The 111,245-nt window shown below is 65.1% G+C and carries 100 protein-coding genes and 4 tRNA genes (2 of these 104 only partly in view); 59 read left to right on the top strand and 45 right to left on the bottom strand.

The genetic code is table 11. From position 1 onward, the window contains the following. Positions 1-174, top strand: partial view of an ABC transporter ATP-binding protein gene (locus ACZ52D_RS09160; protein WP_222456492.1) — the final stretch only. Its footprint begins 831 nt before the window's first position; 174 of the gene's 1,005 nt are visible here — the last part of the coding sequence; its start codon lies beyond the left edge, outside the window; the stop codon is at positions 172-174. A 46-nt stretch (positions 175-220) separates the two neighbouring features. Next, a complete protein-coding gene (locus ACZ52D_RS09165) occupies positions 221-1,735 on the top strand; it encodes a mannitol dehydrogenase family protein (RefSeq protein WP_464443127.1) in 1,515 nt (504 codons plus the stop codon). 395 nt (positions 1,736-2,130) lie between these two features. On the opposite strand, the gene ACZ52D_RS09170 is transcribed toward ACZ52D_RS09165, so the two are convergent. Beyond that, positions 2,131-2,205 (bottom strand) — tRNA-Thr (locus tag ACZ52D_RS09170). 85 nt (positions 2,206-2,290) lie between these two features. Here ACZ52D_RS09170 and ACZ52D_RS09175 point away from each other — a divergent pair. The 4 genes from ACZ52D_RS09175 (at position 2,291) to hisD (ending at position 5,616) form a co-directional block, all read left to right on the top strand. Further along, the gene (locus ACZ52D_RS09175; protein WP_417475514.1) at positions 2,291-2,452 is read left to right on the top strand and encodes a hypothetical protein; all 162 of its coding nucleotides are present in this window, start codon (positions 2,291-2,293) and stop codon (positions 2,450-2,452) included. After that, the gene (gene murA, locus ACZ52D_RS09180; RefSeq protein WP_222456490.1) at positions 2,452-3,720 is read left to right on the top strand and encodes a UDP-N-acetylglucosamine 1-carboxyvinyltransferase; all 1,269 of its coding nucleotides are present in this window, start codon (positions 2,452-2,454) and stop codon (positions 3,718-3,720) included. The genes ACZ52D_RS09175 and murA overlap by 1 nt, the downstream gene beginning before the upstream one ends. Then, positions 3,720-4,196, top strand: a complete 477-nt coding sequence (locus tag ACZ52D_RS09185) for a DUF2948 family protein (protein ID WP_222456489.1) — start codon at positions 3,720-3,722, stop codon at positions 4,194-4,196. Before murA ends, ACZ52D_RS09185 begins: the two co-directional genes overlap by 1 nt. A 109-nt stretch (positions 4,197-4,305) precedes the next feature. After that, complete coding sequence (gene hisD, locus ACZ52D_RS09190) at positions 4,306-5,616, top strand: histidinol dehydrogenase (protein ID WP_464441119.1); 1,311 nt, start codon at positions 4,306-4,308, stop codon at positions 5,614-5,616. Between the two features lie 40 nt (positions 5,617-5,656). Here the strand turns inward: hisD and ACZ52D_RS09195 are convergent, their stop codons facing one another. Beyond that, a complete protein-coding gene (locus tag ACZ52D_RS09195) occupies positions 5,657-6,415 on the bottom strand; it encodes an SDR family oxidoreductase (RefSeq protein ID WP_464441120.1) in 759 nt (252 codons plus the stop codon). 125 nt (positions 6,416-6,540) lie between these two features. Here ACZ52D_RS09195 and ACZ52D_RS09200 point away from each other — a divergent pair, with 125 nt between their 5' ends. The 11 genes from ACZ52D_RS09200 (at position 6,541) to ACZ52D_RS09250 (ending at position 12,091) form a co-directional block, all read left to right on the top strand. Further along, the gene (locus tag ACZ52D_RS09200) at positions 6,541-7,020 is read left to right on the top strand and encodes a UPF0262 family protein (RefSeq protein ID WP_222456486.1); all 480 of its coding nucleotides are present in this window, start codon (positions 6,541-6,543) and stop codon (positions 7,018-7,020) included. Positions 7,021-7,023: 3 nt separating this feature from the next. Next, the gene (locus ACZ52D_RS09205; protein WP_222456485.1) at positions 7,024-7,482 is read left to right on the top strand and encodes an arsenate-mycothiol transferase ArsC; all 459 of its coding nucleotides are present in this window, start codon (positions 7,024-7,026) and stop codon (positions 7,480-7,482) included. After that, positions 7,479-7,889, top strand: coding sequence for a ketosteroid isomerase-related protein (locus ACZ52D_RS09210; RefSeq protein WP_464441121.1), 411 nt, complete (start codon positions 7,479-7,481; stop codon positions 7,887-7,889). Before ACZ52D_RS09205 ends, ACZ52D_RS09210 begins: the two co-directional genes overlap by 4 nt. Then, positions 7,889-8,476, top strand: coding sequence for a GNAT family N-acetyltransferase (locus tag ACZ52D_RS09215; RefSeq protein WP_464441122.1), 588 nt, complete (start codon positions 7,889-7,891; stop codon positions 8,474-8,476). Before ACZ52D_RS09210 ends, ACZ52D_RS09215 begins: the two co-directional genes overlap by 1 nt. 76 nt (positions 8,477-8,552) lie before the next feature. Beyond that, positions 8,553-9,431, top strand: coding sequence for a carbon-nitrogen hydrolase family protein (locus ACZ52D_RS09220; protein ID WP_464441123.1), 879 nt, complete (start codon positions 8,553-8,555; stop codon positions 9,429-9,431). A gap of 83 nt (positions 9,432-9,514) precedes the next feature. Further along, complete coding sequence (infA, locus tag ACZ52D_RS09225) at positions 9,515-9,733, top strand: translation initiation factor IF-1 (RefSeq protein ID WP_005620785.1); 219 nt, start codon at positions 9,515-9,517, stop codon at positions 9,731-9,733. A 190-nt stretch (positions 9,734-9,923) separates the two neighbouring features. Next, complete coding sequence (locus tag ACZ52D_RS09230; protein WP_464441124.1) at positions 9,924-10,505, top strand: Maf family protein; 582 nt, start codon at positions 9,924-9,926, stop codon at positions 10,503-10,505. Further along, positions 10,502-11,524, top strand: coding sequence for a ribonuclease E/G (locus ACZ52D_RS09235; RefSeq protein WP_417475521.1), 1,023 nt, complete (start codon positions 10,502-10,504; stop codon positions 11,522-11,524). The genes ACZ52D_RS09230 and ACZ52D_RS09235 overlap by 4 nt, the downstream gene beginning before the upstream one ends. Continuing rightward, positions 11,521-11,724 carry a DNA gyrase inhibitor YacG gene (locus ACZ52D_RS09240; RefSeq protein ID WP_222456479.1) on the top strand — a complete coding sequence of 68 codons (204 nt, stop codon included), beginning with the start codon at positions 11,521-11,523 and terminating at the stop codon, positions 11,722-11,724. The genes ACZ52D_RS09235 and ACZ52D_RS09240 overlap by 4 nt, the downstream gene beginning before the upstream one ends. Positions 11,725-11,805: 81 nt before the next feature. Next, positions 11,806-11,880 (top strand) — tRNA-Phe (locus tag ACZ52D_RS09245). Positions 11,881-11,941: 61 nt separating this feature from the next. Continuing rightward, positions 11,942-12,091 carry a DUF6538 domain-containing protein gene (locus tag ACZ52D_RS09250; RefSeq protein WP_464441125.1) on the top strand — a complete coding sequence of 50 codons (150 nt, stop codon included), beginning with the start codon at positions 11,942-11,944 and terminating at the stop codon, positions 12,089-12,091. A gap of 789 nt (positions 12,092-12,880) precedes the next feature. On the opposite strand, the gene ACZ52D_RS09255 is transcribed toward ACZ52D_RS09250, so the two are convergent. From ACZ52D_RS09255 to paaZ, 3 genes are all read right to left on the bottom strand, one after another. After that, positions 12,881-12,957: transfer RNA gene (locus ACZ52D_RS09255), tRNA-Met, on the bottom strand. A 158-nt stretch (positions 12,958-13,115) separates the two neighbouring features. Then, the gene (locus ACZ52D_RS09260; RefSeq protein ID WP_464441126.1) at positions 13,116-13,916 is read right to left on the bottom strand and encodes a PaaX family transcriptional regulator C-terminal domain-containing protein; all 801 of its coding nucleotides are present in this window, start codon (positions 13,914-13,916) and stop codon (positions 13,116-13,118) included. Between the two features lie 55 nt (positions 13,917-13,971). Then, on the bottom strand, positions 13,972-16,002 hold the full coding sequence (gene paaZ, locus ACZ52D_RS09265; protein ID WP_464441127.1) for a phenylacetic acid degradation bifunctional protein PaaZ: 2,031 nt from the start codon (positions 16,000-16,002) through the stop codon (positions 13,972-13,974). A 127-nt stretch (positions 16,003-16,129) separates the two neighbouring features. On the opposite strand from paaZ, the gene paaG reads away from it, so the two are divergent. The 4 genes from paaG to ACZ52D_RS09285 are packed head-to-tail and all read left to right on the top strand — an operon-like array spanning position 16,130 to position 19,284. Then, positions 16,130-16,915, top strand: a complete 786-nt coding sequence (gene paaG, locus ACZ52D_RS09270; protein WP_464441128.1) for a 2-(1,2-epoxy-1,2-dihydrophenyl)acetyl-CoA isomerase PaaG — start codon at positions 16,130-16,132, stop codon at positions 16,913-16,915. Positions 16,916-16,917: 2 nt separating this feature from the next. After that, positions 16,918-17,343 carry a hydroxyphenylacetyl-CoA thioesterase PaaI gene (gene paaI, locus ACZ52D_RS09275; protein WP_464441129.1) on the top strand — a complete coding sequence of 142 codons (426 nt, stop codon included), beginning with the start codon at positions 16,918-16,920 and terminating at the stop codon, positions 17,341-17,343. Positions 17,344-17,358: 15 nt separating this feature from the next. Next, positions 17,359-18,669, top strand: a complete 1,311-nt coding sequence (gene paaK / locus ACZ52D_RS09280) for a phenylacetate--CoA ligase PaaK (RefSeq protein ID WP_464441130.1) — start codon at positions 17,359-17,361, stop codon at positions 18,667-18,669. Between the two features lie 18 nt (positions 18,670-18,687). After that, positions 18,688-19,284: a TetR/AcrR family transcriptional regulator gene (locus ACZ52D_RS09285; RefSeq protein ID WP_464441131.1), complete on the top strand. Its 597-nt coding sequence runs from the start codon at positions 18,688-18,690 to the stop codon at positions 19,282-19,284. Between the two features lie 61 nt (positions 19,285-19,345). On the opposite strand, the gene ACZ52D_RS09290 is transcribed toward ACZ52D_RS09285, so the two are convergent. Beyond that, entirely contained in the window at positions 19,346-20,761 is a 1,416-nt protein-coding gene (locus ACZ52D_RS09290) for a methyl-accepting chemotaxis protein (RefSeq protein ID WP_464441132.1), read from the bottom strand. Positions 20,762-21,056: 295 nt separating this feature from the next. Then, positions 21,057-22,085 carry a tryptophan--tRNA ligase gene (gene trpS / locus ACZ52D_RS09295; protein WP_222456409.1) on the bottom strand — a complete coding sequence of 343 codons (1,029 nt, stop codon included), beginning with the start codon at positions 22,083-22,085 and terminating at the stop codon, positions 21,057-21,059. A 92-nt stretch (positions 22,086-22,177) separates the two neighbouring features. On the opposite strand from trpS, the gene ACZ52D_RS09300 reads away from it, so the two are divergent. Then, complete coding sequence (locus tag ACZ52D_RS09300) at positions 22,178-22,864, top strand: rhomboid family intramembrane serine protease (protein ID WP_464441133.1); 687 nt, start codon at positions 22,178-22,180, stop codon at positions 22,862-22,864. A gap of 250 nt (positions 22,865-23,114) precedes the next feature. On the opposite strand, the gene murJ is transcribed toward ACZ52D_RS09300, so the two are convergent. From murJ to ACZ52D_RS09315, 3 genes are read right to left on the bottom strand one after another with little or no spacing between them, the layout of a single operon-like run. Next, on the bottom strand, positions 23,115-24,665 hold the full coding sequence (murJ, locus tag ACZ52D_RS09305) for a murein biosynthesis integral membrane protein MurJ (RefSeq protein ID WP_464441134.1): 1,551 nt from the start codon (positions 24,663-24,665) through the stop codon (positions 23,115-23,117). Then, positions 24,662-27,502 carry a [protein-PII] uridylyltransferase gene (locus ACZ52D_RS09310; RefSeq protein WP_417475531.1) on the bottom strand — a complete coding sequence of 947 codons (2,841 nt, stop codon included), beginning with the start codon at positions 27,500-27,502 and terminating at the stop codon, positions 24,662-24,664. Before ACZ52D_RS09310 ends, murJ begins: the two co-directional genes overlap by 4 nt. After that, on the bottom strand, positions 27,462-28,628 hold the full coding sequence (locus ACZ52D_RS09315; RefSeq protein ID WP_369925037.1) for a penicillin-binding protein activator: 1,167 nt from the start codon (positions 28,626-28,628) through the stop codon (positions 27,462-27,464). The genes ACZ52D_RS09310 and ACZ52D_RS09315 overlap by 41 nt, the downstream gene beginning before the upstream one ends. Before the next feature lie 87 nt (positions 28,629-28,715). On the opposite strand from ACZ52D_RS09315, the gene rsmI reads away from it, so the two are divergent. The 4 genes from rsmI (at position 28,716) to ACZ52D_RS09335 (ending at position 31,861) form a co-directional block, all read left to right on the top strand. After that, positions 28,716-29,573, top strand: coding sequence for a 16S rRNA (cytidine(1402)-2'-O)-methyltransferase (gene rsmI / locus ACZ52D_RS09320; RefSeq protein ID WP_464441135.1), 858 nt, complete (start codon positions 28,716-28,718; stop codon positions 29,571-29,573). 3 nt (positions 29,574-29,576) lie between these two features. Beyond that, the gene (locus ACZ52D_RS09325) at positions 29,577-29,951 is read left to right on the top strand and encodes a YraN family protein (RefSeq protein ID WP_464441136.1); all 375 of its coding nucleotides are present in this window, start codon (positions 29,577-29,579) and stop codon (positions 29,949-29,951) included. A gap of 72 nt (positions 29,952-30,023) precedes the next feature. Beyond that, positions 30,024-30,959: a glutathione synthase gene (gene gshB, locus ACZ52D_RS09330; RefSeq protein ID WP_222456416.1), complete on the top strand. Its 936-nt coding sequence runs from the start codon at positions 30,024-30,026 to the stop codon at positions 30,957-30,959. Then, entirely contained in the window at positions 30,959-31,861 is a 903-nt protein-coding gene (locus tag ACZ52D_RS09335) for an alpha/beta hydrolase fold domain-containing protein (protein WP_464441137.1), read from the top strand. The genes gshB and ACZ52D_RS09335 overlap by 1 nt, the downstream gene beginning before the upstream one ends. On the opposite strand, the gene ACZ52D_RS09340 is transcribed toward ACZ52D_RS09335, so the two are convergent. From ACZ52D_RS09340 to cobU, 4 genes are all read right to left on the bottom strand, one after another. Beyond that, the gene (locus ACZ52D_RS09340; RefSeq protein ID WP_464441138.1) at positions 31,862-33,370 is read right to left on the bottom strand and encodes a YifB family Mg chelatase-like AAA ATPase; all 1,509 of its coding nucleotides are present in this window, start codon (positions 33,368-33,370) and stop codon (positions 31,862-31,864) included. A 124-nt stretch (positions 33,371-33,494) separates the two neighbouring features. Continuing rightward, the gene (locus ACZ52D_RS09345; protein ID WP_464441139.1) at positions 33,495-34,178 is read right to left on the bottom strand and encodes a glutathione S-transferase; all 684 of its coding nucleotides are present in this window, start codon (positions 34,176-34,178) and stop codon (positions 33,495-33,497) included. A gap of 58 nt (positions 34,179-34,236) precedes the next feature. Beyond that, the gene (locus ACZ52D_RS09350; RefSeq protein ID WP_464441140.1) at positions 34,237-34,818 is read right to left on the bottom strand and encodes a histidine phosphatase family protein; all 582 of its coding nucleotides are present in this window, start codon (positions 34,816-34,818) and stop codon (positions 34,237-34,239) included. Beyond that, on the bottom strand, positions 34,815-35,333 hold the full coding sequence (cobU, locus tag ACZ52D_RS09355; RefSeq protein WP_369925044.1) for a bifunctional adenosylcobinamide kinase/adenosylcobinamide-phosphate guanylyltransferase: 519 nt from the start codon (positions 35,331-35,333) through the stop codon (positions 34,815-34,817). Before cobU ends, ACZ52D_RS09350 begins: the two co-directional genes overlap by 4 nt. Before the next feature lie 277 nt (positions 35,334-35,610). Here cobU and ACZ52D_RS09360 point away from each other — a divergent pair, with 277 nt between their 5' ends. The 6 genes from ACZ52D_RS09360 to ACZ52D_RS09385 all read left to right on the top strand — a co-directional run bounded on the left by ACZ52D_RS09360 (position 35,611) and on the right by ACZ52D_RS09385 (position 41,912). Further along, positions 35,611-36,489: an RNA polymerase factor sigma-32 gene (locus tag ACZ52D_RS09360; protein ID WP_222456422.1), complete on the top strand. Its 879-nt coding sequence runs from the start codon at positions 35,611-35,613 to the stop codon at positions 36,487-36,489. A 234-nt stretch (positions 36,490-36,723) separates the two neighbouring features. Then, the gene (gene coaBC / locus ACZ52D_RS09365) at positions 36,724-37,920 is read left to right on the top strand and encodes a bifunctional phosphopantothenoylcysteine decarboxylase/phosphopantothenate--cysteine ligase CoaBC (protein WP_464441141.1); all 1,197 of its coding nucleotides are present in this window, start codon (positions 36,724-36,726) and stop codon (positions 37,918-37,920) included. A gap of 37 nt (positions 37,921-37,957) precedes the next feature. Further along, on the top strand, positions 37,958-38,413 hold the full coding sequence (gene dut / locus ACZ52D_RS09370) for a dUTP diphosphatase (RefSeq protein ID WP_464441142.1): 456 nt from the start codon (positions 37,958-37,960) through the stop codon (positions 38,411-38,413). Further along, positions 38,413-39,456 (top strand): HesA/MoeB/ThiF family protein, encoded by a 1,044-nt coding sequence (locus ACZ52D_RS09375; protein WP_464441143.1) that lies wholly within the window; start codon positions 38,413-38,415, stop codon positions 39,454-39,456. The genes dut and ACZ52D_RS09375 overlap by 1 nt, the downstream gene beginning before the upstream one ends. A 20-nt stretch (positions 39,457-39,476) precedes the next feature. Next, positions 39,477-39,839, top strand: a complete 363-nt coding sequence (locus ACZ52D_RS09380; protein ID WP_464441144.1) for a hypothetical protein — start codon at positions 39,477-39,479, stop codon at positions 39,837-39,839. 57 nt (positions 39,840-39,896) lie between these two features. Next, positions 39,897-41,912 (top strand): M3 family metallopeptidase, encoded by a 2,016-nt coding sequence (locus ACZ52D_RS09385; protein ID WP_464441145.1) that lies wholly within the window; start codon positions 39,897-39,899, stop codon positions 41,910-41,912. A gap of 18 nt (positions 41,913-41,930) precedes the next feature. Here ACZ52D_RS09385 and ACZ52D_RS09390 read toward each other — a convergent pair whose 3' ends face one another. From ACZ52D_RS09390 to ACZ52D_RS09420, 7 genes are all read right to left on the bottom strand, one after another. After that, entirely contained in the window at positions 41,931-42,863 is a 933-nt protein-coding gene (locus ACZ52D_RS09390; RefSeq protein WP_464441146.1) for a 2-hydroxyacid dehydrogenase, read from the bottom strand. 14 nt (positions 42,864-42,877) lie between these two features. Continuing rightward, entirely contained in the window at positions 42,878-44,029 is a 1,152-nt protein-coding gene (rodA, locus tag ACZ52D_RS09395) for a rod shape-determining protein RodA (protein WP_464441147.1), read from the bottom strand. Next, positions 44,026-45,972 carry a penicillin-binding protein 2 gene (mrdA, locus tag ACZ52D_RS09400; protein WP_222456430.1) on the bottom strand — a complete coding sequence of 649 codons (1,947 nt, stop codon included), beginning with the start codon at positions 45,970-45,972 and terminating at the stop codon, positions 44,026-44,028. Before mrdA ends, rodA begins: the two co-directional genes overlap by 4 nt. Further along, positions 45,969-46,508 (bottom strand): hypothetical protein, encoded by a 540-nt coding sequence (locus ACZ52D_RS09405; protein WP_222456431.1) that lies wholly within the window; start codon positions 46,506-46,508, stop codon positions 45,969-45,971. Before ACZ52D_RS09405 ends, mrdA begins: the two co-directional genes overlap by 4 nt. Next, positions 46,501-47,442: a rod shape-determining protein MreC gene (gene mreC, locus ACZ52D_RS09410; RefSeq protein ID WP_222456432.1), complete on the bottom strand. Its 942-nt coding sequence runs from the start codon at positions 47,440-47,442 to the stop codon at positions 46,501-46,503. Before mreC ends, ACZ52D_RS09405 begins: the two co-directional genes overlap by 8 nt. A gap of 59 nt (positions 47,443-47,501) precedes the next feature. Then, a complete protein-coding gene (locus ACZ52D_RS09415) occupies positions 47,502-48,548 on the bottom strand; it encodes a rod shape-determining protein (RefSeq protein ID WP_027257685.1) in 1,047 nt (348 codons plus the stop codon). Between the two features lie 242 nt (positions 48,549-48,790). Further along, positions 48,791-49,579, bottom strand: a complete 789-nt coding sequence (locus ACZ52D_RS09420) for a lysozyme family protein (protein WP_464441148.1) — start codon at positions 49,577-49,579, stop codon at positions 48,791-48,793. Positions 49,580-49,699: 120 nt separating this feature from the next. Between ACZ52D_RS09420 and rlmJ the strand changes: the two genes are divergently transcribed. Beyond that, positions 49,700-50,494: a 23S rRNA (adenine(2030)-N(6))-methyltransferase RlmJ gene (gene rlmJ, locus ACZ52D_RS09425; RefSeq protein WP_464441149.1), complete on the top strand. Its 795-nt coding sequence runs from the start codon at positions 49,700-49,702 to the stop codon at positions 50,492-50,494. A 125-nt stretch (positions 50,495-50,619) separates the two neighbouring features. Here rlmJ and ACZ52D_RS09430 read toward each other — a convergent pair whose 3' ends face one another. Together ACZ52D_RS09430 and pdxR are read right to left on the bottom strand one after the other, a co-directional pair. Then, positions 50,620-52,206: a 2-isopropylmalate synthase gene (locus tag ACZ52D_RS09430; protein WP_222456435.1), complete on the bottom strand. Its 1,587-nt coding sequence runs from the start codon at positions 52,204-52,206 to the stop codon at positions 50,620-50,622. Positions 52,207-52,441: 235 nt separating this feature from the next. Continuing rightward, on the bottom strand, positions 52,442-53,830 hold the full coding sequence (pdxR, locus tag ACZ52D_RS09435) for a MocR-like pyridoxine biosynthesis transcription factor PdxR (RefSeq protein WP_464441150.1): 1,389 nt from the start codon (positions 53,828-53,830) through the stop codon (positions 52,442-52,444). A gap of 105 nt (positions 53,831-53,935) precedes the next feature. On the opposite strand from pdxR, the gene ACZ52D_RS09440 reads away from it, so the two are divergent. After that, positions 53,936-54,616, top strand: a complete 681-nt coding sequence (locus tag ACZ52D_RS09440) for a pyridoxamine 5'-phosphate oxidase family protein (protein WP_464441151.1) — start codon at positions 53,936-53,938, stop codon at positions 54,614-54,616. A gap of 103 nt (positions 54,617-54,719) precedes the next feature. Here ACZ52D_RS09440 and ACZ52D_RS09445 read toward each other — a convergent pair whose 3' ends face one another. After that, entirely contained in the window at positions 54,720-56,120 is a 1,401-nt protein-coding gene (locus ACZ52D_RS09445) for an MORN repeat-containing protein (RefSeq protein WP_464441152.1), read from the bottom strand. 183 nt (positions 56,121-56,303) lie between these two features. Between ACZ52D_RS09445 and ACZ52D_RS09450 the strand changes: the two genes are divergently transcribed. Together ACZ52D_RS09450 and ACZ52D_RS09455 are read left to right on the top strand one after the other, a co-directional pair. Then, positions 56,304-57,962, top strand: coding sequence for an NAD+ synthase (locus ACZ52D_RS09450; protein ID WP_464441153.1), 1,659 nt, complete (start codon positions 56,304-56,306; stop codon positions 57,960-57,962). Positions 57,963-58,140: 178 nt separating this feature from the next. Beyond that, complete coding sequence (locus ACZ52D_RS09455) at positions 58,141-59,472, top strand: NAD(P)/FAD-dependent oxidoreductase (RefSeq protein WP_464441154.1); 1,332 nt, start codon at positions 58,141-58,143, stop codon at positions 59,470-59,472. Here ACZ52D_RS09455 and ACZ52D_RS09460 read toward each other — a convergent pair. Next, the gene (locus ACZ52D_RS09460; protein WP_464441155.1) at positions 59,448-60,998 is read right to left on the bottom strand and encodes a sensor domain-containing diguanylate cyclase; all 1,551 of its coding nucleotides are present in this window, start codon (positions 60,996-60,998) and stop codon (positions 59,448-59,450) included. The genes ACZ52D_RS09455 and ACZ52D_RS09460 overlap by 25 nt on opposite strands. Before the next feature lie 112 nt (positions 60,999-61,110). Next, positions 61,111-62,052: an MBL fold metallo-hydrolase gene (locus tag ACZ52D_RS09465; protein WP_464441156.1), complete on the bottom strand. Its 942-nt coding sequence runs from the start codon at positions 62,050-62,052 to the stop codon at positions 61,111-61,113. A gap of 284 nt (positions 62,053-62,336) precedes the next feature. Here ACZ52D_RS09465 and gltX point away from each other — a divergent pair, with 284 nt between their 5' ends. After that, positions 62,337-63,662, top strand: coding sequence for a glutamate--tRNA ligase (gene gltX, locus ACZ52D_RS09470; RefSeq protein ID WP_464441157.1), 1,326 nt, complete (start codon positions 62,337-62,339; stop codon positions 63,660-63,662). A 248-nt stretch (positions 63,663-63,910) separates the two neighbouring features. Here gltX and ACZ52D_RS09475 read toward each other — a convergent pair whose 3' ends face one another. Together ACZ52D_RS09475 and ACZ52D_RS09480 are read right to left on the bottom strand one after the other, a co-directional pair. Next, entirely contained in the window at positions 63,911-65,104 is a 1,194-nt protein-coding gene (locus ACZ52D_RS09475) for a DUF2254 domain-containing protein (RefSeq protein WP_464441158.1), read from the bottom strand. Next, complete coding sequence (locus tag ACZ52D_RS09480; RefSeq protein ID WP_464441159.1) at positions 65,101-65,673, bottom strand: gamma-glutamylcyclotransferase family protein; 573 nt, start codon at positions 65,671-65,673, stop codon at positions 65,101-65,103. Before ACZ52D_RS09480 ends, ACZ52D_RS09475 begins: the two co-directional genes overlap by 4 nt. Before the next feature lie 98 nt (positions 65,674-65,771). On the opposite strand from ACZ52D_RS09480, the gene ACZ52D_RS09485 reads away from it, so the two are divergent. Beyond that, positions 65,772-66,221, top strand: a complete 450-nt coding sequence (locus ACZ52D_RS09485) for an RrF2 family transcriptional regulator (protein WP_464441160.1) — start codon at positions 65,772-65,774, stop codon at positions 66,219-66,221. Between the two features lie 26 nt (positions 66,222-66,247). On the opposite strand, the gene ACZ52D_RS09490 is transcribed toward ACZ52D_RS09485, so the two are convergent. Further along, positions 66,248-68,773 carry an ABC transporter permease gene (locus ACZ52D_RS09490; protein WP_464441161.1) on the bottom strand — a complete coding sequence of 842 codons (2,526 nt, stop codon included), beginning with the start codon at positions 68,771-68,773 and terminating at the stop codon, positions 66,248-66,250. After that, positions 68,770-69,474, bottom strand: a complete 705-nt coding sequence (locus tag ACZ52D_RS09495; protein ID WP_369925067.1) for an ABC transporter ATP-binding protein — start codon at positions 69,472-69,474, stop codon at positions 68,770-68,772. Before ACZ52D_RS09495 ends, ACZ52D_RS09490 begins: the two co-directional genes overlap by 4 nt. 49 nt (positions 69,475-69,523) lie before the next feature. Here ACZ52D_RS09495 and ACZ52D_RS09500 point away from each other — a divergent pair, with 49 nt between their 5' ends. Continuing rightward, entirely contained in the window at positions 69,524-70,165 is a 642-nt protein-coding gene (locus ACZ52D_RS09500) for an arylesterase (protein ID WP_464441162.1), read from the top strand. A gap of 60 nt (positions 70,166-70,225) precedes the next feature. On the opposite strand, the gene ACZ52D_RS09505 is transcribed toward ACZ52D_RS09500, so the two are convergent. Further along, positions 70,226-70,435: a cold-shock protein gene (locus tag ACZ52D_RS09505; RefSeq protein WP_222456450.1), complete on the bottom strand. Its 210-nt coding sequence runs from the start codon at positions 70,433-70,435 to the stop codon at positions 70,226-70,228. A 227-nt stretch (positions 70,436-70,662) separates the two neighbouring features. After that, on the bottom strand, positions 70,663-71,229 hold the full coding sequence (locus ACZ52D_RS09510; RefSeq protein WP_464441163.1) for a L,D-transpeptidase family protein: 567 nt from the start codon (positions 71,227-71,229) through the stop codon (positions 70,663-70,665). A gap of 206 nt (positions 71,230-71,435) precedes the next feature. Here ACZ52D_RS09510 and trxC point away from each other — a divergent pair, with 206 nt between their 5' ends. Continuing rightward, the gene (gene trxC / locus ACZ52D_RS09515) at positions 71,436-71,861 is read left to right on the top strand and encodes a thioredoxin TrxC (protein ID WP_464443128.1); all 426 of its coding nucleotides are present in this window, start codon (positions 71,436-71,438) and stop codon (positions 71,859-71,861) included. Positions 71,862-72,002: 141 nt separating this feature from the next. Here the strand turns inward: trxC and ACZ52D_RS09520 are convergent, their stop codons facing one another. Continuing rightward, positions 72,003-72,221 carry a hypothetical protein gene (locus ACZ52D_RS09520; protein WP_464441164.1) on the bottom strand — a complete coding sequence of 73 codons (219 nt, stop codon included), beginning with the start codon at positions 72,219-72,221 and terminating at the stop codon, positions 72,003-72,005. Positions 72,222-72,479: 258 nt separating this feature from the next. Then, positions 72,480-74,135 carry an energy-dependent translational throttle protein EttA gene (ettA, locus tag ACZ52D_RS09525; protein ID WP_222456454.1) on the bottom strand — a complete coding sequence of 552 codons (1,656 nt, stop codon included), beginning with the start codon at positions 74,133-74,135 and terminating at the stop codon, positions 72,480-72,482. A gap of 229 nt (positions 74,136-74,364) precedes the next feature. Here ettA and ACZ52D_RS09530 point away from each other — a divergent pair, with 229 nt between their 5' ends. Beyond that, on the top strand, positions 74,365-74,997 hold the full coding sequence (locus ACZ52D_RS09530) for a nicotinate-nucleotide adenylyltransferase (RefSeq protein ID WP_464441165.1): 633 nt from the start codon (positions 74,365-74,367) through the stop codon (positions 74,995-74,997). Here the strand turns inward: ACZ52D_RS09530 and ACZ52D_RS09535 are convergent. Further along, entirely contained in the window at positions 74,977-75,783 is an 807-nt protein-coding gene (locus ACZ52D_RS09535) for a DMT family transporter (protein ID WP_464443129.1), read from the bottom strand. The two genes, ACZ52D_RS09530 and ACZ52D_RS09535, sit on opposite strands and share 21 nt — an antisense overlap. 132 nt (positions 75,784-75,915) lie before the next feature. Here ACZ52D_RS09535 and dacB point away from each other — a divergent pair, with 132 nt between their 5' ends. Beyond that, positions 75,916-77,403 (top strand): D-alanyl-D-alanine carboxypeptidase/D-alanyl-D-alanine endopeptidase, encoded by a 1,488-nt coding sequence (gene dacB / locus ACZ52D_RS09540; RefSeq protein ID WP_464443130.1) that lies wholly within the window; start codon positions 75,916-75,918, stop codon positions 77,401-77,403. Positions 77,404-77,541: 138 nt separating this feature from the next. On the opposite strand, the gene ACZ52D_RS09545 is transcribed toward dacB, so the two are convergent. Further along, entirely contained in the window at positions 77,542-77,964 is a 423-nt protein-coding gene (locus ACZ52D_RS09545; RefSeq protein WP_222456458.1) for a tellurite resistance TerB family protein, read from the bottom strand. A 248-nt stretch (positions 77,965-78,212) separates the two neighbouring features. Here ACZ52D_RS09545 and ACZ52D_RS09550 point away from each other — a divergent pair, with 248 nt between their 5' ends. Both ACZ52D_RS09550 and ACZ52D_RS09555 read left to right on the top strand, forming a co-directional pair. Next, positions 78,213-79,856: a lysine--tRNA ligase gene (locus tag ACZ52D_RS09550; RefSeq protein ID WP_222456459.1), complete on the top strand. Its 1,644-nt coding sequence runs from the start codon at positions 78,213-78,215 to the stop codon at positions 79,854-79,856. A 440-nt stretch (positions 79,857-80,296) separates the two neighbouring features. Continuing rightward, positions 80,297-82,585, top strand: a complete 2,289-nt coding sequence (locus tag ACZ52D_RS09555; RefSeq protein ID WP_464441166.1) for a right-handed parallel beta-helix repeat-containing protein — start codon at positions 80,297-80,299, stop codon at positions 82,583-82,585. Positions 82,586-82,608: 23 nt separating this feature from the next. On the opposite strand, the gene ACZ52D_RS09560 is transcribed toward ACZ52D_RS09555, so the two are convergent. Beyond that, positions 82,609-83,238 carry a hypothetical protein gene (locus tag ACZ52D_RS09560; RefSeq protein ID WP_464441167.1) on the bottom strand — a complete coding sequence of 210 codons (630 nt, stop codon included), beginning with the start codon at positions 83,236-83,238 and terminating at the stop codon, positions 82,609-82,611. A gap of 201 nt (positions 83,239-83,439) precedes the next feature. Here ACZ52D_RS09560 and ACZ52D_RS09565 point away from each other — a divergent pair, with 201 nt between their 5' ends. The 3 genes from ACZ52D_RS09565 (at position 83,440) to ACZ52D_RS09575 (ending at position 84,754) form a co-directional block, all read left to right on the top strand. Further along, the gene (locus ACZ52D_RS09565) at positions 83,440-83,766 is read left to right on the top strand and encodes an antibiotic biosynthesis monooxygenase family protein (RefSeq protein WP_222456462.1); all 327 of its coding nucleotides are present in this window, start codon (positions 83,440-83,442) and stop codon (positions 83,764-83,766) included. Positions 83,767-83,897: 131 nt separating this feature from the next. Next, the gene (locus ACZ52D_RS09570) at positions 83,898-84,305 is read left to right on the top strand and encodes a universal stress protein (RefSeq protein ID WP_222456463.1); all 408 of its coding nucleotides are present in this window, start codon (positions 83,898-83,900) and stop codon (positions 84,303-84,305) included. Between the two features lie 185 nt (positions 84,306-84,490). Then, positions 84,491-84,754 carry a TFIIB-type zinc ribbon-containing protein gene (locus tag ACZ52D_RS09575; protein WP_464441168.1) on the top strand — a complete coding sequence of 88 codons (264 nt, stop codon included), beginning with the start codon at positions 84,491-84,493 and terminating at the stop codon, positions 84,752-84,754. Between the two features lie 43 nt (positions 84,755-84,797). On the opposite strand, the gene ACZ52D_RS09580 is transcribed toward ACZ52D_RS09575, so the two are convergent. Together ACZ52D_RS09580 and ACZ52D_RS09585 are read right to left on the bottom strand one after the other, a co-directional pair. Then, positions 84,798-85,265, bottom strand: coding sequence for an aminoacyl-tRNA deacylase (locus tag ACZ52D_RS09580; RefSeq protein WP_222456465.1), 468 nt, complete (start codon positions 85,263-85,265; stop codon positions 84,798-84,800). 223 nt (positions 85,266-85,488) lie between these two features. Next, complete coding sequence (locus ACZ52D_RS09585) at positions 85,489-85,965, bottom strand: MarR family winged helix-turn-helix transcriptional regulator (RefSeq protein WP_222456466.1); 477 nt, start codon at positions 85,963-85,965, stop codon at positions 85,489-85,491. Between the two features lie 215 nt (positions 85,966-86,180). On the opposite strand from ACZ52D_RS09585, the gene ectA reads away from it, so the two are divergent. The 5 genes from ectA to ACZ52D_RS09610 all read left to right on the top strand — a co-directional run bounded on the left by ectA (position 86,181) and on the right by ACZ52D_RS09610 (position 91,526). Next, a complete protein-coding gene (gene ectA / locus ACZ52D_RS09590) occupies positions 86,181-86,711 on the top strand; it encodes a diaminobutyrate acetyltransferase (RefSeq protein WP_464441169.1) in 531 nt (176 codons plus the stop codon). Positions 86,712-86,810: 99 nt separating this feature from the next. Next, positions 86,811-88,106 (top strand): diaminobutyrate--2-oxoglutarate transaminase, encoded by a 1,296-nt coding sequence (gene ectB, locus ACZ52D_RS09595; RefSeq protein WP_464441170.1) that lies wholly within the window; start codon positions 86,811-86,813, stop codon positions 88,104-88,106. Between the two features lie 7 nt (positions 88,107-88,113). Continuing rightward, positions 88,114-88,506, top strand: coding sequence for an ectoine synthase (locus tag ACZ52D_RS09600; RefSeq protein WP_222456469.1), 393 nt, complete (start codon positions 88,114-88,116; stop codon positions 88,504-88,506). A 36-nt stretch (positions 88,507-88,542) separates the two neighbouring features. Beyond that, positions 88,543-89,979, top strand: a complete 1,437-nt coding sequence (locus ACZ52D_RS09605) for an aspartate kinase (protein WP_464441171.1) — start codon at positions 88,543-88,545, stop codon at positions 89,977-89,979. A 209-nt stretch (positions 89,980-90,188) separates the two neighbouring features. Beyond that, entirely contained in the window at positions 90,189-91,526 is a 1,338-nt protein-coding gene (locus tag ACZ52D_RS09610; RefSeq protein WP_464441172.1) for an adenylate/guanylate cyclase domain-containing protein, read from the top strand. A gap of 25 nt (positions 91,527-91,551) precedes the next feature. Here the strand turns inward: ACZ52D_RS09610 and ACZ52D_RS09615 are convergent. Then, positions 91,552-91,628 (bottom strand) — tRNA-Arg (locus ACZ52D_RS09615). Between the two features lie 35 nt (positions 91,629-91,663). Continuing rightward, positions 91,664-92,158 carry a GNAT family N-acetyltransferase gene (locus ACZ52D_RS09620; protein ID WP_464441173.1) on the bottom strand — a complete coding sequence of 165 codons (495 nt, stop codon included), beginning with the start codon at positions 92,156-92,158 and terminating at the stop codon, positions 91,664-91,666. A gap of 324 nt (positions 92,159-92,482) precedes the next feature. On the opposite strand from ACZ52D_RS09620, the gene ACZ52D_RS09625 reads away from it, so the two are divergent. From ACZ52D_RS09625 to ACZ52D_RS09635, 3 genes are all read left to right on the top strand, one after another. Beyond that, a complete protein-coding gene (locus tag ACZ52D_RS09625; RefSeq protein ID WP_464441174.1) occupies positions 92,483-93,457 on the top strand; it encodes a helix-turn-helix domain-containing protein in 975 nt (324 codons plus the stop codon). A gap of 109 nt (positions 93,458-93,566) precedes the next feature. Continuing rightward, entirely contained in the window at positions 93,567-94,973 is a 1,407-nt protein-coding gene (locus tag ACZ52D_RS09630; RefSeq protein WP_464441175.1) for an aldehyde dehydrogenase family protein, read from the top strand. Positions 94,974-94,999: 26 nt separating this feature from the next. Further along, positions 95,000-96,976: a copper amine oxidase gene (locus tag ACZ52D_RS09635; RefSeq protein ID WP_464441176.1), complete on the top strand. Its 1,977-nt coding sequence runs from the start codon at positions 95,000-95,002 to the stop codon at positions 96,974-96,976. A gap of 220 nt (positions 96,977-97,196) precedes the next feature. Here the strand turns inward: ACZ52D_RS09635 and ACZ52D_RS09640 are convergent, their stop codons facing one another. Further along, on the bottom strand, positions 97,197-97,508 hold the full coding sequence (locus ACZ52D_RS09640; protein ID WP_222456560.1) for an ETC complex I subunit: 312 nt from the start codon (positions 97,506-97,508) through the stop codon (positions 97,197-97,199). Between the two features lie 205 nt (positions 97,509-97,713). Here ACZ52D_RS09640 and uvrB point away from each other — a divergent pair, with 205 nt between their 5' ends. Continuing rightward, complete coding sequence (gene uvrB / locus ACZ52D_RS09645; RefSeq protein ID WP_369925083.1) at positions 97,714-99,912, top strand: excinuclease ABC subunit UvrB; 2,199 nt, start codon at positions 97,714-97,716, stop codon at positions 99,910-99,912. 154 nt (positions 99,913-100,066) lie between these two features. Here the strand turns inward: uvrB and ACZ52D_RS09650 are convergent, their stop codons facing one another. Beyond that, the gene (locus ACZ52D_RS09650) at positions 100,067-102,859 is read right to left on the bottom strand and encodes a bifunctional aconitate hydratase 2/2-methylisocitrate dehydratase (protein ID WP_464441177.1); all 2,793 of its coding nucleotides are present in this window, start codon (positions 102,857-102,859) and stop codon (positions 100,067-100,069) included. 375 nt (positions 102,860-103,234) lie between these two features. Here ACZ52D_RS09650 and ACZ52D_RS09655 point away from each other — a divergent pair, with 375 nt between their 5' ends. The 3 genes from ACZ52D_RS09655 to ACZ52D_RS09665 all read left to right on the top strand — a co-directional run bounded on the left by ACZ52D_RS09655 (position 103,235) and on the right by ACZ52D_RS09665 (position 108,536). Then, entirely contained in the window at positions 103,235-104,593 is a 1,359-nt protein-coding gene (locus ACZ52D_RS09655; protein WP_464441178.1) for a sigma-54-dependent transcriptional regulator, read from the top strand. Positions 104,594-104,603: 10 nt separating this feature from the next. After that, on the top strand, positions 104,604-106,553 hold the full coding sequence (locus ACZ52D_RS09660) for a sensor histidine kinase (protein WP_464441179.1): 1,950 nt from the start codon (positions 104,604-104,606) through the stop codon (positions 106,551-106,553). A 261-nt stretch (positions 106,554-106,814) separates the two neighbouring features. Continuing rightward, entirely contained in the window at positions 106,815-108,536 is a 1,722-nt protein-coding gene (locus ACZ52D_RS09665; RefSeq protein WP_464441180.1) for an OFA family MFS transporter, read from the top strand. Positions 108,537-108,617: 81 nt separating this feature from the next. Here the strand turns inward: ACZ52D_RS09665 and lpdA are convergent, their stop codons facing one another. After that, on the bottom strand, positions 108,618-109,976 hold the full coding sequence (lpdA, locus tag ACZ52D_RS09670; protein ID WP_464441181.1) for a dihydrolipoyl dehydrogenase: 1,359 nt from the start codon (positions 109,974-109,976) through the stop codon (positions 108,618-108,620). Next, positions 109,977-111,245, bottom strand: the 3' portion of a protein-coding gene (locus ACZ52D_RS09675; RefSeq protein ID WP_464441182.1) for a dihydrolipoamide acetyltransferase family protein. 39 nt of this gene lie beyond the right edge of the window; 1,269 of the gene's 1,308 nt are visible here — the last part of the coding sequence; its start codon lies beyond the right edge, outside the window — the gene reads right to left on this strand; the stop codon is at positions 109,977-109,979.

Consider the following 111,245-nt stretch of genomic DNA (forward strand, 5'->3'; position numbering starts at 1 on the left):
TCGGAGCACCTGGGATCGGACACCTTCTTTCACGTCCATCAAACGGGGCTGGCGGACACCATCACGGTGCGTGCCGACGGCGAGGTGGGCTTTCGCCACGGCGACCGCATTTTCATGACCCCGCGGGCCGATGTGATCCACCGCTTCGGTGCGGATGGATTGCGGTTGGCATGACGTCGCGCTTCCGCCGCAAAAGGACAGGTGAAAAATGGAGAAGCTGATGGAACGGCATATGGCGAAACGCTCCCCGGTCAGGCTTTGTCAGGCGGCCTTGCAGACTCTGCCTGAGGGCATCTCGGGGCCGACATATGACCGTGCCGCCCTCACACCGGGGATCATCCATGTCGGGCTTGGCAACTTTCATCGCGCGCATCAGGCCTGGTACCTGCATCGGTTGATGCAGCAGGGGCTGGCGCAGGATTGGGCGATTCTCGGCGCTGGCGTGCGGCCCTATGATGCGGACATGCGGCAAAAGCTGCTGGCGCAGGACTGCCTCACCACTCTGATCGAGCTGTCGCCCGGGAGTGTTGCGGCGGAGGTGATCGGCCCGATGGTGGGTTACTTGCCGATCGAGGAAGGGAATGGCGCGTTGATCCGTGCCATGTGTGAACCGGCAATCCGCATCGTGTCCCTGACCGTCACCGAGGGCGGCTATTTTCTCGATCCGGATGGCGGCGGTTTGGACATCGGCCACCCCGATATACAACATGATGCGAACAACCCGCACCGCCCCCAGACGGTTTTCGGAGCCATCGTTGCAGCTTTGGCGGTCCGACGTGACAGTGGTGCAGGTCCGTTCACCGTGCAGAGTTGCGACAACCTGCGCGGAAACGGAATAGTCGCCCGTCAGGCCGTTGTTTCTCTGGCCCGGCTGTCCGACCCGGAGTTGGCGGAATGGATCGACCAGAGGTGCAGCTTTCCGAACTCCATGGTCGATTGCATCGTCCCCGCCACCGGCGCGGCGGAAATCGCCCTGGTACAGGAGTTGGGCATAGCGGACACAGCGCCGGTGACCCATGAAAACTACAGGCAATGGGTCATCGAGGATGATTTCTGTGCTGGGCGGCCCGATTGGGACAAGGCTGGCGCGGTGTTCACGCCTGCGGTTCATGACTACGAAGCGATGAAGATTCGCATCCTGAATGCAGGCCACCAAGTGCTTGCCAATGCCGGGGAGCTGCTGTCGGTGGAGACCATTGCCGATTGCATGGCGCATCCGCTGATTTCAGCCCTGTTCCGCAAGGTTCAGCACGAAGAAATTGTTCCCGGTGTTGCCGCGGTTCCCGAAATCACTCCGCAGGCTTACGTCGGCCTGATCGAGCAGCGGTTCTCGAACCCCGCGATTCGCGACACTGTCAGGCGGGTTGCCTTCGACGGTTCGGCCCGGCACCCGGGCTTCGTGCACCCGGCGCTACGGGATGCATTGGCGGCTGGCGGCCCGGTTGCGGGCCTCAGCCTGGTGGAGGCCCTGTGGGCGCGCATGTGTGCGGGTACGCGGGAGGATGGCAGCGAGATCGCTCCGAATGATCCTGATTGGGACAATCTGACCGCCGCGGCGTCAGATGCGAGGTCCCGCCCCATGGCGTGGCTGGAGCAACAACACATCTACGGCAACCTGATTGAAAATGACCTGTTCGTGTCAGAGTTCACGCGCTGGCTGACCATGATCTGGTCGCAAGGCAGTGAGGCCGCGTTGCGCAGCTATCTGGGCATTGAAGATAACAAATGGTCGTGACGACAAGCGCGGGGGCAGGGGGGGAAACCCGTGCCCCCGCGCTTCGCTCACAAAGCGTTGTTGCTGGTAATGATGATTCCCTGATTCGGTCCCGAATCAAATTTTCCGGATGGGACCGGCAGACTGTGATTCGCAGGTTGCGGTAATTTCCCAGTGCAGATCGGGCAGCTTGCCCTGGGGCGGGTAGCCTAGGGTGAGGCAAGCGCGCCATGCGCTGGCCTCTCGTCGGCGTCACTTCGTGCATACAAGTGCGGAAAACTGCGCTTCGACTGGCAAAAAACGCGATCCAACCCGTTCAAAACCCTGTTTTAGCGTGATCCTGTCGCTGCGGCAGACAGCTAAAAAGCCTTGCCCTTCAACAGGCTGGGCGGGTCATCATCATTTTGTGGGGAACCTGGTGCTGCTGGAGAGAATTGAACTCTCGACCTCTCCCTTACCAAGGGAGTGCTCTACCTCTGAGCTACAGCAGCGCCGGTGAGGGGGCTTTTAGGCATAAACGCGGAGGGGTGCAAGAGCATTCTGGACGGTTTTTTCGCACTAAGTTACAGAAGTCTTATGGCAGAGAAGAAAACACCCAAAAACGCTGGCTCCGCAGCCTCTCGCGAAGACCGGCTGAAGGCCGCGCTGAAGGCAAATATGGCACGACGAAAGGCACAGGCCAAAGCGCGGGCGGTGCAGCAGGACCCCAAAACAGGCAAAGACGGAGAACAGGGCTGATGGATTCGATTCTGGTAACAGGCGGCGGACCGCTGAACGGACAAATTCCGATCGCGGGCGCCAAGAATGCCTGTCTCACGCTGATGCCTGCAACCTTGCTGAGCGAGGAGCCGCTGACGTTGACCAACGCGCCGCGGCTGAGCGACATCAAGACGATGACGCTGCTGCTGCAGTCCCTGGGCGCCGAAGTGTCCAGTCTGCAGGACGGTCAGGTGCTGGCGATGTCGAGCCACGACCTGACCAGTCACGTCGCGGATTATGACATTGTGCGCAAAATGCGGGCGTCGAACCTGGTTCTGGGACCGATGCTGGCGCGGCTGGGACAGGCCGTGGTTTCGCTGCCGGGCGGCTGCGCCATCGGGGCCCGGCCAATGGACCTGCATATTCATGGTCTGGAGGCGCTGGGCGCCGAGATCGAACTGAAGGATGGTTATCTGCATGCCAAGGCGCCCAAAGGTCTGAAGGGCGCAGTGATCGAGCTGAGCTTCGCTTCGGTCGGGGCGACCGAAAACATCATGATGGCCGCGACTTTGGCCAAGGGCACAACCGTCATCAAGAATGCCGCGCGTGAACCCGAGATCGTCGATCTGGCCGACTGCCTGCGCAAGATGGGCGCCCAGATCGAGGGTGACGGCAGCCCGGACATCACCATCCAGGGCGTGGACCGGTTGCACGGCGCGACTCATCAGGTGGTGACGGACCGGATCGAACTCGGCACCTATATGCTGGCTCCGGCAATCTGCGGCGGCGAGGTGGAGCTGCTTGGCGGGCGCATCGATCTCGTCGGTGCGTTCTGCGAAAAACTCGACGCGGCGGGCATTCAGGTCACCGAAACCGACAAGGGGCTGAAGGTGAGCCGCCGCAATGGCCGGGTCAAGGCCGTGGACGTGGTGACGGAGCCCTTCCCAGGATTCCCCACTGACCTGCAGGCGCAGATGATGGCCCTGATGTGCACCGCCGAAGGCACGTCGGTGCTGGAGGAAAAAATCTTCGAGAACCGCTTCATGCATGCGCCGGAGCTGACCCGGATGGGGGCACGTATTGATGTGCACGGAGGCCATGCCACTGTCACCGGGGTAGAGCGGTTGAAGGGGGCGCCGGTCATGGCGACTGACCTGCGCGCCTCTGTTTCGCTGATTCTCGCCGGTCTTGCGGCCGAGGGCGAAACGGTCGTCAGCCGGGTCTATCACCTTGATCGGGGATACGAACATGTGGTGCGCAAACTCTCCGGTGTCGGCGCGCGCATCGAACGGGTCCGGGATCAGTGATGCAGGACGCAAGCTTTGAGGATGGTCGTGAAGTTCCCTTGAACCTCGGTGCATGGGACGCCGAGGATCTGAAGATCCTGTCGTCACTGGCCCAGGATGCGGTCTTTCCCATCACCGAGATGCGGTGGCGCAAGGCAAAGCGGCAGTTCGTATTGCTGGTGAACAGGTTCCGCTGGGAGGATCGCGAGGCGGCGGAGCGCCGGGGACGCGATTATGAGCGGGTTCAGTCGCTGATCGTGGTGGACAATGTTCTGGCGGTTGCCTCGCAAGGGGTAGACCGCAGTGACCGCGAACTGGTGCTGTCGCTCCTGTCGATTTCCTTTGAGCCCGCAGAGGATGGTGCAGGTCACGTGCTGCTGACGCTGGCCGGAGACGGTGCCATCCGCCTGTCTGTCGAGGCGCTTGAGGTTACTTTGCGAGATGTAACGCGCCCCTACCGGGCCCCGTCCGGTCAGGCACCTGATCACGGCACCTGAACCGGTTGCTTAATCCCGCCCCTGATGCCGCGGCAAAGCAACCTGCCGGGTGGCATATTTCTTGAGGCTGCCGGGTGATGCCGCTATGCGGGGCACAAAGGAGATCCCGATGCCGCAGTTTCTGAACACCGCTGATTCCGATTTCGAACAGGCCTTTGCCGCGCTTCTGGGGGCCAAGCGCGAGGACAGCCCGGATGTGGACGCCGTCGTTGCCGAAATCATCAAGGATGTCCGTACGCGGGGTGATGCCGCGCTTCTGGAGCTGACGGCGAAGTTCGATCGGATGCAGCTCAAGGCTGACCAGCTGCGCATATCCGAGGCCGAGGTGGACGCGGCCGTGGCGTCGGTGTCGGCCGAAGATCGCGCGGCGCTGGAGTTGGCCGCCGAGCGTATTCGCGCCTACCATGCACGGCAGATGCCGGAAGACGCGCAATGGACCGATGAGGCGGGGGCGACATTGGGCTGGCGCTGGTCGGCGGTCGCGGCGGCCGGGCTCTATGTGCCGGGCGGCCTGGCGTCTTATCCATCATCGGTTCTGATGAACGCAATTCCGGCCAAGGTGGCCGGGGTGTTGCGGCTGGCGATCACCGTACCGACGCCCGACGGGCTGATTAATCCGCTGGTACTGCTGGCGGCCCGCCTCTCCGGGGTGGATGAGATCTACCGCGTCGGCGGCGCACAGGCGGTGGCGGCGCTGGCCTATGGCACCGAAACCATTGCACCCGTGGACAAGATCACCGGCCCCGGCAACGCCTTTGTCGCCGCTGCCAAGCGGCGGGTCTTTGGCAAGGTTGGCATCGACATGATTGCCGGCCCCTCGGAGATCCTCGTGATCGCGGACAAGGACAACAACCCCGACTGGATCGCGCTCGACCTGATGAGCCAGGCCGAACACGACGAAAGCGCGCAGTCGATCCTGATCACCGATGATGCGGGATTCGGTCGTGCGGTGGCGGATGCTGTGGACAAGCGTCTCGAAACCCTGGAACGACGCGAGATCGCACGCGCATCCTGGCGTGACTTCGGCGCAGTGATTGTCGTGCGCGATCTGGACGAGGCGGCGGATCTGTCCAACCGCATCGCGCCGGAGCATCTGGAACTCTGCGTCGCCGACCCGCAGGGTTTGAGCGAGAAGACCGTTCATGCGGGGGCAATCTTCCTGGGGCAGTATACGCCGGAAGCGATTGGCGACTATGTCGGTGGGCCGAATCACGTGCTGCCGACGGCGCGTTCCGCGCGGTTCTCTTCGGGCCTGTCGGTAATGGATTTCCTGAAGCGCACAACGTTGAGCCAGATGACCCCGGACGCGCTGCGTGCCATCGGCCCGGCCGCCGCAGCGCTCGCCGCCAGTGAAAGCCTGGAGGCCCATGGGCTGTCGGTTACCGCGCGTCTGGATGCGCTCAATACGCAGAAAGGCTGAGGCGGATCGCCGCGGCAGCCTGCGCCTACAGTCGTGACCCTCAGTAGTGGGCGGTATAGCCACCGTCCACCGCCAGCACCTGCCCTGTCACATAGGAGGCGGCGGGGGACGCCAGGAACAGGATCGCCGGTGCCAGCTCTTCCGGCTCACCCCAGCGGCCGAGCGACGTTACCGTCTTCAGTCTGTCCGAAACCTCAGGATCAGCGGCGGCCGCCATGTTGGGCGCGGTTTTGAAGAAACCGGGCGCCACCGCATTGACCGTTATGCCGCTTGGCCCCAGCTCTGCCGCCAAGGCGCGTGTCATGCCGTTTATCCCGGCCTTGGCGGTGGTATAGGCCGCATCGCCTGCCTGCGCGATCAGACCGGCAATGGACGAGATGTTGATGATGCGCCCGTATCCGCGCGGTGCCATCTGCGCAGCCGCCAGCTGGCACAGGCGGAAGGGGGACAGCAGGTCCACGTCCCAGAGGGATTGCAGGTCCTCGCGGGTGAATTCCGGCAGGCTGCGGCGGTCACGCTGGCCGACGTTGTTGACCAGAATGTCGATACCGCCCTTGGTCTCAAGCTCGGCAAAGGCGGCGCAGGCGGCGGCTTCGTCGGCGATGTCCAGCACCAAGGGATGGGCGGTGCCCGGGAAATCCTCCATGGCCTTGGCGACGCGTGTGGCGCTACGCCCATTGATCCAGACCTCGGCTCCGGCTTGGGCAAGAAGGCGCGCTGCTGCCAGCCCCAGCCCGTCGGTAGAGCCGGTCACAAGCGCCCGCTGACCTTTCAGCGGCAGAGGATCCAGTCCAGTCATGCAAGCCTCTCCTTTGTTTCAGGCTGTGCGCAGTTGGTTGGGCTGTCAAGCACTGCCGCATTGCTACGCAGGCGGTCGTACGCTAGTCAGGTTGGGACGCCGTCGCGCATATAGAGATCAAAGCCATGAGCCGTATCAGTCACATCGAACTCGATGACCGCAACCTGCCGCCCCCGACCCCCGAGATCGATCAGGAGCGCAAGGTGGCGATCTATGATCTGATCGAGCAGAACAGCTTTGCGCTGCCCGGTCGCGAAGAACGTGGCATGCCCGATGGCCCCTACCATCTGGGCCTGGCCATCCGCGACAAGCGGCTGGTCTTTGACGTCAATACCGAGGCGGGCGAGAAGGCTGCCGAATTCCATCTGTCGCTGTCGCCGTTCCGGCAGGTGGTCAAGGATTACTACCAGATCTGCGAAAGCTATTTCACCGCGGTGAAGACCCTGCCGCCCAGCCAGATAGAGACGATCGACATGGCGCGTCGTGGCATCCACAACGAGGGCAGCCGCGTGTTGCAGGAACGCTTGGCGGGTAAAGCCGAGGTGGATACCGACACGGCGCGCCGCCTGTTCACCCTGATATGCGTTCTGCATTTCGGAGGCTGATGCGTGGAGGAGCTGCCACAGTCCATCCTGTTCTGTTGCGACCACAACTCGGTCCGCTCTCCGATGGCGGAGGGCATCATGAAGAAGTTTTACGGCACCGGCACATACGTACAGTCGGCTGGCGTGAAGAACGACATGGAAATTGATGGTTTCTGTATCGCCGTCTGCCAGGAGATGAACGTCGAACTTTCGCGCCACCGTTCGCGGTCTTTCGACGAGATGGAGCGCTGGGGCGACGACCTCTCCTCCTTCGACCTGGTGGTCGCGCTGTCGCCGGCCAGCCAGCGGCGGGCGCTGGAACTGACCCGTTTTTTTCACCTCGATGTCGAATATTGGCCAATTATGGACCCAACCGGACTGGGCGAGACGCGCGAAGCCAAGCTAGACAGTTATCGGCAAACACGGGACCAGATCATCCAGCACTTGAAAAGTCGCTGGGGCGAACCGACGGAGAGACTATGACAGAGACCATCGCGCGCTATTTCGACGCCTTCAATTCCGGCGATACCGCAGCCATGCTGGACTGCCTGGACGACGATATTGCCCATCACGTCAACGAGGGTAAGATCCGTCTGGGTAAGGAAAAATTCGCTGAATTCTGCGCCCATATGAGCCGCTGCTACAAGGAAGAGCTGACCGATATGGTGATCTTTTCCAGCCCCTGCGGCACCCGCGCGGCGGCGGAGTTCATCGTTAACGGTACCTACCTGGTGACCGACGAAGGCCTGCCGGAGGCCGAAGGCCAGACCTACCGCCTGCCCGGTGGGTCGTTTTTCGAGCTGAAGGACGGCAAGATCTCTCGCGTCACCACCTACTACAACCTTGCAGACTGGATTGCGCAAGTCTCCGGCAAGGGGGCTGCAGCCTGATGAGCTTGCGGATCGAGGCGTTGACCGGCGCGGCATTGGATGCCGCGCTGGAGGATGTCGCCCGCTTGCGCATCACGGTGTTCCGAGATTGGCCATACCTCTACGATGGCAATCTGGAATATGAGCGCAGCTATCTGCAAAGCTATCGAGACAGCGACAAGGCTGTCATCGTGGGGGCCTTTGACGGAGACACCCTGGTTGGGGTGGCAACCGGGACGCCGCTCAGCGACCATGCCGATGATTTTGCAGCCGCCTTCCGCGGGAGCGGCATTGATCTGGCGACGGTGTTCTACTGCGCCGAATCGGTGCTGCTGCCGGACTACCGCGGCCGCGGCGTGGGGCACGCATTCTTCGACCTTCGCGAGTCCCATGCGCGCAAACTGGGCTATTTGAAATCGGCCTTTTGCGCCGTGCAGCGCCCGGCGGATCATCCCTTGCGCCCCGCAGATTACAGGCCGCTGGATGCCTTCTGGCGCAAGCGCGGCTATGCTCCGCTGGAAAATGTCGCCGCACGTTTCTCCTGGAAGGACGTGGACCAGCCCACCGAGAGCTCAAAATCTCTGCAGTTCTGGATTCGGGACCTATAGTACCAGCCGGTTGGCTTGCGCTGGTCCCAGTCGCAGCGCCATGCTGCGGCTCATGACGGCAACAGGAGACACTTGGATGAAAATCGCCACTTCTGCCTATCCGCTCGACTGGCTCGACAGCTGGGCGCAATACGAGGACAAGCTGGCCTCATGGGTGGCCGAGGCCGCTGGCAACGGGGCGGAGCTGTTGCTGTTTCCCGAATACGGCGCGATGGAGCTGTCGACGCTCGCAGGGGCCGAAACGGCCGCTGACCTGCAGGGCTCGATCCGCGCGGTTTCGGAACGGATGGAGGACGCCGCGGCGCTGCACCTCAAGCTGGCGGCCGAACACGGCGTGCATATTCTGGGCGCATCGGCGCCGGTGCTGGACGATGCCGGAAAGGTCGTGAACCGGGCGGAATTCTATACGCCGACGGGCGGGCGTGACCACCAGGACAAGCAAATCATGACCCGATTCGAGCGGGAGGACTGGGGTGTCGCTGGTGGCGGTCCGTTGAAGGTCTTTGAAACCGCGCTGGGCAAGATCGGCGTGCTGATCTGTTATGATAGCGAATTCCCTCTACTGGGACGGGCTTTGGCCGAAGTGGATGTGATTCTCGTGCCCTCCTGCACCGAGGCACTTGCGGGCTACTGGCGGGTGCGATTGGGGGCGATGTCACGGGCGCTGGAGTGCCAGTGCGTCACCGCGATGGCCTCTGTTGTGGGGACCAACACCTGGTCTGAAGCGGTGGATGTGAACACCGGCATGGGTGGCATTTTCGGCCCGCCCGACAATGGCTTCCCCGGCACCGGTGTTATTGCCGAGGGCACCATGGACCAGCCCGGCTGGACCTATGGTGAGGCCGATCTGGCCGCCATCGCCCAGATTCGGGCCGATGGCGGGGTTCTCAACCGCTTGCATTGGGACGAGCAGTTGCCACGCATCAAATCGGTCACAAAAGCGCTGTTATGCTGATTGAGGCCTTGAAATGCGGGGAAAATGCGCTCATTTAAGCGCACATCCCGCGTTCTGCGGGGTAACGCAACGATGGAGACAACATGGCCAAGGAAGATACGCTCGAATTTCCCGGTGTCGTGAAGGAACTCCTGCCTAATGCGACGTTTCGGGTCGAGCTGGAAAACGGCCATGAAATCATCGCACATACGGCAGGCAAGATGCGCAAGAACCGCATCCGTGTTCTGGCTGGCGACCGGGTCCAGGTGGAAATGACCCCCTATGACCTGACCAAGGGTCGGATCAACTATCGCTTCAAGTAAGCGTTCGATCTGCCAAAAGATGCAAAGCCCGGCCTCCTGCCGGGCTTTTGTTATTTTCGGTGGTTGTTTCGCTGCGATCTCCCGTCTCGGCTTTCGTCAGCGAGGGGTGGAGGGGCGAAAGAGCGAGCCACTCTTTAAAGCGGACGGCATTCACCTTAAGACAGGCGTAAATCGGCAAAGGGGCGACGGAATGGCATTTATCCTGGGATCGGGCAGTCCGCGGCGGCTGCAACTTCTGGCACAGCTGGGGGTTCATCCCGATGCGGTCTCACCGCCTGACATCGATGAAACCCCGCTGGATGGGGAATTGCCGCGGGCCTATTGTGCCCGCGTGACCCGGGAAAAGACCCGCGCAGTCGCGGCCGGTGCGGATGATGTCGTGCTCTGTGCCGATACGACTGTGGCCCTTGGGCGCCGCATCCTGGGCAAGCCGCGCGATGCGGGGGAGGCCGCCGAGTTTCTGCTGGCCTTGTCCGGCCGCCGCCACCGGGTCATCACGGCCGTAGCCGTTCGCCGGGGGGACCGGGTCTGGGCCAAGGACGTGGTCAGCCAGGTCAAGATGAAGCGCCTGTCAGACGACGAACTGAATGCCTATCTTGCCACTGGGGACTGGGAAGGCAAAGCGGGTGGCTATGCCATTCAGGGGCCCGCGGGGGCCTTCATCCCATGGATCAGCGGATCGTTCACCGGGATCGTGGGCTTGCCGCTGTCAGAAACCGCCAATCTTTTGCGCGCCGCTGGGCTGCCGCTGTATCAGGAGACTGCCGCATGAAGGGCCGTACCATTATCCTCGACCACATCCAGGACCGCGAAGCCGCGGCGCTGATGGTGGATGGCAAGCTGGAAGACTTCCTGGTCGAAAGCGACGCGCCCGCGCCCGGAACCATCTACCGCGCCCGCGCCGACCGGCCGGTCAAGGGGCAGGGCGGCATGTTCCTGACCACCCCGGACGGCCCGGCCTTTCTGCGCCAGGTCAAGGGCCTGTCGCCGGGGCAGATGATCCTGGTGCAGGTCACCGGCTATGCCGAGCCGGGCAAGGCCATCCCGGTGACGCAGAAGCTGCTGTTCAAAAGCCGCTATGCCATCGTGACGCCGGAGGCGCCGGGGCTGAACATCTCGCGCAGCATCCGCGACGAGGACGAGCGCGACCGCCTGCTGGAAGTCGCCCATGAGGAAATGGCCGAATCCGCCTACGGGCTGATCCTGCGGTCCGCCTGCGCCGGTGCGCCCAGCGAGGAGATCGCGGAGGACATTGCCGCCATGCTCTCGATGGCCACGCAAGTGATGGAGGATACCGGCGCCGAGACCGAGGTCCTGACCGAAGGGGATGGCCCGCATCTTCTTGCCTGGCGCGACTGGGTGGAGCCCGCCGACGTCGAGCGCGCGCCCGGAGGGTTCGAGCGGCTGGGCGTACTGGACGCGCTGGAGACCGCGCGCAGCATTCGCGAGCCATTGCCGGGCGGCGCGTTCCTGTTCATCGAGCCGACCCGCGCATTGGTGGCGGTAGATGTGAACACGGGATCGGATACCTCGATGGCGGCGGGGCTGAAGGCGAACATGTCCGCTGCCAAGGCGTTGCCGCGGGCCTTGCGCGTTCGGGGGCTGGGCGGTCAGATCGTGCTGGATCTGGCTCCCATGCCCAAGAAGGACCGTCGCAGCTTTGAGACGGCATTGCGCGCGGCCCTGCGTGCCGATCCGGAGGAAACCGTCCTGGTCGGCTGGACCAACCTTGGTCACTACGAGCTGCAGCGCAAGCGCGGCCGTATTGCATTGTCGGAGGTGCTGAAATGAGTTGCCCGATCTGCGGCGGCAAGACGGAGAAAGCCTACCGCCCGTTCTGTTCGCTTCGTTGCGCCGATATTGACCTAGGGAAATGGCTGAACGGGTCCTACGCGGTGCCGAGCCAAGATCCCGAAGATGTTGAAAAGGCTCTGGAAGAGGCTGATCGCCTCGGTGAGGTGCAAGAAAAATCCCCTGGAACGCGGCATTAGTGATTTTCTTTGAAAAAGCCTCTGGACACCGCCGCGTGCAGAGCATAGAAGGCCCACACCCAAGGTGAACAGCCTTCCCGTGCCCGGGTAGCTCAGGGGTAGAGCAGTGGATTGAAAATCCTCGTGTCGGTGGTTCGATTCCGCCCCCGGGCACCATTTATTCAGCTAACACATTTGCTTTTCTCCAGCTTTTTGCACCTGCAAGGAGCCGTAGACCATGTCGGCTGCGTTCACCTTCGTGAAGGATGGCGGTTTCTATTTCAGCTGCCGCATCCCCAAAGACCTGAAGGGGCGCTGCACCTCACTTCGGATCGCCTACTCATTGAGAACGCGGTTTGCGCGCATCGCCGAAGCTCGGGCCAAATGAGCCGCTGATCGGTTGGGGAAATGTTGGTGTCACACCCGCTCAAGGGATGTGGAGCTGCCGGGAAGGCATATGCTGAGAATGCGAATAGAGTGGCGCGCTGTGTCCAGCAAAGAAGCTCCCGAGATCTCCTCTTCATCTGTACTTATGTCCGAATCTGTTGGCGTCTGCCAGCGCCTGAAAGGGGTGTAGGGCTAGAGGAATCCCATCGCGAAGCGGAGCGCTCTTTCAGTTATGTCATCGACACCTGCGGTGGCAAACACCTCGATGCCTTCGTCAAGGCCGATGTCAACAAGTGCGGGGGTTCGCTCATCGAACATGAATTGGCTGGCAGCAGTTTAGCACGCGTGTTCGGGACCGTTCACCTAGTCACAAAGTTTGTGGCCAGCGAGCTTGGTTAGCCCCTGACAAATCCTTTGAGGGGGGGGCTGCTACGATCGGGAGACCGACGTAAGTGATCGTGACCCAATCCCAGCGGATGAACTCAAGATGATTCAGGATCAGTGTCGCTAGCTGGCTGATGATGACCTCCTTGCAGATATGTTAAAGGGAGATCGGTCTATACCTGTGTAATGGAAAAGAACCTAGGGTTGCCTAGGGGGCTCTCCAGAAACCCGTCGCTCGCTGCGAGAGGTTTCTGTGGTCTTTCTTCTGATGAGAAAATCCGCTTATGGAGTTGGGCGGTGTTCAGCGGTCGATCAATCTTGCGACACTGCACCACCTCGAAAGGGCTTCCGCAGAATGGTGACCACCCCATCGGAAGACATTCGCCAAAGATATTGTTGGGAGGGGTGGTAGCGGAGGAGGGACTTGAACCCCCGACACGCGGATTATGATTCCGCTGCTCTAACCAACTGAGCTACTCCGCCGCTCGCTGTGTGGTGGCGATTTACGGAATGGCGGGGGGCGGGTCAAGCGGAAAAATCCGAAAAATCCAAAACTCGGTAGAGTTTTTTGCATTCATCGGCAGGAGCGGGAAAATACCACGTCAGGCGCAGGTGGTGTGCCCCGTCAGGGCGGCTGCGGATCAGCCCTCAGCGACGTCCAGGGCCGCCAGCGGCGGGCGCGGCAGCTGGTCCAGCAGCTCGAACACCAGGGCGCGGCAATGCTCGCCGACCCAGTCGGATGGATGAAAGTATGGGGGCAGGTCAGGGTGTCGCAGGACCACACGCCGCCAGCGGTGCACGATCAAGGTGCGCAGGGTGCCCAGCTGTTCTGGGTTGAGAGTGCCCGGGGGGGGCGGCACAAGGGATAGGTCGCCGTGCAGCGTGGCGCAGGCCTGCCGCAGGTGCTCAGGGTAGAGACGCGTCTTGAGCCACTGCGGGACGGCAATGGACTTGACCTCCACCGCCAGAACCCCCTCCAGATTGCGGGGCATCGGCCCGTGGCCCAACGCCGTGCTGCGGTTTACGGGCACGTAGTTCGGCAGCAGCAGCACCTCGTCGAGGCCGTCCGGGTTGGCGCCGTCCTCGCAGATCAGCAGGTGCCAGTCCTGCGGCGCCGAGGCGGTGCGCTCATAGATCCGCGGGGTGACCGCGGCGGATTGGTTGCGACCGTATTCGGTGAGGTAGTGGATCGAGGCGCGGCCGGAGCGGGCGCTTTCGATCCAGCCGTCCTTGCGCAGGCGGTGCAGGGCGACGCGGATGGCCTCGGGCTTGATTCCCATCGGCGTGATGATCCGGGTCAGGGCGCTGCCGCTGATCTGCGCGCCCTTGTCCTGGGCCAGATCCCCGAACAGCGAAACGATCACCGACCAGACCCGCTGATTCTGCGGGTCGTTCAGCTGCTGGACCGCGCTTTCGAACCAGATGTCATTGCTGTCGCTCATAAGTTTCAACATAGATCGCCCGGACGGGTTATACCAGTCCGGGCGGTTTGCGGCCTTAGTAGGCGTTCATGGTCAGCAGCTCATATTCCGCGGCAATGTCGCCGTCCTGATTGGTCAGCGTCACATGCCAGCGCACTTCGCCGTATTCGTCGTTGCGCGGGGTCTTTTTCTTGACGCTCAGGCGCACCTGGATGCTGTCACCGGCCGAGACCGGTTTCATGAAACGCAGGTTGTCCAGTCCGGTGTTGGCCAGCACCGGGCCTTCGTCCGGCTGCACGAACATGCCCGCGGCGAAGGACAGCAGCAGGTAGCCGTGCGCGACCCGGCCCGGGAAGAAGGGGTTCCGCTTGGCGGCCTCTTCGTCCATGTGGGCATAGAAGGTGTCGCCGGTGAAATGGGCGAAGGTCTCGATGTCCTCCAGCGTGACGGTGCGCGGCGCGGTGTGCAGGGTTTCACCGATCGCCAGCTCGCCGAACCTGCGGGTGAAGGGGTGCGCCGGGCCTTTGATCTCGGTGCCGCCGGGGACCCATTTCTCACCGATGGCCGACAGGATGTCGGGCGAGCCCTGGATCGCGGTGCGCTGCATGTAGTGTTTGACACCGCGCACGCCGCCCATCTCCTCGCCACCGCCGGCGCGGCCCGGGCCGCCATGCACCATGTGCGGCAGCGGAGAGCCGTGGCCTGTCGATTCCTTCATCGAGTCGCGGTTGTTGAAGTAGAGTCGCCCATGGTAGGCGCCCGCCCCAATGGCGACCTCGCGCGCGACGGCCGGATCATGGGTGATGACCGAGGCCACCAGCGAGCCCTGGCCGCGGTTGGCCAGATCGATGGCGTGATCCAGATCGCGGTAGCCCATGATGGTGGAGACGGGTCCGAAGGCCTCTGTGTCATGCACGCGCTGCGCCTTGTCGGGGTCGGCGCAGTGGAACAGCATCGGCGGAACAAAGGCGCCTTTGTCGGCGTCGGCACCGTCGACGGAGAAGTTGTCCGGGTCGCCAAAAACGCGTTCAGCCTCCTGGCCGATGATCGCGGCCTTCTCCAGCACGTCGCGTTTCTGGCTGTTTGAGACCAGCGCGCCCATGCGGGTCGTTTCCAGGCGCGGGTCGCCGATTTGGGTTTTCGCAAGCCGCGCCGACAGCGCTTCGATCACCGCATCCACCTGGGCTTGCGGTGCGATGATGCGGCGGATGGCGGTGCACTTCTGGCCCGCCTTGGTGGTCATCTCGCGCTGCACTTCCTTCACGAACAGCTCGAACTCCGGCGTACCGGGCTGGGCGTCGGGGCCGAGGATCGAGGCGTTGAGGCTGTCCTGTTCGGCCACGAACCGCACCGAGTTCTCCAGGATCACAGGGTTTGCGCGCAGCTTCAGCGCGGTGTCGGCGGAGCCGGTGAAGCTGACCACGTCCTGCATGGTCAGATGGTCCAGCATGTCGCCCAGGCCGCCGGAGACCAGCTGTAGCGCGCCTTCGGGGAGGATGCCGCTGTCGAGCATCAGCTTCACTGCCAGCTCGGTTACGTAGCAGCTGTTGGTGGCCGGTTTCACGATGGCGGGAACACCGGCGAGCAGGGTGGGGGCAAGCTTCTCCAGCATGCCCCAGACCGGGAAGTTGAAGGCGTTGATATGCACCGCGACGCCGTGCAGCGGGGTGCAGATGTGCTGGCCCAGGAAAGTGCCGTTGCGGGAGAGCTGCTCGACATCGCCATCAAGATAGACATGCGCATCCGGCATCTCGCGGCGACCCTTGGAGGCGAAGACGAACATGGTGCCGATACCGCCGTCGATGTCGATCATGTGGTCGGACTGGGTGGCGCCGGTGTTGAACGACAGATCGTAAAGCGCCTGCTTGTGCTGGTTCAGGTGGCCTGCCAGCGCCTTCAGCATCCGGGCGCGGTCGTGGAAGGTCAGCTTGCGCAAGGCGGGGCCGCCCACGGTGCGGGCGTAGTCGAGCATTCCTTGCACGTCGAGCGCGTCATTGCCTGCGCTGGCGATCACCTCGCCGGTGATGGCGCTGGCGATGTTGCGGGCACCCGCGCCCGGTGCGACCCATTGACCCGCCGCAAAGCTGGAAATCTCAAGAAGGCTCATGATGCTGTCCTTTTCGTCAGGCCGACACAGGGTCGGCTGTCTGGAAACCGATGCTGAGATATATTGACCGTCCGGTCGGTTTATGCAAGGAATTTGTCAAAGGCACCGCTGACAAGGTGAGGGAGCGATGAGCGATACGATTCTGGTGGAGGATCACGGCACCTGGGTGGAGATCACCCTGAACCGTCCGGACCGGCTGAACAGTTTCAATGAGGAGATGCACAACACGTTGCGCGCAGCACTTGAGGCGGCGCGGGACGGCGGAGCCCGTGCGGTGCTGCTGACCGGTGCCGGGCGCGGCTTTTGCGCGGGCCAGGATCTGGGCGACCGCGACCCGCGCAAGATGGACGGGCCGCCGGACCTCGGCAAGACCGTGCGCAGCTTCTACGCGCCGCTGGTGCGGCTGATCCGCTCGCTGGATTTCCCGGTGATCTGCGCCGTCAACGGCGTGGCGGCGGGGGCCGGGGCCAATCTGGCACTGGCCTGCGACATGGTGCTGGCGGCGGAAAGCGCCAAGTTCATCCAGTCGTTCTCCAAGGTCGGCCTGATCCCCGACACTGGCGGCAGCTGGCATCTGCCCCGGCTGCTGGGCGAGGCCCGCGCCAAGGGGCTGGCGCTGACGGCCGAGCCGTTGCCTGCGAAGAAGGCCGAGGACTGGGGCCTGATCTGGAAGGCGCTGCCGGACGGCGAACTGATGGCCGAGGCCCGTGCCATGGCCGAGAAATTCGCAAATGGCCCGACGCTGGGTCTGGGTCTGACCAAGCAGTGCATTCAGGCGGCTGCGGTCAACACGTTGTCCGATCAGCTGGAACTGGAAGCGGATGCAATGAAGACCTGCGGCGAAAGCGCCGATTACGCCGAGGGCGTGGCCAGCTTCCTGGAAAAGCGCGCCCCTGAGTTCAAGGGCAGATGACCATGACCCCGAAAGAACGCGCCGAGAAGTCCGCCGCCGCCATGTGGGCGGATGACCATGCCTCCAAATGGGCGGGCATGGAGATCACCCATGTGGATGAGGCCGAAGCCACGCTGGAGCTGACGGTGGCGCAGCACCATTGCAACGGCCACGGCATCTGCCACGGCGGCGTGACCTTCATGCTGGCCGACAGCGCCTTTGCCTTTGCCTGCAACAGCCGCAATCAGGCAACGGTGGCGCAGCACAACGTGATCAGCTTCACCGCGCCCGGGCGGCTGGGCGACCGGCTGATCGCCACCGCGCGCGAGGTTTCGCTGACCGGGCGCAGCGGCATTTATGACGTGACAGTGACCAATCAGGACGGCCAGCAGATCGCGGAGTTCCGGGGCTTTTCCCGCGCGATCAAAGGCCAGTTGTTCGACGAATAAGGTGTGGAGGACGCCATGGAAGATCTGAGCCCCAAGAAAGGTGAACTGGACCCGATTGAGATTGCCTCGATCGACGAGATTCGTGCACTTCAGCTGCAGCGTCTGCAGTGGTCGCTGCGCCACGCCTATGACAACGTGCCGATGTACAAGCAGCGCTTCGATGACGCTGGCGTGCACCCAAACGATCTGCAGCAGCTGTCGGACCTGGCCAAGTTCCCCTTCACCTACAAGAACGACCTGCGGGACAACTACCCGTTCGGCCTGTTCGCGGTCCCGCGCGAGCAGATCCTCCGCCTGCATGCCTCCTCTGGCACCACGGGCAAGCCGACGGTGGTGGGCTACACCGCGAATGACATCTCGAACTGGGCCGACCTGGTGGCGCGCTCCCTGCGCGCGGCCGGTCTGCGCAAGGGCGACATGGTGCACAACGCCTATGGCTACGGGCTGTTCACCGGCGGTCTGGGCGCGCATTACGGGATCGAGCGTCTGGGTGCGACCGTGGTGCCGATGTCGGGCGGGCAGACCGAAAAACAGGTCGGGCTGATCACCGATTTCCGGCCCGACGGGATCATGGTGACCCCGTCCTACATGCTGAATATCCTCGAGCAGTTCCACAAGGCTGGACTGGACCCGCAAGACAGCTCGCTGAAGGTCGGCATCTTTGGCGCCGAGCCCTGGACCGACGCGATGCGCCGCGAGGTCGAGGAGGCGTTCGACATGCATGCGGTCGACATCTATGGCCTCTCCGAAATCATGGGGCCGGGTGTCGCCAACGAATGCGTCGAGACCAAGGACGGCCCGGTGATCTGGGAGGATCACTTCCTGCCCGAGATCATCGACCCCGAAACTGGTGAGGTGCTGCCGGACGGGGAGCTGGGCGAGCTGGTCTTCACCACGCTGACCAAGGAAGGCCTGCCGATGGTGCGCTACCGCACCCGGGACCTGACCCGGCTGCTGCCCGGCACCGCACGCAGCATGCGGCGGATGGAAAAGATCACCGGCCGCAGCGACGACATGATCATCCTGCGCGGCGTCAATGTCTTCCCCAGCCAGGTCGAGGAACAGCTGCTGGCCACCGGCGGCCTGGCACCCTATTACCAGATCGAACTGTACAAATCGGGTCGTATGGATGCGATGCGGGTGCATGTCGAGGCAACCCCGGATGCTGCTGACGAGCTGAGCCGCACAGCGGCGGCGCGGATGCTGACCAAGCGCATCAAGGACATGATCGGCGTGTCCAGCGAGGTCATCGTCGGCGATCCCGGATCGGTCGAGCGCAGCCAGGGCAAGGCCAAGCGCGTGATCGACAACCGCAACCCGACCTGAACAAAAGAGAGGTGAGCCTTGGCCCGCACGATCGCAAAAGACCATGACCAAAAACGCGCCCAGATCCTGAAATCCGCCGCCAAGGTGTTTGCGGTTTCAGGCTATGACCGCGCGTCGATGACCCAGCTGGCGCGAGAGTGCGGGATTTCCAAGGCCAACATCTACCACTACTACGACAGCAAGGAAGCGGTGCTGTTCGCGGTGCTGGACACCTATCTGCGGGATCTGCGGGACCGGGTCTGCACGATTGATCTGGATGGCTGCGGTCCCGAAGACCGCCTACGTCGCATCATCAACGAGATCCTGCTGGCCTACCAGGGCGCCGACCATGAGCACCAGGTGCAGATCGGTGCGATGGGAGCTCTGGCAGAGGAACAGCAGGAACATCTGCGCAGCTATCAACGCGAGTTGGTGCAATTTGTCAGCCAGGCCATCATGGCGGTTGCTCCCGATGCCTTTGACGGGGATGCGGCGCGGCTGCGGGGGACCACGATGTCGGTCTTTGGCATGCTCAACTGGTATTACATGTGGAATTCCGGCGCAGGTGCGGCCGCAAGGTCCCAGTATGCCGAGCTGGCAGCCGACCTCATCCTCAAGGGTATCAAGGGGCTGTAAGGTCGATGGTCGCAGCGCCGGATGGCGGCTGCGACCCCTTCCCCTTACTCCTCGCCTGCGCCTAGAAATCCTGCCAGCCGCCGGTGCCCGTCATGCGCGTCGGTTGTGGGGCAGCGGGCTTTTCAACTTCAACGGGGCGTATCTGCACGTGCGCCGTTGATCCCGCGTCTGCCGTGGTCCGGAAGCTGGCGACTTGCTCAGCCAATGCGCGGGCATCGTTGGCCAGACGCTGGCTGGCCGCGGTGGATTCCTCCACCATCGCGGCGTTATGCTGGGTCACGCCATCCAGTTCCCCCATACCACTGTTGATCTCTTCCAGGGTGACGGACTGTTCCTCGGCGCCGCGGGCGATATCAACGATGTGGTCGGAAATGGTCGAGACGCTCTCGACGATGGCCTTCAGCTCGTCGCCGGTGCGGCCAACAAGTTTTACGCCGTCCGCGACCTGTGCCGAGCTTTCGGTAATCAACTGCTTGATTTCACCGGCCGCGTCGGATGAGCGCTGGGCCAGCGCACGGACTTCCGATGCGACGACCGCGAAACCGCGCCCCGCCTCGCCGGCGCGCGCTGCTTCGACCCCGGCGTTCAGGGCGAGAAGGTTGGTTTGAAACGCAATGTCGTCAATGACGGAAATAATGGTGGAGATCTTGCCGGCGGAGGTTTCGATCTGATCCATGGCCCGAATTGCATCGGAAACCACCTGGCTGCTGGTTTCGGCTGTCTTGCGCGCACGGGTCACGATGGTCGCCACCTCCTTGGCGCCGTCGGCGGCGGCCTTGACCGTTGCCGTCAGCTCTTCCATCGCGGCGGCCGTCTGTTCCAGCGTTGCGGCCTGGGTTTCTGTCCGCTGGGAAAATTCGCCCGATGACTGGTTCAGCTCATCCGCCGTGGACGCCACGGTTGCGGCTACGGCTTTGACCGTGCCGACGGTTTCGTTCAGCTGCCGCAGCGCGGAATTGAAGGCCGCGCCCAACTCGGCAAGCTCGTCAACCTCCGACACGGGCACCTGGCAGCCCAGGTTTCCGGCGCTCAATTGGCGCAGCCCATCGGTGATGTCTTCGACCACCTGCTTGCGCTCTGCGGCGTCTGTGACATCGGTGGCATATTTCACAACCTTGCTGACGCTTCCGTCGGGCCCCAGGACCGGCGCATAGGTGGCCTGGATCCAGACCGTGCTGCGATCCTTGGCCACACGCTGAAACATGCCGGTAAAATGCTCACCCTCGGCCAGCCTTGACCAGAATTGCCCATATTCAGGCGAAGACGCATAACTCTTGGCGACAAACATGGAATGATGCTTGCCGGCAATTTCCTGCAGACTGTACCCCATGGTGCTGAGGAAATTGGAATTGGCCTGAAGGATAGTGCCGTCTGGTTTGAATTCGATGACCGCCTGAGTGCGATCGAGGGCATCCAGAACTGCCTTGGCCTCGTTCAGCTTCTGGGCCGTGCTCGGTGTCTTCCGTCGTAGGAACATTGGCGTTCTCCGCATGGGAAATTTGGTAACAAGGTAAAGTACAAACTGCGGCCACGCTGGACGGCCGATCTGGGTTAAGCATGCGGGGCAACCGTTTCCAGGTTGTTAAAAATAGAAATTCAATCAACCAAAGCGTGCTATTACCTTCGTGTGGTGATCGGTTTTGACGCAGCGCTCTGCCTGTTGCTTTGCGCGGGGAATAAATTTCCACCTTGTTTCAGGTGGCTGAATGAAAATACCCGCGCCTTTGATAGGCGCGGGTATTTATCTTTCGCTCCGAAAGTCGAGGCTGTTTTTAGATTTCGACGGGGGCAACCATGCCGACGATATCGTAAGTTTTGCGCAAAATCGGTGCGGTGATCGCGCGGGCGCGCTCTGCGCCCCGTGCCAGGATCCGGTCGATTTCGTCTTGCTCGTTCATCAGGCGGGCCATTTCCGTCGAGATCGGCGCCAGTTTTTCCACGGCTAGTTCCGCCAGCATCGGCTTGAATTCCGAGAACTGCTTTCCGCCCACCTCTGCCAGCACCTGGTCGACGCTTTGATCGCTCAGCGCGGCATAGATGTTGACCAGGTTGCGCGCCTCGGGGCGGTCCTCCAGCCCCTTGGCCTCTGAGGGCAGGGCATCGGGGTCGGTCTTGGCCTTGCGGATCTTCTTGGCCAGGGTGTCGGCATCATCGGTCATGTTGATGCGGCTGGCGTCGGAGGGATCCGATTTCGACATCTTCTTGGAGCCGTCGCGCAGGGACATCACGCGGGTCGCGGCGCCTTCGATCACCGGTTCGGTAATCGGGAAGAAATCGACGCCATAGTCGTGGTTGAACTTGGTGGCGATGTCGCGGGTCAGCTCCAGGTGCTGCTTCTGGTCCTCGCCCACCGGCACATGGGTGGCGTGGTAGACCAGGATGTCGGCCGCCATCAGCGACGGGTAGGCCAACAGCCCGAGGGAGGCGTTCTGGGCGTTCTTGCCTGCCTTGTCCTTGAACTGGGTCATGCGCTGCATCCAGCCCATGCGGGCGACGCAGTTGAAGACCCAGGCCAGCTGCGCGTGCTCGGGGACCTGGCTTTGATTGATCAGGATCGATTTTTCCGGATCAAGGCCCGCGGCGATGAAGCCCGCGCAAAGTTCGCGTGTGGACCGGCGCAGATCCGCGGGGTCCTGCCAGACGGTGATCGCGTGCAGGTCGACCATGCAATAGACGGTTTCCACGTCATTGGCCTGCCAGTCGACGAAACGTTTCAGCGCCCCCAGGTAATTGCCGAGGTGAAGGTTGCCCGAGGGTTGAATCCCCGAGAACACGCGCGGGGTGAAAGTGGTTTCGCTCATATGGGCGTAACTCCCGTCTGGAAATAGCAGCCCCGGTGGCTTACCCATGGGGCCAAGATACGTCAACAGGCGCGTCACGCGCAGGAGAGCAGATGAGCAGCCCGAACAATACCGCCCCCATCAACCCGCTGCCCGCCGCCGTGGTGGCACTGGTGATCGTGATCATGGGGGTTGAGGCGGTCTTCTCGCTCGGCGCGCGCGGCATCCTGGGCGGGCCCGAGGCGATTGGCTGGCGGCTTGAGGCGCTGAACGCCTATGCCTTCTCGCCCGAGATCTTCTGGTGGATGCAGGACAGCGGCCGTTGGCTGCCGGAGCATCTGCTGCGGTTCGTATCCTACGGCTTTGTGCATGGGGCCTTCACCCAGGCGCTGTTCGTCTGCGTCTTCGTGCTGGCGATGGGCAAGATGGTGGGAGAGGTCATGGGCGATCTGGCGATGGTGGTGATATTCCTGCTCTCCGGCGCCGGGGGCGCGCTGGGCTACGCGGTGCTGATCCCGGGCGGCGCCCCGCTGGTTGGCGGCTTCCCGGCGGTCTACGGGCTGATCGGGGCCTTCACCTTCCTGCTGTGGCGTTCGCTGGCGTCGGTCGGGGCCCAGCAGAGCCGGGCGTTCTCGCTGATCGCTTTCCTGATGGGGATCCAGCTGTTGTTCGGCTTGCTGTTCGGCGGTCAGAAGGACTGGGTTGCGGACCTGTCGGGCTTTGCCACCGGCTTTGGGCTGTCGTTCTTCCTCGCACCGGGCGGCTGGGCGCGGATCCGCGACCGCGTGCGCCGCGACTGAGGCCGCCGGAGCGCCGCGGCGGTGCTCCCGCCCGCTGTCAAAGCCCCTTGCGGGGCATTTCCAGCCGTTGGGCCGGGCCGCGCTGGCGCGCGGCAGAGGGGAAGATGCTGAGAGGCGCCTCAGGGGCAGGCCTGCCCTGAAGGCGCGGTCTCCAGTGTCTGTTCGCCACACCGCGCCTCAAGGGTGAACCGCGCCTGCAGCGCGGCCGCTGGCGCGGCCCTTGACCCGCGGTGCGGCGCAGGACGCGGTGCTAGGCCTGTTTGCGGCGGCTGAGGGCGGTGCGGAATTCCGACAGGCGGAAGGCCCCGAGGAGCTGGCCCACGGTGAAATAGAGTACGCCGCCCAGCACAACCAGGCCCAGCAGCGCAAGATAGCGCCAGTAGTCCAGCTGAAACAGCCAGCTGCCCCAGCTGGCGGCGGCGTAGAGCCCGCCGCCCATCACGGCAGACGCCACCAGGATGCGCCACGCGCGGCGACGGAAGCGGCTGTCGAACTGCGCCTCGGGCCCCATGCGGTGGGCGCCAAATGCCAGCAGCGCCACCATTGCCCAGCCCGCGGCGGATGCGGCCACAGCGGGCGCGATCCAGCCCAGCACCGGCTTCAGCCCAAAGGCCAGGCCCGCGTTTACCACCATCGCTACCAGCGCATAATGGAACGGGGTCCGGGTGTCCTCGCGGGCGAAATACAGCGGCTGCAGCACCTTTTGCAGCATGAAAGCGGGCAGGCCGGCACCGTAGACGGCAACCGCTAGCGCGATGGCGGCGACGTCCTCGGGTCCGGTGGCACCGCGCTCATACAGCACGGATACCAGCGGCAGCGGCACGGTCAGGAAAGCCACGGCGGAGGGCACTGCCAGCAGCAGCGAGAACTCGGCGGCGCGCGACAGGGCGTCCTGCGAGCCGGCCCTGTCGCCCGCGCGCAGGCGGCGCGACAGGGCGGGCAGCAGCACGATGCCGACGGCAATGCCAACCACCCCAAGCGGCAGCTGGTACAGCCGGTCGGCGATGAACAGCCAGCTGGCCGCCTTTTCGATATCCGAGGCCACGTACTGGCCGATTACGAGGTTGATCTGCGTGACGCCCATGGCCAGCGCCGCGGGCAGGGCCACAGCGGTGAGGCGGCGCATCTCCGGGGTCCAGCGCGGCAGACCGGGGCGCAGAACGATGCCTGCCCGCGCCGCCGCCGCCCAGACCAGCGCCAGCTGCGCGACGCCCGCCACCGGAATGGTCCAGACCAGCCAGGTGATCACCTCGCCGCCCAGGATGGCGGCCACGGCCATCGCAACGCAGGTAAAGACGTTCAGCAGCACCGGCGCGGCGGCGGCGGCGGCAAAGCGGCCGGTGGCGTTCAGCACGCCGGAGAACAGCGCCGCAAGCGACATGAACAGAATATAGGGAAAGACGATGTGGCCGTAGCCCACTGCCATGTCAAAACGTGCATCACCCACGAACCCCCCGGCTGTAAGCCAGACCAGGCCGGGCATGAACAGCATGCCAAGCCCCACCAGCGTCAGCACCGCCGCCGCCAGCAGGTTGAAGGCCTGCTGGGCGAAAGCGCGGGCGTCCTCGCCCGCCTCATAGCGTTTGGCGAAAGCGGGGACAAAGGCCGCGTTGAAGGCGCCTTCGGCAAAGAAGCGACGGAACAGGTTGGGCAGGCGGAAAGCCACGATGAAGGCATCCAGCACCGGCCCCGGCCCGATGAAGGCGGCAATGAGGATTTCGCGCGCAAAGCCCAGCACACGGCTGGCCAGCGTCCAGAACCCGACGGTCAGGAAGCCCGAAAGCAGTTTGATGGGTTTCATGTGTCCGCTCGTTTGGCCCCTTCGGAGATCGCTTCGCGCAGCTTCTTCTCCAACATGCGCTGTTTGGATGCCGTGTGGTACTTCAGGCCAAACATGTCCTTGACGTAGAAAGCATCCACGACCTGTTCGCCATAGGTCGCGATCACCGCATTGGCAACGTAGACATTGGCCGAAGCCAGCGCGCGGGCCAGGTCATAGAGCAGGCCGGGCCGGTCACGGGTGTCCACCTCGATGATGGTGTAGATCTCGGAGCCTTCGTTGTCGAAGGTGATGTGGGTCGGCACCTTGAAGGCCCGCTCGCGTTTCTTGATCTTGTCGCGCGACTTCAGTGCTTCTCCGGCGATGACCTCTCCCTTGAGGGTCTTTTCGATCATCTGTTTCATCCGGTGCAGGCGCGAGGGGTCGAAGGGGTGCCCGTCGGCGTCCTGGATCCAGAAGGCATCGGTGACATAACCGTCCTTGGTGGTGTAGGAGCGCGCGTCCACGACGTTGGCCCCGACCAGCGCCAGCGCTCCGGCGATGCGAGCGAAGATGCCGGGATGGTCCTCCATCACGAATGTGGCGCGGGTCGCATCACGATCCTCGTCCGGGTAGAGGCGGATCATCACCTCGTCCGGGCTGCCGCGACTGACGAACTCGCGCAGCATCTCGGCGAAATCCACATGCGCCGTGACATGCAGACCGTGCCAGTACGGTGGGTAGTGGCGGGCGGTTTCTTTCTTGAGGTCGGCCTTGGACCAGTCCGGCAGAGCCTTGCGCAGCGCCTTCTTGGCGGCGGCGCCGCGGTGCTCGCGATTCAGCGCTTCCATGCCCCCCTCAAGCGCAGCACGGGTCTGGCCGTAAAGCGCGCGCAGCAACGCCGCCTTCCAGTTGTTCCAGGTGTCCGGGCCGACGCCACGAATATCGCAGACGGTCAGCAACAGCAGCAGGTCCAGCCGCTTCACCGTCTGTACCGCCTTGGCAAAATCGCGCACCGTGCGCGGGTCGGCGATGTCGCGTTTCTGCGCCATGTCCGACATCAGCAGGTGATAGCGCACCAGCCATTCCACGGTTTCGCACTCCGAGGGCTTCAGCCCCAGCCGCGGTGCCACCTTGCGCGCGATCTGGGCTCCCAGAATGGAATGGTCCTGCGCCCGGCCCTTGCCGATATCGTGCAAGAGCATCGCCACCATCAGAACCTTGCGGTTGAGCCCCTTGCGCAGCACTTCCGACGACAGCGGCAGCTCCTCCTCCAGTTCGCCGCGCTCAATGGCGGCGAAGTTGGCGATCACCTGAATGGTGTGTTCGTCCACCGTGTAGGAGTGGTACATGTTGAACTGCATCATCGCCACGATCGGCTCGAATTCGGGCAGGAACGCGGACAGCACGCCCAGCTCGTTCATCCGGCGCAGCGCGCGTTCCGGGTTGCCGTGCTTCAGCAGCAGGTCAAGGAAGATCCGCCGGGCTTCCTTGTCGTTGCGCATCTCGTCGTCGATCAGGTGCAGGTTCGCGGTGACCAGCCGCATGGCGTCTGGATGGATCAGCATGCCGGTGCGCAGCGCCTCTTCAAACAGGCGCAGAAGGTTGACCTTGTCGGCCAGGAATTCCTCGGGATTGGCGACGTCCAGGCGGTTGCGCACCACGCGGTAACCCGGCTTGACGCGGCGGCGGCGGCGAAAGATCCGCTCCAGTAGCGGTTCGCTCTTCTGGTGGCTTTCCTCCAGCTTGGACAGGAAGATCCGGGTCAGATCCCCGACACGGGTCGCATGGCGGAAATACTCCTGCATGAAGATTTCCACGCCGCGCCGTCCGGCTTTGTCCTCGTACCCCATGCGCGCCGCGACTTCGACCTGCATGTCGAAGGTCAGTTGTTCGCTGGCGCGGCCGGTGGCCAGATGCAGATGCGCCCGCACCGCCCACAGGAAATTGGCGGCCTTGGCGAACAGTTCCATCTCCTCGGGGTGGAACAGGCCCAGTGGCACCAGGTCTTCCGCGTCCTGCACCTGGTAGAGGTACTTGGCGATCCAGAACAGGGACTGCAGATCCCGCAGCCCGCCCTTGCCCTCCTTGACGTTGGGCTCAACCATGTACCGCTGGCCCTGCTTCAGGTGACGCGCGTCGCGTTCGGCCAGCTTCGCTTCGACGAATTCGCGGGTGTCGCGGGAGAACAGCTCCGCCTTCAACCGCGCGTCCAGCTCCTCGGCGAGGGGCGCGTGGCCGGCCAGAAAGCGGTTTTCCAGCATGGCGGTGCGGATGGTGTAGTCTTCGCCGCCCAGACGCAGGCAATCCTTGATGGTGCGGCTGGAATGGCCGACCTTCAGGCGCAGGTCCCACAGGATATAGAGCATGGATTCGATCACGCTCTCGGCCCAGGCGGTGATCTTGTAGGGGGTCAGGAACAGCAGGTCGACGTCCGAGGCAGGTGCCATTTCCCCCCGCCCGTAGCCTCCCACGGCAATGACCGCGATCCGCTCGCCGCGGGTTGGCGTGGCCAGCGGGTGCAACAGGGTGCTGGCCACGAACATGGCAGTGGTCACCAGCCCATCGGTCAGAAAGGTGTAAGAGCGGGTCAGTTCGCGCGCCGAAAAGGGGGCCGCGGCAAAGGCGTCCGCAATCGCGGCGCGGCCGGACTTATTGGCCTCCCGCAGGATCTTCACGGCGGCGGTGCGCAGCTCCGTCGGCGGGACGTTTTCGGCCTCGGCGCGAATCTTCTGGCGCACCGCGACCGCGTCGAAGATATCCGCCGGATCGCAGATCAGCGGCCCCCGCGGGGCGGGGAAGCCGCTTTCGGTCTGCCCTGCGGTTACGAGGGCCGGATCAGAATCCGGCACCGGCGAAGCTGCTTGGGGCTGGGTCAATGACTACGACCTTCTGTTCCTGGATAGTGGCGACGGCCAACCCGCGCTCGTTGGTGCCGTCCGGGCGCAGCCGGAAGATGCCGCCAGCGCCCTGGAAGCCGGCGCCCTGGGTCAGCGCCGCTGTGGTCAACGCGTCGGATTTGCCTGCGGCCACCAGCGCCCCGATGGCGGCGATGCCGTCATAGGCAAGGCTGCCGATGGTGTGCGGAGCATTGCCGTAGGTCGCCTGATAGCGGGCGCTGAACTGCTGGACCTTGCTTTGGTCGGGCAGGGCAAACCAGCCACCCTGAACGCCCGGCAGCGACAGGGTTTGCGACGGGATGTCCCAACGGGTCAGACCGATATACTGCTTCTCGGCCGGGTCGACGCCCGCTTCCGGCATCAGCTGCGCCAGGAGCGGCAGGGCTCCGGCAGTGGTGGAGGTCAGGAACACCGCGTCCGCCTTGGCGGCCTCGCTGCGGATGGTCGGGATGGCGTTGATCACCCCCTGCTGAGACAGCTCATACCCGACGCTACCGGTGATCGTGGCACCGCTTTCTGCCGCGGCCTGCTGGATGGCGGTCCGCCCGGCCACGCCTGCGGCGTCATTGCCGCCGACGATCAGGATGTTGCGCTTGCCATTGCGGGCGGCGAATTTCGTCAGACGCCGCGCGGTGTTGTCAAAGGTCGGTCCCAGAATGAAGACATTGCCGCCAGCGATCGCCGTGTTGTTGGAGAAGGCCAGTACGTTCACGCCGCGCTGCCGCGCCGCGATCCCGGCGGCATTGGCCGCTTCTGCATAAACGGGGCCAAGGATGATCCGGGCCCCGTCATTCAGGGCTTGCTGCGCCGCGCTCGAGGCCACCTCGGGAGTGCCCGCGGTATCATAGACACGCAGGTCGATCTGCACGCCGTCGAGGTCTGCAATGGCAAGGCGCGCCGCGTTTTCCAGGCTCTTTGCCAGCACGCTGTCACCCTGCTGGGCAGATCCGCGCGGCACCAGCAGCGCGACCGGAACCGGCTTGGAGGTGTTGATGGTCGGGCCGCTGCCGATGGTTGCAGGGTCGCAGGCGGCCAGGGTCAGGGCGGACAGGGCTGCGGCGGCAGCAAGTGTTGCCTTGCGGGCCCGTTTGAAAACAGCAAACATAATGGCTTGAAACTCCGTTCTCCCGGCGCCAGAGCACCGTGTGAATTTAAGGACGGATCATAAACGACCAAAAAGGCGGGTCCAGCGTTGAATCATCTGAATGTCAAATTGGCTCCCGGGCTGTACTTTGTTGCCACGCCGATCGGCACCGCGCGCGACATCACTTTGCGGGCGCTGGACGTGCTGGCCTCGGCAGACGTGCTTGCGGCAGAGGATACGCGCTCTTTGCGCAAGCTGATGGAGATCCATGGCGTGCCGCTGGCGGGGCGGCGGATCATCGCCTATCACGACCACAGTGGCGGCGGTGCGCAGGCCAAGCTGCTGGAAGAGGTCGCCGCGGGCAAATCCGTGGCCTACGCCTCGGAGGCGGGGATGCCGCTGATCGCCGATCCCGGATTCGAGCTGAGCCGCGCCGCCGCCGAAGCCGGCCACATGGTCACCTGCGCGCCGGGACCCGTCGCCGCCGCCACCGCGCTGACGCTGGCGGGGCTGCCGACGGATGCGTTCTTCTTTGCCGGTTTCCTGCCGAATGCCTCGGCCGCGCGCAAGCGGCGGCTGGAGGAGCTGCGCGAGATCCCCGGCACGCTGATCTTTTATGAATCGCCGAAGCGGGTGGCCGCCTCGCTGGCGGATATGGCCGCCGTGCTGGGCAACCGCCCGGCGGCACTGTGCCGCGAGCTGACCAAGAAATTCGAGGAAGTCCTTCGCGCACCGCTGGCGGATCTGGCGGCGAACCTCGCCGAGCAGCCGGTGAAGGGTGAGATCGTGCTGCTGGTCGACCGCGCCCAGGCGGCCGAGGTCAGCGAGCGCGATCTGCAAAGCGATCTGCAGGCCGCGCTGCAGGACAATTCGGTCAAGGACGCCGCCGCCATCGTGGCGGAACTGCACGGGCTACCGCGGCGCAAGGTCTACCAGCTGGCGCTGCAGCAGGCCAAGGAGGGCTGAGCGGTGACGCGCGCCCGCCAGCAGCGCGGCGCTCGCGCCTACCATGCGGGCGAGGCGGCAGAGGACATCGTGGCGCGCCATTATGCAAACCTCGGCTACACCGTGGCAGAGCGCCGCTGGCGCGGGGCGGGCGGCGAAATTGACCTGATCCTCAAGGGGCCGGACGGGCTGGTTTTCGTCGAGGTGAAGCACAGCAGAACCAGCGCCGCCGCCGCCCTGCGGATCACGCCGCGGCAGATCGAACGCATTTATTCCAGCGCCGGGCAATATCTGGACACCCAGCCGCAGGGCCAGCTGACGCCGGTCCGGTTTGATGCCGCGCTTGTGAACGGCGACGGCGCGGTCGAGGTGATCGAAAACGCCTTTGGTATGGGGTGACGCATCGCTGCCCCATTGAACATGCGGCCCCGCTGGGCCATGTATCTGACCAGTTTACAAGGGATACTGCCAATGAAAATCGCCTTTCAGATGGACCCGGTCATGGGCGTGGACATCAACGCCGACAGCAGCTTCCGCCTGGCCGAGGAAGCCCAGGCGCGCGGTCATGAGCTGTTTTACTACGCCCCAGACCAGCTGGCCTATCAGGAAGGCCGCATCACCGCCCGCGGCCATGACATGACGGTGCAGCGGGTGGCGGGCGCCCCCGCGGTGCTGGGCGAAGAACGCGAGGTGGATCTGGCGGAGTTCGACGTGGTCTGGCTGCGGCAGGACCCGCCGTTCGACATGCACTACATCACCTCGACCCACCTTCTGGACATGCTGAAGGGCAAGGCGCTGGTGGTGAATGATCCCTTCTGGGTGCGCAACTACCCGGAAAAACTGCTGGTGCTGAACTTCCCCGACCTGACACCGCCGACCACCATCGCCCGCGATCTGCAAACCATCAAGGCGTTCAAGGAAAAGCACGGCGACGTGATCCTGAAGCCGCTCTATGGCAACGGCGGCGCGGGCGTGTTCCGACTCGATGCCAACGACCGCAATCTGACCTCGCTGCACGAGCTGTTCACCGGCTTCAGCCGCGAGCCGCTGATCGTGCAGAAATTCCTGCCCGACGTCAGCAATGGCGACAAGCGGGTGATCCTGGTCGACGGCGAGGCGGTCGGCGCGATCAACCGGGTGCCGGCAGCGGGCGAGACACGCTCCAACATGCATGTCGGCGGCCGCCCCGAAAAGATCGGGCTGAGCGAGCGGGATCTGGAGATCTGCGCCGCCATCGGCCCCCTGCTGCGGGAAAAGGGTCAGGTCTTCGTCGGCATCGACGTGATCGGCCACTACCTGACCGAGATCAACGTGACCTCGCCCACCGGCATTCAGGAGCTGGAGCGGTTCGACGGCGTCAACATCGCCGAGAAGGTCTGGCAGGCGATCGAAGCCAAGATCAGCTGATGAGCTGGCAGCGCCGGGCCATCAACGCGTGGATGCGTCATGGCATGAAACCGGTGCTGCGGCGCGCCAGCAGCCCTGAACTGGCGCGGCGCGTGTTCGAATTTGCCGCGCCGCGTCTCTACCCGGCGCTGCCCTTCACCCGCCTGCTGCCGCTGCGCGCGCCGGTGCCGATGACGCTGGTCAGCTGCGGCAGCCCGCGCGTGGGGCAGATCATCCTGTTTTTGCACGGCGGCGCCTATCTGGCGGGCAGCGCGCGGGCCTATCAGGGCATGCTGTCGCGGCTGTCCCAGGCCGCCGGTCTCGAGATTGCAGTGCCGGACTACCGGCTGCTGCAACAGGCCGCGTTCCCCGCCGCATATGAAGACGCCCTGCTGGCCTGGCAGCACCTGCGACGGCGCGGCTATGCGCCGGGCCGGATCCTGCTGGCCGGGGACAGTGCGGGCGGCGGGCTGGCGCTGGCACTGCTGGCGGGCCTTCTGGCAGAGGGAGAGCGCCCGGCCGGGCTGATCGCCTTTTCGCCTTGGTGCGACCTGACACTGTCGGGGGCCAGCCTGCGCGACAACCGGGCCTGCGATGTCATCATCCCGACGGGGCGGATGCCGGAGGTTGTGGAGCAATATCTGGCCGGGGCCGACCCGGCCGATCCGCGAGCCTCGCCCCTGTTTGCCGATTTCCCCGGCCCGCCGCCGGTGCTGATCCAGGTGTCCGACGGCGAGGTGCTGCGCTCAGACGCCGAGCGCATGGCGGCCCGGCTGCAGGCCGCCGGCAGCGCGGTGCAGCTCCGCCTGTGGCACGGGCTGCCGCATGTCTGGCAATTCATGGCAGGGCACCTGCCGGAGGGGCAGGCGGCGCTCGATGAAGCCGCGGTATTTGCCCGTGCGGCGCTGGACGGTAGCACGTAGTCACCGGGCTGCGGGCAGGCGGAAGCTCAGCGCCTCGGCGAAATGGTGGCGTTGCACGCGCTCTTCGCAGGCCAGATCGGCGATGGTGCGGGCCACGCGCAGCACCCGGTGATAGCCTCTTGCGCTGAGACCGAACCGCTCGGCAGCTCGGCTCAAGAGGTCGCGGCTGTCGGGGCCGGGGGCCGCGGCGTCTTCCAGCAGCTGCCCCTCAGCGTCGGCATTCTGCTCTATGCCGGAATGGTTTGCATAGCGAGCCTGCTGCAGCTCGCGGGCGCAAGCCACCCGCTGTGCGACCTCGGCCGAGCCTTCGGCACAGGGCGGCAGATCCAGATCCGCAATGTCGACGGGCGGCACATCCAGATGCAGGTCAAACCGGTCCAACAGCGGGCCAGAGATACGGCCAAGATAGTCTGCGCCGCACCCCGGCGCGCGGGCGCAGGCCCGGTTTGCATCGGCCAGGTAACCGCATTTGCAGGGATTGGCCGCGGCCACCAGCATGAAGCGACTGGGATATTTCACATGCGCATTGGCGCGCGCCACCATGACTTCGCCAGTTTCCAGCGGCTGGCGAAGGGTTTCCAGAACCGGGCGTGCGAATTCCGGCAGCTCATCCAGGAACAGAACCCCGTTATGGGCGAGGCTGATCTCGCCGGGCTGCGCCCGTCGTCCGCCGCCGACAATGGCCGCCATCGAGGCGGTGTGATGCGGTTCGCGGTACGGGCGGACGCGGCTGATGCCACCGTCCTTGATCAGCCCGGCCAAGGAGTGGATCATCGAGGTTTCCAGTGCCTCCCTTGGTGTCAGCGGCGGCAACAGAGAGGGCAGGCGCGCCGCCAGCATAGATTTGCCGGAGCCGGGTGGTCCGACCATCAGCAGGTGATGGCGCCCGGCGGCTGCGATTTCCAGCGCGCGCTTTGCCTGCTCCTGCCCCTTCACGTCGCGCAGATCCTTGGTTGCAGGGGCGTTGCCGGCCTCGCCCGGCGTGGCGGGTTCGATCAGGCGCTGGCCGGTGAAATGCTGAACGGCTTCGGCCAGCGTGGTGACGCCGAAAACCTGCGCCGCATCCACCCAGGCCGCCTCGGCGCCGGAACCTTTGGGGCATATCAGCATCCGTGCCTGTTCAGCCGCGGTGACGGCTGCGGGCAGGGCGCCCACCACCGGCATCAGCTGTCCGTCGAGTGACAGCTCGCCCAGGGCGATGGTGTCCTCGGCCTTTTCAGCAGGGATGATCCCGATCGCGGCGAGAAGCGCCAAGGCGATCGGCAGGTCGAAATGGCTGCCTTCCTTGGGCAGATCGGCAGGCGACAGGTTTACGGTGATCCGGCGCGAGGGCAGGGCGATCGACATCGCGGCAAAGGCGGCGCGGACCCGTTCGCGCGCCTCGCTCACTGCCTTGTCGGGCAGACCAACCACCGAAAAGGCCGGAAGCCCTGGCGCGACGGCGCATTGCACCTCGACCAGGCGTGCATCGACCCCCTGAAAGGCCACCGTGTAACAGCGTGTGGTCATCTCTCCCCGTCCCGTTCTGGTCGGAAAGAGGCTTGGCAATCATGGTTTCCGAATGGTTAACGCGGGGCGGGTCGCGCTGTGAATTCACGCAAAATTGGCGCTGGTCGCCCCGCCCCGGTACCCGTCAGTCCAGCGACCAGGCACGCTTTGGCAAATCCAGCGGGTAGGGCTCCGGGTCGTAGGTGACCTCCTGCGCCTGCTGTTGCCAGCTCTGAACCGTTGGGTCGGAGAGCAGCAGCTTGCAATAGGCGCGGGTTTCGGCGCTGACGGGCAAGTCATAGCCGATGATGCGGGCAGCGACCGGCGTGTAGAACGTATCAGCCAGAGAGTAGGCCCCGAACAAGTGACCCGTTGAGGCGCCGGACATGAGGCGGGCGTGGGCGAACAGCGTTTCGATTCGCGCGAGGTCGGTCCTGACCGCCTCGGATGGGGTAAAGCCCTCGTAAATGCCGCCCAGCTGCATCGGGCAGTCGCCGCGCAATGCGGAAAAACCGCAGGCCATTTCGGTCACCAGCCAGCGCGCAGTGGCGCGATGTGCCGGATCGGTCGGCCACAGCCCGGCCTCAGGGTGGCGTTCGGCCAGGGTTTCCGCGATAGCCAGGCTTTCGCCGACCACGGTGCCGTCCGGCAGTCGCAACACCGGCACCAGGCGCGCCGGGGCGAGATGCGCCAAATCCGCCGCCATGCGCCCGGAGTACAGCCCGACCATGTGGACGGTGTGGGGCAGATTGAATTTCTCGAGCATGAGCCAGCCGCGCAATGACCAGCTGGAATACATGCGGTCGCCAATATAGAGTTCATATGTCATAAGGCGAGGGTAGCCGCGGAAAATACATTCTCAAATGGAATGTTTGTGATGGAAATGATCACGGAATGTGATTGATCGTGTCGGCGATCCAGCCGTCCGGGCCGACAGACACCTGACTGACGGAAAGGTTGTCGATCTTGTGCCCAAAGGCCTCCAGCGCGGTGAGGCGTGCAGCGCGCTGGATCTGGCTGAGAATCTGTCCGAAATGACCCACCACGATCAGGTCGCTGCCCTCATGCGCGGCCACCAGCCGGTCGATCGCCGCATTCACGCGGGCACAGAGCTGGTTCCAGCTTTCGCCCCCCGGCGGCGTGCTGTCCCCCGGCGTATCCCAATAGGCGCGGATTCGGTCCGGGTCTTCGGCGTCGACCTCGGCCCAGCTGCGCAGCTCCCAGGCGCCAAAGTGGATTTCGCGCAGCCCCGGCAGATGCGGCAACCGCTGTCGGTTGCCTTGAATGGCATCCGCGGTGGCGACCGCCCGCGACAGGTCCGAAGACACCACCAGCGCGTCGGCGGGCAGATGCGCCGACAGGCGGGCCAGCGCGGCCGAATCGGAGAGATCCGCGGGCAGGTCTGACCAGCCGACCATACATTTGGCGTGAGTCGGCCCGTGCCGAACCAGGAACAGGCGGGTGGTCACAGGCTGCCTTTCAGCACCAGGGGCAGCCCGGCGGTGACTTGCACCACCCGGTCGGCGCGCGCGGCCAGAGCGATGTTCAGCCGCCCCTGAGCCTCCCGGAACCTCCGGGCCAGCGCGTTTTCGGGCACGATGCCCAGTCCGGTCTCGTTGGACACGATCACCAGATCTGCCGCGCAGGCGTCGATGGCGGACATCAGTTCCGACTCGGCGGCGGCAAGGTCGTGTTCGGCCAGCAAATGGTTGGTCAGCCACATGGTGGCGCAGTCCATCAGGCAGATTTGCCCGCATGTCAGCCCCGGCAAGACTCGCCCGGCTGTTTCCGGCTCCTCTACAGTGGTCCAGCCAGCCCCTCTTTGTGCGAGATGGCGGGACACTTTTTCGCGCATTTCGGCGTCAAAAATTTGTGCAGTTGCCCAGTAAACTCTGTCTTTTGTGCTGTTTACGCACAGGCCTTCGGCAAATGCCGACTTTCCTGAGGCCGCGCCCCCAAGAATTAAAGTTACATTTGCAGGCATTTTTTGCTAACCTGTATGTACGAAGCCGTTCCTGTGGGTAACTGCAGGGCCCGGTAAAGACAAGAGACCGCAGCGCCCGGGGTTCCAATGTTTCCAAACCGGGGAGGCTGCGCAGGGGCCAAATTACTTTTTTACGTTTCCCGTTTGGCCTGTGGATGTGGCGAAAGCTGCACCCGATGCGCTGTTGCTGTTGGCCCAAGGGCGATCCGGGCCCCCAATTGTTCCAAGTTAAGTCCCCAGACGGCAGTTTGTTAATTAGTTTCCGGGGGGAAATCTTATGGCACTAGATCACACACATGAAAACCCATTGCCGAAACAGGCCATGCGGGCAGAGCTGCTGGATGCAGAGACCGAGCTGCGCCTGGCCTATGCCTGGCGGGATGAACGGGACGTGCAATCGCTGCACCGCCTGATCAACGCCTATATGCGGTTGGCAATCTCCATGGCAGCAAAATTCAAACGCTATGGGGCGCCGATGAATGACCTGATCCAGGAAGCCGGGCTGGGTTTGATGAAGGCGGCCGACAAGTTCGACCCGGATCGCGGTGTGCGGTTCTCGACCTATGCGGTGTGGTGGATCAAGGCATCGATTCAGGATTACGTGATGCGCAACTGGTCCATGGTACGCACCGGCTCGACCTCTTCGCAAAAGTCGCTGTTCTTCAACATGCGCCGGGTTCAGGCGCAGCTGGAGCGCGAGGCCCGGGCGCAGGGGGCGCGGTTGGATCAGCACCAGCTGCACCAGAAGATTGCCACCGAGATCGGCGTGCCGCTGCGCGATGTGCAGATGATGGATGGGCGTCTTTCGGGGGCCGATTTCTCCCTCAACGCGGTACAGTCGACGGAGGATGAGGGGCGCGAATGGATCGACGCGCTTGAGGATGACACCACCCAGGCAGAAGAACTGGTTCAGCAGCGTCACGACCGCCGCCAGCTGCGCAAATGGCTGGTCGGTGCCTTGCAGGCTTTGAACGACCGCGAGCGGTTCATCATCACCGAGCGCAAACTGCGCGAACGGCCGCGCACGCTGGAAAGCCTGGGCACGGAACTGGGCCTGTCCAAGGAGCGCGTGCGCCAGCTTGAGGCCGGGGCGTTCCAGAAGATGCGCAAATGCCTTGAAAACAAGTCGCGCGAGGTTCACAGGCTCCTGTCCTGACCAGCCCGACGGGCCATAGCGTCTGGTGAAGCGCCGCCATTCGGTGGCGCTTTGCCGTTGGACCCGGGGCGCAAGTGATACACGCGCGCTGATGGCTGCCTTGGCCTCCTTCGTTGCGGGCGAACGTCGGCAATTCGGTCCGCCCGCGTCACGCGGCCCCGCTTGCGGGAAAAGCGTTTCACACTTCTGGCGCTGCGCAGTACAGTCGCCCTGAAGGTGGCAGAGGACCCGCAAATGCTGGCTAGCAAACATATTCTTCTGATTATCGGTGGCGGAATCGCGGCTTACAAATCGCTGGAGCTGATCCGGCGCCTGCAAGATCAGGGCGCCCGCGTGACCCCCGTCCTGACGAAAGCGGGCGCCGAGTTCGTCACGCCGCTGTCGGTTTCGGCCCTGGCAGGGACACCGGTGCATCAGGAATTGTTCGATCTGACCTCCGAAGCCGAGATGGGCCATATCCAGCTGTCACGCAGCGCCGACCTGCTGGTGGTGGCCCCCGCGACGGCGGATCTGATGGCCAAGATGGCGCAAGGCCTCGCCAATGATCTGGCCTCGACGCTGCTGCTGGCCACCGACACGCCGGTGCTGCTGGCGCCCGCCATGAACGTGCGCATGTGGGAACACCCCGCCACCCAGCGCAACATCGCCCAGCTGAAGGCGGATGGCGCGGGCTTTGTCGGTCCCAATGACGGCAGCATGGCCTGCGGTGAATTCGGCCCCGGCCGCATGGCCGAACCGGACGAGATCGTGGCCGCCATCACAGCTAAACTGTCCGACGGACCGCTGCGGGGCAAACGAATCGTGGTGACCTCCGGCCCCACGCATGAGCCGATCGACCCGGTGCGCTATATTGCCAACCGCTCCTCCGGGGCGCAGGGCACGGCACTGGCGCGGGCCTTGCGCGACCGCGGTGCCGAGGTGGTGTTCATCACCGGCCCCGCCGAGGTGCCACCGCCCGAGGGCGTGCAGGTGGTGCCGGTCCAGAGCGCGCGTGACATGGCCGCCGCGGTAGAGGCCGCCTTGCCCGCCGATGCCGGTGTCTTTGCCGCAGCGGTGGCGGATTGGCGGGTGGCCAGCGCCTCGGACCGCAAGCTGAAGAAATCCAAGGACGGTTTGCCGGTGCTGGAGTTCGCCGAAAATCCCGACATCCTGAAGGGTGTTGCCCAGATGACGTCGGGACGCCCGGCGCTGGTGGTGGGCTTTGCCGCCGAGACCAACGACGTGGTCGACAACGCCACCGCCAAGCGCAAGCGCAAGGGTTGCGACTGGATCGTCGCCAATGACGTCTCGCCCGCGACCGGCATCATGGGGGGCAGCGAAAACGCGGTGACGCTGATCTCGGAAGATGGCGCGGAAAGCTGGCCGCGGATGGGCAAGGACGAGGTCGCCGCGCGTCTCGCCGACCGGATCGCCGCGGCGCTGGCCGGGTGACATTGAGTATTTTCAGAAAGATGAAGGGGCAGCGGGGATGGTGACGATCCGTGTGATCCATGACGAGGGCGCGGACCGGGATGTGCCGCTGCCCTCTTATGAAACGGCGGGGGCGGCAGGCGCCGACATCCGCGCCAACCTGCCGGACCGCGGCTGCCTGCAGCTGGCGCCGGGGGAGCGGGCGCTGGTGCCGACCGGGCTGCGCATAGAAATCCCCGCTGGCTACGAGGTGCAGATCCGCCCACGCTCCGGCCTGGCGCTGAAGCATGGCATCACCCTGCCCAACACCCCCGGCACCATCGACAGCGATTACCGCGGCCCGCTGGGGGTCATCGTGATGAACGCAGGCCAGGAGCTGTTCGAGATCGCCCACGGCGACCGCATCGCCCAGATGGTGGTGGCGCCGGTGCTGCAGGCCCGCTTCGAGCTGGCCGATGCCCTCAGCAGTTCGGCGCGCGGCGCGGGCGGCTTTGGCTCCACCGGGAGAGGCTGATGCTGCGGATCCTGTTCCTTGCGGCGCTGATCTGGTGGGGCGGGCGGTTTCTGGGCTTGCCGCGCAACCTGCGGATTGCGGTTCTGGTGGTGCTGTTCGCCGCGGTGCTGGCGGTGCAGCTGACGCTGCCTGCCGGGCATCCCCTGCGCGAGGGCATCGGCGGCTCTGCCGGGGCCTGGCTGCTGCTGGGCGGTGTTGCGCTTTTGGCTGGTTTCTATGCCCGCATCGTTGCAGCCCTGAAATCGCGCGCCCAGCCGCAGGATACAGCCGCACCGCAGCCCGCGAGCCGTTTTTCCGACAGCGAGCTGGACCGCTATGCCCGCCATATCGTGCTGCGCGAGGTCGGCGGCGCGGGCCAGAAGAAGCTGAAACAGGCGCGGGTTCTGGTGATCGGTGCCGGCGGTCTGGGCGCGCCCGTGCTGCAGTACCTGGCCGCGGCCGGGGTGGGCACCATCGGGGTGATCGACGATGACGTGGTCGATAACGCCAACCTGCAGCGCCAGGTCATCCACCGGGACGAGGATATCGGCAAGCCCAAGGTTTTCTCGGCCGCGGCGGCGATGCGCGCGCAGAACCCTTATGTAGAGGTGCGCCCCGACAACCGCCGCCTGACCGATGACATCGCGGCGGATCTGTTCGCGGACTACGACCTGATCCTCGACGGCACCGACAATTTTGACACCCGCTATCTGGCCAACCGCCACGCCGTGGCGCTGGGCAAGCCGCTGATCTCCGGCGCGCTGTCGCAGTGGGAGGGGCAGATCAGCCTGTTCCATCCGGCCAAGGGCGGCCCCTGCTATCAGTGCATCTTTCCCGAAGCCCCGGCCGCGGGGCTGGCGCCCAGCTGTGCCGAGGCAGGGGTGATCGGCCCCTTGCCGGGGGTCATCGGCGCGATGATGGCACAGGAGGCGGTCAAGCAGATCACCGGTGCGGGCCAGGTGCTGCGCGGCGAGATGCTGATCTATGACGGGCTTTATGGCGAAACCCGCAAGATCCGCCTGTCCCCGCGCGCCGATTGCCCGGTTTGCGGCTCCGGCCACTAGGAAACCGGAAGCCCCCTGATTTGAACGAGGCCTTCTTCATCTCTGTGCTGTGCGGCGCGCTGTTCGGCGGCAGCGCGGAAACCGTGCATGAGTTTTCCTACCCCGGCGGCGCCGCGTCGATCCGCACCGATTGCGAGAACTCCCGGCGGGTGGTGGAGTTCGGTCTCGACAGGCGCAGCAGCCTCGACAGCATCCAGCAGGCGCTGTTTGCCGCCGAGATCACCGGCAAGGAGGCGGTGGTGGTGCTGATCGATACCGACGGCCGCTTTGGCCGCTATGAATGGCGTATTGCGCGCGCGGCCAATATCGCAGGCGTGCCGATCCGCATCATCCCGGCGGCGCTGGTTGCGGATAGCGACAGCGTGCCGGGGGCGGGCGGCTAGGGCCGATTGCAGCCGCCCGGCTTTGCCGCTAGCGTCGCGGACAAAGGAGATCCGTCCATGTCCAACCCGCTTTTGTCCAACTGGGACACACCGTTTGAAATCGCCCCCTTCGCCGAAATCTCGGACGAGGATTTTGCCCCTGCGCTGGAACAGGCACTGGCCGATCACGCGGCGCAGATCGAGCAGATCGCGACCAATTCCGAGCCGCCCAGCTTTGCCAATGTGATCGAAGCGCTGGAAACACCGTGCCGCGCGTTGGAGCAGGTTCTGGGCGTCTTTTTCACCGTGGCTGGCGCGGACAGCAATCCGCGGCGGGAGGAGCTGCAGCGGGAGTTCTCGCCGAAACTGGCGGCGCATTTTTCGGCCATCACCGCGAACAAGGCGCTGTATGCGCGGGTCAAGGCGGTCTGGGAGCAGCGCGACGCGCTGGATCTGACACCCGAGCAGCAGCGCGTGCTGATGCTGACCCATCGCGGCTTTGTGCGTGGCGGCGCGGCGCTGGAGGGGGCTGCCGATCTGCGGATGCAGGAAATCAAGGCACGGCTTGCGACCTTGGGCACCCAGTTCACCCAGAACCTGCTGGCAGATGAGCGCAGCTGGTTCCTGGAACTCTCGGAGGACGATCTGGAGGGGCTGCCCGCCTTTGTGGTGGACGCGGCCCGCGCGGCCGGTGCGGAGAAGGGCTGCGATGGCCCGGTGGTCACCCTGTCGCGTTCGCTGATTACGCCGTTCCTGCAGTTCTCGCCCCGCCGCGAGCTGCGCGAGAAGGCTTTCAGGGCCTGGGCCGCCCGCGGCGCCAATGGCGGCGACACCGACAACCTGGCGATCGCTGCCGAGATCCTGGCGCTGCGCCAGGAACGTGCGCGGCTGCTGGGCTATGACAGCTTTGCCGCCTACAAGCTGGAAACCGAGATGGCGGGCACGCCCGAGGCGGTTCGCAAGCTGCTGATGGACGTCTGGGGGCCCGCCAAGGCGCAGGCAGATGCCGATGCCGAGGTGCTGACGCAGATGATGCGGGCCGACGGCATCAACGGCGATCTGCAGCCCTGGGACTGGCGCTATTACGCCGCCAAGCGCCGCCAGGCCGAGCATGATCTGGATGAGGCCGCGCTGAAGCCCTATCTGCAGCTGGACCGGATGATCGAGGCGGCCTTTGCCTGCGCCAACCGACTGTTCGGGCTGGAGTTCGCACCGCTGGATGTGCCGCTGTACCACCCGGATTGCCGCGCCTGGGAGGTGACCCGCAACGGCGCGCATGTGGCGGTCTTCATCGGCGATTATTTCGCCCGCGGCTCCAAACGCTCCGGTGCCTGGTGTTCGGCGATGCGCCAGCAGGCCAAGTTCCCGGAAAAGCAGACGCCTGTGGTCATCAACGTCTGCAACTTTGCCAAGGGCGATCCGGCGCTGCTGTCCTGGGATGACGCCCGCACCCTGTTCCACGAATTCGGCCACGCGCTGCACCAGATGCTGTCGGACGTGACCTACGAGAGCATCTCGGGCACCTCGGTTGCGCGCGACTTTGTCGAGCTGCCGAGCCAGCTCTACGAACACTGGCTGGAAGTGCCCGAAGTGCTGCAGGAATTCGCCACCCATGCGGAAACCGGCGCGCCGATGCCGCAGGAGATGCTGGACAAGGTGCTGGGGGCCGCGAATTTCGACATGGGCTTCCAGACGGTGGAATATGTCGCCTCGGCGCTGGTGGATCTTGCCTTCCACGACGGTGCTGCCCCGGCAGACCCGATGGTGAAACAGGCCGAGGTTCTGGCCGAGATCGGCATGCCGGATGCCATTACCATGCGCCATGCCACGCCGCATTTCGCCCATGTCTTTGCGGGCGACGGCTACTCCTCGGGCTATTACAGCTACATGTGGTCCGAGGTGATGGACGCGGACGCCTTCGCAGCGTTCGAGGAGGCAGGCGGCGCCTTTGACCCCGAACGCGCCAAGGCGCTGGAGGAGCACATCCTGTCCACCGGCGGCTCGGCTGATCCGGCAGAGCTCTACACCGCGTTCCGCGGCCGCCTGCCGGGGGTCGAGGCGCTGCTGAAAGGGCGCGGGCTGGTCGCAGAATAGGCTCCGCCGCGCCTGCCCCTAGTAGCCGAGGCTGCGGTCGACCAGATGCAGCATCGGCTCACCTGCCTCGCAGCGGCGGATGTTTTCCGCAATCACCTCGGCGGCGGTGCTTTCGCGGGTCTCTGAGGCGATATGCGGCGTCACCGTCACGTTTGGATGCGCCCAGTAGGGGTGCTCCGGCGGCAGCGGCTCCACCCGGAAGACATCCAGCGTGGCGTGGCCGACCTGGCCGCTGTCCAGTGCTGCCAGCAGCGCGTCGTCATCGATCAGCGGCCCGCGCCCCGGATTGATGATGCGGGCGCCGCGGGGCAGCATCGCCAGCGTTTCGGCATTCAGGATGTTGGTCGTGGCGGGCGTGTCCGGCAGCAGAAGCACCACGATTTCCGCCTGCTCCAACGCCCGGCGCAGCCCATCTTCGCCTGCGTGGCAGGTGACGCCGTCCAGATGTTTCTGCGTGCGGCTCCATCCGGTTACCGCAAAGCCCAATGCCGCCAGCGTCTCGGCGACGGCGCGGCCGAGGGCGCCAAGGCCCAGAATGGTGACCTTGCGGTCGCGCGCCAGCGGTGGCACCTTCGGCTCCCACGTTCCGGTCTGGCCCTGGATATGCGCGTCCATCCCCAGGTGATAGCGCAGCGTGTGCCCGGCCACCCATTCGCGCATGCCCAGCTCCAGCCCGGCATCCACCATGCGGGTCAGCGGTGCGGTCAGGGTGGTGTTGGGCACGATCTTCTCGACCCCGGCCCAGAGGCTCAGCACCGCTTTCAGCCGGGTGAAGGGGGTGAAATCGCTGACGGGGCCGGTCGGCGCATAGATGATGTAGTCGACTTCCTGCGGGGCGAAGTCGCAGCCGAGGTTCACAGTCAGCCCAAGCGCATCAAAGGCGCGTTTCAACTCGGGCTCGTAGGCGGGCCAGCTGGCCGCACGGCCGGCAAAGAGAACGTTGACTGTCATGGGAACTCCGAAATTCAGCGTGTTGAATGGCGCGGCCGGTGGATGTGGGCGCTTTGCACGATGCCGAAGGCGCCCAGCAGCACCAGCATCGCCGAGCCGCCATAGGACACCATCGGCAGCGGCACGCCCACTACGGGCGCCAGCCCCATCACCATCGACATGTTGACCGCGAAGAACAAAAAGAAGTTGAGGCCGATGCCCATGATGACCAGCGACGAAAACCGGTCCTTGGTGGCAATAGCCGAGGCGATGCAAAACAGGATGATCAGCATGTAGATGAACAGCAGGGTCACGCCACCGATGAAGCCGAACTCCTCCGCCAGGGTGGTGAAGATGAAGTCGGTGTGTTTCTCCGGCAGGAAGTTCAGCCGCGACTGGGTGCCCTGCATGAAGCCGCGCCCGGACCAGCCGCCGGACCCCAGCGCGATCTTCGACTGGGTGATGTGATAACCGGCGCCCAGGGGATCCTGCGAGGGATCGAGGAAGGTGTCGATGCGGCGGAACTGGTAGTCCTTCAGCAGCTGCCAGTCGGTGCCGCGGCTTTGGAACACCGCGCTGACCAGCCCCACGCCCGAGGCAATGACGGCGACGAAATAGGCCCAGTGCACGCCTGCCAGAAACATCACCCCGCCGCCTGCCGCCATCAGCAGGATCGAGGTGCCAAGGTCCGGCTGTTTCAGCACCAGCGCCACCGGCAGCAGGATCAGCGCCACGGGGAGCATAACCCACAGGGGCCGCGAGGTTTTTTCCGGCGGCAGCCAGTCGTAATAGGCGGCCAGCAGCATCACCAGAGAGATCTTTGTGACCTCGGATGGCTGCAGCCGCATGAAGCCCAGATCAATCCAGCGCTGCGCCCCCATGCCGACGGAGCCGAACAGCTCCACCGCCACCAGAAGGGCGAGAGAGCCGAGATAGGCCAACACCGACACGTTGCGCCAGAACCAGATAGGGACCACGGCCACCACGAACAGCAACACCAGGCCCAGGGCAAAACGTTTGACCTGCGGTTCGACCCACGGCGTGAAGGAACCGCCGGCAACAGAGTAGAGCATCAGGAAACCGACGCAGGCCACCGTCACCAGCAGCAGCAGCAGACCCCAGTTCAGGTAGAGGATCTTGCGAAACCCGGAGGGCATCGATTTGGCGTGGTATTCCAGATAGCTCATGCCTTGCTGCTCCGGCTGCCCAGGGGGCGTTTGACGCGTTCGCGCTCCAATCGTTCCTGCTGTGCCTTGATGCGGCTGCGATCGGCCTTGGGGTAGGCTTCCAGCGGCGGGGTACCATCGTAGAGCGCCTGCAGCAGCACGTCGCGGGCGATCGGCGCCGCCGCCTTGGAGCCACCGCCGCCGTGTTCCACCACCACCGCAACCGCGTATTTCGGGTTGTCGTAGGGCGCGTAGCAGACATAGAGCGCGTGGTCGCGACGCTCCCACGGAAGGTCCTCGTTGCGGATCACCCCGGCGGCGCGTTCGGCGGCGGTGATGTTGCGCACCTGGCTGGTGCCACTCTTGCCGGCCATGCGGATACCGTCGCCGATGATGCGCGAGCGGTAGCCGGTGCCGCGGCGGTCGTTGCTGACCGAGTACATGCCCTTGCGCACGGTGCGCAGGTTGTTTTCCGCGACATCCAGCGGTTCGCCGGCGCCGCTGGGCTGCTCGACCCCGTCGATGGATTTCAACAGCCGCGGCGTGACACTGCGCCCGGTGGCGATACGCGCCGTCATCACCGCCAGTTGCAGGGGCGATGCCAGCATGAAGCCCTGACCGATCGACGCGTTCGCGGTATCCCCGATCAGCCAGTCCTTGCCATAGGAGCGCAGCTTCCATTCCTTGGTCGGGGTGATCCCCTGCGCGACCGCGGACATCGGCAGGTCATGTTTGACGCCGAGGCCGAACTTGTTGGCCATCGCCGAGATCTTGTCGATGCCGGTCTTGATCGCGATGTCGTAGTAGTAGACGTCGCAGGACCGTTTAAGCGAGTTGTTCAGGTCCACATGCCCGTGGCCGGCCCGCTTCCAACAGTGGAAACGACGTCCCGCGACGGTCAGATGGCCGGGGCACCAGACGGTTTCCTCCGGTCCCACCACGCCTTCTTCAAGCGCTGCAAGCGCGGTGATCATCTTGAAGGTGGAGCCGGGCGGATAGGTGCCCTGCACCGTCTTGTTGGACAGGGGGCGGTAATTGTCCTCGGTCAGCATGCGGTAATCGGCGACCGAAATGCCGCGCACGAAAAGGTTGGGATCAAAGCTGGGAGAGGAGCAAATGGCACGAATGTCGCCCTCCTCGCAGTCGATCACCACCGCGGCGGCACTTTCGCGACCGAGCCGTGCCTGCACGTAGTTCTGCAAGGCGGCATCGACGGTCAGCTGCATGTCCGCCCCCGAGATGCCCTCGCGGCGGTCCAACTCACGCATGACGCGGCCGGTTGCATTGACCTCGACCCGTTTCGCGCCGGCCTTGCCGCGCAGCATGTCTTCGCGCTTGGCCTCGAAGCCGACCTTGCCGATCTGGAAGCGGGGGATCATCAGCACCGGCTCGGGGTCGTCCATCTTGCTCAGGTCGTAATCCGAGACCGGTCCGACATAGCCCACCACATGGGCAAAATCCTCTTGCTGGGGATAGACCCGGGTCAAACCGACCTCGGGGGTCACGCCTGGCAGCGCCGGGGCGTTGACCGCGACCTTGGAAATGTCCTCCCAGCCGATCCGATCCGCAAGGGTGATCGGAAGAAACGGGGGCGAACGGCGCATCTCCGCGCGGGCGCGCTCCAGGTCCTCGGGGTCCAGCGGCAGCAGGTTCGACAGTTTGGCGATGACCGCCTCGACGTCGCCCGCGTCCTCCGGCACCAGGGTAATCCGGTAGGAGGGGGAGTTCTGGGCAATGATCTGCCCGTTGCGGTCAAAGATCTCTCCGCGGGCCGGGGGCAGCAGGCGGATGTTGATGCGGTTTTCTTCGGCCAGCAGGCGGAATTCATCGGCCTGATCCACCTGCAGAAACCGCATCCGGGCCGCCAGCCCGCCCGCAAAGGCCAGTTGAAGCCCGCCCAGGAACAGGGCCCGGCGGGTCATCTTGCCATGTGTGGCATCAAGATCCTTGGAGGAGCGTTTCATCGGCGGTGTACCAGGGTTTCGGCTTCGGCCGGAGACAATTTGCGTACGCCCAGAATAGTCTGGCTGAGCCAGACGACCAGAGGGTAGGCGAGAATGGTCATCACGACCTGAATCACGGTCAATCCCAGGGGGGCCTGCTCGACCGCGAACAGCGCCAGCGTCAGCCGGTTGAGGGCGGCAATCACCGTCAGCACCGCGGCGATGGCCAGCCAGTCGCTGACAAAGGTGCTTTCGCGGTGGGGGGCGGCACGGGCCTTCAGGACGCCACATCCCAACACCGCCAGCAGCGCCATCAAGCCGGGCGGGCGCAACAGCAGCAGGTCTTCCAACAGGATGACGAGGGCAATCGAAATCGGCGGCACGAATTCCGGCCGCCGCATCGACCAGGTCAGCGCGATCAGCAGCAACAGGTCCGGCGGCGCCCAGAAACGCGGCTCGGTATCCAGCGGCAGCAGGTGGAAGAACATGATCAGCACGGCCAGCGCCGGAAAGGCCGCGCGCATGGTCCAGATCCGGGCGGTCGAGGTGCTAGCCATTCTCCGCCCCGGCTGAAACACTCGCGTCGTCCCCGCCCAGATCCTGCGGACGGGGTTGCGGCATCGGATCGCCGGGTTTTGCGCCGACCAATGCGCCCGGCGTGTCGATGACCTCGGTGCCGTGATGGCGCAGCACCCGCAGGAACTCCAGTCGGCTGTAGTCGGCCGACAGCCGCACCCGCATGCGCCCGGAACGGTCCTTGGCGACCTGGCCAATCAACAACCCGGCCGGGAAAACCGATCCATCGCCCGAGGAGATGACCCGGTCACCAGGGCGCACCAGATCGGGGTTTTCCAGGAAGCTCAGCAAGGGGGCTGCGCTGTTGTCGCCGGTCACCAGGGCGGTCTGGCCCGAAGGCTGGATGGTGGCGGGAACCGCGCTGGCGGCATCCGTCAGCAGGATCACCCGCGCGGTGTTGCGACCGGTGCCGGAGATCCGCCCGACAAGCCCGATCCCGTCCATCGCGGCCCAACCATCATGAACGCCGTCGCGGCTGCCGACGTTCAGCAGAACCGACTGCCGAAAGGGGGAGCCGCTGTCCGCCATCACCACGCCGGTGATATAGGTCAGCTGCGGGTCCAGCCGCACGTTGTTGAGGTCCAGCAGCCGGGCGTTTTCCTGCTCCAGCTGCAAGGCGGCTTCCTTCCAGGCGCGCATCTGGCGCAGCTCGCTGCGCAATTCCCGGTTCTGTTCGGCCAGCCGCTGGTAACTCTGGAAGTCGCGCAGCAGGTTGATCGTGGCCGTCACCGGCACCATGGCCCAGTCCATGCTGGGCACGACCCGGTCGACCACCTGGGCGCGGAAGCGTTCCACCCGTGGACTGTCGATGCGCCAGACGATGAAAATGGCCGCCAGGCACAGGCACAGCACCACGGTCAGCAGGCGCCGCAGCGGGGTGGCGTAATCATCGCGCTGTGACTTGTCCTTTGCCACGTGTCTCCTTCCTGCCTGCAGGCCGATGCCCTGTCAGGTGCGGCCCGATGGCAGAGGTATCAGCTGTCGTAGTCGATCGCGTGGGCCAGCTGCTTTTCGTATTCCAGCGCCTTGCCGGTGCCAAGCGCCACGCAGTTGAGGCTTTCGTCGGCGATCGAGACCGCAAGGCCCGTCTGCTCGCGCAGGGCCAGATCCAGATCGCCCAGCAGCGCGCCGCCGCCGGTCAGCATCACGCCACGGTCGACGATGTCGGCAGCCAGATCCGGCGGGGTGGTCTCCAGCGCGGTCATCACCGCCTCGCAGATCTGCTGCACCGGCTCGGCCAGCGCCTCGGCCACCTGGGCCTGCGAGATCTCGATCTCCTTCGGCACACCGTTCAAGAGGTCACGGCCACGGATCTGCATCGACTGGCCGCGGCCGTCGTCGGGCATGCGGGCGGTGCCGATCGAGGTCTTGATGCGCTCGGCGGTCGCTTCACCAACCAGAAGGTTCTGCTGGCGGCGCAGGTAGGAGATGATCGCCTCGTCCATGCGGTCGCCGCCGACGCGGACCGAGCGGGCGTAGACGATGTCGCCCAGCGACAGAACCGCCACCTCGGTGGTGCCGCCGCCGATGTCGACGACCATGTTGCCGGTCGGATCGGTGATCGGCATGCCCGCCCCGATGGCGGCCGCGATCGGCTCGGCAATCAGGCCGGCGCGGCGCGCACCTGCCGACAGCACCGACTGGCGGATCGCGCGTTTTTCAACCGGGGTGGCGCCATGCGGCACGCAGACGATGATCTTGGGCTTGGAGAAGGTCGAGCGCTTGTGCACCTTGCGGATGAAGTGCTTGATCATCTCTTCGGCGGTGTCGAAGTCGGCAATCACGCCTTCGCGCATTGGCCGGATCGCCTCGATCGAGCCGGGGGTGCGGCCCAGCATCAGCTTGGCGTCTTCACCCACGGCCAGCACCTTCTTGACGCCGTCCTTGACGTGGTAGGCGACAACCGACGGCTCGGACAGGATCACGCCTCGGCCCTTCACGTAGACCAGCGTGTTGGCAGTGCCGAGGTCGATGGCCATGTCCGAAGAGAACAGACCGCCCAAGTTTCCGAAAAGCGCCATGTAGAAGGGATCCTGTGAGTGCTGCCAAATATTCCTTGGGCGACTCCGGGCGGAGCCGCCTGTTCCCACCTTATAAGCGGCACGGGTTGAGCGCGAAAGGGCGTATTATGGTGAAACAGCGCCTTTCCGCCAAGACCGGCCGCCAAAGGCTGTTTCAGCAGGCAAGGGGCGCAGCAGAGCCGCCGCGTCGCGATGCTGACCGGCAGCGGAGTACGGTGACGGGACGGCCGACAGGCCCCTGATCAGCCGGGGAAAATCCGCGCCATCTCGGACTTGAAATGGGCATAGGTCAGGCTGGCGCTGTTGCCGGCATACCCTTCGTAGTAGGATTTGCCGCTTGCCACCGGCAACCCGGCCCAGATCTTGGCAAGGTTCAGCATGAAGGTCTTGCGGGGCATCTCGGCTGCGAGGAAGGCGCTGTAGCCCGCTTCCTCGATCAGCTGATGCGCCAGCTGGTCCTGCAGTTCGGGCGAGAAGCGCGCCTGCGGTTTCACCCCCTGGTGGCGGACCAGCCGCCGCAGGGTTGCCGGAATGAACTGATAGCGACCGATGGCATGGGGCTGGCCGGGGGTGGCATCGATCCAGGCGTTGATTTCGGCAATCGTCATCTGGGTCGGCTTTTTGGGCGGCTTGCGTCTGGCACCGTATTGCACCGCGTCATACTGCGCCTTGCCGGCCTCGGCGCTGGCGATCAGGTCCAGCAGACGCTTGATGCTGGGCGGTGCCCGCAGGATCGGCGCGAACAGCCCGCCGCCGCTGCGGCCGCGGAACAGGCTGGAGGCCCCGGGGTTCAGGGACACCGCGCCGCGGCCGGTGTCCGCCCCGGGCAGCGTGTCCGGCAGCAGGCTGGCCACGGCCTGCGGCGCAGGCGCGGCAGCAGGTGCCGAGCCCGGCATCGGCGCCGAGGCCTTCTGCAGGAAGAACTGGTTGTTGATCAGCGAATAGCCCTGCGCGCTGACAACGGTCGGGCCGCACGTCAGCGCAGCCAGAAAGGTCAAAGCCAGGGCAAGGGCACTCGTTCTGAGGGGCATGGGAACCTGCGTTCTGCGGCATCACTACAGCGGGCAGTCTGCCGCAGCGGGGTTGAGATTCCGTTTACCCGCCGTACGCCGCCCCTTCCGCCGTCGTGCAATTTTCGCTACAGGAAACAGATGCTCTCGTATCAGCACATATACCACGCCGGAAACCTGGCCGATGTCCAGAAACACGCGCTGCTGGCCTGGATGCTGGCGTATCTCACCCGCAAGGACAAACCGCTGAGCTATATCGAGACCCACGCGGGCCGCGGGCTGTACCTGCTCGACGCGCTCGAAGCGGTCAAGACCGGCGAGGCAGAGCAGGGGATCACCCGCATTCTGGCAGGGCAGGCGCTGGCTGCGGATCATCCGCTGCATCACGCCATTTCCGAGACCCGCAAGCAGCACGGTGAGGCGGCCTATCCCGGCTCGCCGTTGATCGCGGCCTGGCTGCTACGCCCCGCTGACAGCCTGCATTTTGCCGAGCTTCACCCGCAGGAAAACGCCGCGCTGCGGGCGGCGCTGGCGCCTTGGCGGGCCAATGTGCATCAGCAGGACGGGTTCGAACTGGCCCAGTCTCTGGCGCCGCCAACACCCCGGCGGGGGCTGTTGCTGATCGATCCCAGCTACGAGATCAAGGCCGACTATGCCCGCATTCCGGGCATCATCGCCAAGCTGCACCGCAAGTGGAATGTCGGCATCATCGCCCTGTGGTACCCGATCCTGAAGGATGGCAGCCACAAGACGATGCTGACCGCGCTGGAGGCCCAGGAACTGCCCGGTGCCCTGCGCCACGAGGTGTCCTTTCCGCCGGTGCGCGAAGGCCACCGGATGGTCGGCAGCGGCATGTTCGTGGTCAATGCCCCCTTCGGCGCCGAGGAAGAGGCCGCACGGATATCGGCCCTGTTCATTGCCGCCGCCGGTCGCTGACGCGCCGCCTCTCTGCGGCAAAGGCACGCCGCCCTGTTAGGGGACATGAAAAAGGGCACCGCAGCGGGTGCCCTTTGTTGTGTTCGGATGTTGTGTGCGGAGCGGTGATTGGCTCAGCGCGGGGCTTATGCCAGATCCTTGTAGGAAATCTCACGCGCGTCAGCGCCTTCGCCCACCCGGCCACGGCGCACGATCACGCGGTTGAGCGCGTTCACATAGGCCTTGGCAGAGGCAACCACCGTATCGGTGTTGGCGCTTTCCCCGGTGGCGATGACGCCGTCTTCCTCCAGCCGCACGGACACGGTGGCCTGGGCATCGGTGCCCTCGGTGACCGCGTGCACCTGGTAAAGCTGCAGGCGCGCCGAGTTCGGATAGATCTTGCGGATCGCCTTGAAGGTGGCGTCCACCGGCCCGTCGCCCTCGGCGGTTTCGGTCACGTCGTTGCCGTCGATCTCCATCTCGACGGTGGCTTCGGCCGGGCCGCCGGTGCCGCAGACAACCTTCATCGACACCAGTTGCAGGTAGTCGTTCTCGGCGTCGCTGCCCGTGCGCATCAGCGCGATCAGGTCGTCGTCAAAGACTTCCTTCTTGCGGTCGGCCAGCTCCTTGAAGCGGACAAAGACGTCCTTCAGCTGATTGTCGCCCACCTCGTAGCCGAGGTGCTGCAGCTTGTCGCGCAATGCAGCGCGGCCGGAATGCTTGCCCAGCGGCAGCGAGGTGCCGGACAGGCCCACATCCTCGGGGCGCATGATCTCGAAGTTCTCGCGGTTCTTCAGCATGCCGTCCTGGTGGATACCGCTTTCATGGGCAAAGGCGTTCTTGCCGACGATCGCCTTGTTCGGTTGCACAACGAAGCCCGATACGGTCGAGACCCGGCGCGAGATATGCATGATCTTGGTGGTGTCGATATTGGTGTGCCAGGGCATGATGTCGTTGCGCGTCTTCAGCGCCATCACCACCTCTTCGAGCGCGGTGTTGCCCGCCCGTTCGCCAAGGCCGTTGATGGTGCATTCGATCTGCCGCGCACCACCTGCGACAGCGGCCAGCGCGTTGGCGGTCGCCATGCCGAGGTCATTGTGGCAGTGGGTGGCAAAGATCACCTCATCCGCGCCCGGCACGGTCTCGATCAGGCGCTTGATCAGGTCAGCGGATTCCATGGGCGCGGTGTAGCCGACGGTGTCGGGGATGTTGATGGTCGTGGCACCTGCCTTGATGGCGATCTCGATCACCCGGCAGAGATAGTCCCACTCGGTCCGGGTGGCGTCCATCGGCGACCACTGCACGTTGTCCACCAGGTTGCGCGCGTGGGTCACGGTCTCGTGGATCTTGTCGGCCATCTCGTCCATGGTCAGGTTCGGGATGGCGCGGTGCAGCGGCGAAGTGCCGATGAAGGTGTGGATACGCGGCTGCGCGGCCTTGCGCACGGCTTCGGCGCAGCGGTCGATGTCCTTGAAATTGGCCCGTGCCAACCCGCAGATCATCGCATTTTTCGAGCGTTCGGCAATCTCGCTTACGGCGGCAAAGTCGCCTTCTGAAGCGATCGGGAAACCGGCCTCGATGATGTCGACCCCCATGTCATCCAGAAGCTCGGCGATCTCCAGCTTCTCGTGGTGGGTCATGGTGGCACCGGGGCTTTGCTCACCGTCGCGCAGGGTGGTGTCGAAAATCAATACGCGGGATTTGTCGCCGGAAATCGCGGAGGGATGGGTCATGTTGGTATCTCTTGTCTCTGTCCTAGGCCCGGTTGCGGGCGGAATAGCCTTGTTTGGCGCGCATGCGGCAATCCTCTGAGCGGGCGCGCCGGAAGGGCACGCTCAGAGGCGGGCTAGGATCAGTAGGGCGCGCAGCGACGCACCGCGGAAAGCGGCATCGGCGTGGGGGATATCTGCGCAAAAGTTCATGGGAAGGATTTATACAGAGGCAATTCTAAATGAAAAGCCCATCGGTTCAGAAAATCGCGCCCTCCGCCCGCCCGCTTGCTTCGATGATTTTTTGCAGCCGGGCTATCTGCCGGGGGAGGTCCTCCGCCGTGCCCTGGCAGAAGCCGATCAGCAGCCCGTTCGTCCGGCGCTCCGGGTCATGCGGTGACAGCGGGCGCAGGGCAAAGCCCTCGCTGGCGGCGGTTTTGCAGATGTCCTTATCCGCAGGGCCTGCGGCCAGGTGAAAGGCGATCTGCATCCCCGCGTTGTGCCGCTCGAACCGTCCCAGCGCGGCGGGCCAGCGGGCCAGCGCATCCGCCGCCGCCGCGTAGCGCTCGGCATACAACCGGCGGGCGCGGCGGATGTGGCGGTCGTATTGGCCAGAGGCCATGAATTCCGCCAGCGGCCGCTGCGCGGTGATGGCGGCCCCGGCGCTGGGGTGCTGGAACAGGGCGCGGAAAGGCTCCACCAGCGCGGGTGGCAGAATCGCATAGCCCAGCCGCAGCGCATGCGAGAACGTCTTTGAAAATGTGCCGACGTAGATGCAGCGTCCGTCGCCATCCAGCGCCGCCATGGCCGGAACCGGCAGGCCGGCGTAACGAAACTCGCTGTCGAAATCATCCTCGATGATCCAGCCATCGCGCTCCCTGGCTGCCTGCAGGAAGGCCTGCCGCTGCGGCACTGGCAGGGTGCCGCCCAGGGGGAACTGGTGGGACGGGGTCAGCAGGGTGACCTTGGCCATCTGCCGCGGCACCTCGGCGCCGCGCGCACCGGCGCGCAGCCAGCGCACCGGCCAGCCACGGGCGCTGGCAAAACGCTGGGTCGGAATGAAACCGGGGGCCTCCAGCGCGATGTCCTCGCCCTGCACCAAGAAATCCATCGTCAGTTCCAGCGCCTCGCGCGCGCCGCTGGTCACCAGAACCTGTTCGCCGCTGCAGGTTATGCCGCGCCAGCGCCCCACATAGGCGGCGATCTCATGGCACAGCCGGGGGTCGCCGAACGGGTCTTCCAGGTGGCTGAGGCTGTGGGGATCGATGCGTGCCACACGTGAAACACACCGGGCCCAGGAACGCGCCGGGAAGACTGCCGGATCGGGCGCGCCGGGCAACAGCGCGCCGGGTTTCGGTGGCGGCGGCGGTGCGGTGGCCGCGGGCGGCACCTGTGGCGTCCGGATCGGCGCCACGTCGCAGACAAACAATCCCGCGCCGCGCCGCGCCTCGGCATAACCTTCGGCGACCAGCTGGTCATAAGCGGTGACAACGGTGGCGCGGGATACGCCCAGGTCCTGGGCAAGCGCCCGGCTGGACGGCAAACGGCTGCCGATCGCCAGCGCACCGCTGCTGATCTGCTGGCGCAGGGCGGTGACAATCTGGCGATAGCGCGGCTCCTTGCCGGGGGTGACGATCAGCTTGTCCAAATTGGCATGCTCATTTTTCTAAAAAGTGGACATTTATTATGGACCAGTTTGCGCATAGCCATCAGCCGGAGACAAGACGCAACACCCAGAACAAGAGGTCAGCCAATGAGCCAGCCCAAGACCAGCCGCCCCGATGACGCCGCCGAACTGAAGACCAACCGCAGCCGCCTGCGCCGCGCGCATGAGCGCGGGCTCTATGACCGCGAAACCGTCTACCGCGTGCTGGACGCAATGCCGCTGGGCCATATCGGCTACCAGATCGACGGCGCGCCCTCGGTGCTGCCGACGCTGCAATGGCGCGAAGGGGATCATGTCTACTGGCACGGCTCGGCCGCCAGCCGGGCGCTGCGCGCGATGGACGGGGCCGAGGTCTGCCTCACCGTGACCTGCATGGATGGCTACGTGCTGGCGCGCTCGGCGTTTCACCATTCGGTCAACTTCCGCTCGGCAATGCTGTTCGGCACGGCGGAACGGGTCACGGATGCGGATGCCAAGGCCGCCAGCCTGCAGGCGATGGTCGAGCATATCTTCCCCGGACGGTGGGAGACCCTGCGCCCGATGACCGAGCAGGAGGTGAAGGCAACGGCGCTGATGCGGATGCCGATCACGGAAGGCGCGGCCAAGATCCGCACCGGCCCGCCGAAGGATGACGAGGAAGACTACGCCCTGCCGATCTGGGCCGGCGTGGTGCCGATGGCGATGGAGCTGCAGGCGCCGGTCCCCGATCCGGCCAACCTTGAAGCTGTGGCGATGCCCGATCACCTCAGCCGTATCCGCATCGGCTGAGCCGTCGTGGCGTCAGCAGGGGCGAGATCACAGGTAAAGGCAAGAGCACGTGCAGAAGGCGCGCTCTTGCCCGCGTTGTGCGATCCTGTCGATCGTAAATGTTTTATTCGGTGTCGTTGACCAGGGCACCGTTCTCCCAGGTGCCTTCCGCCTGCTCGCCGCTGGAGTATTTCATCGTGCCGGGGCCCTGGCGCTTGCCGTTGACGAACTCGCCCTCGTAGACGTCACCATTGGCATATGTCGCCACGCCCTTGCCGAAGATCTTGCCGTCCTGCCAGCTGCCTTCATAGGTAAACCCGTCGGGCATCACGATCTTGCCCTGCCCGTGGCGCTGGCTGTTGGCGAACTCCCCGGTGTAGACCGATCCGTCCGCGTAGGTCACCTTGGCCTGGCCGTGGCGCTGGCCATCCTGCCAGCCCCCCTCGTAGCGGTAGCCATCGGCGTAGGTCATCACCCCGTGGCCGTGGTTCTTGGCGTTCTTGAACCCGCCCGTATAGGTGATGCCGCTGGGGTAGGTGGCGGTGCCTTCTCCCTCGATCACGCCCGCGACCCAGTCACCTTCGTAGGTGGAGCCATCGGGGTAGGTGATCTTGCCCTTGCCTTCGGGCAGGTCGTCGCGGAAGGCGCCCTCGTATACCGAGCCATCGGGGTAGGTCATCTTGCCGATGCCCTCGATCTGGCCGTGTGCCCATTCGCCGGTATAACTGTAGCCGTCCTTTTCGGTGATGGTGCCGGTGCCGTGGCGCTGGTCGTCCTCGAAGGAGCCGACGTACACGTCGCCGTTGGCATAGGTCATCTTGCCGTGTCCGTGGCGCCGGGTCTCTTTCAGCTCACCCTCGTACACATCGCCGTTGGGGTGGACCTGCCGCCCGGTGCCATTCATCTGGCTGTTGGACCATTCGCCCTCGTAGATCAGCCCGTCCGGGGTCTCCAGTCGGCCCTGGCCCTGCAACTGGCCGTCAACCACCTCGCCTTCGTAGACGGTCCCATCGGCATAGACGATCCTGGCGTTGCCTTCCTGTCGCCCCTCGACCCAATCGCCGTCGTAGCTGTAGCCATCGGGGGAGGTCATCACACCGCGCCCGTGGCGTTTGCCGTGGGCGAAGCTGCCCTCGTAGCGCACGCCGCTGGCATAGACGGACAGGCCGTCACCGTGGATCTGCCCCTCCTGCCAGCCGCCCTCGTAGGTGCTGCCGTCGGCGCGGGTCAGCTTGCCCTGCCCGTGGGGTTTGCCCTGTGCGAACTCACCTTCATAGACGGACCCGTCTGGAAAGCGTGCAACGCCCTGGCCGCGGACCTCGCCATCGACCCATTCGCCGGTGTATTCATAGCCGTTGGGCAGCTTGTAGGTGCCGGTGCCATGCTGCAATCCGTTGCGGAAGGTGCCCTCGTAGACGCCCCCGATCTCATCCTGCGTGGTGATGACCTCGCCCTCCTGGGCCAATGCCGGTGTAGCCAGCGCCAGGATGGTGGAAAACGCGAGTGCGGTGCCGAAACGGGTCATTCAAAACCTCTGCCTGCCCAGGGAAAACGGTGCTGCTGCCATTTTGGGTTGCTCGCCCGGAAACTAAGCTACCGCAACCCGGGCCGCAATGTCTTTTCCCCGGCGGCGGCCCGGGGCTCTTTTCCTTGGGCGGTAATCTGGATAGATGGCTGGGGTAAGGAACTTGCAGAAGGCCCAAGCAGCATGGCAGACCGTTTCCGCGTGACACTGGCGCAGCTGAATCCCACCGTCGGCGACCTGGCAGGCAATGCCGCCAAGGCCCGCGAAGCCTGGGAAGAGGGGCGCAAGGCGGGCGCCGACCTGGTGGCGCTGCCCGAGATGTTCATCACGGGGTACAACGCCCAGGACCTGGTGATGAAACCGGCCTTCCACACTGCCGCCATCGCCGCGGTGGAACAGCTGGCGGCAGACTGCGCCGACGGCCCCGCGTTGGCGATCGGCAGCCCATGGGTCGAAGGAACGGAACTGTTCAACGCCTATCTGATCCTGAAGGACGGCAAGATCGCCGCGCGCAACCTCAAGCACCATCTGCCGAACGAGACCGTCTTCGACGAGGTGCGGATCTTTGATGCCGGACCGCTGGGCGGCCCTTACTCGGTGAATGACACCCGCATCGGGTCTCCCATCTGCGAGGACGGCTGGCACGAGGACGTGGCGGAAACCATGGCGGAATCCGGTGCCGAGTTCCTGCTGATCCCCAACGGCTCACCCTACTACCGCGGCAAGCTGGAGGTGCGCTTCAATCACATGGTGGCGCGCGCGGTGGAGACGCAACTGCCGGTGATCTACCTCAACATGGTGGGCGGCCAGGATGACCAGGTGTTCGACGGCGGCTCCTTCGTGCTGAACCCGGGCGGCGCGCTGGCGCTGCAGATGCCGGTCTTCGACGAGGCCTACGCGCATCTGGATCTGGTGCGTACCGACGACGGCTGGCGCGCCATCGAAGGCGAAAAGGCGCATCTGCCGGATGCCTGGGAGCAGGACTATCGCGTGATGGTCGAATCCCTGCGCGACTACCTCGGCAAAAGCGGCTTCAGGAAAGTGCTGCTGGGCCTGTCCGGTGGGGTCGACTCGGCCATCGTGGCGGCGATTGCCGTGGATGCGATCGGCGCGGAGAATGTCCGCTGCGTGATGCTGCCTTCGGAATACACCAGCCAGGAATCCCTCGATGATGCCGAGGCCGTCGCCAAGGCGCTGGGCGTGCATTACGACTTTGTGCCGATTTCCGAGGCCCGCGCCGCGGTCACCAACACCCTTGCGCCGCTGTTTGCCGGTCGCGACGCCGACGTGACCGAAGAAAACATCCAGTCCCGCCTGCGCGGCCTGCTGCTGATGGCGATGTCCAACAAGTTCGGCGAGATGCTGCTGACGACCGGCAACAAGTCCGAGGTCGCGGTCGGCTATGCCACCATCTACGGCGACATGAATGGCGGCTACAACCCGATCAAGGATCTGTACAAGACCCGCGTGTTCGAGACCTGCCGCTGGCGCAACGCCAACCACCGCCCCTGGATGAAAGGCCCGGCGGGCGAGGTGATCCGCCCCAACGTGATCGACAAGCCGCCCACGGCGGAACTGCGCGAGGATCAGAAGGACAGCGACAGCCTGCCGGATTACCCGGAACTGGACGCCATCCTCGAGATCCTGGTCGACCGGGATGGTTCAATCGCTGATTGTGTTGCGGCAGGGTTTGATCGCGACGTGGCCAAGCGGATCGAGCATCTGCTTTACATCAGCGAATACAAACGCTTCCAGTCCGCACCGGGCGCGCGGCTGACGCCGCGGGCGTTCTGGCTGGACCGGCGCTATCCGATTGTGAACCGCTGGCGCGACCCCTCTTGACGCGGGTGTTAACCCTTTGGAGGGGCACCATTTTTGACCCGCGCCGGTCTGTTCCTGCGCGGGGGCGTTTCCGATAACGGTCTGATATGCGGCGGAAAAATCACAATGCGCCGGTTGACGTCAGGCTGCGTCATCCGGGCGCTGGACGCGTGTCTTCCCAGCGGGCATAGATGCCTTCATGCCCGGACCCCGACTGCCCCATTTCCAATCTGATCTGGCCCTGCCAAAATCTGTCGACGCCGTGGTGATCGGCGGTGGCATCATCGGTGCGGCCACCGCGCTGGAACTGGCAGAGCGCGGCCATTCGGTGCTGCTGTGCGAAAAGGGGCAGATTGCCGGAGAGCAAAGCTCGCGCAACTGGGGGTGGGTGCGGATCTCCTGTCGCGACCCGCGGGAAATCCCGCTGATGGCGCGCGCGCTGACCCTGTGGGAGGGGCTGAACGAACGCACCGGGCGGGATACCGGATATCACCGCTCGGGCATCCTGTTCACGGCCGAAAGCGCCAAGAAGGAAGCCCGGCTGGAGCGTTGGCTGCGCAACCTGGACGGTTTGGGGCAGCAGGCGCATATGGTGCGCGGCACCTCGCTTGCAGCTTTGGTGCCGGGGCATCCGGCCAGGGTCCGGGCCGGGCTCTACACGCCGCTGGACGGGCGGGCGGAACCGCAGTTCGCGACCCATGCCATCGCCGCGGCGGCGCAGGCGGCCGGTGCCAAGGTGATGACCGAATGCGCCGTGCGCAGCGTCGAGACCTCCGCCGGTCGCATCAGCGGGGTGATGACGGAACGCGGCCGCGTGGCCTGTTCGGCGGTGGTGGTGGCGGGCGGCGCCTGGTCGCGGCTGTTTCTGGGCAATGTCGGCATCGACCTACCGCAGCTCAAGGTGCTCAGCTCGGTGTTGCGGACCTCGGCGGTGCAGGGCGGACCAGCGCCGGCCCTCTATACCGACAAGCTGGGGCTGCGCAAACGGGCCGACGGGGGCTACACCATTGCCGATGCGCATGAAAACGTCGTGGACCTGGTGCCGGACAGTTTCCGGCTGGGCTGGAAATTCCTGCCCAGCTTGCGGCAGGAATGGCGCAGCCTGCGGTTCCGCCTGTCGCACCGCTGGCGCGAGGAGGCCGCGCAGGAGCGCCGCTGGCAGCCACATCAGACCACCCCGTTCGAACGCTGCCGGGTGCTCGATCCGGCCCCGTCGCAAACGGCCTTGAAACGCGGCTGGGCGGCGGCGCAGGCGGATTTCCCGGTTCTGCGCAGTGCCGATGTGGTGCAAAGCTGGGCCGGGATGATCGACGTCACCCCCGACGCGATCCCGGTGATCTCGCAGGCCGATGATCTGCCGGGGCTGTTTGTTGCCACCGGGTTTTCCGGCCATGGTTTCGGCATCGGCCCGGCGGCGGGCCAGCTGGCCGCGGATCTGGTCACCGGGGATGCGCCGGTTGTCGATCCGCATCCGTTCCGGCTGTCGCGGTTTTCCGACGGTACGCGCTACGGCCCGCAGCCCGGCTGCTGAGCACTGCAGTCGGCGGCGTCGCGTATGCAGTTGCGCCCGCCCGCCTTAGCGGCATAGACCGCCCGGTCGGCGGCGTTCAGCAGATCCTGCGGCGTGCTGCCATCCTCGGGGAAGCTGGCAACGCCCACAGACACGGTGACCCGCGGCAGCGTGCCTGCCCCGTAGCGCAGTTTCAGGTTCTCGACCGCCTGCCGCAATGCCTCTGCCGCGTGCAAGGCCTGCTCCTTGTCGGTGTCGGGCAGAAAGACCGAGAACTCCTCTCCGCCGAAGCGGCTGCAGATCTCGCCATGGGTGAACAACCCATGCAGCCCGTCGCCAATGGCCCGCAAAACGGTATCACCGGCATCGTGGCCATGGTTGTCGTTGAACGGCTTGAAGCGGTCGACATCAAAGCTGAGCACTGCAGCCTGTCCCATCTGCCGTTCTGCTATCATCAATCCACCGCGCAGGGCGTTCAGCAGGTGGCGTCGATTGTACAGACCGGTCAGCGGATCGCGGGTGGACTGGTCGTGCAATTCGTCGCGCAGTTTCACGTTCGCAATCGCCAGCGAAATATGCTCGCAGCATTGCAGGGCCAGCCGGTGACTGGCGTCGCGGCGCTCGGCGCTGTCATCGGGAGCGAACTTGACGTGCATCAGCCCCACCGTGTTGCCATGCGCGACGATCGGCACGCAGCCGTATTCCTCTGGCGTCTGGGGCAGTCTCTGATCCTGGACATGCGCGCAGGCAAACGAGATCCGGTCCTGACGGTATCGGTACTGTCGCCCGCGCCGCAGCGACCAGCAGCTGTCCGGCAGGATATGGTCGCGCATGGGGGTGCTGCCCCAGCTGCACACCCCGTCCAGAACATCGCGGGAATTGGCGTAGATATAGATTTCCCCGGCCGAGCCGGGCAGGATCTGGGCCATGAAGGTGGCGGTGATCTTGTACAGTTCTTCCAGCGACTTGCAGCTTTGCAACCACTCGTCCAGCTCCGACAGCAGCCGGGCTTCCTTGCGCCAGGCCTGTTCCGCCGCCAGCGCCCGCAAGGCCGTCAATTCAGCCTCCTCGGCCTTCTGCTTGGCCTTCGTCAGCTCCTCCGCATCGCGGCGATACTGGGTGACGTCCGTGTAGCTGGTGACATGGCCGCCGTCGGGCAGGCGGCGTGTCTCGATCGACAGGATGCGTCCCGATGCCATGCGGCGATCGGCGCTGAAGCGATCCTTGCCCGAGTGGAAATCGATCCGGGCCTGGGCTGCGCTGGCCGCGGTGACGTCCCCGCGTGCCACCGCCGCGGTGAAGAAGTCCTCCCGCGACAACCCGATGCGCAGGTCAGTCTCGTGCAATTCCAGAACCTCCAGCACGCGCTGGTTGAACAATTCGCAGCGGCCATCCGCGGACCAGACAACAATGCCTTGCGACAGCCGGTCAACAATATCGCGAAAACGGTCCAGCGAGGGCTGGACCGGGTCGGCGACATGCCGTGGCGCGTCCGGCGCAGAGGCGCCGGATGACTGTCGTTGAGTGAAGGTCGATTGATCGTTCACGGGCAACCCTGGGCTAACTGGCATTCAGTCGCCTCAGGGTAGCAAAGGCGGGTGTGTCCTTTCTAAATGGCACCCGGCGATCTGCTTGAAATTTGACTCAAGCGGTAGGGGTCTACCCCATCAGTTGATAGCTGACCGGCACGTAACGGAACCCGTCACCGCGGGTCTCGACGAAACCGGCGGCGGGGAAGGGCATGTGGTAGCCAATCATCGGCACCCGATCCGCGGCCAGCATGCGCAACACCTGCCGCCGCGACTGGGTGGCGGCGGGTTTGTCGGCGTCAAAGCTCACCGCCCAGTCCGGATTCGCAAAGCTCCAGACATAGTGGTTGGCCAGGTCCGCGGTCAGCATCAGTTGCCGCCCGCCGCTGTCCAGCATGAAGCACATGTGCCCGGGCGTGTGACCGTGGCTTGCCACGGCAGTGATGCCGGAGGCGACCCGGGCACCATCCTCGATGAAGGTGGTGCGTTCCGTCAGTGGCGTGACATTCTGCGCCACGAGATCGCCGACGCGGTGGCCGGGGTCCATCGCCGACCAGAAATTGTACTCGGTCGCCCCCATGACGTATCGGGCATTGGGGAAGGTCGGCGCACCACCCGTCATCAGCCCGCCGATATGGTCGGGATGCATGTGGGTAATCACCACCACGTCGATGGCCTCGGGTGTCACCCCCGCCGCTGCCAGGGCGCGCGGCAGCCCCCCCTGGCCGAGGCCGGTGTCAAACAGCACCAGCTCGCCGCCAGTTTCCACCAGCGTGGGCGTGAAATAGAATTGTGCGGCCTCAGACGAGATGAAGTTCTCCTCGGAAACCTTGCGGAACTCCTCTTCGCTGACATTGCCGCCAAAAATCTCCTTCGGGCCTTCGCGCAGGGCCGTGGCGTCCAGCAACGTGGTGACCGGCATCTCGCCCAAGGTGAAGGTGCGCGCGATCGGCATTGCGGCACCGGCGTCGTCTTGCGGCTCTGAGCCCGCCAGGACAGGTGTCGCGGCACCGGCGAGGGGGAGGGTGGCCGCGCCGGTCAGAGCCGCGCGCCGGGTCATTGAGACAGTCATGGCAGGTCCTCTCTTGTGGGTCGATCAGGCCTATCCTAGGCCAGTTGCCGTGCAATTCTTCAAACATTCGCGTGAACGGCGCGGCGGATGCGCCTCCGACGCCGGTCCCGGATTGTGATGCGCTCGGGCAAAAACGGGTGCGACCGCCTCCGGCTGCGTGCGGTCATCCTGACGGGCGGCGCACCACAGCCTGCCTGCGCTTCTGCGGTGCGGGGGGGGGGCCTTGCGTGAAACTGGACAATTGCCTGCCCATGTGACAAGCCAGCGGCAACAGGAGACATGTGATGACCACCACCCGTTTTGCCCCGTCGCCGACCGGCTATATCCACGTCGGCAACCTGCGCACCGCGCTGATGAACTACCTGATCGCCCGCAAGGCGGGCGGCACCTTCATCCTGCGCATCGACGACACCGACCCCGAGCGGTCGAAGGAAGAATACGTCGATGCCATCAAGGAAGACCTGGAATGGCTGGGTCTGACCTGGGACAAGGTGGAGCGCCAGTCCGAACGGCTGGATCGCTACCATGAGGCCGCGGACCGCCTGCGCGAGATCGGCCGCTTCTACGAGGCGTTCGAGACCCCGACCGAACTCGACCTGAAGCGCAAGAAACAGCTCAACATGGGCAAGCCGCCGGTCTATGACCGCGCCGCCCTGAACCTCTCCGACGATGAGAAGGCCGCCCTGCGCGCCGAGCGCGGCGACGGCGTCTGGCGCTTCAAGCTCGACCATGAGCGGATCGAATGGACCGACGGCATCCTCGGCGACATCTCGATCGATGCGGCCTCGGTCTCCGACCCGGTGCTGATCCGGGGCGACGGGCAGTTCCTGTACACGCTGGCGTCGGTCGTCGATGACACCGAGATGGGCGTGACCAACGTGGTGCGTGGCTCGGACCACGTGACCAACACTGCCACCCAGATCCAGATCATCGAGGCGCTCGGCGGCACCGTGCCGTCCTTTGCGCATCACTCGCTGCTGACCGGCCCGCAGGGCGAGGCGCTGTCCAAGCGTCTGGGCACCCTGGCGCTGCGTGACCTGCGCGAGGCGGGTGTGCAGCCGATGGCGCTGTTGTCGCTGATGGCGCGGCTGGGGTCGTCCGATCCGGTCGAGCTGCGCTCGGACATGGCCGAGCTGATCGAGGGCTTCGACATCACCCGCTTCGGCGCCGCGCCGACCAAGTTCGACGTCGAGGATCTCTACCCGCTGACCGCCCGCTACCTGCAGTCGCTGCCGCTCGAGGCGGTGCAGTCCCACGTGGACGCGCTGGGCGTGCCGGCAGAGAAACAGGCGGCCTTCTGGGACATGGCCAAGGAAAACATCACCACGCTGAAGGACCTGGCCGGCTGGTGGCAGCTGTGCCGCGACGGCGCCGAGCCGCTGGTGGCCGATGAGGACAAGGAGTTCATCGCCGAGGCCATGGCGATGCTGCCCGAAGGCCCCTATGACGCCGACAGCTGGGGCAAGTGGACGGCTGAGGTCAAGGCCGCGACCGGCCGCAAGGGCAAGGGCCTGTTCATGCCGCTGCGCAAGGCGGTGACCGGCATGGAGCGCGGCCCCGACATGTCGGCGCTGCTGGCGCTGATGGAAAAGGTTCGTGCCCGCGGCTGAGGAGGCCAAAAGCGTTGAAACAACCCGGGGCGGTGCCAGCAGGCGCCGCCCTTTTTCGTGCCGCTGAATGGTGCTGCGGAGATCTCCCGCCCGCCGCAGCTGCATCAGAGATGCCGCCGCTGCAGTTGGGCATGGCACCGCCTCCCCCGCGGGGGAGGCGGTGCCATGCCCAACGGTGAGGGCGCATGAGTTTCATGCGCGCAAACGGGCGGGAGCCTCTCGCAGCAGCTCCGGGGTGTGGCCGTGGGTCAGCCCCAACGGCCGTCGTGCACCTCCTCGCACATCTTTCTGGCGGCCTTGGCCATTGCCGGGTTGGGATGGCTGGCCAGCGCGTCCAGTGACTTTTCCATCCAGCGCATCACCGAGGGCGAGTCGCTGCCGCAGCGGGCGATTGGCGGGAAGGCGCAGTGCAGCAGGTGCCCGGCGGTGACCGGCGGCACGCTGACATGGGGATAGGTCGGCTTGCGGGTGTCGCTGGTCTCATCCGCGGGCATGTTCTCCCACAGCAGCCGCTCCAGTCGGCCCATCACCTCCACCGCGGTGCCGGGATCGTTGACGCCGGGCGACAACGCGCGTTGCGCGGTTTCCGCCAGCAGCAGCAGGCCGAATGACGGATCCTGATCGAAACTGCGCACGTCGCCGATGTCGATGGCAGCCGAGGCGGCCTTGCAGAACTCATTGTCGCCACCGGTTGCCCAGGCCACGGGCTGACCGCGCAGGATGTAGTCCCCCGGTGCCCGCGTCAGGGTGATCTCGACCCCGGTGTCCTTTGCCAGCTCGTTCAGCCGCGCGAGGCCGATGAAGCGGACAAACCCGCTTTTGGCGGCGGGGATCTCGACCGCGTCTTCCGGTCTGTCCGCATTTTCGGCGCAACGCCCGCCGAGGCAGGGCTTGTCCAACCGGTCGCGCAGGCTGTCGCGGGTGCGGCGTTCGATCAGGCGCAGGGTGTGGTCCATGCTGCCAAGACTCGACAGGTGATCGATCCAGCGCAGGATGGCGCCGACGATCAGCACCACCACGATGACGGTCAGGCCAAAGACCACCAGCGCGCCCTCCGGCGTGAAATAGCGCGCGCGGAACAGGATCACCGCGGTGAGCGAATAGATGAAGCCGCTGACGAAGGTCGCCAGCACCCGGTGGGTGACCGTGTCCTCCAGCAGCAGCCGGTAGACCCGCGGCGTCGCCATCGAGGCGGCGGTGCGGTAGGCGCTGACCATGACGTTGAGCGAGAAGGTGGTCACCGCCAGCATGCCCGAGGCGAGGATCGTCAGCACCGGCAGCACCGCCTCGCGGCCGAAATCCTCGCTGACGCTGCCGGGCAGCAGCGGTTTTGCCAGGGGGGCAAGGAGCAGCGCCAGCAGCGAGGCCAGCGAAATCACGACAACCCTGAACCAGAGCTGCCTGGCAATCCGGCCCAGGTGCAAAAGCGCCTTTTCGATCATGCCTCCAACGCTATCCGCCGGGCGCCGGTTCTGTCGACCAGTTTGTCGAACAGGGCGCGCTCTGCCGCGGCGATCGGCTGGTGGCGCGGGTAGCGCGGCGCGGCGCGGTCGTCCAGAATGGGCGCATCCCAGCCGTCGGTGGTGGCGATGAAACCTTGCACGCCGGCCTCGCCGAACTGCTGCAGGTAGCCCTGCAGCACCACGTCCAGGTAGCTGAGCAGGATCGGGTGTTTCCGGGCCGCCTTGCGGTGGTGCGCGGCGGGCACCGCGTAGACCGACACGTCCGGCGCGCCGTCCAGATCATGGGTCACCCGGTCGGCGGCCGCCAGGCGCTCATAGGCGAATTCGCGCGCGTCCAGTGCCGCCCAGTCGGCCCCCGGCACCTGTGCGATCAGCCCGTCGATCTCGCTGGCGTCGCAGGGCACCGCCGACAGAATCGCAACGTCGCTCAGGTCGGTATGAACCCAGGCCCGCCGCCAGCCCCGCAGCCGCGCCGTCCGCGCGCCGCCATAGCTGTGCGTTGCGGTGTTCACCAGGCTGCCATAGCCAAAGAAATAGGGGGCCGTCATGCACTGTGCCTTTCTGCGCCTTGTCTGATTGATGTATGTCAAACCGGTTTTTGCGCCCCTATGCAATAACCGATGCAGCACAGCTGCGGGAGCCACCCATGCGCATCACCAAAAGGACCAACATCGCCGTCAGGCTGCTGATGTATTGCGCCGCCCATGCGGAGCGGCTGGTCACCAAGGCCGAGATCGCAGAGTGCTGCAATATCTCGGAGAACCACCTGGCGCAGGTCATCAACCAGCTCAGCCAGCTGGGCTATCTCAGCACCCAGCGTGGCCGCAACGGCGGGATGAGCCTGGCGCGATCGCCCGCGCAGATCCGCATCGGGGATGTGTTTCGCGACGTGGAGGGCAATCTGCCGATGGTCGAATGCTTCGCCGATGCCGACAACACCTGCCCGCTGACGGATGCCTGCCGACTGAAGACAGCCCTGGCCGATGCGGCGCAGGCGTTTTATGCGTCGCTCGATGACATCTCGCTGGAGGCGCTGGTCTGTGACAACCATGACCTGCTGCGGATCCTGCAACCGATGGCCTGCAGCGCCCGGTGACGGGGAAGCGCCTAATTCCGCCTGGCCTATTCGCGGGCGCGCAGGATGCGGGCGGGTTTCGCCGCCAGTGGGCGCAGCGCAAAGATCAGCCCGGCCAGCAGCGTTGTCAGCACCCCGCCGGAAATTACCAGGATCGCGTTGGGCCAGATCACCGCATAGGAGGTCTCGAACACATAGGCGTTGATCGCCCAGGCGCCGCCGATCCCCGCCGCCAGCGCCACCAGCCCGGCCGCCGCGCCCAGAAGGGCAGAGCGCAGCGCAAAGCTGGCCAGGATCTGCCGCCGCGGCGCGCCCAGCGTCTTCAGCAGGGCCGCCTCGTAGCGTCGCGCAGGCTCACCCGCGGCGGCGGTCCCCAGCAGCACCAGAAAGCCGGTCAGCAGCGTCGCCGCCGCGCCATAGGCGGTGGCGGCGGCCAGCTGTTTCAGGATGTCGGCAACCCGGTCCAGCGCATCGCGCACCCGGATCGCGGTGATATTGGGCATCTCGCGGGCCAGATCGCGCAGGATGGCGGCCTCGGCCTGTTCCTCGGCATAGACGGTGGCGATGAAACTGTGCGGCGCGCCCGCCAGCGCGGCCTCGTTCAGCACCATCACGAAGCCCATGCCCGCGGTCGAGAAGTCGACATTGCGCAGGCTGGTGATAGTGCCGGTGATGTCGCGGCCCAGGATGTTCAGCGTCAGCGTGTCGCCAAGGCTCAGCCCCAGCTCCTCGGCCTCTTCGGCGGCAAAGCTGATCTGCGGCGGCCCGCTGTAGTCCTCGGGCCACCATGTGCCGGCGGTGACGGTGGTGTTCGCGGGCTGGGCCGCGGCATAGGTGATGCCGCGGTCGCCGCGCACCACCCAGTGATCTCCGGCAACCTCGGTTGCGGGCTGGCCGTTGATCCGGGTCAGCACGCCGCGCAGCATCGGCGCGTTTTCCACCCGCGTCACCGCGGGGTCATTCTCGACCCGCGCCAGAAAGCCCGGCATCTGTTCGCGCTGGATGTCGACAAAGAAATAGCTGGGCGCCACATCGGGCAGGTTGCCCGCGATGGCGCGGCGCATGTTGCCGTCGATCTGGCCGATTGCCGCCAGCACCGTCAGCCCCAGCCCCAGCGCCAGCACCGCGGGTACCGCGCCGTCACGCGCGCTTCCGATGGAGGACAGCGCCCATCGCAGCGCAGGGTACCCGCGCGCAGGCTGGGCGCCGCGCCGCGCCAGGTAGCCGATGCCAAGCGCTGCGATCAGCAGCACCACCAGCGCCCCCATCAGCCCGCCCGCGGTCCACAGCGTCAGCTGCGCCGAGCCGCTGAACCAGGCTGCCAGCCCGACCAGCAGCCCCAGCGCCAGCGCGGTCGCCAGCAGGTAGCGTGGCGCAGGCAGGCGGGTGTGGCTGGCAAAGGCATCTCGGAACAGGGAGGCCGCGCGGATCCGCTCGGCCCGTGCCAGCGGCCACAGGGCAAAGACAAAGGCGGTCAGCAGGCCATAGAGTGCCGCCTCGGCCAGCGCCGAAGGGTAGATCGAAAACACCGCCGGGAACGGCAGCTGGGCGGCGATCAGCGGCCCCAGCAGGACAGGCCCCAGCCCGCCCAGCCCCAGCCCGATGGCAACGCCGAGCAGCGCCAGCGCGCCGATTTGCAGGAAATAGGTCAGAAAGATCACCTGCCGCTCGGCGCCGAGAGTGCGCAGAGTGGCGATGGTGCCGGTCTTGGTCGCAAGATAGGCGCGCACCGCCGCCGAGACCCCGACGCCGCCCACGGCCAGCCCGGACAGGCCGACCAGCACCAGGAACGCACCCAGGCGCTCCACGAAATTGGTGATCCCCGGCGCGCCGTTGCGCGCATCGCGCCAGCGCAGGCCGGTGCTTTCAAACCGCGCCTCGGCATCCGCCTGCAACGCGTCCAGATCATGCCCAGCGGGCAGGTCCATGCGGTACTTGGTGTCAAACAACGTGCCGGGCTGCAGCAGGCCGGAGGCGTCCAGATCGGCTGTCCGCACCATCGTGCGCGGTCCCAGCTCAAAGCCAGAGGCGGCGGCATCCGGCTCCAGCGCGATCAGCGCCGTCAGCCGGAACTCCTGCGTGCCGAGGCGGAAGCTGTCGCCCGGCGCCAGCCCCAGCCGGTCGGCCAGCACCCGGTCCATCACCGCGCCGGGCAGACCCTGTGCGCCGTCCAGCGCCGCTGCCAGCGGCATCGGCGGGGTCAGCTGCATCTCGCCCTTCAGCGGATAGAGGTCATCCACCGCCTTCACCTGCGTCAGCCCGCGTTCCTCGCCCACCACGGCCATGGAACGAAACTCGGCAATCTCGGAATAGCGCTCGGCGTTCTGCTCCAGCCAGGCGCGCTCGTCCTCGGTGGCAAACCGATAGGTGAAGTTCAGCTCGGCATCGCCGCCCAGAATGGTAGCGCCCTCGCGCGACAGGCCGGTCTCGATCGACGCGCGGATCGAGCCGATGGCGGCAATCACCGCCACCCCCAGCGCAAGACAGGCCAGAAAGATGCGAAATCCCTTCAGCCCGCCGCGCAGCTCACGCAGGGCAAAGCGCCAGGCAAGGCGCAGGCTGGCAGCGCTCATTCCGCCGCCTCGCGCGCAGCGGCCTCGTCGATGCGCCCGTCGCGCAGCCGCACCACCCGGTCGCAGCGCGCCGCCAGTTCCGGCGCATGGGTCACCATCACCAGCGTCGCGCCGTAGCGGTCGCGCAGCCCGAACAGCAGGTCCATCACCGCCGCGCCGTTGGCCTCGTCGAGGTTGCCGGTAGGCTCATCCGCCAGGAGGATCGCCGGCCGCGGCGCCAGGGCCCGCGCCAATGCGACACGCTGCTGCTCGCCGCCCGACATCTGCGCCGGGAAATGGTCCGCCCGATGGCCGAGTCCCACGGCCTCCAGCTCAGCCCGCGCGCGCTCAAAGGCGTCGCGCTCGCCCGCCAGCTCCAGCGGGGTGGCGACGTTTTCCAGCGCCGTCATCGTCGGGATCAGGTGAAAGCTCTGGAACACCACGCCCATGTTGTTGCGGCGGAACCGCGCCAGCGCGTCCTCGTCCATCGCGGTCAGGTCCTGTCCCAGCGCGCGGATCTGGCCGCCGGTGGCCTGCTCCAGCCCCCCCATCAGCATCAGGAGCGACGATTTGCCGGAACCGGACGGGCCGACCAGCCCCAGCGTCTCCCCCGGTTTGACCTCCAGCGAGATCCCATGCAGGATTTCCACCGGGCCGGTATTGCTATTCAGCGTCAAACACGCATCTAACAGATGGAGAACGGGGCTGTTGGTGTCTGTCATCGGGCCTGCCTGTTTGAAACCATCTATCGGATATGGAGTTTCTGCGGCGATGCGCAAGATACTGGCACTGTTATGTTTGATGCTGTTGTCCGGGGCCGCGTCGGCGGAGGCGCTGCGGATCACCGTTTTCGGCGATAGCCTGGTGCAGGGCTACGGGCTGCCGCAGGGCCAGGGTCTGGTGCCGCAGCTGGAGCGCTGGCTGAACGAGAACGGCGCCGAGGTGCAGCTGCAGAATGCGGGCGTGTCGGGCGACACCACCGCGGGCGGCGCGGCGCGGGTCGCATGGACCCTCTCGGACAAGCCCGACGGGCTGATCGTGCTGCTGGGCGGTAACGACATGCTGCGCGGCCTGCCCCCGGCCGAGACCCGTGCCAATCTGGCCAGCATTCTGCAGACGGCCAGCGACAGCGGTATCGAAACCCTGCTGGTCGGCATGGTCGCGCCGGGCAACTACGGGCCGGACTACAAGGCCGAGTTCGATTCGAACTACCCGGATCTGGCCCGCCGGTTCGATGCGCTGCTGCACCCTGACGCGTTTGCGGGCATTGCCGACAAGGTGGCGGGCGACATCGCGGCGGCGCAGGTCTATTTCCAGCCCGATGGCATTCACCCCAACGAGGAAGGCGTGGCGCTGAACGTGGCGGCGCTGGGGCCTGCCGCGCTGGAGCTGGTGGCGCGGATCCGAAACTGAAAACAGCCCCGGCGGGCGGGGCTGTCGAATGTCTGTTCTGGTGCCGTCAGGGCGGGCCGGTCAGGACACCAGCGCCAGATCCACTGCGGATTCACGGCCGTCACGTCCTTCGCGCAGCTCGTAGCTCACTTTCTGATTGTCAGCCAGGCCGGTCAGGCCAGAGCGTTCAACCGCGGAAATGTGGACAAAGATGTCCTTGCCGCCATCATCGGGTGCAATAAAGCCGTAGCCTTTGGTGGTGTTGAACCATTTGACGGTGCCAGTGGCCATCGTCTGTACTCCTAAGTCGTCTCAATTCTCTGCCCGCGCATGCGGCAGCTCGGCAATGTTTGCAAATGCTCATGACCATGCCTGTGGGGTACAGTGATGCCAGTTGCGTAACGTCGCCATGACACAATTGAGGATGACAGCCCCTTCGTGCAAGAAAAATACGGAGGCTCAGGCACAAACCGGCGCAAACCAGCACACTTGCGGCCGTCCGAAGGCGCCTGAGCGGCCTACAGAACCGTGACGACGGTCCCCAGCGGCACCCGGTTGTACAGGTCCACGACGTGCTCGTTCAGCATGCGGATGCACCCGTTGGAAACGGAATGGCCAATCGTCTGCGGCTGGTTGGTGCCGTGAATGCGGAAATAGGTGTCCACCCCGTTCTGATAGAGATACAGCGCCCGTGCCCCCAGTGGATTGTCCGGGCCGCCGGGCTGGATGTAGTCGTTGTCCACGAATTTCGCGTAGGCGCGCGGGTCGCGTTCGATCATCTCGGGGGTGGGGCGCCAGCTGGGCCATTCGCGCTTGCGCTCGATGACCGCCTGGCCGGTGAATTCCAGCCCGGCCTTGCCGACGCCGACGCCATAGCGGATCGCCTTGCGCGGAGCGGTCACGAAATACAGGTAGTAGGAGCGGGGCAGCACCAGGATCTGGCCCGGTTCGAACTGCTTCTTGATCCGCACCTCCTGCGGCACAGGGTCGAATGGCTCCGGGTCGCGGGTGCGGGCAAGCGCGGGCAGGGGAAGCAGCGCGGTGACGGCAGCGGCGGTGGTCAGCAAGTCGCGGCGAGAAAGCATGGTGAGGGTCCAGATCTTTTGTTGCCTGTGGCGGGTATCTTCCGGTGCCGGACGACATGGGTCAACCACCCCTCTCCGAGCCGGCTGCAGACCTGATGCCTCTCTGCCACCCGCGGGGTGGCTGCCGGTTGCCCGTGGCAAAGCCTCTTTCGGGGGGCGGCCGTGGGGGCGTATGTCTGCGGCAGATGACCGACGGAGGAGCTGCCATGGGCGCCAAGACGCTGACCTGCCTGAGCTGCGCGCAATTGAATCGCCTGCCCGCGGACAAACCCGCCACCGCGGCCAAGTGCGGCACTTGCGGCGCGGCGCTGTTGCCGCGCGGGCCGGTGGACGTGGGCCCGGCCGTGCTGCAGAAGGCGATCCGTCACGACGAGCTGCCCTTGCTGGTGGATTTCTGGGCACCCTGGTGTGGCCCCTGTCGCGCGATGGCGCCTGAATTTGCCAAGGCGGCAAAGACGCTGGCGGGCCAGGCCCGGCTGGTCAAGCTGAACACGCAGGATCACCAGTCCACCGGTGCCCGTTACCGGGTGCGCGGCATTCCCACTTTGGTTGCCTTTGCACGGGGCAAAGAGCAGAAGCGCCAGTCCGGGGCGCTGCGGCAGGGGCAGATTCTGGCGTGGTTCCGGGGGTAACACCCCGACGTCGCATCCCAGTGATCGCCGGACGGTTTGGCGCTCCACAGGTCAGGCGGGGTAGGTGCCGATACGGGGCAGGGACTGCCGGGCGGCGATAACAATCACCGCAGCAGGCGCGACAGATCGCGATATGGCAGGTCAGGCCGGGGCGATTTCACCGTGGGAAGCAAAGCGGCGCGGGGTCGGTCCGCCGGGGGTGTTCCGCAGCAGCACAGCAATCACGAGCAGGGTCACGACCGTGCCGGTCGCCGGATACATCAGCAAGCTCAGCCACAAGGGCATCCCGGCAGCGGTATAGCCGAGAATCGTGGCGAAGATCCCCGCGACCATTCCGATGATGATGCCTGCCCAAGCCATGATGCCTCCTGTTCACTGCACTGGCCGGGTCAGCATAACCCGGCGTCCGGTAGTGATCTCAAGGAAATCTTGCGCGAGATTTGGTTCAAATTTGGTTAATTTTGTGAATTGTGTCGCTGTCCGGTCGACCCGCGGTCGGCGGATGCCCGCCCCCTGGCCTGAAAAAACGTCAGCGGCTGGTGCCCCCGGCTGCGTGAATAAACAGGGAAGCCGCAAAGAAAGATGCGGCCCGCGAGGGGCCGCATCGACAGGCTTGGGTCAGCGCACGAACTTCTTGTGCTTCAGACGCTTGGGCTCCAGTGCGTCGGGACCGAGGCGGCGCTTCTTGTCCTCCTCGTAGTCCTCGAAGTTGCCCTCGAACCATTCGACATGGGCATCGCCCTCGAAGGCCAGGATGTGGGTACAGATCCGGTCGAGGAAGAAGCGGTCGTGCGAGATCACCACGGCGCAGCCGGCGAAATCGACCAGCGCGTCTTCCAGTGCGCGCAGGGTCTCGACGTCGAGGTCGTTGGTCGGTTCGTCGAGCAGCAGCACGTTGCCGCCTTCCTTCAGCAGCCGCGCCATGTGGACGCGGTTGCGCTCACCGCCGGACAGCAGCGAAAGCTTCTTCTGCTGGTCGCCACCCTTGAAGTTGAAGGACGAGCAATAGGCGCGGGAGTTGACTTGCGCGTCACCCAGTTCGATGATCTCGGCCCCGCCGGAGATCGCCTCCCACACGGTGTCATTGTCGTTCAGATCGTCACGCGACTGGTCGACGTAGGACAGCTTCACGGTGTCGCCGTACTCAACAGTGCCCTCGTCGGGCTGCTCTTGGCCGGTCAGCATCTTGAATAGGGTCGATTTACCGGCGCCGTTGGGGCCGATCACGCCAACGATGCCGCCTGGCGGCAGCGAGAAGGACAGGTTCTCGATCAGCTGCTTGTCGCCATAGTGCTTGGACAGGCCGTTCACCTCGATCACCTTGGAGCCGAGGCGCGGGCCGTTCGGGATCACGATCTGGGCGCGGCCGACCTTTTCGCGCTCGGACTGGCTGGCCAGCTCGTTGTAGGCCTGGATACGGGCCTTGGATTTCGCCTGGCGGGCTTTCTGGCCCTGGCGCATCCATTCCAGTTCGCGTTCCAGCGTCTTCTGCTTGGCCTTGTCCTCGCGGGCTTCCTGCTCCAGCCGCTTGGCCTTCTGCTCCAGCCAGCTGGAGTAGTTGCCCTCGTAGGGGATGCCGCGGCCGCGGTCGAGCTCGAGGATCCAGCCGGTGATGTCATCCAGGAAGTAACGGTCGTGGGTGACACACAGGATGGTGCCCTTGTAGTCGATCAGGTGCTGCTGAAGCCAGGCGATGGTTTCCGCATCGAGGTGGTTGGTCGGTTCGTCGAGCAGCAGCATGTCGGGCGCTTCGAGCAGCAGCTTGCACAGCGCCACGCGGCGGCGCTCACCACCCGACAGGTTGGCGGGCATCGCATCATCCGGCGGGCAGCGCAGCGCTTCCATCGACACGTCCACCTGGCTGTCCAGGTCCCAGAGGTTCTGGGCGTCGATCTCGTCCTGCAGCTTGGCCATCTCCTCGGCGGTCTCGTCCGAGTAGTTCATCGCCAGCTCGTTGTAGCGGTCGAGGATGTCCTTCTTGGCCTGCACGCCCAGCATGACGTTTTCGCGCACGGTCAGGTTTTCATCCAGCTGCGGCTCCTGCGGCAGGTAGCCGACCTTGGCGCCCTCGGCGGCCCAGGCCTCGCCGGTGTAGTCCTTGTCGAGACCGGCCATGATCTTCATCAGGGTCGACTTACCGGCGCCGTTGACGCCGACAACACCGATCTTCACGCCGGGCAGGAAGGACAGGTGAATGTTTTCAAAGCATTTCTTGCCACCGGGGTAGGTCTTGGAGACCCCCTGCATGTGGTAGACGTACTGGTAGGAAGCCATGTGATCGCTCCGTTAAGGGGGAAATTCGCTGGCGGGAGTGATAGCGGATGGGCGACGGCGGGGCAATGCGGGAAGCGGCGGCTTCGACGGGGCTGCGCCGCCGCCTCGGGCACCGTGGTGCCTGCCCTGGCAGCGCCGGCGACCCGTGCGCCGTTCGGTGCAGCGGCCAGTGTCCTTCGGGGCTGGTCCGCGGGGCAGGCGGGCATGTGATTGATCTCCCCTGCAAACTATGCGCATCAAGGCGGCGATGATTTGCAAGTTGCCGCATATCCAACCGGGCCAGAGCGTCGGGCTGTTGGGAGGGTCATTCGATCCGCCCCATCACGGCCACGCGGCGATTTCCCACGCGGCGCTGAGGCGGTTCGGGCTGGATCACCTGTTCTGGCTGGTGTCGCCGGGCAATCCGCTGAAACGCCGCCAGCCAGCATCGCTGGCGCGGCGGATCGCGGCCAGCCGGGCGCTGATGCAGCATCCGCGCATCCATATCAGCGGCATCGAGGCGGATCTTGGCACGCGCTATACCGCCCAGACCCTGCGCCATCTGCGTCGCCGCCATCCCGGTGTGCGCTTTGTCTGGCTGATGGGGGCGGACAACCTGGTGCATTTCCATCACTGGAAGGATTGGCGGCAGATCCTCGATACGGTGCCCGTCGGGGTGCTGGCGCGCCCCGGAGACCGGATCGCCGCGCGGCTGTCACCGGCGGCCCGGATCTACCGCCATGCGATGCTGAAGGGCGGGCAAAGCCATTTGCTGGCGCAGGCCACCAGCCCCGCGTGGTGTTTCGTGAACGTGCCGATGGTGGATGTCAGCTCCACCCAGCTGCGCGCCCGCGGCGCGTGGTCAGCGGCGCAGCAGGGCTGAGCCCAGCCCGGCAGACAGCACCACCGCCAGCCCGGCCCAGGTCCAGGCGTCGGGCAGCTGGTTGAACACCAACCAGCCCAGACCCACCGCGGCGACCAGCTGGAAATAGACCATCGGCGCCAGTTTCACCGCCTGCACCCGCGCATAGACATAAAGCAGCAGCAGGTTGCCCAACATCGAAAACGCCGCGCTTCCCACCGTCAGCGCCGCGGTGGAGGCGGAGAATTCCGGCAGGCTGGTCAGCCCCAGCGGCAGCAGCAGCAGCGCGCTCAGCGCCAATTGCGTCAGGCTCAGCTCCAGCGCGCTGCCGAGCCCGGCCAGCCAGCGCGAACTGGTCAGAAACGCACCGTAGAAACAGCCCGCCAGCACCGCCCACAACAGGTTGAGCGAGCCGCCAAAGCCCGGGCGCACCACCAGCAGAACGCCGATGAAGCCAACCGCCATCAGCGCGTTGCGCGTCATCGTCGCCGGTTCGCGCAGCAGCAGCACGGACAGAACGTAGCTCACCACCGGACCGATGAAGAAGGCGGCAAAGACATTGGCCAAAGGCTCGGTCGACAGCGCCATCTGGATCGAAAAGATGCCCCCGGTCAGCAAGGCGGCACGCAGCCACAGGCGCCAGTCGCGCAACAGCGCATAGGCCCGGCGCGGCACGAAGGGCAGGATCAGCAGCGCGCCGATGGAAAATCGCGACCAGGCGACAAAGGCGGGTGTGGCCAGGCCGCTGCCGGTCAGCAACTTCCCGCACAGATCCCCGGCCGGGATCATTGACATGGCCACAAACATGAGGATCACTGCCTGAAACATAGGCGCAAGCGGTAGCAGGAACTCTCATGGGGCAGAAGCCCTGATTTCTGCAGCGGCCTGTGGCAGAACGCAAAACGACATGAGCAGCCCCTGACCGTGAAACAGACCAAGATGACGTCTCGCCGGACATTCCTACTTTCGGGGCTCGCCGCCATGGCGGGCTCGGCCGCGCTGGCCAATGCGCCCACGGTTTCCTTGCGGCCGGTTTCGCGGCGCAACAGCATATTCGCACCGGGGGCCGAGGGGCTGAAGGCGCTGCTGGCGCAGGCCGACCTGCCGGGGGAAGTCGTCTGCGCCGTGGCGGATGTGAACAGCGGACGGCTGCTGGAGTCCCATGGCGCGGGCCAGGCCTTGCCTCCGGCCAGCGTCGCCAAGGTGATCACCGCGCTCTACGCGCTGGAGACATTGGGGGGCAGTCACCGGTTCGAGACCCGTATCCTGGCCACCGGCGGTGTCTCCAACGGCGTGGTTCTTGGCGATCTGATCCTCGCGGGCGGTGGCGATCCGATGCTCGACACAGATGACCTGGCGCAGCTGGCCGCGGCGCTGAAGGCCGCGGGCGTGCGCTCGGTGCGCGGCGATTTCCTGGTCTGGGATGCGGCATTGCCGACCATCCGCACCATTGATCCGGGACAGCCCGACCACCTCGGCTATTCGCCGGCGGTGTCCGGTATCGCGCTGAATTTCAACCGGGTGCATTTCGAATGGAAACGCGCCGCGGGCGGGGGCTGGGCGACCACGATGGATGCCCGCACCGAGAAGCACCGCCCCGAGGTCAGCATGGCGCGGATGCGGATCGCCACGCGGTCCACGCCGGTCTACACCTACGCGGAACAATCCGGCACTGACAATTGGACCGTCGCCTCCAAGGCGCTGGGCAAGGGCGGGTCGCGCTGGCTGCCGGTCCGCAATCCCGGGGCCTATGCCGGGGATGTGTTCCGGACCCTTGCCGGGGCGCATGGCATCCAGCTGGGCGCGGCGCGGCAGATCCGCACGCTGCCCGCGGCACAGCTGCTGGCGCAGCACCAGAGCCCGCCAATGGCAGAAATGCTGAAGGCGATGCTGAAGTATTCCAACAACCTGATGGCGGAAATGATCGGCATGTCGGCAACCGCGGCCCGCAGCGGTCGTCCCAGCTCGCTGAAGGAGTCGGCGACGGAGATGAGCCATTGGGCCACCGCCAGATACGACATGCCGGGCATCAGGCTGGTCGACCACTCGGGCCTTGGCGAGGAGTCCCGGATGACGCCGCTTGGGCTGCTGTCGGCGTTGATCGCGGCGGACCGGAGCGGGCAGTTGAAGCCGTTGCTGAAACCCTACGATCTGCGCGATGCCAAGGGCCGTCCGATCAAGGATCACCCGATCAAGGTGGCGGCCAAGACCGGCACCCTCAACTTTGTTTCCGGTCTCGGCGGTTTCATGACGGCGTCAGACGGAACGGAACTCGCTTTTGCGATCTTCAGCGCCGACGAGGCCACCCGGGCCAGCATCCCACGCGCTGAACGCGAGCGACCGCGGGGCGCGAAGGGATGGAACCGTCGCGCCAAGGCGCTGCAGCAACAGCTGATCGAGCGCTGGGGCGCCGTCTACGGCAGTTGATCTGCACGCCCCTGACCTGATGATTTTTCCAGCCCGCTACTTTTCCAACCCGTTACATCGGGACATCCGCCGGATGGGGCGCCATGCCCCATGCCTCCTGACGTCGCGAGCGACGTCGCGAGACGGTCTGGCGGTTGGTCAGACCGTGTGGCGGGCGCGTGCGCCGCGTTCGATCGCGGCGGCGTGCAGCCGGTCGATGTTCAGCTCGTAACGCACCTCGGCCAGGAACTGCAGCTCGGTCTCGCCCAGGATGCCGTCGGCGGCGGCCACGTCGCAGGCCAGCGCATAGGCAGTTTCGAACAGCCGCTCCGGCAGGTCGCCGCGAATGAGGCCGAACAGCGCCTCCAGCCCGTCTTCCTGTTCGAACAGATCCAGCACCGTCTGCGAGATCCGCGCCACCCGGTCGATGTCGTAATCGGCGAAGACCGGCAGCATGTTGACCGCCGACTGGATCTTGACCAGTTCCGCGGTGCGGATGTTCTCATCCGAGGCAGACACCGCCACCATCAGCGCCACCAGGCAGTCCTGCGGGGACATCGGGTGCGGGGTTTGCTCACTCATGGATGAAATCCTTGCTTGTTCAAATCGGGTTTTGCGCAGGATAGGTGGCCCCGACGCCCGGTTCAATAACCCGCTGCGGCAGTGCGGCATTTTTCGGCCGATGTCGCGTCGGGCCGCGCCGTGAAACCAAGCGGGCGCCGGGCTTGTGATGTTGACTCATGCTGCATCAGCACAATAGAGAGGCATGCCGGTCCGCGCCCCTGCGCCTGCCGGTGATCCCGAAACAACAGACGCCGTTGGAGAACATCATGTCTGATCTGCGCGAAGAAGCTCTCAAGAGCAAAGCCTGGCCGTTTGAAGAAGCCCGCCGGGTTCTCAAACGTTATGCCAAGGGCGCGCCGGAGAAGGGCTATGTGCTGTTCGAAACCGGCTATGGTCCCTCTGGTCTGCCCCATATCGGCACCTTTGGCGAGGTGGCCCGCACCACCATGATCAAGAAGGCGTTCGAGACCATCTCGGACATCCCGACCAAGCTGATCTGCTTTTCCGATGACCTCGACGGCATGCGCAAGGTGCCGGGCAACGTGCCCAACCCCGAAGCGCTGCAAGAGCATCTGCAAAAGCCGCTGACCGCGGTGCCCGACCCCTTTGGCGAATACGAAAGCTTCGGCCACCACAACAACGCCATGCTGCGCCGCTTCCTCGATACCTTCGGGTTCGAGTACGAGTTCTACTCGGCCAAGGAGTTCTATGAATCCGGCCAGTTCGACGAGATCCTCAAGCGCGCCGTCGAGAAATACGACGAGGTCATGGCGATCATGCTGAAGTCCCTGCGCGAGGAGCGGCGGCAGACCTATTCGATCTTCCTGCCGATCCATCCGGAAACCGGCCGCGTGCTCTACGTGCCGATGAAGAAGGTCTGCGCCGAAACCTACACCGTCACCTTCGACGACGAGGACGGCAAGGAATGGACCCTGCCGGTCACCGGCGGCAACGTGAAGCTGCAGTGGAAGCCGGACTTCGGCGCGCGCTGGGCGGCGCTGGGCGTCGACTTCGAGATGTATGGCAAGGACCACTCCACCAACACGCCGATCTATGACGGTATCTGCCGGGTGCTGGGCCACCGTCCGCCGGAGCATTTCACCTATGAGCTGTTCCTTGATGCCAATGGCCAGAAGATTTCCAAGACCTCCGGCAACGGCATCTCGATCGATGAATGGCTGACCTATGCCTCGACCGAGTCGCTGGCGTATTTCATGTACCAGAAGCCCAAGACCGCCAAGCGGATGCACTTCGACGTGATCCCCAAGGCGGTGGATGAATACCACCAGCAGCTGCGGGCCTATCACACCCAGGATCTGAAGGCGCAGCTGAACAACCCGGTCTGGCACATCCACGGCGGCGACGTTCCGCAGTCGGACATGGTGGTGCCGTTCTCGATGCTGCTGAACCTCGCCTCTGCCTCCAGCGCCGAGGACAAGGCGACGATGTGGGGTTTCATCAACAAATACGCCCCCGACGCCACCCCGGAGACCCATCCGGGCATGGATCAGGCGGCGGGCTTTGCGGTGGCCTATTTCAACGACTTCGTGAAACCGGCCAAGACCTACCGCCTGCCCACCGATCAGGAGCGTGCGGCGCTGTCCGATCTGGCCGACGCGCTGAAATCGCCCGAGGCCGCGCTGGCTGCGATCGCCAGGAAGAACGAGATCGTCGGCAACGACGATCCGCTGCCCGAGGCCAACTTCGCGGACGAGGAGTTCCTGCAGTCGGTGGTCTTCGCGATCGGCAAGATCCACGGGTTCGAGCCGCTGCGGGCCTGGTTCTCGGCGATCTACGAGGTGCTGCTGGGGGCCAGCCAGGGTCCGCGCTTTGGCGGGTTCATCGCGCTCTACGGCGTCGAGGACACCATCGCGCTGATCGACAAGGCGTTGGCCGGCGAGCTGGCCTGATCCGCCAGTCATCGGAAATGAAATCGCTTCAGGGGGCGCGGGTGACCGTGCCCCCTTTGTCATTCCTCATCCTGTTCGCGGCGCGAATTTATGATGGCTTCACGCGGGGGCGGCGAAAAAACTTTGTTGACGTAGCGTAATGTGCGCCTAGCTTGACTCCCACGGCATGGGAGAGCCGGGCGTGCAGGCCGTTTGTTCCGTTACGAGTGTTTTTTGGTACCGGCTCTCTCCATTGCCAGCGCAACCGCCGCCGCAACAGGCAGGTTGGCAAACGGTTAATCCTGTAATCTTCATTTGATTTCATGCGGTTGGGTGCGAGTTCCCGGCGCGCCATCCTTCGTTCTGAGGCGGGCAGCGTACGCTGTTCTTGCCGGATCTTAAGGCCGCTTGGGTAAAACCTGATCCCCGAACGCGACAGGCGTAGCAGGAAAGGGTTTCCCATGAACAAGGCGATTACCGATGGCGTGCAGCTGATGCCCCCCGCATTTGCAGAGGGGTTGGATGTGTGGTCCAGCGGCGACGGCACCCCCGGCTCCGACACCTATGACGGTGCGGCTAATGCCGTGCTGGTGGCGGCCGATGCCGATTTCGGCAGCTGTCTGGAATTGCAGAAGACGGCCAACACCCAGAAGCTGCGCTTCATGGGGCAGACGCCGCTGGAGCCGGGCTGCTACCTGCAGATCAAGGTGCGCATCAAGGCGGTCAGCGGCGCCCTGCCAACGGTGCGCATCGCGGGCTACGCGGCCTATGCCACTGGCAGCAACATTCCGGGGGCACCGCAGACCGCCTCGGAGGCGGCGCTGCAAACCTATGGGGACGTGGTCGAGATCACCGCGCTGGTCGGCAGCGGCTACCGCAGCGGCGTGCAGATGCCCTGGGGGCGGTTGGCGGCCTACGGGCATTTCGGCCTCGACCTGATCGGCGCAAATGGCGGCGTGGTGCGGATTGACGATATCGAGATCACCGACGCAACCCATGTCTTCCTGCGCAAAATGCTGAGCCTGGTGGATGTCACCGACTATGGCGCCGTCGGCAACGGCAGCACCGACTGCACCGAGGCCTTCGAGGCCGCCGACGCCGCTGCCGATGGCCGCAGCATCCTGGTGCCCGCCGGGGAATTCCACCTGGCCGACACCGTGTCGCTGAACAATCCGATACGCTTCGAGGGCACGGTGTCGATGCCCGACGACAAGATGCTGCTGATGACCAAGAACTTCGATTTTCCCAGCTATGCGGCGGCCTTCGGCGACGAGGAGCTGGGTTTCAAAAAGGCGTTTCAGGCGTTGATCAACAATGTCGACCATGAATCGCTGGACCTGAAGGGGCGCAAGATCAGCATCACCGCGCCGCTGGACATGGCGGCGGCGGTGCCCAACAAGAGCTCCTATGCCACCCGCCGCCTGATCCGCAACGGCCAGCTGGAGGCCGCCGACAGCACCGCCTGGGACACCGACGTGGTGACCTCGCAGGCGACCTACAGCAGCGCCGCGGATTCGCGCAAGCTGACCAATGTCGCCAATGTCGCCAACATCCCCGTCGGCGCGCTGGTCGAGGGTGCGGGCGTGGGTCGCGAGATCTATGTGAAATCGCGCAACGTCGGCGCGGGCGAGCTGACGTTGAACGCGCCGCTTTACGATGCCGAGGGCACCCAGGTCTTTACCTTCCGGGATTTCAAGTATCTGGTGGATTTCAGCGGCTTCAGCTCGCTCAGCAAGTTCTGCGTCGAGGGCATCGAGTTCCAGTGCAACGGCCGTTGCAGCGCCCTGCGGCTGGCGCCTTCGGGCTCGGTGTTTTCCATCGACAGCTGCTTCATCTCGCGCCCCAAGGATCGCGGCATCACCTCGATCGGGACTGGCTGCCAGGGGCTCCTGGTGGATAACTGCCAGTTCCTGTCGCACGAGGATCCGCTGGACGTGCCGGATCGTGTCAGCATCGGTCTCAACGTCAACAACAACGACGCCAAACTGCGCAGCAACCGCGCCACGCGGTTCCGCCATTTCGCGGTGCTGGCGGGCGGCAACAACACGGTGACCGGCAACCATTTCTTTCAGGGCGACAGCGTGCCCAACGGGGTGCGCACGGCCGGGCTGGTGCTGACCTCGAACAACTGCACCTCCACCGTGTCCGACAACTACATCGACAACTGCTTCATCGAATGGACCAACGAGCGCGATCCCTCGCCGGATTTCACGGGCGGGTTTTCCTTCAGCGCGCTGTCGATCAACGCCAATGTGTTCCTGTCCGGCGATGTGGCGCCCTGGTTCAGCTATATCGTGGTGAAACCCTACGGTAGTGGGCATTACCTCAACGGCGTATCGGTCACCGGCAACAAGTTCCGCTCTGTCAACGGCAACATCGACCGGGCCGAGCGGGTCGATACCAGCTTTTCCGATCTCGATCACGGGCGGGCCAAGAACGTGCTGTTCACCGGCAACATGTACCACAACGTCACCGTGCAATCGGCCAACCCGTTGCGGGTGCTGCATGACCAGTCCTCGGCCGCGTCCAGCTGGACGGTGCAGACGGCGGCTGAGCTGCCGTTCCAGGGGTATGCCCGCTATGTCGACAGCGTGATGCCGCAGCGCGCCCTGCGCAGTGCCAGCAACAGCATCCGCTATCTCGCCCCCTATGCGGATGTCGAGCAGGGGGCCGGGCGGGATCAGATCGTGTTGCGCTGGCCCGAGGCGGTGCGCGGCGAGGTGCAGGTCACGCTGCGCATGGACAGCTGATCCGGTGTCGCGAGGTGGCTGGCTCAGAATTTCTGCCACAGCCCCAGTTTCAGACCGAAACTGCTGCGCTTCTCGTGGCCAAGGGCCAGTCCGATCAGCAGTTCGCGGCGCTCGGGCAGCTGGTAGCGCAGCGATGGGGTCAAGGTGTAGCTGGGCTGGCCCCCTTGCGGCCAGGCGGTTTCCAGCTGGATCATCGGCGCGAAGGCTGCGCCGGTGTTCAGCCCGAGGGTCCCATCCAGTTTCCAAATGGGCTGCGTCCTGCTGTTGCGCAGCTCATAGCTGGCATCCACTACGATCCAGCCGCTGTGCCCCGCGCCGGTCTGAAAGCCGCGACCATAGGACAGCGTCGCTTTCTGCATCATGTGCCAGCGGCCCTCCACGCGGTTGCCGCCAAGGCCAAGCTCGGCGGCCACGCGGTGCGTGGAGCCCTGGTGCAGTGGCAGCCGCGCAAAGAGCACCGCGTGACCGGACAGGGCGCGGTTGCTGTTCAGGTCCACGCCCAGCGTCACCCCGGGCGTGAGGCCATAGGCGCCGTAAAAGCTCAACTCCGGTTCGGGGTCCGCCTGCCGGGTCCGGAAGGTCGCGCTGGCCGAGGTGAAGCCCGCTCCGACCGGCTCCAGCCAGGCGCCTGCCGCGGCGGGTGGCGCCAGCATCAGCGCCACTGCGGCGCCACGGGCGAGGCGGCAGGCTGCGCACCCGCTGCGGTGTGTCGAAGGGTCAGATCTGCGCCGCATGAATAAATCATAGGTTGATTTGATTTTTCCACAAATCATCTTTTGAGGGTCTTGGCGTAAAAAATCGTGCGCTTTTCGCGCAATCGGGCGTAGGCTGGAAGGGAGTCACCGGAGGAGCCAATGCCGCAAATCGCCAAAACCGCTGATATTCAGACCGTTATCACCACATTCGAGATGACGCCCGGCACCTGTCAGGACCTGCTGGAAGCACTGGAGGATGCCTATGCGGAATTCATCTCGAAGCAGCCCGGGTTCATTGCCGCCGGCCTGCACGTCAATGACGCGCAGACCCGCATCGCGAACTACTCGCAGTGGCGTCGCCGCGAGGATTTCATGGCGATGCTGCGCAGCCCCGAGATGCGCGCGCGCAACCGCAAGATCAACGAGTTGTGCCGCAGTTTCGAGCCGGTGATGTATGACGTCGCCGAGGTTTTCGGCGACGGCTAACGGGTGCTGTGAAGGGGCGGATCGGGCGTTTGGCCAAGGCGCGGCAGGGGCCGGGGGAACTTCTGGTTCCTGCCTCGCGTAGGTTTGGTGACGTCACCGCAGCCCGGGCAAAAACCCCAAGGAGGTCAGCCATGTATCACAACATTCTCGTCCCTATTTCCTTTGACCCCGAACGCGATGTGACCGGCCCGCTGAAGGTGGCGCGGCTGCTGTCGGCTCCGGGCGCGAGGGTGACGTTGCTGCATGTGATCGAGCAAGTGCCGAGCTATGCGATATCCTATATCCCCGCCGATTTCATGAAGGACACGCGCAAGGCGCTGAAGGCAGAGCTGGACGGGCTGGCGCAGACTCTCCCCAATGCACGGGGTGAGCTGATCGAGGGGCACTCCGGCCGCACCATTCTGGACTGGGCGGAGCAGAACGGCCCGGACCTGATCATCCTCGCCTCGCATCGCCCCTCGATGCAGGATTTTCTGTGGGGATCGACCTCGGGTCACGTGGTGCGGCACGCGTCCTGCGCGGTGCATGTGGTGCGCTGACGACCGCCGTGTGATCCGGCGGTGTGATCCGGGCGGCGTCCGGCCTCGTCCGGCCTCAGGGGGGGTGCCCAAATGGGGGATTTCCGCCGGTGAGCCGGATCCGCTTGGCGGCCTGCCTTGTGATGCCCGCCGCGCCTACCCACCTGTAACAGCAGGAGAGAGTGGAAACGCGAATGGAGGTGCAGATGCAATGTCCTGTTGATGGCAGCGAACTGGTGATGGCGGACCGCGCAGGGGTCGAGATCGACTACTGCCCAAAGTGCCGCGGGGTCTGGCTGGACCGGGGCGAGCTGGACAAGATCATCGAGCGCTCCACCCAGCCGGTGCAGGCCGTCCCGCCGCAGCCGCAACGCTATGATGACCGCGGCGGCGACTACGACCCGCGGTTTGGCGGTAAACCCTACAGGAAGAAAAAGAAGAACTTCCTCGAGGATCTGTTCGACTTCTGACGTAGATGCGGACGGCCCGTCGAGGGCCGTCACCGGCAACCGGTCAGTGCAGGGTGCTGAAGGAGCCGTGGCGGGCGTCCTTCATCAGCCGGTCGAAATCATTGCCTTTCATTTCCACCAGTGTCTTGTGGTCACCGGCCTCGAACCAGACGGTGTCCAGCCCGGTCAGGCTGTCGTCGATCACCGTCGGCACGTGATAGGCGGCGCCGACGCAGGGCGCGGCACCGGGATCGCAATCGTCGAAGACCTGGGTCAGTTCCTGCTCGGGGGCGAGCCCGAGGCGGCGTTTGACCAGGGACTGAAGAGCCCGGAGGTCGACGCTGTGGCTGGCGGGAATCACGGCCAGCATCGGGCCTTCCTCCATGTGGATCAGCACCGACTTGGCCAGGTGGTCACCGGGCACATGCGCGGCCTCGGCGCATTCCGATGCGGTGGCGGTATAGGGGTGGCGCACCGTCTCGAACGGCAGGCCGCGGGCCTCGAGGTGATGTTTCAGGCGTGAGGCGATCATGGCAGGATCCTCCGATTGCCGGAGCGCCCGCAGGGCCGCCTGGGAGACCCGTCGCACGGGGCCGCCTGACCGGGCTGTGCGCCCTGACCCGGCGGAGACGGGCGCAGCCGACGGCAGGCCGGGCGCCCAGATGGGTCTGGTCCCTCCACTGTGACGCAGGAGGGGTGAGTCGGGCAAGGGTCGTGGTCGCGGCGGTGGGCGCGGGCGGCCGCAGTGCGGACCGTCAGTGCGGATCGCGGATTTCGCCGGTGTCGAGCACGGGGGCCGCGTCGATTTCCTCGGCGTCGAGCATCGCGGCAACCCGTTCCAGCGCGGCGATCAGCCCGGCCTGTTCCCAGTCGGGCAGGGCGGAGAACTTGCGCACGAACTTCTGCTGGAGCGGATCCGGGGCCTCGGCAATGGTCTGGCGGCCCTTCTCGGTGATCAGGATGTTGGTCTGCCGCCGGTCGGTCTGCGAGCGTTCCCGCACGACCAGCTCCTTGCGCACCAGCTTGTCCACCACCGAGGTGACGGTGGCCTGGGTGATCCGCATCTGCTGCGAGATGACGGTGGCCGTGCAGTGCTCGCGATCGGCAACGATCTGCAGCACGCGGAACTGCGCGGCGGTCAGATTCACCGACTGCGCCAGCTCGCGGCCAAACAGTTCTGTTGCACGCAGGATGCGGCGGAGGGCGATCAGGCTGGTGTCCACGCGGTTCATGAGAGTCTTATTGGCAGATGCCAGGGCGCAAGGCAACATGTGCCGCGCCATATCGGTAGTTTGAATATCTAATGTGTATATGCTTGAGTTTATTTTGCAAACAGGAAAATATCACACCTGTTTTGCCATTTATGGATATTTTTTACTTTGATCTTGAAAGCATTCAGATTGCTCGCTACTTAGATAGCCAAAGCAATTTGGAGGTTCATAGCCCAATGGCAAAGACGTTGGAGTTGTTCCGCAAAGCCGCACCCGCCCTGAGGGCGCCCGTGGCCGAAGACGGCGCGGATATCTGGGAGCTGGTGCGTGCGTGCAAACCGCTTGATGAGAACTCGATGTACTGCAACCTGCTGCAGTGCGACCATTTCAGCGACACCTGCGTGGTGGCTGAACTGGACGGGGAAATCGTCGGCTGGATCTCCGCCTACCTGGTGCCCAATGACCCGGAAACCCTGTTTGTCTGGCAGGTGGCGGTGTCCCCGAAGGCCCGTGGCCTGGGGCTGGGCACGCAGATGCTGAATGCGCTTCTCAAGCGCAAGGCCTGCGCCGACGTGAAGCGGATGCAGACCACCATCACCGCCGATAACGACGCCTCCTGGGCGTTGTTCCGCAAGTTTGCCAAGGGCCACGAGGCGGCGATCGACTCGGAGGCCCATTTCAAGAAAGCGGAGCATTTCCGCGAACTTCACAACACCGAACACATGGTCACGATCGACCTGGGCGAGCGGATGCGCAAAGCGGCGTAACAGCCGTGGCCTGACTGCCGGCGTGCTGCCTGCGGCCCTCCGGGCTGCGGCGGCGCCTGCTCTCCCACCTTCTTTTCACCAATCCCAAAAGGATCTGAAATGCCGACTGACACGTCAGCCGAAATCTCTGTTTTCAAACGCCGCGAATCCGAGGCCCGCAGCTATTGCCGCGGCTTCGACACGGTGTTCACCTCTGCGCAAGGCTCGGAAATGACCGACGCCGACGGGCGCAGCTACATCGACTTCCTGGCGGGGTGCTCCTCGCTGAACTACGGCCACAACGACCCCGACATGAAGGCCGCGCTGATCGAGCATATCTCCGGGGACGGGCTGGCGCACGGGCTGGACCTGCACACCGACACCAAGGCCGACTTCCTGGCGGCCTTCGAGCGCCACATCCTGGAACCGCGCGGCATGGACCACAAGGTCATGTTCACCGGCCCGACCGGTGCCAACGCCGTCGAGGCGGCGATCAAGACCGCGCGCAAGGTGACCGGCCGCAACAACGTGGTGGCTTTCACCAACGGCTTTCACGGCGTCACCTTGGGCGCGCTGGCCGCGACCGGCAACGGCTATCACCGCGGCGGCGCGGGCACCACGCTGAACGGCGTGACCCGGATGCCGTTCGATGGTTACATGGCCGGCGGTTGCGACACGGCCGATTTCCTCGAGGCGATGCTGGCGGATGCCTCCAGCGGTATCGACGCACCGGCCGCGATCCTGTTGGAGACCGTGCAGGGCGAGGGCGGCCTGAACGCCGCCAGCGCCGAATGGGTGCAGCGCATCGCCAAGCTGGCCCGCGACCACGGCGCGCTGCTGATCATCGACGACATCCAGGCGGGCTGCGGCCGCACCGGCACCTTCTTCTCGTTCGAGGAGATGGGCGTCACCCCGGATATCGTGACGATGGCGAAATCGGTGTCGGGCTACGGCCTGCCGATGGCGCTGATGCTGGTGCGCCCGGAGCACGACGTGTTCGGCCCCGCCGAGCACAACGGCACCTTCCGCGGCAACACACATGCCTTTGTCACCGCCCGCGTGGCAATCGAGAAGTTCTGGGCCGACGGCGCCTTCCAGGCCGAACTGGTCGAAAAGGAAGCGCTGGTGCGCACGCGCCTGTCCGACCTGGCCGCCCTGGTTCCCGGCGCGCGGCTGAAGGGCCGCGGTCTGATGCAGGGCGTTGATGTCGGCTCTGGCGAGCTGGCGGGCGAGATCTGCGCCCGTGCCTTCGAGAAGGGGCTGATCATCGAGACCTCGGGCAACGAGGACCAGGTGGTCAAGGTGCTGGCACCGATCACCACCCCGGCAGAGACCTTCACCAAGGGCTTTGACATCCTGATGGAGGCCGCCCGCGAGGTGCTGGCCGACCAGAGCAAGAAAATCGCAGCGGAGTAACAGACCGATGATCGTGAGAGATTTCAACAAGATCGTGGAAAACGAAAAGTCCCGCGTGGTGTCCGACGCCCAGTGGACCTCGGTGCGGATGCTGCTGGCCGATGACGGTATGGGCTTTTCCTTCCACATCACCACGCTGGAGAGCGGCTCGGAGCACACCTTCGAGTACAAGAACCACTTCGAGAGCGTCTATTGCATGCAGGGCAAGGGCTCGATCACCGATCTGGCTACCGGGGAGACCCACGAGATCACCCCCGGCGTCATGTACGCGCTGAACGAGCACGACCGCCACATCCTGCGCGCCGAAGAGCAGCTGGTCATGGCCTGCGTGTTCAACCCCCCGGTGACGGGCAAGGAAGTGCACCGGGAAGACGGCTCCTACGCGCTGCTCGAAACCTGAATGGAGGCCCCGGGCAAGGCCCGGGGGACACATCCCGTGACATTACCTGACCATACTGTCGAAAAGATCGGCGGCACCTCGATGAGCCGCCTGTCGGAACTGACCGGCACGCTGATCATCGGCGACCGCAAGGGGGAGGATCTGTATCACCGGATCTTCGTCGTCTCCGCCTTTGGTGGCATCACCAACCTGCTGCTGGAGCACAAGAAAACCGGCGAGCCGGGGGTCTTTGCGCTGTTCAACAACGACGACAACGACCATTCCTGGCTGGATGCGCTGACCCGCGTCGCCACCGCCATGTGCGAAGCGCATGACGCGGTGCTGGACGAGTCCGCCGACCGCTCGCTGGCGGAGGATTTCGTGCGCGAGCGCATCGAGGGCGCACGCAGCGTGCTGTTCGACCTGCGCCGCCTGTGCTCCTACGGGCATTTCCGCCTGTCGGCGCATATGCAGATCGTGCGCGAGCTGCTGTCGGGTCTGGGCGAGGCGCATTCCGCGTTTGTCACCACGCTGCTGCTGCAGCGCAAGGGCGTGAACGCGCGTTTTGTCGACCTGTCCGGCTGGCGCGACGAGACCGAATGCACCCTGCAGGAACGCATCGCCGGCGCCATGGACGGCATCGATCTGACCCGCGAGCTGCCCATCGTCACCGGCTATGCGCAGTGCCGCGAGGGGCTGATGCAGGAATACGACCGCGGCTATTCCGAGGTCACCTTCTCGTCGCTGGCGGATTTCACCGGCGCGAAAGAGGCGATCATCCACAAGGAATTCCACCTGTCCTCGGCCGATCCCGGCCTGGTGGGCGAAGGGGCGGTGCGCAAGCTGGGGCACACCAACTATGACGTCGCCGACCAGCTGTCGAACATGGGGATGGAGGCGATCCATCCGAATGCCGCCAAGACCCTGCGCCAGGCGAATATCCCGCTGCGCGTCACCAATGCCTTTGACCCGGATGATCCGGGCACGCTGATCGATGACGCCCCGGCGGACACCCCGGCGGTGGAGATCGTCACCGGCCTGAACGTGGTGGCGCTGGAGCTGTTCGAGCAGGACATGGTCGGCGTCAAGGGTTATGACGCCAATGCGCTGGAGGCGCTGCGCCGCTTCAACGTGCGGATCGTGTCGAAGACCTCGAACGCGAACACCATCACCCATTATGTCGAGGCGCCGCTGAAATCGGTGCGCCGCGTGGTGGCGGAGCTGGAAAAGACCTATCCCTCGGCCGACATCAGCGTGCGCAGCATGGCGATCGTGTCGGCCATCGGCCGCGACCTGACCGGGCTGCATGCCTTCAGCAGCGGCCTGCAGGCGCTGGAGCGCGCGGGCATCGAGGTGATCGCCGCCCATCAGACCCCGCGCAACGTCGATATCCAGTTCGCGGTGGCCCGCGACGACGCCGACCGCGCGATCGAGGTGCTGCACGGCGCGCTGGTCGATACCGGTCTGGAACAGGTGGTGGACCAGGCCGCCTGAGCCCGCACTCGTTTCGTCCTTGCCCTGCCGTCCGGCGCATCCCGCGGCGGCAGGCGGCGGCCCGGCCGCGCCGTAAGCGCGGGGGCGGGGCGCGAGGCGACAAATCGCCCTTTGCATGATAGGCTGGCTTGCGGAGGTCGCGGCGCACGGACGCTGCGGCCCACCGAAGAATGAGGCAGCACGACTGCCGGATAGGTGCGGGGGCGCCGATGGCCGCGGAAAGACACATCGGGACGGGAAACGGCCGCGCCAGCGCGGCTGGTACCGTGGCTGACGGTTTTTCGGGTGCCCCGGCGGCGGACCAGGTCCGTGCCGCGGAAATTCTGGCCCCTGCGGCCTGCGCCCCGTCGCAGCTGTTCGACGGGATCGCCAATTGGCTGATCGAAGAGGGCCTGGGCGATGCCGCTTTCGGCGACATTCTTGGAGGGCTCGGTCGGCGGCTGCTGGCCGGAGGCGTGCCCGTTCACCGCATCAGCACCGGCGGGCTGTTCCTGCATCCGGTTTTTGGTGCGATTGACACCGCCTGGGACTCGCAGTCCGACCGGGTCACGGAAACGGTGCAGCCGCGCAGCAAGTTCGATTCGGCGGAGTTCCGGAACTCGCCCTTTTTCCAGGCCGCGTTGCACGGGATCAGATACCAGCGCTTCCGTCTCGACCAGGCGGCGGACCCGGGGGAATACCCTCTGCTGAAACAGCTGCGCGCGTCCAATGTGACCGATTACCTGGTGTTCTACCGCGATTTCGGGCGCCGCGACCTCAGCCTGTGGAACGGGCTGCCGCAGGGGATGGAGGGCGCGCTCGGTTCCTTTGCGACCCGCCGCACCAGCGGCTTTCACGACCGGGAGATTGCGCATCTGTTCAATCTGTCCACCGTGCTCAGCATGGTCATCAAAAGCAAATCGCGCCACATGCTGACGGGCACCCTGCTGCAGACCTATCTCGGCGCGCATTCGAGCCGGCGGGTGCTGCAGGGGCTGATCGAACGCGGCAGCGGCAGGAAGATCGACTGCGTGATCTGGCTGTCCGATCTGCGCCAGTCGACCCGGCTTGCCGAAACCCTGAGCATGGATGACTACCTGTCGCTGCTCAACACCTACTTCGATTGCACCGCCGGGGCGGTGCTGGATCACGGAGGCGAGGTGCTGAAGTTCATCGGCGACGCCGTGCTGGCTATTTTCCCGTTTGAGGACAGCCAGAGGCCAGCCGAGGACATGTGCCGCGCGGCCCTCTGCGCGGCGCGGGAGGCGCATGCGCGCACCTCTGGCGAAAACCGCGCGCGGCGGCAGAACGGGCAGAGCGAGATCAGATTCGGCGTCGCGCTGCATGCGGGAACGCTGATGTACGGCAACGTCGGGACTGATCGGCGGCTCGATTTCACTGTCATCGGCCCCGCGGCGAACGAGGTGGCCCGTCTGGAAAGCTTTTGCAAGACCGAGCAGAGCGACATTGTGGTCTCCACTCGATTTGCGGATCTCTATCCGGGCGATCTTGAAGACATTCCCGCCCGGCAGATCCGCACAGACCCCGCAGTCAAACCCGCGGGCTGATGCGTCTTGCCAACTGAATGGAGCCTGGCGATCCCTGAAGGACTCGAACCCTCAACCTGCTGATTAGAAGTCAGCTGCTCTATCCAGTTGAGCTAAGGGACCGCTTGCAGCCTGTTATGCCATGCGCGTTGCGGGGGTCAAGCGGTGCCGCGCAGGTCGAGGTGCATAAAGACGGACCACGGATCAGGCGCATAGTCGCCAAAAGCCGCGCATTCGCGAAACCCCATCGAGCCGTAGAGACTGCGAGATGGCAGGAAATCCGCGGTGGAGCCGGTCTCGAGATAGATGTCGGTGCCGCCTTCGGCGCGGGCAAGGTCGAGAAGATGGGTCAGCATCGCCCGTCCGGCACCGCTGCCGCGGGCCTCGGCGGCGGTGTGCATCGACTTCAGCTCGAAACTGGCGACATCCAGCCGTTTCAGTGCGCCCATCGCCACAGCCTCGGTGCCCCGGTAGAGCAGGAAGAACCGCACATCCGGGCCTTCCAGTCCGCTGGCGTCAAGCGCGTGGCAGCTGTCTTCAGGCGATTGCGCCGCCATCTGCGACAGGTGTCGCCGGATCAGCGCCGCGGCGGCGGGATCGGACGGGCTGGCCCGGCGGATCTCGAAACCGTTCATCGTGGGTGTCTGGGGCAAGGTGGCGCCAATCTTCTGCGTTTTCCATTGATTTTCAATAATAAATCCTATCGCAAATGGGGGCTTGAAACAAGCCGCAGCGCGAGCGGACCAGGATCGGGCATGAAGCCGCCGGTGGCCTTGGGGGCGGCGGTATCAACCGGCATGCCCCCCTTCAGCCAGGAAACCACGCCAGCACAGGCCGCTAGCCTTGACCGAAACTGGCGCGGCCGGTGGCAGCGTGATGTAGGGGGCGGCGCTGCGGCCGCGCGCAATCCTTTACCGTTGGGCGAAAAGCTGGCTAACCTTTGGTCTGAAGCGGCTCGCGGAGGAGAAGACGCCCACATGTATCAGTCCACAGCAGGCCTCTCCAATGCACCGCTGTGCCGGGCAGACCCGAGGCCCCGCGCCGTGGAGTCTTTCGCGCGCGACATCGAAACCGTTTGTGGCCGGTTTGCGATCGAACCCGTTGCCGCGGCGCGCGGGCAGGTGGACGGAGATGTCTCGACGATGCGCGTGTCACGATTTGAGACGGCGATCGTATCCCTCGACGCCCAAAGGGTTTTTCGCGACCGGCGGATGATCCGTTCCGACCCGGGCGAGCATCTGTTCCTGTTGATCCAGGACAAGGGGCGGTGCCGGATCCACCAGAACGATGAAACCGTGCTCCTGACTCCGGGCGACATGTATCTGGTGGATAGCTCGCGCAGTTCCGAGTTCTTCTACGACGGCATGCATTCACGGCAGATTTCGATCCATCTGCCGCGCGAGGAAATGCTGCACCGATTCGGTGACGTATGCCTTGGCGGGATCGGGATTGACCGCTCCGATCCCCTGTTCCTGTCGATGCGCGCGGTGCTGGCAAAGATTTTCACCGAGGACAGCGCGGCCGTGGCCCCCAGCCTGGGCGACGCCTTCCTGAGCCTGCTGGGCGCCTATTTCCACTGTGTTGAACACCAGGAGGCCAAGAGCAGCGCCGCCGCCAACTCGGTCCTGTCGCGCGCGCTGGCGGTCATTGATCGCAACGCCAATGATCCTGCTTTTGGCCCGCAGGAGCTTGCGGATCAGTTGCAGGTCTCGCCGCGGACGTTGCAGCGGCACTTTGGCCAGATTGGCGAGACGGCCAGCAAACGCATTCTATCCGTCCGTCTCGAGTCCGCGCGGGCGCGGTTGAATGCGCTCGGCGACGGATCGGGCACCCAGACCATCGCGGCAGTGGCCTATGATTGCGGCTTCAACGATCTCTCTTATTTCTACCGGGCTTTCCGCGAAAGATTTGGCGCGTCTCCGGGGGATGTCCGGAAGAACGTGGCGCTCTGAGCCATAACCTCTGGCGTTCCCGTCCAAGATTCGACCGCGCGGTCAGTTATTCTGCCTCCTGAGGAGCCGCCTGCAACAGCGCAGGCTCTGATCACCAGGGAGGACTAAGATGATCGAATTCGATCTGACCATAGGCGGCGCGCCTGTGAAGACCGCGCGCCGTTTCGAGGTCATGAACCCGGCAACCGGCACCGCCGCCGGATTGGCGCCGAATGCCGGACTGGCCGAGCTGGACGCGGCCGTTGCCGCGGCAAAGACGGCCTTCAGGGACTGGTCGCGCAAACCCGATGCCGAGTTGCAGGCCATGTGCGAAGCCGTCGCCGCCAAGATCGGGGAGCATGCCGAAGAGCTGGCGCAGATCATCACCACCGAGCAGGGCAAGCCCCTGAACGGGCTTGGATCGCGCTGGGAAATGGGAGGGGCGGCGGCCTGGGCTGGTTACACGGCTGGCCTGTCGCTGCAGGTCAAGGTGTTGCAGGACAATGCCGAGGGCCGGGTCGAGCTGCGTCGCAAGCCGCTGGGGGTCGTTGGCTCCATCACGCCGTGGAACTTCCCGGTGATGATCGCCATCTGGCACATCATGCCGGCCCTGCGCACCGGCAACACCGTTGTCATCAAACCCTCCCCCAATACGCCGCTGTCGACCCTGCGGCTGGTGCAGATCATCAACGAGGTGCTGCCGGCCGGTGTTGTCAACGTGGTGACCGGCGACGATCAGGCCGAGAACCTCGGCGCTGCGATGTCCGCGCATCCGAACATCCGCAAGGTCGTCTTCACGGGCTCTTGCGCCACCGGACAGAAGGTCATGGCATCCGCGGCGCAGACCATGAAACGGCTGACGCTGGAACTGGGCGGCAATGATGCCGGCATCGTCCTGCCGGATGCGGACCCGCAGGCGATCGCCGAGGGGTTGTTCTGGGGCGCGTTCATCAACAATGGCCAGACCTGCGCGGCGATGAAGCGGCTGTACGTGCATGAAAGCATTCATGATGCGGTGTGCGCGGCGCTGGTGGAATTTGCCCGCAACATTCCGGTTGGCGATGGTCGCGACGAGACTTCCATCCTCGGCCCGGTGCAGAACCGCATGCAGTTCGACAAGGTGAGCCGCCTGGTCGCCGATGCGAAGGAGCGCGGCACCGTGCTGTTGGGGGGCGCGCCGGGCGCGGGGCTGTTCTTTCCGCCGACCATCATCTCGGGCCTGAAAAACGGCGATCCGCTGGTCGATGAAGAGCAGTTCGGACCGGCGCTGCCGGTGATCAGCTACAGCGATGTCGACGCGGCGATTGCCGCTGCCAATGACAGTCCCAACGGGTTGGGCGGATCGGTCTGGTCCTCGGACCCGGAGGCCGCGAAGGCGGTGGCCCTGCAGCTGGAATGCGGCTCGGTCTGGATCAACAAGCATGGTGCCATCCAGCCGAATGCGCCGTTCGGCGGCGTGAAATCCTCGGGGCTCGGGGTCGAGTTCGCAGAGGAAGGCCTGGCCGAATACACCGACATTCAGACGGTTTTCAGCTGAACAATAATTCAAACAGGAGAGGCAACATGTCGTTCAACAAGACTATTGCATCCAGCGCCCTGGCGGCGCTTCTCGCCGGTGGCGCGCTGGCGCATCCGCTGGATGGGCTGACCGGCGAAGAATATCAGAAGATCAATCAAATCCTGAAGGAGAGCGGCACCGTCACCGAGGAGACGCTGTTCCCGCTCATCGAGTTGAAAGAGCCGCCCAAGGCGGAGGTTCTTGCGTGGAATGAGGGGGATGCGCTGGACCGCAAGGCGACGGTGCAATTCACCACAGAGGATGGCTTCAGCGAAGCGGTCGTGAACATCACCCAGGGCGTGGTCGAGAGCAATGCCGCCATCACCGGATCCGGCCAGCCGATGGTTCTCTTTGCGGAGTTCATCGGCGCATTGGAAGGGGCGCTCGGCCACCCGGACATGGCCGAAGCGCTGTCCGCGCGCGGGCTCACCCCCGAGGATGCCTTTTGCCTGCCGCTGACCGCCGGGAACTTCCTGACGCCCGAGTTCGACGGCTCGCGCCTGATGAAGGTGCCCTGCTACCAGAACCCGACCGGCTCCAATTTCTACGCCAAGCCCCTCGAAGGTCTGTTCGCGGTCTACGACATCGGCAAGCAGGAGGTTGTCGAGGTGGTCGACACCGGGGTTGTTCCGGTGCCACAGGACGCCTGGGGCTACACCGAGGCGGAAGTCGCGGAACGCCTGCCGCTGCGCCCGGAAAGCAACCCGGCCAAGCTCGTTCAGGAGGGCGATCCGAACTTCAAGATCACTGGCAGCCACGTGGAATGGGATATCTGGCGTTTCAACTACCGGATCGACAAGCGCCCCGGGCTGGTGCTTTCCAACCTGGACGTGAACGACCAGGGCAACTGGCGCTCGGTGATCTACCAAACCCACCTGTCCGAAGTCTTCGTGCCCTATATGGACCCGACCGAAGGCTGGTACTGGCGCACCTACATGGACAGCGGCGAATACGGCTTTGGCCTGTTCCTGACCCCGCTGCGGGCCGGCGTGGACTGTCCCGAATACGCCACCTTCCTGCCTGCCCTGATTGCCGATGACGCGGGCAACCCGCTGGAAATCCCGGACGCCATCTGCATCTTCGAGCGGAACATTGGCGACCCGGCCTGGCGGCATTTCGAGATCTTCGCCCAGACCCCGGAGGAATTCGTGCCGACCGAGGGGCGGCCGGAAACCGAACTGGTGGTGCGCACCGCGTCGGAGGTCGGCAACTATGACTACCTCATCGACTACCGCCTGAAGCAGGACGGGCAGATCTTCATCAAGATCGGAGCCACCGGCCTGGATGCTGTTAAAGGCGTGGCCTCGACCTCGATGAACGACGCCACCGCGGCCGAGGACACCCGGTATGGGACCCTGATCGCGCCCAACCTGGTTGCGGCCAATCACGACCACTACTTCAACTTCCGCATCGATTTCGACATTGACCAGCCGATCAACCAGGTCGGAACAATGGAGATCGTCCCCGCCGAAGTGCCCGAAGACAGCCCGCGCCGGTCAATGTGGACGTGGAAACACGTGATGCCGGACAGCGAAATGGACGCCCGCTACCGGTTCAGCTCGATGAAACCCAAGCATGTCCATATCTCCAACCCGCAGCGCGAAGGCTACCTGGGCCAGACACCGGGCTGGATGATCCATCACGGCTCGCTTGCCTATGGTCCCTTCGATTTTGAGAACGACCCGCCGATGAAGCGCAACGCCTATATCGAGTATTCCTCCTGGACCACGGTCTACGATCCCGAGCAGCGGTATGCCGGTGGCAAATACGCGGTGCAGAGCGACGGGTCCGATACGCTGGCGGAGTGGGTGAAGGAAGACAAGTCGCTGATGGGGCAGGATATTGTCTCGTGGTTCACGGCCGGGTTCCATCATATTCCGCGGATGGAGGACTGGCCGGTGATGTCGACCGAATGGAAGACGGTGCATATCATGCCGTTCAACTTCTTCGCTCACAATCCGGCGCTCACGCTGCGGAACTGAGGCATCACGAAACGTGAAGGAAGGGCGGCACCCGGTGCTGCCCTTTCCCGTATGTGCATCCGCGGCGTTCGTCAGGCCATGGATTGCCCGATCTGCACTGCACAGCAAAAAGGGCACCCGCTGGGCGCCCTTGCGTGTCATTCCGACATCCCTGACCGATCCTGCGCCGACCGTGATCTTTGGCCCATCCGGCCGCAGGTCGATGCCGGGGGTGTGCCCCTCAGTGCGTCCAGGGACCGCGGCGCGAGGTGGCGAAGTTGTCGCCATAGCCGCCGGGGCGGATGTTGGGCTTGCGTGTCTTCGGCTCGATCACCTGGGCGTCGATCCCGTGATCGGCGGCATATTCCAGCGCCGCCTCCTTGGTGTCAAAGCGCAGCCGCACCTGGCTTTGCGTGTCGGAGGAGGAGGTCCAGCCCATCAGCGGGTCGACTTCGCGGGCCGAGGTGGGGGCAAATTCCAGAACCCATTTCCGCGTCTTGGCCATGCCCGAGGTCATGGCATTGCGTGCTGGCCGGTAGATCCGCGCTTGCATGGGCTGTCTCCTGATGATCTGCAACGGTGAGTCCTGATGTCCGCGCATTTATGCGCTGGAAGCCGCCCTGCGGCAAGGTGGCAAATGCCGCGGTTTGGCGGGATTTGCAGCGGCGCCACAGCTGTTTGCCGGGGTTTTCTTCACTTGGCCCTTGAACCGGAACAAAAACAGACCAAAATCTGCGCCAGCCCCACGGAGACACCTGATGCCCTATGCCCATTCCGACAAGTCGATGCCGATGATGACCCAGCGCGCGCCGCAGCAGCGGCCCAAGCTGGAGGGCGGCAAGCGCTTCGTGATGCACACCTCTTTTGAACCGGCGGGCGACCAGCCCACCGCGATCCGCGAACTGTCGCAGGGCGTGCTGGAGGGCGAGCGCAACCAGGTGCTCTTGGGGGCCACCGGTACCGGCAAGACCTTCACCATGGCCAAGGTGATCGAGGAAACCCAGCGCCCGGCGATCATCCTTGCCCCCAACAAGACGCTGGCGGCGCAGCTTTATGGCGAGTTCAAGGGTTTCTTCCCGGACAACGCGGTGGAATACTTTGTCTCCTTCTACGACTACTACCAGCCCGAAGCCTATGTGCCGCGCTCGGATACTTTCATCGAGAAGGAAAGCCAGATCAACGAACAGATCGACCGGATGCGCCACTCGGCCACCCGGGCGCTCTTGGAACGTGACGACGTGATCATCATCGCCTCGGTGTCCTGCATCTATGGCATCGGCTCGGTCGAGACCTACTCGGCGATGACGCAGGACCTGAAGGCGGGGGAGATGTACGACCAGCGCCAGATCATGGCGGATCTGGTTGCCCAGCAATACAAGCGCAACGACCAGGCGTTCCAGCGCGGCTCCTTCCGGGTGCGTGGCGATACGCTGGAGATCTTCCCGGCCCACCTTGAGGACCGGGCGTGGAAACTGTCGTTCTTCGGCGAGGAGCTGGAGACGATCACCGAGTTCGACCCGCTCACGGGGGAGAAGACCGGCAGCTTCGACCAGATCCGCGTCTATGCGAATTCGCACTACGTGACGCCCAAGCCGACCCTGCGGCAGGCGATCATCTCGATCAAGGAGGAGCTGAAACAGCGGCTCGAGCAGCTGACCGCGGAAGGCAAGCTGCTGGAGGCGCAGCGGCTGGAGCAGCGCTGCAACTTCGACATCGAGATGCTGGAAGCGACCGGCCATTGCAACGGGATCGAGAACTACTCGCGCTACCTGACGGGACGGGCCCCGGGGGAGCCGCCGCCGACCCTGTTCGAGTTCATCCCCGACAATGCCATTGTTTTTGCGGATGAATCCCATGTCTCCGTGCCGCAGATCGGCGGCATGTACAAGGGCGACCACCGGCGCAAGTTCACCCTGGCGGAGCACGGCTTCCGCCTGCCCAGCTGCATGGACAACCGGCCGCTGAAGTTCGAGGAATGGGACGCGATGCGGCCGCAGTCGGTCTTTGTCTCGGCGACCCCGGCGGATTGGGAGCTGGAGCAGGCAGGCGGCGTGTTCACTGAACAGGTGATCCGGCCCACCGGGCTTCTGGATCCGGAGGTGGAGATCCGCCCGGTCGAGATGCAGGTGGATGATCTGCTGGACGAGATCCGCAAGGTCTCCGCCAACGGCTTCCGCACGCTGGTCACCACGCTGACCAAGCGCATGGCCGAGGATCTGACGGAATACCTGCACGAGCAGGGCATCAAGGTGCGCTACATGCACTCCGACATCGACACGCTGGAGCGGATCGAGATCCTGCGCGACCTGCGTCTTGGGGCCTTTGACGTGCTGATCGGCATCAACCTGCTGCGCGAGGGGCTCGACATTCCCGAATGTGGGCTTGTCGCCATTCTGGATGCCGACAAGGAAGGCTTCCTGCGCTCGGAAACCTCGCTGATCCAGACCATCGGCCGCGCGGCGCGGAACGCCGAGGGGCGGGTCATCATGTATGCCGATCGCATCACGGGGTCGATGGAGCGTGCGATCAACGAAACCAACCGGCGCCGCGAAAAGCAGATCGCCTACAACCTTGAGCACGGCATCACGCCGGAAACGGTGAAGAAGAACGTCGAGGACGTCCTCGCGGGCCTGTACGAAGGCGATGTCGACATGAACCGCGTCACCGCGACCGTCGACAAGCCGATGCATGGTGCCAACCTGGAGGCGCATCTGGCGGGGCTGCGCGAGGAGATGCGCAAGGCGGCCGAGAACCTGGAATTCGAGGAAGCCGCCCGCCTGCGCGACGAAATCAAGCGGCTGGAGGCGGTGGACCTCGCCATCTCCGACGACCCCTTGGCGCGGCAATCCGCGATCGAGGCCGCCTCGGACGCGGCGGTCAAGTCGCGCGGCCGTTCCACGGCGGGCAAGGCGGGCACCCGCGCCTACCGCGGTAAATCGCAGAAGAAGTATTCCTAGGCGATCCGGGGCGCCGTCCGCGGCGTCCTTCCCGGTTCAGACCCGGTTTCGACCGGCGGCGCGAGGCACGAAAAAAACCGGGCAGGTGGTGTCACCTGCCCGGTTTTCGTTTGTCCGCTTGGCGGGCGGCGCATCGGGGCGCCGCCGCGCGGGATCAGAAGTGGACCGAGCGGGTGGTGCCCGGAATTTCCAGCGGCGGAGCGAATTTGGTCAGGTCGATCCCTTCGACCGCCTCCTTGTACTCCTCCAGCGTGGGCGTGCGGCCGAGCACCGCCGACAGCACCACGACCGGGGTCGAGGCCAGCAGGCTCTCGCCTTTCTTCTCGGGGCTGTCTTCCACCACGCGGCCCTGGAACAGGCGGGTGGAGGTCGCCAGAACGGTGTCGCCCTTGGCGGCCTTTTCCTGGTTGCCCATGCACAGGTTACAGCCCGGACGTTCGAGATAGAGGATGTTCTCGTACTCGGTACGCGCCTTGCTCTTGGGCATGAAGTCATCGAATTCAAAGCCGGAGTAGCGCTGCAGGATTTCCCAGTCGCCCTCTTCCTTCATCTCGTCGATGATGTTGTAGGTCGGCGCGGCCACGACCAGCGGTGCCTTGAACTCGACCTTGCCGTTGGCCTTTTCGAGGTTCTTCAGCATCTGGGCGACGATCTTGATGTCGCCCTTGTGGACCATGCAGGAGCCGACGAAGCCCAGGTCGACCTTCTTTTCCGCCTTGTAGTAGGAAATCGGGCGGATGGTGTCGTGGGTGTAGCGCTTGGAGACATCGGCGTTGTTGACGTCCGGGTCGGCGATCATCGGCTCGTTGATCTTGTCGAGGTCGACCACCACTTCGGCGAAATACTTGGCGTTGTCGTCGGGCGCCAGCGCGGGCTTCTCACCCGAGCGGATCTCGGCGATGCGCTTGTCGGCCAGGCCGATCAGGCGGTGCAGCATGCCGTTTTCATGCTCCATGCCCTTGTCGATCATGATCTGGATGCGGTGCTTGGCCAGCTCCAGGCTTTCGATCAGTGTTTCATCGTTGGAAATGCAGATCGAGGCCTTGGCCTTCATCTCCGCGGTCCAGTCGGTGAAGGTGAAGGCCTGGTCGGCCAGCAGGGTGCCGATGTGCACCTCGATGATGCGGCCCTGGAAGACGTTGTCGCTGTGCTGTTCCAGCATCTGCAGCTGGGTGGCATGCACCACGTCGCGGAAGTCCATGTGGTCGGCCATCTTGCCCTTGAAGGTCACCTTGACCGATTCCGGGATCGGCATCGACGCCTCGCCGGTCGCCAGCGCCAGCGCCACGGTGCCGGAGTCGGCGCCGAAGGCCACGCCCTTGGACATGCGGGTGTGGCTGTCGCCACCGATGATGATGGCCCAGTCGTCCACGGTGATGTCGTTCAGCACCTTGTGGATCACGTCGGTCATCGCGTGATACTTGCCCTTGGGGTCACGGGCGGTGACCAGGCCGAAATCATTCATGAATTTCATCAGCCGCGGCGTGTTTGCCTGCGCCTTCTGGTCCCAGACCGAGGCGGTGTGGCAGCCGGACTGATAGGCGCCGTCGACGGTCGGCGACAGCACGGTGGCGGCCATTGCTTCCAGTTCCTGGGCGGTCATCAGGCCGGTGGTGTCCTGCGAGCCAACGATGTTGACCTTGACGCGCACGTCGGAGCCTGCGTGCAGAACCTTGCCCGGGGTGGTGCCGCGGGCGTTCTGGTTGAAGATCTTCTCGACCGCGGTCAGGCCCTGACCCTCGTGGCTGACTTCCTTGGACGGCGCGAAGGCCGACTTCAGCTCGATGCCGAGGGTTTCGCAGGCGAATGTCTGCAGCTTTTTGCCAAAGACGATGGCGTAGGAGCCACCCGCCTTCATGAACTCCATCTTCTGCGGCGTGAAGGCGCCTGCCACGTCGACGAGTTCCTTGGTGCCGTCTTCGTTGTACAGCTTCTTGGTCTTGGTGTTGATGGTCAGGACGGTGCCGGTTTCGACCGAGTATTTCTGCTCGAGGATCGGGTTGCCGTCGTTGTTCAGGATCGGCGCGCCATCCTCGCCGGTCTTCTTGACCCAGTTCTTCAGGTCAAGGCCGATGCCGCCGGTCACGCCGACGGTGGTCAGGAAGATGGGGGAAATACCGTTGGTGCCCGCGACGATCGGCGCGTAGTTCACGAAGGGCACATAGGGGCTGGCCTGCTTGCCGGTCCACAGCGCCACGTTGTTGACGCCGGACATCCGCGACGAGCCAACGCCCATGGTGCCTTTCTCGGCGACCAGCATCACGCGCTTGTCGGGGTGCTGCAGCTTCAGCGCCTCGATTTCCTGCTGCGCCTTCTCGGAAATCATGCACTTGCCGTGCAGTTCGCGGTCCGAGCGCGAATGCGCCTGGTTGCCGGGCGACAGGAGGTCGGTGGAAATATCGCCTTCACCGGCGATATAGGTGACCACTTTGATCTCTTCCTCGATGTCGGGCAGCTTGGTGAAGAACTCCGCCTCGGCGTAGCTTTCCAGGATCTCGCGGGCGATCGGGTTGCCTGCCTTGAAGGCTGCTTCCAGGCGGTCGGTGTCAGCCTCGTAGAGGAAGACCTGGGTCTTCAGAACATCGGCGGCCTGCTTGGCAATCTCCTGATCCTCGCCCAGGGCCAGGTCCAGCAGCACCCGAACCGAGGGGCCGCCCTTCATGTGCGACAGCAGTTCAAAAGCGAACTCGACGGAAATCTCGGCGACCTCTTCCTTGCCCAGGATGATGTCCTTGAGGAAGGCGGCCTTGACACCGGCCGCGCCGGTGGTGCCGGGCAGGGTGTTGTAGATGAAGAACTTCAGGCAGTCGTCGCGGTGCTCGCTGTTCTGGTCTTTGATCTGGGCAACCAGTTCCTCCAGCAGTGCGCCATCGTCGATGGGCTTGGGGCTCAGCCCCTGTTCCTTGCGCGTTTCGATCTCGTTCAAATAATCTGTATAGAGGCTCATGGCTATCCCGGCGAGTAAGCGTTAGATGAAGCTTGAGCCCCGGACCGCAGACGGGCTGACAGGTCCGGGAAGCTGATTGTATGCGGCTGTATACCATGGTGGACCGGGTTGCAAGCCATCCTGCAGTGGCAAGATGCCTCAGCGTCGGCCGCCGACCTGCGGAGAGGCTGGCTACGTCCGGCCCTGTTCGGACCGGTTCCGCCCGCCTTAGCAGGTGGCGATGAACAGGGACTGAACGAATGCGACCAGTTCCGGGCGCGGCACGCTATTGGGGCGCCCGTGACGTGCGACCTTTACGAAACCGGTTCAGCTTCTCATAAATATGCGCAGCAGGCGGGGCACATGGCCCGGTCGTCCCATCAAAGAACGACAGGCATGACAAAGGCAGACTTGGCACGGCTTACCGACCCGCTGGCGCAGGCCAGCATCCTGATCGTCGATGACGAGCCGGGCATGCGCAATTTCCTGGTCAAGACCCTGCGCCCCCTGTGCCAGCGCGTGGACGAGGCCGAGAACACCGAAGCCGCCCGTGCCTGCCTCGATGCGCAGCAGTATGACGTGATGATACTCGACAACATCATGCCGGGGCAGAAGGGGCTGGACTGGCTGGCCGAGCAGCGCAGCGCGGGCGGGTTCACCGACACCATCCTGATCACCGCTTATGCCGACCTGCAGACGGCGATCGATGCGCTGCGCGCCGGGGCCTCGGACTTCGTGCTCAAGCCGTTCCGCTCCAACCAGATCCTGAACGCGCTGCGCCGCTGCATCGAAACCGCCCGGCTGAAACGGGAAAACATGCTGCTGCGCCGCGAGCTGGAGACCGTCGGCCTCGGGCGGCGGCGGCGGCGGGAGTTGATCGGCGAGTCGGCGGCGATCGGCCGCGTGCGCGATCTGCTGGGCCGGGTGCAGGGGCTGATGACGCCGGTGCTGATCACCGGCGCCTCCGGCACCGGCAAGGAAGTCGCGGCCCGGCATCTGCACGCGCATTCCCCCCGCGCCGACGGGCCGTTCGTTCCGGTGCAATGCGGCGCCATCCCCGCCGACATGATCGAGTATGAGCTGTTCGGCCACGCGCCGGGCGCGGTGCCCGGCGCGCCTGCGGGCCGCGAGGGGCTGCTCGCCTCGGCGCAGGGCGGCACCGTGTTCTTTGACGAGATCAGCGAGCTCAGCCCCAACGCCCAGACCGCGCTTTTGCGGGTGCTGGAGGACGGTCGCATCCGCCCGCTCGGGACCGAGCGGCTGGTGCAGCTGGACGTGCGCTTCGCGATGAGCTCCAGCCGTTCTCTGACCGATGCGGTGGCGCAGGGGCGCTTCCGCGAGGATCTGCTGTTCCGCATCAACGTGGTCGAGATCGAAATGCCGCCGCTGTGCGAGCGCGACACCGATGTGCTGGAGCTGGCGGAGCTGTTCCTGGGCGAGCTGGCGGCCCAGATGCAGCTGCCGCCGCTGGAGCTGACCGCGCCGGTCAAATCGGCCCTGCTGCGCCACGGCTGGCCGGGCAACATCCGCGAGCTGCGCAATTTCATCGAACGCTCGCTGATCTTCGGCAGCTTCCCGCTGGACACGCTGGCGCCCGCGCCGCCGCCCTCCGGCATCACTCCGCTGGAGGAAGTCGAGCGCCGCGAGATCCTGCAGGCGCTGGAGGCGCTGGGTGGCAACCGCAGCGAGGCGGCGCGGCAGCTGGGGGTCTCGCGCAAGACCATCGACCGCAAATGCGCCGCCTGGGGGCTCTAGGCCGATGCAGATGCTGCGGTCCGTCCGGGTGCGCTTGCTGGTCATCGCGCTGCTGCCGATGCTGGTGCTGTTGCCCTTGCTGCTGGGCGGCACCATGTGGCGCTGGTCGGACAAGGTCGACGGGCTGCTGGTCAGCAAGGTCACCGGCGATCTGACCATCGCCGACCAGTATCTGGCCCGGCTGGTCGACACCTCGGGCGAGCAGCTGGACGCGGTCGCCCAGTCGGTGCGTTTCCGCACCGCGCTGGCCTCCGGGCAGGCGCAGGAGTTTCTGGAGCAGGAGCGGCTCCGGCTGGGGCTGGATTTCCTGTACCTGGCCGGGCCGGAGGGCCGCGCGGGCTTTGATCCGGCGGACTGGCCGGTGCTGCGCCGCGCTTTGGACGGGCAGTGGCACAGCGCGGTGGACATCTTTGCAGCCCCCCAGCTCGACGCGCTGGCGCCGGGCCTTGCCGCCCGCGCCGCCATCCCGCTGGTGCCGACCGAGGCCGCGGTGCCGACGGACCGCACGGCAGAGACCCGCGGCATGGTGATCCACTCCGCCGCGCCGGTGACCCTGCCGGACGGGCAGCTGCGGCTGCTGGCGGGCGGCAAGCTGCTGAACCGCAACCTCGACTTCATCGACACCATCAACGCGCTGGTCTACCGCGAGCAGGGCCTGCCCGAGGGCAGCCAGGGCACCGCCACGCTGTTCCTTGAGGACGTCCGGATCTCGACCAATGTGCGCCTGTTCGAAAACGTCCGGGCGCTGGGCACGCGGGTTTCCGCCGCGGTGCGCGCGCAGGTGCTGGGGCAGGGGCAGATCTGGCTCGACCGCGCCTTCGTGGTCAATGACTGGTACATCTCCGCCTATGAGCCGATCCTCGACAGCCGGGGGGAGCGCGTTGGCATGCTCTATGTCGGATTTCTGGAAACCCCCTTCCGCCAGGCCCGGCATGAGCTGGTGCTGAGCCTGACCGCCGCCTTCCTGCTGATCGCGGCGCTTTCGGTGCCGATCTTCCTGCGCTGGGCGGGCCGCATCTTCCGGCCGCTGGAGGCGATGACCCGCACCATCGCGCGGGTGGAGCAGGGCGATCTGACCGCCCGCAATGCCCAGCCCCGTGATGGCGGCGAGATCGCCCAGGTGGCGGCGCATCTGGATGACCTGCTGGACCAGCTGCAGGAGCGCGACCGCCAGCTGCGCCACTGGGGCGAGAGCCTGGAAGCCAAGGTGGAGGAGCGCACGCGCGACCTGCGCGAGGCCAACCGGCGGCTGGAGCAGACCACCGAGCGGCTGGTGATCTCGGAAAAGCTGGCGGCGGTGGGCGAAATCACCGCCTCGGTCGCGCATGAGATCAACAACCCGGTGGCGGTGATCCAGGGCAATCTGGACGTTGCGCGGATGACGCTGGGCGAGCACGCCAAACCGGTCGAGGAGGAGTTCCGGCTGATCGACGATCAGGTCTACCGGATCGGGGTGATCGTGTCGAAACTGCTGCAATTTGCCCGCCCCGAGGAATATTCCGGTGCCTCGGCGCTGATCTCCCCGGCAAAGGTCATGGCCGACTGCCTGGTGCTGACCCGCCACCAGATCGAACAGGCAATGGTCGAGGTCGAAACCGATCTGCCCAGCCAGCGGCAGGTGCGGATGTCGCGGACCGAGCTGCAGCAGGTTCTGGTCAACCTCATCCGCAACGCGGTGCAGGCGATGCCCGGCGGCGGCACCCTGCGGCTGGAGGCCCGCGACGCGGAAGGCGGCGGCGTGCTGATGGCGGTCGAGGACAGCGGCACCGGCATTCCCAAGGATGTGCTGGGGCGGATCTTCGATCCCTTCTTCACCACCAAACAGGCGCGCGGCACCGGGCTGGGCCTGTCGATCAGCCAGCAATTGCTGAGTCGGGCCGGCGGCCAGATCACCGTGCGCTCGGAGCCGGGACAGGGCAGCCGCTTCGAAATTTTTCTGCCAGAGCCCGAACAGGGCTGATCCGGACATTTTGACGCAAATTCGGCGAGGCGGCTGATCCGCGGCGGGACAGAATGTCCCGATCGGGGCTATTCCGCGTCCCCTCTGTCGGACGGATTGTCACGATAAGCCATTGTTATCACTAAATTATTTATTGACATGTTGGGGCCTTCCCCGCCTTTGTCAAGCGTCAGCACGCTGTCGCATGTCGTCCCTGAAATGCCGCTTTGGGAGAGCGCGGGGCACGGCAGCGGCGGCTGCAAGCACTAGGGAGGACACGACATGAGCAACCCATCACCCGGCGGGCTGGGCATTCTGCACAAACGCCACATCATCGCCGAACCCGGCTTCAACCGCTGGCGCGTGCCGCCGGCTTCCATCGCCATCCACCTGTGCATCGGCTCGGTCTACGCCTGGTCGGTGTTCAACCCGCCGCTGACCCGCGAGCTGGGCGTTGTCGCCTCCAGCGCCGATGACTGGAGCCTCGGCTCGGTGGTCTGGATCTTCTCGGTCGCGATCGTCTGTCTCGGCCTCGCGGCCGCTTTTGCGGGCAAGTGGCTCGAGGAAGTCGGCCCCCGCATGGTCGGCGTCGTGGCGGCGATCCTCTGGGGCGGCGGCTTCATCGTCGGCTCCTTCGGCATCTCCAGCCATCAGCTGTGGCTGGTCTACCTCGGCTACGGGGTGCTGGGCGGCTGCGGGCTGGGCCTTGGCTATGTCTCGCCGGTGTCGACGCTGATCCGCTGGTTCCCGGACCGCCGCGGCATGGCCACCGGCATGGCGATCATGGGCTTTGGCGGCGGCGCGATGATCGCGGCCCCGGTCAAGGGCTGGCTGCTGGACCTGTTTTCCACCGCGCCGACCTACCTGGGCGCGCAGGATGCGGTGCAGACCGTGGTCGAAGGCGGCCGGGTCTTTGCCGAAACCGCGCAGGGCAAGGTCGAGGTGGTGATCGCCAGCGCCGCGCAGGCGGCTCCCTTCGGCGGCGAAGCGGGCGCCTATGTGGTCGGCACCGGCAGCACCGGTGCAGCGCAGACCTTCATGACGCTGGGCATCGTCTATTTCGTGGTGATGATCCTGGCCGCCTTCCAGTACCGGGTTCCGGCCAAGGACTGGGCCCCTGAAGGCTGGGCGCCAAAGCCCGCGGCCTCGGGACTGGTGACGCAGAACAACGTGCATATCGACCAGGCGCTGAAGACGCCGCAGTTCTGGCAGCTGTGGGTGATGCTGTGCTTCAACGTGACCGCCGGCATCGGCGTGATCGGCGTCGCCAAGACCATGATGTCCGAGATCTTCGGCTCGGTCATGCCTTTGGTGGCGACCGCGGCCTTTGCCTCGACCTACGTGCTGATGATTTCGGTCTTCAACATGGTCGGGCGGTTCTTCTGGGCCTCGACCTCGGACTACATCGGGCGCAAGGCGACCTACATGTGCTTCTTCGTGCTGGGCACGGCGCTGTACCTGTCGATCCCCTATTTCGCCTCTGCGGCGGCGGCCAACCCCTCGCTGCTGTATCTCGGCGGCTTCTACCTTGCGACGATGCTGATCTTCTCGATGTATGGCGGCGGCTTTGCCACCATCCCGGCCTATCTGGCGGATATGTTCGGCACCATGCATGTGGGCGGCATCCACGGCCGCCTGCTGACCGCCTGGTCGACCGCGGGCGTGTTGGGGCCGCTGGCCATCACCTCGCTGCGGCAGATGTCGGTGAACAGCGCGGTGCAGGACCTGGTGGCCAAGATCGACCCCGCCGCCTTTGCCGAGAAGTTCGGCGCCCCGGTGACGCAGCTGGACCAGCTGGTGGCGGCCAAGACCGTGACCATCGCCAAGCTGATGGAGATCGCCCCCGCGGGCACCGTCGATCCGACGCCGAGCCTCTACAACACCACCATGTACTGCATGGCGGCGCTGCTGGTGGTGGCCTTCTTTGCCAACCTGTTCATGCGGCCTGTGAAGGCGCATCACCATCACGATGAGCCGGAGCTGCAGGCGGTTCCGGGCGAGTAACAGGGTCTATGCAAGCAAGAAAGGCCGGGGCGCAGTCCAGCGCCCCGGCCTCGTTCCATGGACGGGCTGCGGCGGCCCCCGTCAGATATGCAGCGCGTGACCCAAGGCGCGCAGGCAGGCTTCCTGCAGACCTTCGGACTGGGTCGGGTGCGCGTGGATGGTGGATCCGATGTCCTCAAGGCAGGCGCCCATTTCGATGGCCAGCGAGAAGGCCGCCGACATCTCGGAAATCCCGGCACCGACTGCCTGAATACCCAGCACCGCGTGATCCGCCTCGCGCCAGACGACGCGGATGAAGCCATCCTCGCGCTCGGTGGTCATGGCGCGGCCATTGGCGGCAAAGGGGAAGTCGGTTGCCTTGGTGCCTTCGACCTCGCCCGGCAGCGCACCGCAGGTGACGATCTCGGGGTCGGTGAAGCAGACCGCGGGGATCGCGCGCTTGTCCCATTCGACCGCGTGGCCCGCGACATGTTCGGCAACCATCTCGCCCTGCGCCATGGCGCGATGGGCCAGCATCGGCTCGCCGGTCACGTCGCCGATGGCGTAGATCCCGCGCATCGAAGTCTGGCAGGTCTTGTCGATGCGAACGAACGGCCCGTTCAGGGTCAGCGCCAGCTCATCAATGCCGATGCCGACCGTGCGGGGGCGACGGCCGACGGTGACCAGCACCTTCTCCGCCGCGACCTCGCCCGCGCTGGTTGCCAGCACGCCGTCCGCATGGCCACTGGCCTTGGCGCCGATCAGCACGGTGACGCCCAGCTCTTCCAGCCGCTTGGCCACCGGGCGGGTCAGCGCCTTGTCGTAGGCGGGCAGGATGCTGCCCTCGGCCTCGACGATGGTGACCTTGGTGCCGAGCTTGGCAAAGACCGTGCCCAGTTCCAGCCCGATATAGCCGGCACCGACCACGGCGAGGGTTTTGGGCACCTCCGTCAGCGCCAGCGCCGCGGTGGAGGACAGGATGTCGCCGCCAAAGGGCAGGAAGGGCAGCTCCACGGGGGCCGAGCCGGAGGCAATCACGATGCGCTCGGCGCGGATTCGGGTCTCGGTCTCGCCGTTGCGCACCAGCACCGTCTTGCCATCCAGGAAGCGGGCGCGGCCCTCGACCAGCTTGGCGCCGGCCTTGCGCATCAGCCCGGCCACGCCGCCGGTCAGCCGCTGCACGATGCCGTCTTTCCACGCTACCGTCTTGCCCAGATCGATCTGCGGCGCGCCTGCGGTGATGCCCAGCGGGCCGCTGCCCGCATGGGCGATCTTGTGGAATTCATCGGCCGCGTGGATCAGCGCCTTGGAGGGGATGCAGCCCACGTTCAGGCAGGTGCCGCCTGGGGCGGCCTCGTCCACCACGATGGTGTCGATGCCCAGCTGGCCTGCGCGGATGGCGCAGACATAGCCGCCGGGCCCGGCACCGATGATCAGCAGTTTACATTTCAGATCAGTCATTCAGCCCTCGACAAACAGCATTGCCGGAGATTCCAGCAGGGTTTTCAGTTTCTGCACGAACACCGCGGCATCCCAGCCATCGACAACGCGGTGGTCGAAGGAGCAGGACAGGTTCATCATCTTGCGCGGCTGGAACTGCTGGCCGTCCCAGACGGGGCGGATCTGCATCTTGTTGACGCCGACGATCGCCACCTCCGGGTGGTTGATGATCGGGGTGGTGGCAATCGCCCCCAACGCCCCGAGCGAGGTGATGGTGATGGTGCCGCCCGACAGCTCCTCGCGCTTGATGGAGCCTTCGCGCGCCGCCTCGGCCAGGCGGGCCAGTTCACCGGCGTTGTCCCAAAGGCTGCCCGCCTCGGCGTGGTGCACGACCGGCACGTTCAGCCCCTGCGGCGTCTGGGTGGCAATGCCGATGTGCACGCCGCCGTGGCGGTGGATCACCCCGGCCTCGTCGTCAAAACGCGCGTTCAGGCCGGGTTGCTCGCGCACCGCCTCGACGATTGCGCGCATCAGGAAGGGCAGCAGCGTCAGCTTGGGGCGGTCGCCCGCGTGCTTCTTGTTCAGCGCCGCGCGCAGGTCTTCCAGCGCGCCCATCTCGACCTCTTCGACGATGGTGATATGCGGGATCTGCCGTTTCGACAGCGCCATCTTCTCGGCGATCTTGCGGCGCATGCCGATGACGCGGATTTCCTCGACGCCGGTATTGCGGCCGCGTTTGACGCTGCCCTGCTGGATGCCGCCCGAGGCGATCCAGTTGTCGAGATCCTCGTGGCTGATGCGCCCGCCGGGGCCGGTGCCCGGCACGTGGCGCAGATCCACCCCTTCCGAGCGCGCCCGCGCCCGCACCGAGGGTGCCGCCAGCGGCTTGGCGCCTTCCGGGCGCGGCAGCCGGTGGCCGGGTTTCTTGGCCGCAGGGGCGGCAAGCGGGGCCGGGGCTGCGGGTGCGGCAGCGGGTTTGTCCTCCGGCTCCGGGGCTGCCTCGGCCTCTTCCGGGTCGGCGGGTTTGGCGGCGGCAGGTTTGGCGGCCTGCGCCGCCGCGGCGGCATCGGCGCTTTCGTTGCCGTCGCCATCGACCTCGATGCGGATCAGCACCGAGCCGATCGCCATCATCTCGCCGATCTCGCCGCCCAGCTCCAGCACCTTGCCCGCCACGGCCGAGGGCACCTCGACCGCGGCCTTGTCCGTCATCACCGCCGCCAGAACGTCATCCTCGCGCACGAAGTCGCCGGGCTTCACGTGCCATTCGGTCAGCTCGGCCTCGGCAATGCC

This window comes from Leisingera sp. S2M4 (assembly GCF_055398055.1).

Excerpts from the sequence above, each read along its gene's own strand:
- ACZ52D_RS09165 (WP_464443127.1), top strand. The coding sequence starts at position 221 with ATGGAACGGCATATGGCGAAACGCTCCCCGGTCAGGCTTTGTCAGGCG.
- ACZ52D_RS09175 (WP_417475514.1), top strand. The coding sequence starts at position 2,291 with ATGGCAGAGAAGAAAACACCCAAAAACGCTGGCTCCGCAGCCTCTCGC.
- murA (WP_222456490.1), top strand. The coding sequence starts at position 2,452 with ATGGATTCGATTCTGGTAACAGGCGGCGGACCGCTGAACGGACAAATT.
- ACZ52D_RS09185 (WP_222456489.1), top strand. The coding sequence starts at position 3,720 with ATGCAGGACGCAAGCTTTGAGGATGGTCGTGAAGTTCCCTTGAACCTC.
- hisD (WP_464441119.1), top strand. The coding sequence starts at position 4,306 with ATGCCGCAGTTTCTGAACACCGCTGATTCCGATTTCGAACAGGCCTTT.
- ACZ52D_RS09195 (WP_464441120.1), bottom strand. The coding sequence starts at position 6,415 with ATGACTGGACTGGATCCTCTGCCGCTGAAAGGTCAGCGGGCGCTTGTG.
- ACZ52D_RS09200 (WP_222456486.1), top strand. The coding sequence starts at position 6,541 with ATGAGCCGTATCAGTCACATCGAACTCGATGACCGCAACCTGCCGCCC.
- ACZ52D_RS09210 (WP_464441121.1), top strand. The coding sequence starts at position 7,479 with ATGACAGAGACCATCGCGCGCTATTTCGACGCCTTCAATTCCGGCGAT.
- ACZ52D_RS09215 (WP_464441122.1), top strand. The coding sequence starts at position 7,889 with ATGAGCTTGCGGATCGAGGCGTTGACCGGCGCGGCATTGGATGCCGCG.
- ACZ52D_RS09220 (WP_464441123.1), top strand. The coding sequence starts at position 8,553 with ATGAAAATCGCCACTTCTGCCTATCCGCTCGACTGGCTCGACAGCTGG.
- infA (WP_005620785.1), top strand. The coding sequence starts at position 9,515 with ATGGCCAAGGAAGATACGCTCGAATTTCCCGGTGTCGTGAAGGAACTC.
- ACZ52D_RS09230 (WP_464441124.1), top strand. The coding sequence starts at position 9,924 with ATGGCATTTATCCTGGGATCGGGCAGTCCGCGGCGGCTGCAACTTCTG.
- ACZ52D_RS09235 (WP_417475521.1), top strand. The coding sequence starts at position 10,502 with ATGAAGGGCCGTACCATTATCCTCGACCACATCCAGGACCGCGAAGCC.
- ACZ52D_RS09240 (WP_222456479.1), top strand. The coding sequence starts at position 11,521 with ATGAGTTGCCCGATCTGCGGCGGCAAGACGGAGAAAGCCTACCGCCCG.
- ACZ52D_RS09250 (WP_464441125.1), top strand. The coding sequence starts at position 11,942 with ATGTCGGCTGCGTTCACCTTCGTGAAGGATGGCGGTTTCTATTTCAGC.
- ACZ52D_RS09260 (WP_464441126.1), bottom strand. The coding sequence starts at position 13,916 with ATGAGCGACAGCAATGACATCTGGTTCGAAAGCGCGGTCCAGCAGCTG.
- paaZ (WP_464441127.1), bottom strand. The coding sequence starts at position 16,002 with ATGAGCCTTCTTGAGATTTCCAGCTTTGCGGCGGGTCAATGGGTCGCA.
- paaG (WP_464441128.1), top strand. The coding sequence starts at position 16,130 with ATGAGCGATACGATTCTGGTGGAGGATCACGGCACCTGGGTGGAGATC.
- paaI (WP_464441129.1), top strand. The coding sequence starts at position 16,918 with ATGACCCCGAAAGAACGCGCCGAGAAGTCCGCCGCCGCCATGTGGGCG.
- paaK (WP_464441130.1), top strand. The coding sequence starts at position 17,359 with ATGGAAGATCTGAGCCCCAAGAAAGGTGAACTGGACCCGATTGAGATT.
- ACZ52D_RS09290 (WP_464441132.1), bottom strand. The coding sequence starts at position 20,761 with ATGTTCCTACGACGGAAGACACCGAGCACGGCCCAGAAGCTGAACGAG.
- trpS (WP_222456409.1), bottom strand. The coding sequence starts at position 22,085 with ATGAGCGAAACCACTTTCACCCCGCGCGTGTTCTCGGGGATTCAACCC.
- ACZ52D_RS09300 (WP_464441133.1), top strand. The coding sequence starts at position 22,178 with ATGAGCAGCCCGAACAATACCGCCCCCATCAACCCGCTGCCCGCCGCC.
- murJ (WP_464441134.1), bottom strand. The coding sequence starts at position 24,665 with ATGAAACCCATCAAACTGCTTTCGGGCTTCCTGACCGTCGGGTTCTGG.
- ACZ52D_RS09315 (WP_369925037.1), bottom strand. The coding sequence starts at position 28,628 with ATGTTTGCTGTTTTCAAACGGGCCCGCAAGGCAACACTTGCTGCCGCC.
- gshB (WP_222456416.1), top strand. The coding sequence starts at position 30,024 with ATGAAAATCGCCTTTCAGATGGACCCGGTCATGGGCGTGGACATCAAC.
- ACZ52D_RS09335 (WP_464441137.1), top strand. The coding sequence starts at position 30,959 with ATGAGCTGGCAGCGCCGGGCCATCAACGCGTGGATGCGTCATGGCATG.
- ACZ52D_RS09340 (WP_464441138.1), bottom strand. The coding sequence starts at position 33,370 with ATGACCACACGCTGTTACACGGTGGCCTTTCAGGGGGTCGATGCACGC.
- ACZ52D_RS09345 (WP_464441139.1), bottom strand. The coding sequence starts at position 34,178 with ATGACATATGAACTCTATATTGGCGACCGCATGTATTCCAGCTGGTCA.
- cobU (WP_369925044.1), bottom strand. The coding sequence starts at position 35,333 with ATGCCTGCAAATGTAACTTTAATTCTTGGGGGCGCGGCCTCAGGAAAG.
- ACZ52D_RS09360 (WP_222456422.1), top strand. The coding sequence starts at position 35,611 with ATGGCACTAGATCACACACATGAAAACCCATTGCCGAAACAGGCCATG.
- coaBC (WP_464441141.1), top strand. The coding sequence starts at position 36,724 with ATGCTGGCTAGCAAACATATTCTTCTGATTATCGGTGGCGGAATCGCG.
- dut (WP_464441142.1), top strand. The coding sequence starts at position 37,958 with ATGGTGACGATCCGTGTGATCCATGACGAGGGCGCGGACCGGGATGTG.
- ACZ52D_RS09375 (WP_464441143.1), top strand. The coding sequence starts at position 38,413 with ATGCTGCGGATCCTGTTCCTTGCGGCGCTGATCTGGTGGGGCGGGCGG.
- ACZ52D_RS09385 (WP_464441145.1), top strand. The coding sequence starts at position 39,897 with ATGTCCAACCCGCTTTTGTCCAACTGGGACACACCGTTTGAAATCGCC.
- ACZ52D_RS09390 (WP_464441146.1), bottom strand. The coding sequence starts at position 42,863 with ATGACAGTCAACGTTCTCTTTGCCGGCCGTGCGGCCAGCTGGCCCGCC.
- rodA (WP_464441147.1), bottom strand. The coding sequence starts at position 44,029 with ATGAGCTATCTGGAATACCACGCCAAATCGATGCCCTCCGGGTTTCGC.
- mrdA (WP_222456430.1), bottom strand. The coding sequence starts at position 45,972 with ATGAAACGCTCCTCCAAGGATCTTGATGCCACACATGGCAAGATGACC.
- ACZ52D_RS09405 (WP_222456431.1), bottom strand. The coding sequence starts at position 46,508 with ATGGCTAGCACCTCGACCGCCCGGATCTGGACCATGCGCGCGGCCTTT.
- ACZ52D_RS09415 (WP_027257685.1), bottom strand. The coding sequence starts at position 48,548 with ATGGCGCTTTTCGGAAACTTGGGCGGTCTGTTCTCTTCGGACATGGCC.
- ACZ52D_RS09420 (WP_464441148.1), bottom strand. The coding sequence starts at position 49,579 with ATGCCCCTCAGAACGAGTGCCCTTGCCCTGGCTTTGACCTTTCTGGCT.
- rlmJ (WP_464441149.1), top strand. The coding sequence starts at position 49,700 with ATGCTCTCGTATCAGCACATATACCACGCCGGAAACCTGGCCGATGTC.
- ACZ52D_RS09430 (WP_222456435.1), bottom strand. The coding sequence starts at position 52,206 with ATGACCCATCCCTCCGCGATTTCCGGCGACAAATCCCGCGTATTGATT.
- ACZ52D_RS09440 (WP_464441151.1), top strand. The coding sequence starts at position 53,936 with ATGAGCCAGCCCAAGACCAGCCGCCCCGATGACGCCGCCGAACTGAAG.
- ACZ52D_RS09445 (WP_464441152.1), bottom strand. The coding sequence starts at position 56,120 with ATGACCCGTTTCGGCACCGCACTCGCGTTTTCCACCATCCTGGCGCTG.
- ACZ52D_RS09450 (WP_464441153.1), top strand. The coding sequence starts at position 56,304 with ATGGCAGACCGTTTCCGCGTGACACTGGCGCAGCTGAATCCCACCGTC.
- ACZ52D_RS09455 (WP_464441154.1), top strand. The coding sequence starts at position 58,141 with ATGCCCGGACCCCGACTGCCCCATTTCCAATCTGATCTGGCCCTGCCA.
- ACZ52D_RS09465 (WP_464441156.1), bottom strand. The coding sequence starts at position 62,052 with ATGACTGTCTCAATGACCCGGCGCGCGGCTCTGACCGGCGCGGCCACC.
- gltX (WP_464441157.1), top strand. The coding sequence starts at position 62,337 with ATGACCACCACCCGTTTTGCCCCGTCGCCGACCGGCTATATCCACGTC.
- ACZ52D_RS09475 (WP_464441158.1), bottom strand. The coding sequence starts at position 65,104 with ATGATCGAAAAGGCGCTTTTGCACCTGGGCCGGATTGCCAGGCAGCTC.
- ACZ52D_RS09480 (WP_464441159.1), bottom strand. The coding sequence starts at position 65,673 with ATGACGGCCCCCTATTTCTTTGGCTATGGCAGCCTGGTGAACACCGCA.
- ACZ52D_RS09485 (WP_464441160.1), top strand. The coding sequence starts at position 65,772 with ATGCGCATCACCAAAAGGACCAACATCGCCGTCAGGCTGCTGATGTAT.
- ACZ52D_RS09490 (WP_464441161.1), bottom strand. The coding sequence starts at position 68,773 with ATGAGCGCTGCCAGCCTGCGCCTTGCCTGGCGCTTTGCCCTGCGTGAG.
- ACZ52D_RS09495 (WP_369925067.1), bottom strand. The coding sequence starts at position 69,474 with ATGACAGACACCAACAGCCCCGTTCTCCATCTGTTAGATGCGTGTTTG.
- ACZ52D_RS09500 (WP_464441162.1), top strand. The coding sequence starts at position 69,524 with ATGCGCAAGATACTGGCACTGTTATGTTTGATGCTGTTGTCCGGGGCC.
- ACZ52D_RS09505 (WP_222456450.1), bottom strand. The coding sequence starts at position 70,435 with ATGGCCACTGGCACCGTCAAATGGTTCAACACCACCAAAGGCTACGGC.
- ACZ52D_RS09510 (WP_464441163.1), bottom strand. The coding sequence starts at position 71,229 with ATGCTTTCTCGCCGCGACTTGCTGACCACCGCCGCTGCCGTCACCGCG.
- trxC (WP_464443128.1), top strand. The coding sequence starts at position 71,436 with ATGGGCGCCAAGACGCTGACCTGCCTGAGCTGCGCGCAATTGAATCGC.
- ACZ52D_RS09520 (WP_464441164.1), bottom strand. The coding sequence starts at position 72,221 with ATGGCTTGGGCAGGCATCATCATCGGAATGGTCGCGGGGATCTTCGCC.
- ettA (WP_222456454.1), bottom strand. The coding sequence starts at position 74,135 with ATGGCTTCCTACCAGTACGTCTACCACATGCAGGGGGTCTCCAAGACC.
- ACZ52D_RS09530 (WP_464441165.1), top strand. The coding sequence starts at position 74,365 with ATGCGCATCAAGGCGGCGATGATTTGCAAGTTGCCGCATATCCAACCG.
- ACZ52D_RS09535 (WP_464443129.1), bottom strand. The coding sequence starts at position 75,783 with ATGTTTGTGGCCATGTCAATGATCCCGGCCGGGGATCTGTGCGGGAAG.
- dacB (WP_464443130.1), top strand. The coding sequence starts at position 75,916 with ATGACGTCTCGCCGGACATTCCTACTTTCGGGGCTCGCCGCCATGGCG.
- ACZ52D_RS09545 (WP_222456458.1), bottom strand. The coding sequence starts at position 77,964 with ATGAGTGAGCAAACCCCGCACCCGATGTCCCCGCAGGACTGCCTGGTG.
- ACZ52D_RS09550 (WP_222456459.1), top strand. The coding sequence starts at position 78,213 with ATGTCTGATCTGCGCGAAGAAGCTCTCAAGAGCAAAGCCTGGCCGTTT.
- ACZ52D_RS09555 (WP_464441166.1), top strand. The coding sequence starts at position 80,297 with ATGAACAAGGCGATTACCGATGGCGTGCAGCTGATGCCCCCCGCATTT.
- ACZ52D_RS09560 (WP_464441167.1), bottom strand. The coding sequence starts at position 83,238 with ATGCTGGCGCCACCCGCCGCGGCAGGCGCCTGGCTGGAGCCGGTCGGA.
- ACZ52D_RS09565 (WP_222456462.1), top strand. The coding sequence starts at position 83,440 with ATGCCGCAAATCGCCAAAACCGCTGATATTCAGACCGTTATCACCACA.
- ACZ52D_RS09570 (WP_222456463.1), top strand. The coding sequence starts at position 83,898 with ATGTATCACAACATTCTCGTCCCTATTTCCTTTGACCCCGAACGCGAT.
- ACZ52D_RS09575 (WP_464441168.1), top strand. The coding sequence starts at position 84,491 with ATGCAATGTCCTGTTGATGGCAGCGAACTGGTGATGGCGGACCGCGCA.
- ACZ52D_RS09580 (WP_222456465.1), bottom strand. The coding sequence starts at position 85,265 with ATGATCGCCTCACGCCTGAAACATCACCTCGAGGCCCGCGGCCTGCCG.
- ACZ52D_RS09585 (WP_222456466.1), bottom strand. The coding sequence starts at position 85,965 with ATGAACCGCGTGGACACCAGCCTGATCGCCCTCCGCCGCATCCTGCGT.
- ectA (WP_464441169.1), top strand. The coding sequence starts at position 86,181 with ATGGCAAAGACGTTGGAGTTGTTCCGCAAAGCCGCACCCGCCCTGAGG.
- ectB (WP_464441170.1), top strand. The coding sequence starts at position 86,811 with ATGCCGACTGACACGTCAGCCGAAATCTCTGTTTTCAAACGCCGCGAA.
- ACZ52D_RS09600 (WP_222456469.1), top strand. The coding sequence starts at position 88,114 with ATGATCGTGAGAGATTTCAACAAGATCGTGGAAAACGAAAAGTCCCGC.
- ACZ52D_RS09610 (WP_464441172.1), top strand. The coding sequence starts at position 90,189 with ATGGCCGCGGAAAGACACATCGGGACGGGAAACGGCCGCGCCAGCGCG.
- ACZ52D_RS09625 (WP_464441174.1), top strand. The coding sequence starts at position 92,483 with ATGTATCAGTCCACAGCAGGCCTCTCCAATGCACCGCTGTGCCGGGCA.
- ACZ52D_RS09630 (WP_464441175.1), top strand. The coding sequence starts at position 93,567 with ATGATCGAATTCGATCTGACCATAGGCGGCGCGCCTGTGAAGACCGCG.
- ACZ52D_RS09635 (WP_464441176.1), top strand. The coding sequence starts at position 95,000 with ATGTCGTTCAACAAGACTATTGCATCCAGCGCCCTGGCGGCGCTTCTC.
- ACZ52D_RS09640 (WP_222456560.1), bottom strand. The coding sequence starts at position 97,508 with ATGCAAGCGCGGATCTACCGGCCAGCACGCAATGCCATGACCTCGGGC.
- uvrB (WP_369925083.1), top strand. The coding sequence starts at position 97,714 with ATGCCCTATGCCCATTCCGACAAGTCGATGCCGATGATGACCCAGCGC.
- ACZ52D_RS09650 (WP_464441177.1), bottom strand. The coding sequence starts at position 102,859 with ATGAGCCTCTATACAGATTATTTGAACGAGATCGAAACGCGCAAGGAA.
- ACZ52D_RS09655 (WP_464441178.1), top strand. The coding sequence starts at position 103,235 with ATGACAAAGGCAGACTTGGCACGGCTTACCGACCCGCTGGCGCAGGCC.
- ACZ52D_RS09660 (WP_464441179.1), top strand. The coding sequence starts at position 104,604 with ATGCTGCGGTCCGTCCGGGTGCGCTTGCTGGTCATCGCGCTGCTGCCG.
- ACZ52D_RS09665 (WP_464441180.1), top strand. The coding sequence starts at position 106,815 with ATGAGCAACCCATCACCCGGCGGGCTGGGCATTCTGCACAAACGCCAC.
- lpdA (WP_464441181.1), bottom strand. The coding sequence starts at position 109,976 with ATGACTGATCTGAAATGTAAACTGCTGATCATCGGTGCCGGGCCCGGC.